General features: G+C 60.0%; 89 protein-coding genes and 2 pseudogenes (1 of these 91 only partly in view). 40 read left to right on the top strand and 51 right to left on the bottom strand.

Annotated features, from left to right (window positions below):
• Window positions 1–1,159: the 5' portion of a lipid A export permease/ATP-binding protein MsbA gene (msbA, locus tag ACWKV5_RS09475; RefSeq protein WP_483841066.1), read on the bottom strand. The gene continues 644 nt to the left of window position 1, outside the view; 1,159 of the gene's 1,803 nt are visible here — the first part of the coding sequence; it begins with the start codon at window positions 1,157–1,159; the stop codon falls past the left edge of the window.
• Between the two features lie 156 nt (window positions 1,160–1,315).
• Here msbA and ACWKV5_RS09470 point away from each other — a divergent pair, with 156 nt between their 5' ends.
• Window positions 1,316–3,178 (top strand): O-antigen ligase family protein, encoded by a 1,863-nt coding sequence (locus ACWKV5_RS09470; protein ID WP_483841065.1) that lies wholly within the window; start codon window positions 1,316–1,318, stop codon window positions 3,176–3,178.
• On the top strand, window positions 3,178–4,395 hold the full coding sequence (locus ACWKV5_RS09465) for an acyltransferase family protein (RefSeq protein ID WP_483841064.1): 1,218 nt from the start codon (window positions 3,178–3,180) through the stop codon (window positions 4,393–4,395). Before ACWKV5_RS09470 ends, ACWKV5_RS09465 begins: the two co-directional genes overlap by 1 nt.
• Before the next feature lie 71 nt (window positions 4,396–4,466).
• On the opposite strand, the gene ACWKV5_RS09460 is transcribed toward ACWKV5_RS09465, so the two are convergent.
• From ACWKV5_RS09460 to glnE, 16 genes are all read right to left on the bottom strand, one after another.
• Window positions 4,467–5,351, bottom strand: a complete 885-nt coding sequence (locus tag ACWKV5_RS09460; RefSeq protein WP_483841063.1) for a glycosyltransferase — start codon at window positions 5,349–5,351, stop codon at window positions 4,467–4,469.
• A complete protein-coding gene (locus ACWKV5_RS09455) occupies window positions 5,348–6,502 on the bottom strand; it encodes a glycosyltransferase family 4 protein (RefSeq protein WP_483841062.1) in 1,155 nt (384 codons plus the stop codon). The genes ACWKV5_RS09460 and ACWKV5_RS09455 overlap by 4 nt, the downstream gene beginning before the upstream one ends.
• A complete protein-coding gene (locus ACWKV5_RS09450; RefSeq protein ID WP_483841061.1) occupies window positions 6,499–7,941 on the bottom strand; it encodes a PIG-L deacetylase family protein in 1,443 nt (480 codons plus the stop codon). The genes ACWKV5_RS09455 and ACWKV5_RS09450 overlap by 4 nt, the downstream gene beginning before the upstream one ends.
• A gap of 8 nt (window positions 7,942–7,949) precedes the next feature.
• Entirely contained in the window at window positions 7,950–8,846 is an 897-nt protein-coding gene (locus tag ACWKV5_RS09445) for an antimicrobial resistance protein Mig-14 (RefSeq protein ID WP_483841060.1), read from the bottom strand.
• Window positions 8,846–9,976 carry a glycosyltransferase gene (locus ACWKV5_RS09440; RefSeq protein ID WP_483841059.1) on the bottom strand — a complete coding sequence of 377 codons (1,131 nt, stop codon included), beginning with the start codon at window positions 9,974–9,976 and terminating at the stop codon, window positions 8,846–8,848. Before ACWKV5_RS09440 ends, ACWKV5_RS09445 begins: the two co-directional genes overlap by 1 nt.
• On the bottom strand, window positions 9,960–11,717 hold the full coding sequence (locus ACWKV5_RS09435; protein ID WP_310266764.1) for a carbamoyltransferase family protein: 1,758 nt from the start codon (window positions 11,715–11,717) through the stop codon (window positions 9,960–9,962). The genes ACWKV5_RS09440 and ACWKV5_RS09435 overlap by 17 nt, the downstream gene beginning before the upstream one ends.
• A 227-nt stretch (window positions 11,718–11,944) precedes the next feature.
• The gene (locus ACWKV5_RS09430) at window positions 11,945–12,811 is read right to left on the bottom strand and encodes a DUF3800 domain-containing protein (RefSeq protein ID WP_483841189.1); all 867 of its coding nucleotides are present in this window, start codon (window positions 12,809–12,811) and stop codon (window positions 11,945–11,947) included.
• A gap of 2 nt (window positions 12,812–12,813) precedes the next feature.
• Window positions 12,814–13,149: a YceK/YidQ family lipoprotein gene (locus ACWKV5_RS09425; RefSeq protein WP_483841058.1), complete on the bottom strand. Its 336-nt coding sequence runs from the start codon at window positions 13,147–13,149 to the stop codon at window positions 12,814–12,816.
• A 223-nt stretch (window positions 13,150–13,372) separates the two neighbouring features.
• Entirely contained in the window at window positions 13,373–14,824 is a 1,452-nt protein-coding gene (locus tag ACWKV5_RS09420) for a lipopolysaccharide kinase InaA family protein (RefSeq protein WP_483841057.1), read from the bottom strand.
• Window positions 14,824–15,576 (bottom strand): lipopolysaccharide kinase InaA family protein, encoded by a 753-nt coding sequence (locus ACWKV5_RS09415; protein WP_483841056.1) that lies wholly within the window; start codon window positions 15,574–15,576, stop codon window positions 14,824–14,826. The genes ACWKV5_RS09420 and ACWKV5_RS09415 overlap by 1 nt, the downstream gene beginning before the upstream one ends.
• Window positions 15,573–16,307, bottom strand: a complete 735-nt coding sequence (locus ACWKV5_RS09410) for a lipopolysaccharide kinase InaA family protein (protein ID WP_483841055.1) — start codon at window positions 16,305–16,307, stop codon at window positions 15,573–15,575. Before ACWKV5_RS09410 ends, ACWKV5_RS09415 begins: the two co-directional genes overlap by 4 nt.
• Window positions 16,307–17,113 (bottom strand): lipopolysaccharide core heptose(I) kinase RfaP, encoded by an 807-nt coding sequence (rfaP, locus tag ACWKV5_RS09405; RefSeq protein ID WP_483841054.1) that lies wholly within the window; start codon window positions 17,111–17,113, stop codon window positions 16,307–16,309. The genes ACWKV5_RS09410 and rfaP overlap by 1 nt, the downstream gene beginning before the upstream one ends.
• Complete coding sequence (locus tag ACWKV5_RS09400; RefSeq protein WP_483841053.1) at window positions 17,113–18,234, bottom strand: glycosyltransferase family 4 protein; 1,122 nt, start codon at window positions 18,232–18,234, stop codon at window positions 17,113–17,115. Before ACWKV5_RS09400 ends, rfaP begins: the two co-directional genes overlap by 1 nt.
• The gene (gene waaC / locus ACWKV5_RS09395; RefSeq protein WP_483841052.1) at window positions 18,234–19,295 is read right to left on the bottom strand and encodes a lipopolysaccharide heptosyltransferase I; all 1,062 of its coding nucleotides are present in this window, start codon (window positions 19,293–19,295) and stop codon (window positions 18,234–18,236) included. The genes ACWKV5_RS09400 and waaC overlap by 1 nt, the downstream gene beginning before the upstream one ends.
• Before the next feature lies 1 nt (window position 19,296).
• On the bottom strand, window positions 19,297–20,331 hold the full coding sequence (gene waaF, locus ACWKV5_RS09390) for a lipopolysaccharide heptosyltransferase II (RefSeq protein WP_483841051.1): 1,035 nt from the start codon (window positions 20,329–20,331) through the stop codon (window positions 19,297–19,299).
• A 259-nt stretch (window positions 20,332–20,590) separates the two neighbouring features.
• Window positions 20,591–23,530: a bifunctional [glutamate--ammonia ligase]-adenylyl-L-tyrosine phosphorylase/[glutamate--ammonia-ligase] adenylyltransferase gene (gene glnE, locus ACWKV5_RS09385; RefSeq protein WP_483841050.1), complete on the bottom strand. Its 2,940-nt coding sequence runs from the start codon at window positions 23,528–23,530 to the stop codon at window positions 20,591–20,593.
• A gap of 383 nt (window positions 23,531–23,913) precedes the next feature.
• On the opposite strand from glnE, the gene aceE reads away from it, so the two are divergent.
• The 5 genes from aceE (at window position 23,914) to msrA (ending at window position 33,933) form a co-directional block, all read left to right on the top strand.
• Window positions 23,914–26,559: a pyruvate dehydrogenase (acetyl-transferring), homodimeric type gene (gene aceE, locus ACWKV5_RS09380; RefSeq protein WP_123435555.1), complete on the top strand. Its 2,646-nt coding sequence runs from the start codon at window positions 23,914–23,916 to the stop codon at window positions 26,557–26,559.
• 11 nt (window positions 26,560–26,570) lie between these two features.
• Window positions 26,571–28,523, top strand: coding sequence for a dihydrolipoyllysine-residue acetyltransferase (aceF, locus tag ACWKV5_RS09375; protein WP_483841049.1), 1,953 nt, complete (start codon window positions 26,571–26,573; stop codon window positions 28,521–28,523).
• Between the two features lie 272 nt (window positions 28,524–28,795).
• Window positions 28,796–30,190 carry an alkaline phosphatase D family protein gene (locus ACWKV5_RS09370; RefSeq protein ID WP_483841048.1) on the top strand — a complete coding sequence of 465 codons (1,395 nt, stop codon included), beginning with the start codon at window positions 28,796–28,798 and terminating at the stop codon, window positions 30,188–30,190.
• Window positions 30,191–30,382: 192 nt separating this feature from the next.
• Window positions 30,383–33,076, top strand: a complete 2,694-nt coding sequence (locus ACWKV5_RS09365) for a putative bifunctional diguanylate cyclase/phosphodiesterase (protein WP_483841047.1) — start codon at window positions 30,383–30,385, stop codon at window positions 33,074–33,076.
• Between the two features lie 209 nt (window positions 33,077–33,285).
• Window positions 33,286–33,933 (top strand): peptide-methionine (S)-S-oxide reductase MsrA, encoded by a 648-nt coding sequence (gene msrA / locus ACWKV5_RS09360; RefSeq protein ID WP_483841046.1) that lies wholly within the window; start codon window positions 33,286–33,288, stop codon window positions 33,931–33,933.
• A 44-nt stretch (window positions 33,934–33,977) separates the two neighbouring features.
• Here the strand turns inward: msrA and ACWKV5_RS09355 are convergent, their stop codons facing one another.
• The 9 genes from ACWKV5_RS09355 to putP all read right to left on the bottom strand — a co-directional run bounded on the left by ACWKV5_RS09355 (window position 33,978) and on the right by putP (window position 46,493).
• A complete protein-coding gene (locus ACWKV5_RS09355; protein WP_483841045.1) occupies window positions 33,978–34,817 on the bottom strand; it encodes a 23S rRNA (adenine(2030)-N(6))-methyltransferase RlmJ in 840 nt (279 codons plus the stop codon).
• Between the two features lie 375 nt (window positions 34,818–35,192).
• On the bottom strand, window positions 35,193–35,516 hold the full coding sequence (locus ACWKV5_RS09350; protein WP_483841188.1) for a hypothetical protein: 324 nt from the start codon (window positions 35,514–35,516) through the stop codon (window positions 35,193–35,195).
• 468 nt (window positions 35,517–35,984) lie between these two features.
• On the bottom strand, window positions 35,985–36,401 hold the full coding sequence (locus ACWKV5_RS09345) for a hypothetical protein (protein WP_483841044.1): 417 nt from the start codon (window positions 36,399–36,401) through the stop codon (window positions 35,985–35,987).
• Window positions 36,401–36,832: a hypothetical protein gene (locus ACWKV5_RS09340; protein ID WP_483841043.1), complete on the bottom strand. Its 432-nt coding sequence runs from the start codon at window positions 36,830–36,832 to the stop codon at window positions 36,401–36,403. Before ACWKV5_RS09340 ends, ACWKV5_RS09345 begins: the two co-directional genes overlap by 1 nt.
• A 90-nt stretch (window positions 36,833–36,922) precedes the next feature.
• Window positions 36,923–37,240, bottom strand: a complete 318-nt coding sequence (locus ACWKV5_RS09335) for a hypothetical protein (RefSeq protein WP_483841042.1) — start codon at window positions 37,238–37,240, stop codon at window positions 36,923–36,925.
• Window positions 37,237–41,895, bottom strand: coding sequence for an RHS repeat-associated core domain-containing protein (locus ACWKV5_RS09330; RefSeq protein WP_483841041.1), 4,659 nt, complete (start codon window positions 41,893–41,895; stop codon window positions 37,237–37,239). Before ACWKV5_RS09330 ends, ACWKV5_RS09335 begins: the two co-directional genes overlap by 4 nt.
• The gene (locus tag ACWKV5_RS09325) at window positions 41,895–42,632 is read right to left on the bottom strand and encodes a DUF4123 domain-containing protein (RefSeq protein ID WP_483841040.1); all 738 of its coding nucleotides are present in this window, start codon (window positions 42,630–42,632) and stop codon (window positions 41,895–41,897) included. The genes ACWKV5_RS09330 and ACWKV5_RS09325 overlap by 1 nt, the downstream gene beginning before the upstream one ends.
• The gene (locus ACWKV5_RS09320) at window positions 42,622–44,640 is read right to left on the bottom strand and encodes a type VI secretion system Vgr family protein (protein ID WP_483841039.1); all 2,019 of its coding nucleotides are present in this window, start codon (window positions 44,638–44,640) and stop codon (window positions 42,622–42,624) included. Before ACWKV5_RS09320 ends, ACWKV5_RS09325 begins: the two co-directional genes overlap by 11 nt.
• Before the next feature lie 368 nt (window positions 44,641–45,008).
• Window positions 45,009–46,493: a sodium/proline symporter PutP gene (gene putP, locus ACWKV5_RS09315; RefSeq protein ID WP_483841038.1), complete on the bottom strand. Its 1,485-nt coding sequence runs from the start codon at window positions 46,491–46,493 to the stop codon at window positions 45,009–45,011.
• 463 nt (window positions 46,494–46,956) lie between these two features.
• Between putP and putA the strand changes: the two genes are divergently transcribed.
• Window positions 46,957–50,907, top strand: coding sequence for a trifunctional transcriptional regulator/proline dehydrogenase/L-glutamate gamma-semialdehyde dehydrogenase (gene putA / locus ACWKV5_RS09310; RefSeq protein ID WP_483841037.1), 3,951 nt, complete (start codon window positions 46,957–46,959; stop codon window positions 50,905–50,907).
• A 246-nt stretch (window positions 50,908–51,153) separates the two neighbouring features.
• Window positions 51,154–52,956 (top strand): acyl-CoA dehydrogenase, encoded by a 1,803-nt coding sequence (locus tag ACWKV5_RS09305; RefSeq protein ID WP_483841036.1) that lies wholly within the window; start codon window positions 51,154–51,156, stop codon window positions 52,954–52,956.
• Between the two features lie 115 nt (window positions 52,957–53,071).
• Here ACWKV5_RS09305 and ACWKV5_RS09300 read toward each other — a convergent pair whose 3' ends face one another.
• The 4 genes and pseudogenes from ACWKV5_RS09300 to ACWKV5_RS09285 form a co-directional block, all read right to left on the bottom strand.
• A complete protein-coding gene (locus ACWKV5_RS09300; protein WP_410921840.1) occupies window positions 53,072–53,803 on the bottom strand; it encodes a methyl-accepting chemotaxis protein in 732 nt (243 codons plus the stop codon).
• A 132-nt stretch (window positions 53,804–53,935) separates the two neighbouring features.
• Window positions 53,936–54,964: pseudogene (locus ACWKV5_RS09295) on the bottom strand (HAMP domain-containing protein); the annotation flags it as partial.
• A gap of 146 nt (window positions 54,965–55,110) precedes the next feature.
• Entirely contained in the window at window positions 55,111–55,413 is a 303-nt protein-coding gene (locus ACWKV5_RS09290; RefSeq protein ID WP_027922059.1) for a cell division protein ZapA, read from the bottom strand.
• On the bottom strand, window positions 55,410–55,640 hold the full coding sequence (locus ACWKV5_RS09285; RefSeq protein WP_007947124.1) for a hypothetical protein: 231 nt from the start codon (window positions 55,638–55,640) through the stop codon (window positions 55,410–55,412). The genes ACWKV5_RS09290 and ACWKV5_RS09285 overlap by 4 nt, the downstream gene beginning before the upstream one ends.
• Window positions 55,641–55,915: 275 nt before the next feature.
• On the opposite strand from ACWKV5_RS09285, the pseudogene ACWKV5_RS09280 reads away from it, so the two are divergent.
• From ACWKV5_RS09280 to selO, 5 genes and pseudogenes are all read left to right on the top strand, one after another.
• A pseudogene (locus ACWKV5_RS09280) lies at window positions 55,916–56,638 on the top strand (MCP four helix bundle domain-containing protein); the annotation flags it as partial.
• Window positions 56,639–56,668: 30 nt separating this feature from the next.
• Window positions 56,669–57,541 carry a methyl-accepting chemotaxis protein gene (locus ACWKV5_RS09275; protein WP_404942955.1) on the top strand — a complete coding sequence of 291 codons (873 nt, stop codon included), beginning with the start codon at window positions 56,669–56,671 and terminating at the stop codon, window positions 57,539–57,541.
• Between the two features lie 276 nt (window positions 57,542–57,817).
• A complete protein-coding gene (locus ACWKV5_RS09270) occupies window positions 57,818–59,560 on the top strand; it encodes a potassium/proton antiporter (protein ID WP_483841035.1) in 1,743 nt (580 codons plus the stop codon).
• Between the two features lie 34 nt (window positions 59,561–59,594).
• Complete coding sequence (gene mscK / locus ACWKV5_RS09265) at window positions 59,595–62,945, top strand: mechanosensitive channel MscK (protein WP_483841034.1); 3,351 nt, start codon at window positions 59,595–59,597, stop codon at window positions 62,943–62,945.
• Between the two features lie 48 nt (window positions 62,946–62,993).
• On the top strand, window positions 62,994–64,457 hold the full coding sequence (selO, locus tag ACWKV5_RS09260; RefSeq protein ID WP_483841033.1) for a protein adenylyltransferase SelO: 1,464 nt from the start codon (window positions 62,994–62,996) through the stop codon (window positions 64,455–64,457).
• Window positions 64,458–64,463: 6 nt separating this feature from the next.
• Here selO and ACWKV5_RS09255 read toward each other — a convergent pair whose 3' ends face one another.
• Together ACWKV5_RS09255 and ACWKV5_RS09250 are read right to left on the bottom strand one after the other, a co-directional pair.
• Complete coding sequence (locus ACWKV5_RS09255) at window positions 64,464–64,865, bottom strand: helix-turn-helix domain-containing protein (protein ID WP_483841032.1); 402 nt, start codon at window positions 64,863–64,865, stop codon at window positions 64,464–64,466.
• Window positions 64,862–65,158: a type II toxin-antitoxin system HigB family toxin gene (locus ACWKV5_RS09250; protein ID WP_483841031.1), complete on the bottom strand. Its 297-nt coding sequence runs from the start codon at window positions 65,156–65,158 to the stop codon at window positions 64,862–64,864. Before ACWKV5_RS09250 ends, ACWKV5_RS09255 begins: the two co-directional genes overlap by 4 nt.
• Window positions 65,159–65,351: 193 nt before the next feature.
• Between ACWKV5_RS09250 and trxC the strand changes: the two genes are divergently transcribed.
• Window positions 65,352–65,786: a thioredoxin TrxC gene (gene trxC / locus ACWKV5_RS09245; protein ID WP_123435540.1), complete on the top strand. Its 435-nt coding sequence runs from the start codon at window positions 65,352–65,354 to the stop codon at window positions 65,784–65,786.
• Between the two features lie 130 nt (window positions 65,787–65,916).
• On the opposite strand, the gene ACWKV5_RS09240 is transcribed toward trxC, so the two are convergent.
• Window positions 65,917–66,687: a ParA family protein gene (locus ACWKV5_RS09240; protein ID WP_483841030.1), complete on the bottom strand. Its 771-nt coding sequence runs from the start codon at window positions 66,685–66,687 to the stop codon at window positions 65,917–65,919.
• Window positions 66,688–67,042: 355 nt separating this feature from the next.
• On the opposite strand from ACWKV5_RS09240, the gene ACWKV5_RS09235 reads away from it, so the two are divergent.
• The 20 genes from ACWKV5_RS09235 to ACWKV5_RS09140 are packed head-to-tail and all read left to right on the top strand — an operon-like array spanning window position 67,043 to window position 85,164.
• Window positions 67,043–67,768 carry a beta-ketoacyl synthase chain length factor gene (locus ACWKV5_RS09235; protein ID WP_483841029.1) on the top strand — a complete coding sequence of 242 codons (726 nt, stop codon included), beginning with the start codon at window positions 67,043–67,045 and terminating at the stop codon, window positions 67,766–67,768.
• A complete protein-coding gene (locus tag ACWKV5_RS09230) occupies window positions 67,744–68,553 on the top strand; it encodes a lysophospholipid acyltransferase family protein (protein WP_483841028.1) in 810 nt (269 codons plus the stop codon). Before ACWKV5_RS09235 ends, ACWKV5_RS09230 begins: the two co-directional genes overlap by 25 nt.
• Window positions 68,534–68,794 carry a phosphopantetheine-binding protein gene (locus ACWKV5_RS09225; protein ID WP_483841027.1) on the top strand — a complete coding sequence of 87 codons (261 nt, stop codon included), beginning with the start codon at window positions 68,534–68,536 and terminating at the stop codon, window positions 68,792–68,794. Before ACWKV5_RS09230 ends, ACWKV5_RS09225 begins: the two co-directional genes overlap by 20 nt.
• A 9-nt stretch (window positions 68,795–68,803) precedes the next feature.
• Window positions 68,804–69,058, top strand: a complete 255-nt coding sequence (locus tag ACWKV5_RS09220) for an acyl carrier protein (RefSeq protein WP_007947135.1) — start codon at window positions 68,804–68,806, stop codon at window positions 69,056–69,058.
• On the top strand, window positions 69,055–69,600 hold the full coding sequence (locus ACWKV5_RS09215; protein ID WP_483841026.1) for a COG4648 family protein: 546 nt from the start codon (window positions 69,055–69,057) through the stop codon (window positions 69,598–69,600). The genes ACWKV5_RS09220 and ACWKV5_RS09215 overlap by 4 nt, the downstream gene beginning before the upstream one ends.
• Window positions 69,597–71,279: an ApeI family dehydratase gene (locus ACWKV5_RS09210; RefSeq protein WP_483841025.1), complete on the top strand. Its 1,683-nt coding sequence runs from the start codon at window positions 69,597–69,599 to the stop codon at window positions 71,277–71,279. The genes ACWKV5_RS09215 and ACWKV5_RS09210 overlap by 4 nt, the downstream gene beginning before the upstream one ends.
• Window positions 71,272–72,006 carry a glycosyltransferase family 2 protein gene (locus tag ACWKV5_RS09205; protein ID WP_483841024.1) on the top strand — a complete coding sequence of 245 codons (735 nt, stop codon included), beginning with the start codon at window positions 71,272–71,274 and terminating at the stop codon, window positions 72,004–72,006. The genes ACWKV5_RS09210 and ACWKV5_RS09205 overlap by 8 nt, the downstream gene beginning before the upstream one ends.
• Complete coding sequence (locus ACWKV5_RS09200; protein ID WP_483841023.1) at window positions 72,003–72,950, top strand: LpxL/LpxP family acyltransferase; 948 nt, start codon at window positions 72,003–72,005, stop codon at window positions 72,948–72,950. Before ACWKV5_RS09205 ends, ACWKV5_RS09200 begins: the two co-directional genes overlap by 4 nt.
• Window positions 72,931–74,475, top strand: a complete 1,545-nt coding sequence (locus tag ACWKV5_RS09195) for an HAL/PAL/TAL family ammonia-lyase (protein WP_483841022.1) — start codon at window positions 72,931–72,933, stop codon at window positions 74,473–74,475. The genes ACWKV5_RS09200 and ACWKV5_RS09195 overlap by 20 nt, the downstream gene beginning before the upstream one ends.
• Window positions 74,468–74,893, top strand: coding sequence for an acyl-CoA thioesterase (locus ACWKV5_RS09190; RefSeq protein WP_027922077.1), 426 nt, complete (start codon window positions 74,468–74,470; stop codon window positions 74,891–74,893). Before ACWKV5_RS09195 ends, ACWKV5_RS09190 begins: the two co-directional genes overlap by 8 nt.
• Window positions 74,890–75,492: an outer membrane lipoprotein carrier protein LolA gene (locus ACWKV5_RS09185; protein WP_483841021.1), complete on the top strand. Its 603-nt coding sequence runs from the start codon at window positions 74,890–74,892 to the stop codon at window positions 75,490–75,492. Before ACWKV5_RS09190 ends, ACWKV5_RS09185 begins: the two co-directional genes overlap by 4 nt.
• Window positions 75,476–77,818, top strand: coding sequence for an MMPL family transporter (locus ACWKV5_RS09180; protein ID WP_483841020.1), 2,343 nt, complete (start codon window positions 75,476–75,478; stop codon window positions 77,816–77,818). The genes ACWKV5_RS09185 and ACWKV5_RS09180 overlap by 17 nt, the downstream gene beginning before the upstream one ends.
• Entirely contained in the window at window positions 77,815–78,975 is a 1,161-nt protein-coding gene (locus tag ACWKV5_RS09175; protein WP_483841019.1) for a cation:proton antiporter, read from the top strand. Before ACWKV5_RS09180 ends, ACWKV5_RS09175 begins: the two co-directional genes overlap by 4 nt.
• Entirely contained in the window at window positions 78,962–80,209 is a 1,248-nt protein-coding gene (locus ACWKV5_RS09170) for an NAD(P)/FAD-dependent oxidoreductase (protein WP_483841018.1), read from the top strand. Before ACWKV5_RS09175 ends, ACWKV5_RS09170 begins: the two co-directional genes overlap by 14 nt.
• 49 nt (window positions 80,210–80,258) lie before the next feature.
• Entirely contained in the window at window positions 80,259–80,741 is a 483-nt protein-coding gene (locus tag ACWKV5_RS09165) for a hypothetical protein (RefSeq protein ID WP_483841017.1), read from the top strand.
• On the top strand, window positions 80,738–81,934 hold the full coding sequence (locus ACWKV5_RS09160) for a beta-ketoacyl-[acyl-carrier-protein] synthase family protein (protein ID WP_483841016.1): 1,197 nt from the start codon (window positions 80,738–80,740) through the stop codon (window positions 81,932–81,934). Before ACWKV5_RS09165 ends, ACWKV5_RS09160 begins: the two co-directional genes overlap by 4 nt.
• Window positions 81,931–82,392 carry a hotdog family protein gene (locus ACWKV5_RS09155; RefSeq protein ID WP_483841015.1) on the top strand — a complete coding sequence of 154 codons (462 nt, stop codon included), beginning with the start codon at window positions 81,931–81,933 and terminating at the stop codon, window positions 82,390–82,392. The genes ACWKV5_RS09160 and ACWKV5_RS09155 overlap by 4 nt, the downstream gene beginning before the upstream one ends.
• Entirely contained in the window at window positions 82,389–83,117 is a 729-nt protein-coding gene (gene fabG / locus ACWKV5_RS09150; RefSeq protein ID WP_483841014.1) for a 3-oxoacyl-ACP reductase FabG, read from the top strand. The genes ACWKV5_RS09155 and fabG overlap by 4 nt, the downstream gene beginning before the upstream one ends.
• Window positions 83,117–84,343 carry a beta-ketoacyl-ACP synthase gene (locus ACWKV5_RS09145; RefSeq protein WP_483841013.1) on the top strand — a complete coding sequence of 409 codons (1,227 nt, stop codon included), beginning with the start codon at window positions 83,117–83,119 and terminating at the stop codon, window positions 84,341–84,343. The genes fabG and ACWKV5_RS09145 overlap by 1 nt, the downstream gene beginning before the upstream one ends.
• Before the next feature lie 26 nt (window positions 84,344–84,369).
• The gene (locus tag ACWKV5_RS09140) at window positions 84,370–85,164 is read left to right on the top strand and encodes a hypothetical protein (protein ID WP_483841012.1); all 795 of its coding nucleotides are present in this window, start codon (window positions 84,370–84,372) and stop codon (window positions 85,162–85,164) included.
• 51 nt (window positions 85,165–85,215) lie between these two features.
• On the opposite strand, the gene ACWKV5_RS09135 is transcribed toward ACWKV5_RS09140, so the two are convergent.
• The 3 genes from ACWKV5_RS09135 to ACWKV5_RS09125 form a co-directional block, all read right to left on the bottom strand.
• Window positions 85,216–85,659 (bottom strand): DUF2846 domain-containing protein, encoded by a 444-nt coding sequence (locus ACWKV5_RS09135; protein ID WP_483841011.1) that lies wholly within the window; start codon window positions 85,657–85,659, stop codon window positions 85,216–85,218.
• Between the two features lie 397 nt (window positions 85,660–86,056).
• Window positions 86,057–86,440, bottom strand: coding sequence for a type II toxin-antitoxin system PemK/MazF family toxin (locus ACWKV5_RS09130; RefSeq protein ID WP_483841010.1), 384 nt, complete (start codon window positions 86,438–86,440; stop codon window positions 86,057–86,059).
• Between the two features lie 86 nt (window positions 86,441–86,526).
• Window positions 86,527–87,423 (bottom strand): LysR family transcriptional regulator, encoded by an 897-nt coding sequence (locus ACWKV5_RS09125; RefSeq protein ID WP_483841009.1) that lies wholly within the window; start codon window positions 87,421–87,423, stop codon window positions 86,527–86,529.
• Window positions 87,424–87,542: 119 nt separating this feature from the next.
• Here ACWKV5_RS09125 and ACWKV5_RS09120 point away from each other — a divergent pair, with 119 nt between their 5' ends.
• Window positions 87,543–88,817 (top strand): MFS transporter, encoded by a 1,275-nt coding sequence (locus ACWKV5_RS09120; RefSeq protein WP_483841008.1) that lies wholly within the window; start codon window positions 87,543–87,545, stop codon window positions 88,815–88,817.
• Window positions 88,818–88,965: 148 nt separating this feature from the next.
• Here ACWKV5_RS09120 and hemE read toward each other — a convergent pair whose 3' ends face one another.
• From hemE to ACWKV5_RS09065, 11 genes are all read right to left on the bottom strand, one after another.
• Window positions 88,966–90,033 (bottom strand): uroporphyrinogen decarboxylase, encoded by a 1,068-nt coding sequence (gene hemE / locus ACWKV5_RS09115; protein ID WP_046031163.1) that lies wholly within the window; start codon window positions 90,031–90,033, stop codon window positions 88,966–88,968.
• A 253-nt stretch (window positions 90,034–90,286) separates the two neighbouring features.
• Window positions 90,287–91,705: an FAD-dependent oxidoreductase gene (locus tag ACWKV5_RS09110; RefSeq protein ID WP_483841007.1), complete on the bottom strand. Its 1,419-nt coding sequence runs from the start codon at window positions 91,703–91,705 to the stop codon at window positions 90,287–90,289.
• A 33-nt stretch (window positions 91,706–91,738) separates the two neighbouring features.
• Window positions 91,739–96,184, bottom strand: coding sequence for a glutamate synthase large subunit (gene gltB / locus ACWKV5_RS09105; protein WP_483841006.1), 4,446 nt, complete (start codon window positions 96,182–96,184; stop codon window positions 91,739–91,741).
• 351 nt (window positions 96,185–96,535) lie between these two features.
• A complete protein-coding gene (locus ACWKV5_RS09100; RefSeq protein WP_310266645.1) occupies window positions 96,536–98,128 on the bottom strand; it encodes an SPOR domain-containing protein in 1,593 nt (530 codons plus the stop codon).
• Between the two features lie 10 nt (window positions 98,129–98,138).
• On the bottom strand, window positions 98,139–99,239 hold the full coding sequence (gene aroB / locus ACWKV5_RS09095) for a 3-dehydroquinate synthase (protein WP_483841005.1): 1,101 nt from the start codon (window positions 99,237–99,239) through the stop codon (window positions 98,139–98,141).
• Between the two features lie 150 nt (window positions 99,240–99,389).
• Complete coding sequence (aroK, locus tag ACWKV5_RS09090; RefSeq protein WP_027922095.1) at window positions 99,390–99,908, bottom strand: shikimate kinase AroK; 519 nt, start codon at window positions 99,906–99,908, stop codon at window positions 99,390–99,392.
• 4 nt (window positions 99,909–99,912) lie between these two features.
• Window positions 99,913–101,979, bottom strand: coding sequence for a type IV pilus secretin PilQ (locus ACWKV5_RS09085; protein WP_483841004.1), 2,067 nt, complete (start codon window positions 101,977–101,979; stop codon window positions 99,913–99,915).
• A 13-nt stretch (window positions 101,980–101,992) separates the two neighbouring features.
• Window positions 101,993–102,520, bottom strand: coding sequence for a pilus assembly protein PilP (locus tag ACWKV5_RS09080; RefSeq protein ID WP_483841003.1), 528 nt, complete (start codon window positions 102,518–102,520; stop codon window positions 101,993–101,995).
• Window positions 102,517–103,140 (bottom strand): type 4a pilus biogenesis protein PilO, encoded by a 624-nt coding sequence (pilO, locus tag ACWKV5_RS09075; RefSeq protein ID WP_483841002.1) that lies wholly within the window; start codon window positions 103,138–103,140, stop codon window positions 102,517–102,519. Before pilO ends, ACWKV5_RS09080 begins: the two co-directional genes overlap by 4 nt.
• Window positions 103,137–103,703: a PilN domain-containing protein gene (locus tag ACWKV5_RS09070; protein ID WP_483841001.1), complete on the bottom strand. Its 567-nt coding sequence runs from the start codon at window positions 103,701–103,703 to the stop codon at window positions 103,137–103,139. Before ACWKV5_RS09070 ends, pilO begins: the two co-directional genes overlap by 4 nt.
• Window positions 103,703–104,767: a pilus assembly protein PilM gene (locus ACWKV5_RS09065; protein WP_483841000.1), complete on the bottom strand. Its 1,065-nt coding sequence runs from the start codon at window positions 104,765–104,767 to the stop codon at window positions 103,703–103,705. The genes ACWKV5_RS09070 and ACWKV5_RS09065 overlap by 1 nt, the downstream gene beginning before the upstream one ends.
• Window positions 104,768–104,986: 219 nt before the next feature.
• Between ACWKV5_RS09065 and ACWKV5_RS09060 the strand changes: the two genes are divergently transcribed.
• Window positions 104,987–107,428, top strand: coding sequence for a penicillin-binding protein 1A (locus ACWKV5_RS09060; RefSeq protein ID WP_483841187.1), 2,442 nt, complete (start codon window positions 104,987–104,989; stop codon window positions 107,426–107,428).
• Between the two features lie 177 nt (window positions 107,429–107,605).
• Here ACWKV5_RS09060 and ACWKV5_RS09055 read toward each other — a convergent pair whose 3' ends face one another.
• The 3 genes from ACWKV5_RS09055 to rpmE form a co-directional block, all read right to left on the bottom strand.
• Window positions 107,606–108,874, bottom strand: a complete 1,269-nt coding sequence (locus ACWKV5_RS09055) for a malic enzyme-like NAD(P)-binding protein (protein WP_483840999.1) — start codon at window positions 108,872–108,874, stop codon at window positions 107,606–107,608.
• Window positions 108,875–109,056: 182 nt separating this feature from the next.
• Entirely contained in the window at window positions 109,057–109,857 is an 801-nt protein-coding gene (locus tag ACWKV5_RS09050) for a thermonuclease family protein (RefSeq protein ID WP_483840998.1), read from the bottom strand.
• 14 nt (window positions 109,858–109,871) lie between these two features.
• Complete coding sequence (rpmE, locus tag ACWKV5_RS09045) at window positions 109,872–110,102, bottom strand: 50S ribosomal protein L31 (RefSeq protein ID WP_059181778.1); 231 nt, start codon at window positions 110,100–110,102, stop codon at window positions 109,872–109,874.
• 285 nt (window positions 110,103–110,387) lie between these two features.
• Between rpmE and ACWKV5_RS09040 the strand changes: the two genes are divergently transcribed.
• Window positions 110,388–112,607: a primosomal protein N' gene (locus ACWKV5_RS09040; RefSeq protein ID WP_483840997.1), complete on the top strand. Its 2,220-nt coding sequence runs from the start codon at window positions 110,388–110,390 to the stop codon at window positions 112,605–112,607.
• A 115-nt stretch (window positions 112,608–112,722) separates the two neighbouring features.
• Here ACWKV5_RS09040 and ACWKV5_RS09035 read toward each other — a convergent pair whose 3' ends face one another.
• Entirely contained in the window at window positions 112,723–112,845 is a 123-nt protein-coding gene (locus ACWKV5_RS09035; protein ID WP_256218298.1) for a hypothetical protein, read from the bottom strand.
• Between ACWKV5_RS09035 and argS the strand changes: the two genes are divergently transcribed.
• Window positions 112,844–114,580 (top strand): arginine--tRNA ligase, encoded by a 1,737-nt coding sequence (gene argS, locus ACWKV5_RS09030; RefSeq protein ID WP_483840996.1) that lies wholly within the window; start codon window positions 112,844–112,846, stop codon window positions 114,578–114,580. The two genes, ACWKV5_RS09035 and argS, sit on opposite strands and share 2 nt — an antisense overlap.
• A gap of 1 nt (window position 114,581) precedes the next feature.
• The gene (locus ACWKV5_RS09025; protein ID WP_123435494.1) at window positions 114,582–115,289 is read left to right on the top strand and encodes an SPOR domain-containing protein; all 708 of its coding nucleotides are present in this window, start codon (window positions 114,582–114,584) and stop codon (window positions 115,287–115,289) included.
• Window positions 115,290–115,343: the final 54 nt, after the last annotated feature.

Genomic DNA, 115,343 nt, shown 5'->3' with positions numbered 1-115,343 from the left:
CCAGTGCCACCATTTGCCCCGGCTCGACCGAGAAAGTGATGTCATTGAGCACCTGGCGATCGGTGTCCGGGTAAGTGAAGCTCAGGTTGCGGACGTCCAGGCGACCGGTGACGGCATCGCGCTCGACGGTGCCGGTATCGACTTCAGGCGCAACGTCCAGTTGTTCGAAAATACTCTCGGCACCGGCCACACCTTTCTGGATGGTCGAGCTGACTTCGGACAACTGGCGGATCGGCTTGGGCAACAGGCCAGCGAGGGTGATGTAGGCAACCATGTCACCGGCCGAGGCATCGCCGCGCAGGTACAGCACCAGGAACATCAGCACCGCCATGGCGGTGTAGATCACCAGTTGCAGCAGCGGCGTGTAGATGGCACCGGTGCGGGTCATGCGCAGTTGCTTGTCGGTGTTTCCCTGGCTGGCGTCGAAGAAGCGTTTTTCTTCGTAGACTTCGCCACCGAAGCTGCGCACCACGCGATAGCCCTGAATGGTTTCCGAAGCCACGTGTGTCACGTCACCCATGGCCAACTGGATTTTCTTGCTTTGCTTGCGGAATTTCTTGCTCGCGGTGCGCACCATGACCGCGATCAACGGCAGGATGGCGACCATGACCAGCGTCAGGCGCCAGTTCATGAACAGCAGCGAGGCAAACAGGAAGATCACCGTCATGCCCTCACGGATTACGACCTTGATCGCATCTGTGGCCGCCCCGGTGACCATCGTCACGTTGAAGGTGATACGCGAAATCAGATGACCCGAGTTATGCTTGTCGAAATACCGGTTGGGCAGAACCAACAGGTTATTGAACAGCTGTACTCGCAGATCATGGACTAGACCCAGGGAAACTTTGGCTAGAAAGTAGTTGCCCAGATAAGATCCCAACCCTTGCCACGCGGCGATCAGAATGATCAGCAGCGGCACCGCCTGCAACAGTTGCAGGTCGCGCAGGTAAGGCACCGTCGGGAAGAGCGCTGCCTCAGGGTTGGACAGCCCATCGACAAAGTACTTGAGGATGTAGCCGAGCATTGGCTGGGTCGAAGCGAAAATCAGAAAGCCGACGATGCTGATCAGGAACAGACTGATGTACGGCCGGACATAGCCGAGCAGGCGGAAGTAGATTTTCAAGCTCGATGGGCTTGCGGAGAGACTGGAGTCGGTCATATCACGCGTTTGTCGATAAAAAGGACGCTGACTTTAGCACAGCTTCTTCAGGGTTCTGGCAATCGCATAAAGGCTGTTATTGTTACACATCGAATTAAGCATCAAATAGCCATCACCCCGAAATGGCCGATCAACTTCAGGATTGAATCTCTCAGCATGCAACTCAGCGGTTTCAATAGTGCGTCAAATCGAGTTTTCGATTTCATTTGCCTCTGGATTCTTCCACTCGGCTATCTCTTGCTCCTGTGTGCCCTGTTCTTCCTGCCGGGCCGAAGTTTGCACCACAAGCTTTTTTATGGCTTGTTCAGCATTCCGGCGCTGATCGCCCTGTGCTTGCGCCCCCGTGAACTCAAGGAGCTGGTTCGCGAACCGATCTTCGTCGCCGTGCTGGTGTTCGCGGCCTGGGCGCTGGTGAGTTTGTGTTGGGGACCGGGCAAGGAGAGCTTCGTCGGCCAGTTCAAACCACCGCTGCATACCTTGCTATTGTTTGTCGGTTGTTATTTTCTGGTGCGCTATCGCAGCGAAATCATCCAGCCTTTGCTATTCACTGCGGCATTGGTCGGACTGATCGGTACCACCCACGATCTGTTCCTGTTCGCCCGCATGTACCAGCCCGGCCTGCGCTTGATCGGCGGCGGCGCATTCGACAATCCGCTGCTGAGCTCTCACATGTACGGCTTTTACGCAGCCTACTGGATGAGTATGAGCATGATCTGCAAGCGTCGTCACATGCTCTGGCTGAGCCTCCCGGCGCTGGCGATCATGTTCGCCGCCGTGATCAGCACCGGCTCCCGGACGCCTCTGGTGGCACTGACGATGGCGGCGCTCTGGCTGGGTTACATTTGCTGGAACCGTCGCTCCATCGTATTGCTGGGTGCGCTGGTTGCCAGCGGAGCCACGGTTTATGTGCTGTTTGCGCGAATGATCATCGAACGAGGCGACTCTTATCGCTTCGAAATCTGGCAACTGGCCGTGCAGAAAATTGCCGATCATCCCTGGATCGGTCATGGCTATAGCGCCAACCTGACCATCGATCCGGGCGTCGGCGTCAGCTTTCAGGAGCCCCACAGCTTTGTCCTGGGCGTGCTCTATTACGTCGGCGTTTTGGGTTTGCTGCCTTGGTTGTTTTTCCAGCTCTGGAGCTTGTACAGCAGTTGGCGCAATCGGCTGCAGCCGTTGTTTATCATCGCCTCGACCTGGCTGATATTCGGTATCGGCGCAGGCTTGACCGAGGGCGGCGGCATCATCTCCCGGCCCAAGGAACACTGGTTCCTGCTGTGGATTCCGCTGGCATTGATCGTCGCACTCAGCATCAACCAGCGCGCCAGACGCTTGCTGGCGATGCCCATCAAGACGTTGACCGCGACGGCCCAGCAGCAACTGTGCGCCAATGCACAGGTGATCGAAGAAGATGGCCTGGGCCCTAAAGTCCTGCGCCTGGTAGATGGCAGCTTCCTCAAGCTGTTTCGTGGCCGCCGCTGGTACACCTCGGGCAGTTTCAACCCCTACTCCGAACGCTTTGCCGTCAACAGCGAGCAACTGCGCAATCTGGGAATTCCTGCCCCGCCTATTCTTGACCTTTATCGCCTCGAAGACGGCAGCAGCGCGGTGCACTATTCACCGCTGCCCGGTAATACGCTGCGCCAGGTCCTGCAAGGCATCACCGCACCGGCGGTGCGCCAGGCGCTGGTGGAGCGTTTCGGCAAGTTCATGGCTCAACTGCATGAACAAGGCGTCTATTTCCGTTCGCTGCACCTGGGGAATGTATTGGTGCTTGAAGATGGCGAGTTTGGCTTGATCGATGTGGCCGACCTGCGTATTTACCCTTCTTCCTTGAGCCTGTTCCTGCGTCAGCGCAATCTGCGCCACATGCAACGTTACACCGTGGACCGGCGCTGGCTGTTCGAAGAACACTTCGAAGCGCTGCTTCAGGGCTATGCCATGAAAGCATCGAAGTCCGCTGTCGACAACTTGCACAGGCAAGTGCTGGCCGGGAGTTCCCCGGTCCGGGCGCACTGATGTCTGAAACCAACCCGCTCATTGCACTGGCAGCTTATCTGCTGGCCATTGCGACTTCGGCCCTGTTGTTGCGAGCAGTGCCGAAAATCGCCCGACACATCGAACATTCCGGTGAAAGCCGCTATGCCAGCATTGATGGGCTACGCGGTTATCTGGCGTTCGGCGTGTTCGTGCACCACTCGATCATTACCTTGATCTTCCTGCGTACGGGCGTGATTGATTTTCCGCCGAGCAACTTCTACTCACAGCTCGGACAGGGCAGTGTCGCGCTGTTTTTCATGATCACCGGTTTTCTGTTCTGGAGCCGATTGCTCACCCAGGGACGCCAACACGACTGGCTGGCCTTTGCGATATCGCGGCTGTTTCGCCTGTATCCGTTGTACTTGCCGCTAATGTTGATCGTGTTTGTCACGGTGTTCTACCTGCAGGACTGGGAGCTCAAGGACTCCGGCATCCGCTTCATTGGCCAGATACTGGCCTGGCTGACCTTCGACCGACCGGACGTCAATCAGTACCACCAAACCGGCATGCTGATCTCCAACGTCACCTGGACCCTGGGCTACGAGGTGTTTTTCTATCTGGCACTGCCCCTTGCCGCCATGGTGTTTATCTATCGCGGTAGCTGGCTTCAAGTGCTGTTGTGCCTGATCGGCATTGTCGCCCTGTACAAAGTGGTCGGCCTGGAGCACTCGCTGAAAAAACACTTTCTGGCGAGTTTTCTCGGCGGTATCGGCGCTGCGTACTGGATTCGCCGGCCGCAACTGGTGGCCTGGAGTCAGACGCGAATGGCGGGGATCATCGCGCTGCTGGCATTGGTGACTGCTTTCACGGTATTCAACCGCGCTTTCAGCCTGAGGCCAATACTGCTCATGTCGTTGTTTTTCGTGATCGTGGCGTCCGGCAACACCCTGTTCGGCGCGCTCAAACCGCGCAGCATCCGGTGGCTCGGCGAAATCAGCTACAGCACCTATTTGCTGCACGGCTTCGTGCTGTGGGTGTTAATCCAGCGCCTGCCGCTGGTGCTTCATCTGGATGTTCGCGACATCTGGACCTTCCTGCCGCTGCTGGCCGTGTGCAGCTGCCTGTTGATCATCATCAGCAGCCTGACGTTCCTGTACATCGAGAAGCCGGGTATTACGGCTGGCAGGAAGGTGTTGCAGTGGCTGCGCCAACGCAAAAAGGCGGACAAGGCTCTGTCAGAGAAGATCGCTCGCTGAAGCAACGCACATCCTTGTAGCAGCTGGCGAAGCCTGCGTCCGGCTGCTACAAAATGCGCATCAAGGCGGGATCAGTCTTTTTCCAGCGGCGAGAAGTACAGCCGCCCCAGACCACGCCAGGTCTTCTTGTTCCAGGCCTTGAGCGGAATTTGCGCCAACAGTTCGCGGGCCAGCTTGCGATCGCGGTTGGCGGTCTTGAGGAACATCGAGTTGAGGGACTTGTAGCGAACCTCGTCGTACAGCGGATGATCGCTGAACAAGGCGTAGGTACGCAGGATGTTGTCGATCATGAAGCGATGGTTCTTGTAGGAGTTGGTGGCGTGCTTGCGATAGCGCGCCATCAGCACATTCAGCCCATCGATAAAGTAACCGGCATGGGTCACCTTCAACTCGATCGCCAGATCTTCCAGGCGAATATCCGGATCGAACCCGCCCACCTTGTCCAGCGCTTCCCGACGGATCATCAGGGTCGGGGCCGGTGGATAGGGTTTACGCTCCAGAAACATGTCTTCGAAATCCGCCCGACGGAACGGCACATCCCGACGCTGGCGCTTCTCCGGGTACAGATTGCCGTCGGCGTCGATCAGCTCAATGTTGCCGGCGCAGATACCGACCTCGGGCTTGCCATCCATGTACTCAACCTGAGTGGCGATGCGTTCCGGCAACATGATGTCGTCGGAACCGAACGGCACGATCAAACTGCCGCTTGAGCGCGCAATGGCACCGTTGAGCGTGCTGGTCAGCCCCTGATTCTGCTGGACCCGAAAATCGAAACCATAGTGCGCCTGAAGCGCATTGATGCGTTCGACGCTGTCGTCTTTGGAGCCGTCATCGACCACTAACAGCTCGATGTTTTTGTAGGTCTGGTTGAGGACGCTGAGAATGCTTTCCTCAATATAGGGAGCGTGGTTGTACGACGCGATGATGACCGTGACGAGAGGTTGCGCGGCGCTCATGGCTGCTCCTTGCGGGCTTGATCCAAGCCGGAGTCGATCAGGTTCAGGTACTCCTGACGGAACACCTCGATGTCGTGTTGTTCCTGCAGATAACGATAGGCCTGCTCGCCCTTGGCCTTGAGCTCGTCATCCGACAGCCCGAGGTAGGTATCCAGCGCAGCGACCAGGCTCGGCACATCCTTGGGCGTAATCGCCAGCCCGCCCGCCCCTTCAATCAGGGGCAGCATGGCCGGCACGTTGGAGGCGATGACCGGCAGGTGACCGCTCATGCCTTCGAGCAGCGCCAACCCGAGGCCTTCCGCCAGGGACGGCATGGTCCAGATGTCGAAGGCGCGGATGTACTGCAAGGCGATTTCCTTGAAGCCCAACAGGTGCGCACGACCGGTCAGGCCCAAGCGTTCAATCTCGGCCTTCAGGCGCGACTCTTCACGACCGGCACCGATGATCGCCAATTGGCTGTTCGGGTACTTGTCCTTGAGCGCGGCAAACGCCTGCAGCAGATAGGTGTGGCCCTTGACCGGCACCAGACGCCCTAGCGCGCCAATCAGGCGCACCGACGGATCGATGCCGAGCATTTCGCGGGCGCGCTCGCGGCTGTGCTGCAAACCTTCGGCCTGCTCGATGTCGATAGCATTGGTGATCGCGTAGGTGTTCTGGTCGGTGAAACCGCAATCGCAGTCCAGCAGGTACTGTTTGACCGCCGGCGACACACCGACAAAACGCCAGTGGCGATCGATCAGGCGCTGGGTCTGGCGGCGTCGGTAAAACCGGTCGTACTCGCCAAAACCGTGGGAAATGCCGATGCACAGCGGCACCTTCAACCAGCGGTTCAGCGTGAGCATCATGTTCACGGGCTTGAAGCGGTTGCAGATCACCACGTCGAACTTTTGCGCGCGGCAAAACTTGTACAGCGTCCACATCGCCCGCAGGCGCATGCCTTTGAGGGACTTGTCGGAAAACTCGAAATACACCGAACGGTCGGCCCGGCTTACCGCCTCACCTGGCCCGGGCTTGCCGCGCAGGAACGCCGCCGTCACTTCGTAGCGATCACCGGGCAGCGCCTTGACGATCTGCTCTGCGAGGTCGGCAAAATCATGGGCTTTGACGTTGTAGTCAGGCTGCAATTGCAGAACCTTTAGCCGCTGGCTCATAACTCTCCCCGCTGAGAAGCGTTTGTTGGTGTGTGCTTGAGTATCCACAAGAGCTCGTGACGTCGAACCGCCTTGCGGAAGAATTCATTCTCGCCGTAGGCCGGCGGCTTGCGCTTGGCCAACAGTCGCTGGATCAACCGGCGCAGACGACGCTTGAACGGCATGGGCGGTTGCAAGTCATGCATCATGCCCAGCGCCATGGCTTTATCGCGCTGAAGCTCCAGCGACAACGGCAGGCAGCAAGGCTGCATCGGCGTGGCCGGGTCGAAGGCTGGCGGCAACGCGACGCCATGACCGGCGTCGCCCATAGGCCAACGGTCGTTGTCGTGCAGATGGTTGGCGTAGCCGAGCAGTGTGGTCGGCTGCCATTCCAGGCCTTTCAAGGCTTCGAGGACCGCTTGTTGGGCACAGATATGATCGGGGTGCGGATCGAGGGTCGGGTGCGGCAGCACGATCACTTCAGGGCGCGCTCGCAGTAATAATTCACGCAGATCGGCCAACAGGTTGTTCCAGGTCGGTGCGCCGTCGGCATCGCCCGGCAGGGCAAACGGGTTCAACTGGCGGAACAGCCGCGTGTCACCAAGATCCGCTTCGCGCGAAGCGATCGGTTGCGTCGGTGCGGCCTGCATCGCCGCCAGTTGCAGACAGAAATAACCCAGCTGCACGCAATGCGCTTGCGGCACGCCAGCCCAGCGCGGCACCGCGATGCTGTCCCAGGCCCGCAAACGACCCTTGAGGCGCGCCGCTTCGACCTTGCTCAGACCGATCTGTTGATAGTGTTCGGCTTCGATTTCACCCGCCGTCAGGGTGACGATCCAGGCTTCATCGGCCTGGCTGTACAAACCATAGGCGGCCAGTTCGGCGTCGTCGGCGTGAGGCGCAATCACCATCACCCGTTGACGACGGAAGTCAGGTTGCTCCAGCGCCCACAACACCGGCTCGCCGAGCAGGCGGCAGAAGCGTCCACGCAGGCGCAACTCACCGCGCGACAGCACTTGTGCCTGGCCACTGAGGTTCAGGTAACGCAGGCCGTTTACACCGCGTTCAAAGGTTTGGCGGTCCGGGTTATCACCACCCGACAGCTCCACCACCGGATCGATAAAGCGACCGAGCCAGCTGCTTTTGACCCGCAGCGCCAACACCAGCGTGGCGTCGTCGACCAGCATCACGCCGTCATCCAGCCGCAAACACTCGCCGTCCAGGTGCACCTTGGGTTGCGGGGTGTAGGGCGGGAAGCTGTATTGATAATCGTCTTTTGGGGAGTAAAACAGGTGGTCGGCGAACCAGGCCTCATGGGCAATCCAGCCCAGCACGGCAAGCACCAACGGCAGCCACCAGGCCACCAGCACGCCGAGGGCAATCAACAGCACCAGCGCGATCAACAGGCTGATGCGTTTGTTACGCCGATGGCGCTTGAGCAGTTGCTGTTTGCGGCTCATGGGTTCACTCACACGGTAAAAACCGGCACAGGATTGCACCAGCGGTCTTTGTATTCCCGGTCGGCGCGGCCGAAGGAAAACCGCAAAGGCTTGTCGAGGGTGCGAGCATGTTCCCAGGCACTTTGCGTGTTGAGGAAACTCAGCACGCTGCCGGGGCTGAACTCGCGGGTTTCGGGATCGACGCCACCGTTGATGTACTCGACGCTGATCCATTCCGGCGCTTCGACGCGGTACACCAGTTGAATCGCGATCGGTGCATCGTTGAGGAAAATCACCGAACCGATCAGTAAGTCGCGCAGCAGCTCGATCACCTCGCCCATGCGCTCTGCACCGGTAGCCGGGAAGCCCCAGCGACGCTGGAACAGGTCGCAATAAATCGCGGCCAGCTCGGCACTGGAAAACTCGGCGACCGGTCGCATAACGCCACCGGCTTCTTCCAGCAGGCGCAACTCACGGCGCTGGTTGTAACGGAATTTTTTCGACAGTTCTTCGGGCGTGCGCGCCATGGCCAGTTGTTCGGCCTGTAGCTTGATTTCGCTGAAACGGCCTTCGCTAAGGGCCGACAAATAACGCCCGCGATGGCGCAGCGGTGCTTGTGCATCGGCAGCTGCCGGCAGAATCACCTCGGCATTGCCGAGGTCGAACAAGCCTTTTTTGCCTCGGCGCTTGAGCACGTCCTTGGACAGCGCCAAGTCGCGTCCCCAGGTCGGGATGGCGGCTTTGACTTCACCGTTTTGCTCCCAGGCCAGGTAGCGCACCGGGATGTCGGCCAACTGCGCCAGGCGTTCAACCACCATGGGATGCGTCGCGACGCTACCGCCAAAACGTTGCCAGGCCTGTGCATAAGTCGAGGCGTCGACCACCGTCCAGCCACGTTCGCGCCAGCCTTGAAATCGGTTGAGCATCAGCCCCTCGGTGCCAGTTCTGTGACGTGTGGCAAATGCCAGAAAGCCTCGCGCACGGCGCGGTCGGAGAAACGCTCTCGCAAGCGGTCGAGCATCATCTCGGCACACTGGTGACGCTGCTGCTCGTCCATCGCGGCCAGATGGTGCAGCCCTTGAGCCAGGCGCTCGGCATCGCCCAACGGGAACAGGATGCCGACCCCTTCCACGACTTCCCTGGCACCACCGCACGCGGTCGCGAGCAACGGCACGCCGGCGGCCATGGCTTCGAGCAGCACCATGCCGAACGGTTCGTGATCGGAGCTCAAGGCAAACACATCGAAGGCACGGAAGTAGCGACGAGCATCCGGCACTTGACCGAGGAACAGCACCCGATCGCCGATACCCAGTTCCCGTGCCAGTTCCTTGAGGTCCTGTTCCAGTCGACCTTTACCGAGAATCACCAGCTGGCTATTGGCCGGCAACTGCGGTAATGCCAAGGCAAAACCGTGCAGCAGCGTGGTTTGGTCCTTGTCAGGATGCAGTCGCCCGACGTTACCGACAATCCAGGCATCAGCCGCCAGGCCCAGGGTTTCCCGAGCCTCCCGAACCGATACCTGACTGGTTTGCAAGGCTGGCACATCGATGCGGTTATAGAGCGTCTGAATTCGCCCGGCCGGCCATTTCGGCAGGCAACTGCGCATGTCGTCACGCACCGAGTCGGAAATTCCGAGCAGGCTGAGGCGCTTGCGGAAGATATGAGCGAACAGCTTGCGAGTGCCGCGCTTGTAATCGCCAAACCCGTGATGCACACCGATAACCGGCAACGAAGTGCCGAGCAAGGCGATGTAGATCGGCTTGAAGCGGTGGGCAATGCAGAAACTGAAATTGCGCGAAGCGGCGATCTTGCGCAGATCGCCGATGGCGCCCAGCTTCAGGCCACGAATGGCCTTGGAGCTGTATTCCATGAACAGCACTTCATCGGAAGCGCAGCCCGCAGCGACCTCACTGTCGGCGGCCCCGGTCAGAAAGACCGTGGTCACTCGATAGCCGGTCCCCGCGAACAGGCTGGCGTACTGCCGGGCGCAGTCCAGAAACGGGCCGTCATAGCCGTGACAGAACTGCAACACATGGCGTTCAGCCGAGCGAGTCATATGCGTCAGCGCCCTCTTTAACCACCAGGATGTCTTCCATGATCAGATACTGTAGGTCAGAGCCGAAGAACATGTTCAGGGCATCGGTCGGCGAGCAGATCATCGGCTCGCCACGACGGTTGAGCGAAGTGTTCAGCGACACGCCGTTGCCGGTCAGCACTTCCAGCGCCTTCATCATGTCGTAGTAGCGCGGGTTGTACTCGCGCTTGAGCACCTGGGCCCGGGACGTACCGTCTTCGTGGACGACTTCCGGCACGCGGGTCTTCCACTCTTCCGCCACTTCAAAGGTGAAGGTCATGAACGGCGCCGGGTGATCGATCTTGATCATCTGCGGGGCCACGGTGTCGAGCATCGACGGGCAGAAAGGCCTCCAGCGCTCGCGGAACTTGATCTGGTGGTTGATACGGTCAGCCACGCCGACAGCACTCGGGCAACCGATGATCGAACGACCGCCCAAGGCACGCGGACCGAACTCCATGCGCCCCTGGAACCAGGCCACCGGGTTGCCGTCGACCATGATCTTGGCAATGTTTTCCGGCATGTTGGCGAGCTTGCGCCAGACCGGCTTGCTCGGGTGACGGGCACAGGCTGCGAGCACGTCTTCGTTGGTGTACGACGGGCCGAGGTAGACGTGTTCCATCTTCTCGACCGGCACGCCACGGGCATTAGACACATACGCCGCCGCGCCGACCGCCGTACCTGCATCGCCGGAGGCAGGCTGGACAAACAGCTCCTTGACGTCATCGCGAGCGATGATTTTCTGGTTGAGCTTGACGTTCAACGCACAGCCGCCGGCGTAAGCCAGTTTGCCGGTTTCCTTGAGCACGTCGCCCAGGTAGTAATCGATCATCTGCAGCGAGATTTTCTCGAACAGCGCTTGAATGCTCGCGGCGTAGTGGATGTACGGCTCGTCGGCGATGTCGCCTTCGCGCTTCGGTCCCAGCCACTCGATCAGCTTCGGCGAGAAGTAGTAACCCTTGCCCTTTTCTTTGTAGCGACGCAGGCCGATGACGTTGGCGTAGTCGGTGTTGATCACCAGCTCGCCGTTTTCGAACGAAGCCAGGCGCGAGAAATCGTACTTGCTGGCGTCGCCGTACGGCGCCATGCCCATGACCTTGAACTCGCCGTCGAGCATATCGAAACCGAGGAACTCGGTGATCGCGCCATACAGGCCGCCGAGGGAGTCCGGATCGAAGAATTCCTTGATCTTGTGGATCTTGCCGTTCTCGCCGTAACCGAAGAAGGTCGTGGCGTACTCACCCTTGCCGTCGATCCCCAGGATCGCGGTTTTCTCTTTGAAACCGGAGCAGTGGTAAGCACTGGAGGCGTGGGCCAGGTGGTGTTCGACCGGCTCGATCTTGATTTTTTTCGGATCGAAGCCCAGTTGCTCGAGGCACCAGACAATCTTGTTGCGATAACGCTTGTAGCGACGGTTACCCATCAGGATCGCGTCAAGAGCACGATCCGGGGCGTACCAGTAACGCTTGGCGTACTGCCAGCGAGCCTTGCCGAAAATACTGATCGGTGCGAATGGAATCGCCACCACATCAACGTCGGACGGCTTGATGCCCGCCTGCTCCAGGCAGAACTTCGCCGACTCGTAGGGCATGCGGTTCTTTGCATGTTTATCGCGCACAAAGCGCTCTTCTTCAGCCGCCGCGACCAGCTTGCCGTCGATGTACAAGGCTGCGGAAGGATCATGGCTAAGGGCGCCGGACAGGCCAAGAATCGTCAATGCCACAGGGGTCTAGCCTCTTTAGTCTGCATGCAGGCGACAAGCGCCTCAAAAATTAATGTGCCCTCGCAAGCGGCGAGAGACAGCTAAAGGGCGGGATTATAGCTTAAAAGCGGCGGCAAACCTCTAGCCGGAAACGGAGGGCGCGCGCGTTGACAGTAGAAGGTCGTCGACATAGACTCCTGCGCAAATGGACTGGGGGATCCCGGTCGGCGTTCTGGCCTCGGTGAGTTTCACCGGGGCTTTTCGCTTTCTGAAAGGGGGAAAATCTTTAAACCCCGGTTTTCAAATCCCTCTCCCACGTTGTTACGACCGCCACTGCAGTAGAACTTGCGTTTGAGCACGTCAAAGGCACGGTTTTCCTGGCCTGAACGCAAAACGCTCATACCAATGGGTCTTGCAACAAGATCCGCCAACTGTAGCCCCGTGGAATTCACTTGTTTGGTTGCAAAGACAATATCGAACGGAAGCTGAATGCCCAATCGGTTCACGCCGTCGCACATTCGGCGAAACTCCAACTCAAGCTCGTTATCCTCCCGCTTCCCCCGACGCTCGAAAATCACATGGGTCAACGCACCCTGCTGATTCTTTTCCTGTAGAAACTCGTAAAGCGTTTCCAGACAGAAGCCGAGAGCGACGTGATAAGGATTGTGAACCGGGCCCTGTTTTTCACGGAGTTCAGCTTTGTCGATGACGCAACTGATCAGGACGAAATTGCTCGCATCAATGATGCCCGTCAACTCCTCCAGAAAGGCATGTTTGTGTTGCCTGGACGTAAAAAGGCTAGAGAACGCTCCCTTTTCTTTTCGAATTTCCAACTCATGCAGACCAATCAGGTCGTGCCCCATGTGATTGAATTTGAACTTCTGAAGGGCAGGAATAACCTTTTCGCAATAATGCCTTTTATGAAAAACACAAAATGCGAGCACGATCATTGGATAGTTTGGATCTAATGTTTGCATCCCATGATCGCCGCTCTCGTCGACGTAGATGATGTAGTCGCTGTACTTCCCGGTTGGAGGCAAACGCGTTTGCGAATCGCCATTAGCGTCGAACTCGCTTTCGTTTTCAAAAAGAAAAAACTGTTGGGAATACAACAGAGTCACCCACGGCCTGGGCGCCAGTAAATGCTGAGATTGCCGTCCGTAGCCTGGCGGTAGATCGTAAACGGCAAAGACACGGTATCGAAGACACCCGACAGGCCCAGGTCCAGCAGCACGAACGGCACAAGGAAGCCGGTCGGATCCGGCGGGGCATTCAATACGCAGAAGTCATAGGCCAGACCGCTGTAAATGCGGGGAATGGACTGACAGTAGGTTTTTTGTTTTCTGAGACTGCGGGCTGCGTCTTCATCATCTTGCAGCACCGTCATTGTGGTCCCGCAGCCGGTCAGCGCGAGCGAGAAAGCACCCAACATAACAGCGATTTTTATGGTCAAGATTTGCCCTCCGTGAACGTCGGGCAAACTAGCATCGTGGCTATTCAGGGCACAGTTCATGGGGTCTGTAGATCATGTAGGACGTTTCATTAAAACTTGTCCTCTAATCTTTGTTGCCCCATCGGCCCCCATCGCGAGCAGGCTCACTCCTACACTGGGATCTGCGTCGTGCACAAAACCCCTGTGGGAGCGAGCCTGCTTGCGATAGGACCGAAGGTCCGATTCAAGCAGCTCTGGAGATATCTTTGGGTAGACGCTGATCAATGACCTGATACAGCGCGCTGCTCTCAGGCCAGTTGCGCATGAACCGCGCCCGGTCCCGCGCATAGGCCGGGGCAAAGCTGCCCACCGAGCCATGCTGACACATCGAGTCCAGGTCAATCAGCGCCCAGCGATCTTCCTGCCAGAACAGATTGTGGCCCTTGAAGTCACCATGGCTGATGCGCGCGCCGATCAGTTCGGCGAACAAATGATCCAGCGCCAGCAGTTCCCCTTCAGGTGCATTGCCGCTTTCAACATAAGGCGCAAAACGCTCGATGATGTCCGGCCCCGGCAAATACTCGGTCACCAGATAGGCCCGACTGCGCAGCCAGAAAAAACGCGTCTCCAGCAATGCCAGCGGCTTGGGCGTGGCGATACCGAGGAACGCCAGGCGATTGCCTTCGCGCCACGAGTGCCAGGCACGGCTCGGACGCCAGAAGCGTTTGAGCCAATGGGCAAAGCCTTTGATGTTGTAGCGCTTGATGACCAGCGTCCGACCATCGATCTCGACTTTTCCTACACTCGCCGCGCCACCGGTTTTGTACAAATGGCCTTGATCGAGCAAGGCATCGGCCTGCTCCAGCACCGGCAGCATCGCCGCCTCTTCCTCACGACGAATCGCCCGCAGACCAAACGCCCCGCGCTGGACGCTGAACAGCGTGCATTCGCGGCCGACCTTGATCAGAAAGTCTTTCAAGCGCCAGGTGCGAACCTTATCGATCTGCTTCTGCAAGGCTTCCATGGGCAAGGCGTGCTCGCCGTTGCTCAACAGGTAATACACCAGCAGTTCTTCGATGAACGGTTCCAGGGTCTTGGGCAACTGCGCAAAAAATACGCCGAGGTTTTCCAGGACTTTGTTGCGCGACAACGGTTGACCCGGCGTTTCAGCACAGACACCGCCGCCATCGATCAGGTACAAGCGGCCGCGCTGACGCAGCAGGTTGTCCAGATGCAGGTCTTCCTGCCACAGCCCCTTGCGATGCATTTGGCCGATTGCGCCCAATGCCTCGGCAATCACGGCCCCTTGCATATCCGCCAACACGGGCAAGTGTTCGACTTTTTTCCAAGTCTCCCCCAGGCTTTCGGCGCCCTCGAGGAAATCGAACAGCAGCCAGCCGCCCTCGCCTTCCTTTAGCCCATCCGCCAGCAACTGCGGGGTGGTCAGGCCTTGATCGGCAAGCAAACGCACGCCGGCCAGTTCACGCTGAAAATGTCGCGCTGCCTTGCTGCCGACCAGTAACTTGGCCAGCACCGGACGGCCACGCCACACGCCGGCACCGACATAACGCTGCCCCGGCAAAACCCGCAGCAGGCTCAACAATTGCAAATCGGCGGGACCTGCGGCATCGGCCAGCGCAATGCTCATGGGAAGACTCGGTGTGCGGCCAGCGTTTTTCAGCTCGGACAAGCGCATCAGCGGGTCTCCTTGCGACTGCGTCGCGCAGTCAGACGTGACACCCAGCTGTCCACCAGCGAACTGTCCGAGGGCTGATCGACATAGACCGCCAGCAATTCGCGCAACTGCGCGTCGGTCCACTCCGGTGCGCGACGCAGCAACGGCTCCAGGTCCTTGACCCGATCACGCTGACCGAACAGCAGCGGCCGGGTCTTTTCCAGGTCGATCAACTGAGCCAGATACCCGTCGCCCGTCGCCTGAAGAAAAATATGTTTGGGGTAGAAACAGCCATGAACCTGACGCACGCCGTGCAGACGTCGCGCCAGTTCACCACAGGCTTTGAGAATGGCCGAATGTTGCGCCTCGCTCAGGTCCGACCAGCGCTGCAACAGCGAATCCAGGTCATCCCAACCGTCCAGCGCGCGAGTCAGCAGCACCGCGCGGACTTCGCCGCTGACTTTACGCTCACCAAAAAACGCTGCCTTCAGCGCCGGAATACCGAGCTTTTCATAGCGGCTGATGTTGCGAAACTCACGGGCAAAGCTCGGCTCGCCAAAGGGCGCGTGGAAGGTGCGCGTCAGGTAGTTGCTCTGTCGCTTGAGGTAAAAACCACGACCCTCCAGGTCCAGCCGAAACACACTGCTCCAGCCACCACCCACGGTGTTGGGCTCATCCACGGCTTCGAGCTGTTTGGCCCAGAGCGCATCGAACGTGCCGAGGCCATGGCGCTCAAGCAGCGCACGGTCTTCAGCGGCCAGAAAATCAGTCATTCGCGTCCCTCGAAAAATCTCACCACGTGCCGGATGCGTTTCTTGTCGGCGGCATTCAGCCGGTCACGCTGGCGGTATTGCAGGTAAAAGCGCAGGCGCTGGGTCGCCGACAGGTGATATTTGGCCACCTTGTCCAGGCAGGCCAGGTCTTTGGTGATGCGGTATTTAAGCCAGAAGCCGTGCCAGAAATCGCCATTGGGGCAATCGATCAGGAACAGCCGGGCTTGATCATCGACCAGCAGGTTGCGCCACTTCAAATCGTTATGGGTAAAGCGATTGTCGTGCATGATCCGGGTGTAACCGGCCAATTGCCGACTGATGGCGTCGACCCAGGCACGGTCTGCCAACTTGGGGTCGCGGCGCTCGGCGAAGGCCGACAAGTCTTCGGTGTTGGGCAGTTCGCGGGTGATCATCGCCCCACGACTGTAGGCTGCGCCACGTCGCTCCAGGCCCCAGGCCACCACTTCGGCGGTGGGAATGCCCCACTTGGCGAAGCGTTTGAGGTTCTGCCATTCGGCCTTTACCCGGGGTTTGCCCAGGTAACGACGCAGGCCTTTTCCAGCGCCGACGTAGCGTTTGACGTAATAATTGACGCCGTTGCGATTGACGCGGATGACCTCGGACAACGGGTCGCGGGTCACGCGCTCGCCTTGCAGCGCGAACACCGCTTCAAGGCTGCCAAAATCTTCTGCCAAATCGCTGTAAGCGGGCTCCAGTCTCCAACCCGCCATCAGAGCGCATCCCCATATCGCTGTTTACGGTCATAGAGTTTATTGGCCTTGCCTTCAAGCCAGGCGAGCAATGACGCTTCCTCGGCCAGAATCTGGCGCAGTGGCTGCTGGAAGTAGCCCTTGAGGAAACGCATTTTGTCGCGCCGGGTCAGGCCAATGTCCAGGGCCGAAAAGTACAGCGCCGCCAGATCCTTGTTGCGCCAGCGCTGGGTGATCGCCGGGCGGGTCTGGGCACGATGCAGGTCGATCACCGAGAGTTTGAAATCATCAGCCGTCACCGGTTTGTCGGTGTGCAGCAGGAAGTGGCAGATGTAGCAGTCGCGATGGTTGACCCCGGCGCGGTGCATCATGCCGGTCATGCGCGCGACTTCGGCGATCAGCGCTCGCTTGAGTTTTGGCTCGGGCGGGTTTTTGACCCAATCAATGCTGAAGTCTTCGAGGCTGACGGTCGGCGCCAGTTCTTCGGTGACGATGAACGAATGCTGATCCGCCGGGTTGCTGCCCTTCTCGCCGTAAGCCACGGCGGTCATGGTCGGCACGCCGACTTCTTGCAGGCGCTGAATGGCTTTCCATTCCTGACCCGCGCCGAGGACCGGCAGCTTGGCCGTCAGCAGGTTCTTGAAGATCTCGCCCCAGCCAATGCCCCGGTGGATCTTCACGAAAAAACCATTGCCGTTCACTTCAGTGCGCAAGGTCCGGCGCGCTTCCAGCTCACGGTAAACCTCGCCCTCGAGGCCTTCGACTTCGGTGAACGCATCGCGTCCGGCCCAAAGGCTCTTGAACGGTTCAGCCAGCATCAACTTCATTAAGCGTGCTCCGCCAGAATCACATCGGCCGCGCGTTGCGGCATGCTGTAGAGGTCGGCCGTCTCGGCAAAGGCCAGACCGTTGCGGCTCCAGGCCGCCCGTGCTTGAGCGTCATTCAACATGCCGGTCAGGTACTGCGTCAGTTGTGCCTGCTCGAAGGGTTCGTCCAGCACCAGACCGGCATCGGCCTCGGCGATGTAATGGGCGTAACCACAGACCGCGCTCACCAACACCGGCAACCCGGCCACCAGGGCTTCGAGCAACACGGTCCCGGTGTTTTCGTTGTACGCCGGGTGGATCAACAGGTCAGCGCCGAGCAGGAAACGCGGGATATCGCTGCGCCCCTTGAGGAACGTCACGTTATCGCCCAGACCCAAAGCAGCGCTCTGCATCTGGAATAATTTGGGGTCATCCTGGCCAATTACAAACAGCCGGGTGCGTTTCTTCAGATCGGCGGGCAAAGCGGCCAGCGCCTTGAGGCTGCGATCCACGCCTTTGGTCTTGAACCCGGAGCCGATTTGCACCAGCAGCAGTTCATCGTCTTTCAGGTTGAACTCGGCTCTAAAACCGGCACGAATCTCGGCGGCATTGGCCGGCGCACGACGGTCCTGGGAGATCCCCGGTGGCAACAGGTGAAAACGTTCCAGCGGCGTGTCGTAATGTTTGATGAACAGCGGCTGCTGCACTTCGGAAATCATCAGCACTTCGGTCTTGGCGTCCTTGGCGAACACCGCGCGCTCGTACTCGGCGAAGTGCCGGTAGCGGCCCCAGCGACGGTACAGCGAGTGCCGCAGGTTCTGCGCCTTGTCTTCGAAACAGCCGTCGGCGGCGTAGTAAACGTCCAGGCCCGGCATCTTGTTGAAACCGATCAAGCGGTCCACGGGGCGCCTGGCCAAGTCCGCTTCCATCCACTCGCTGAGTTTTTCGTTACGGCGATGATTGAACAGCGCCTTGACCGGCGCCACCAACACTTCGAAACCCGGCGGAACGTCGCCTTCCCAGATCAGTGTGTAGACACGAATCTGATGGCCGCGCTGCTGACATTCGAGGGCGATGCGCATGAAGTCACGCTGCAGCCCCCCGAACGGAAAATACTTGTACAAGACGAATGCCAATTGCATCAGCGCAGCTCCTCAGCCAGTAACAACGTGCTCAGTCGGGTCGCGACACGCTCGGGATTCAGACGCGTGAAGCACAACGGCCACTCGCGTTTCAGGTTGAACTGACGGGCATCCTGTTCCGTCGGTTGATACGTGCATTTCTTTTGCAGGCACGGGGCGCAGGGGAAATCGCTGGCGATGTGAATCTGCGCTTTACCGTAGGCACCGGTCAGGCCCGGGTTGGTCGGGCCGAACAGCGACAGGGTCGGGACGTCGAGAGCGGCGGCCAGATGACCCAGGCCGGTGTCCACGGCGACACAGGCTTGCGCGCCGGCCAGCACTTTGCCGACACCGGCGAGGTTCAACTTGGGCAACACTTCGACATGGCGGAACCCGGCGGCGATGCGCTCGGCCCGGGCTTTCTCGACCGGGTTGCCCCACGGCAGCTTCACGCCGACGCCCAGATAGCCGACGCGCTCGGCCAGCTCGCGCCAGTAGGCTTCCGGCCAGTGTTTGGTGTCCCACGTGGTGCCATGCAGGAAAAGCACGTACGGATTCTTGCGTGGCAGTTCGACCAGGCGCTCGACGTTCAGGCCGTAGTCGCCCAAGCCTTTGGGCAAGTCATAGCCCAACGCCAGAGCGAATAGCTGGCGCACCCGCTCCACCGCGTGCTGCCCACGCCCCACCGCCAGACGACGGGAGTAGAAACGCGCCGCCACCGGCTCGCGCGCCGAGTCCTTGTCCAGCCCGGCAACGGGCGCTTTGACGTAGCGTGTCAACCAGGCGCTTTTCAGCAGGCCCTGGGCGTCGATCACCAGATCATATTTTTCGGCACGAATGGCTTGTTTGAAGCGCTTCCACTCGCCGCTCTTGATGGTTTGCCAGAGGTTCTTGCGCCAGCGACGGATCGCCACCGGGATCACCTTGCCCACGGCCGGGTGCCAGGTCGGAATCTCGGCAAAGCCTTCTTCCACCACCCAGTCGAACTTGATGCCGGGGATCGCCCGCGCCGCGTCGGTCAACGCCGGCAACGCGTGAATCACGTCGCCCAGCGAAGAAGTCTTGATCAGCAGAACCCGCAAACTATTTGACCTCGACCACAGTGCCCTGCAACCGCTGCAAGGCTTCGTTCACTGCTTGCGGCATCAGCTGGCGCAAGCAGTTGTAATGACCGAAACGGCACGTGCGATCGAAGCACGGACTGCATTCGATGCCCAGGCGTACCACTTCGACGTGCTCGGCCAACGGCGGGGTAAAGCCCGGCGATGTCGAGCCATAGACCGCCACCAGCGGGCGGTTCAACGCGGCGGCGACGTGCATCAGGCCAGAGTCGTTGGACACCACCGCGTCGGCGCAGGACATCAAATCGATGGCTTCCGCCAGCGAGGTGCCGCCGCTGAGGTTGACCGCCTCTTCACGCAGGCCGGGAATCAGCCGCGCGCGGATGTCTTCGCCCACCGCGTGATCGTTTTTCGAACCGAACAGCCAGACTTGCCAGCCTTCACGAATCTTCGCCTCGGCGACCTTGGCGTAATGCTCGGACGGCCAGCGCTTGGCTTCGCCGAACTCGGCGCCTGGGCACAGGACCAGCACCGGGCGGTCGAGGGCCAGGTCGAATTTGGCCAGCGTCGCTTCGCGGGTGACCGGGTCGATCTGCAAGCTCGGGCGTGGATAAGGGGTCGGCAGTTCGGCGCCGGGCTCATAAGCCAGGGCCATGAAGCGCTCGATCATCAGCGGATAACGTTCTTTATCCAGCGTGCGCACGTCATTGAGCAGGCCGTAGCGGAACTCGCCACGCCAGCCGGTGCGCTTAGGAATGCCGGCGAAGAACGGCACCAGCGCCGACTTCAGCGAATTGGGCAGCAAAATCGCCTGGTCGTACTGGCCGGCCAGGGATTTGCCGATGCGCCGACGGGTCGCCAGCTCCAAGGCACCGTGGCCGAGCGGAAAGCTCAAGGCCTGCCGGACTTCGGGCATGCGCTCCAGGATCGGCCGGCTCCACTCGGGGGCCAGGACGTCGATTTCGCATTGCGGGTGGCGTTGCTTGAGGCACTGAAACAGTGTCTGCGCCATCACCATGTCACCGACCCAACTGGGCCCAACGATCAGAATTTTCATGTGGTTTCCAAAAACGAACCGGGGAGGCCTACGCCTCCCCGCCTCGAGAATCCAGCACTCGCAGCCTTGGCTGCCAGGTCATTTTGACGAGCCTACACAGGCCCGTCGGATCAATTTTCTATAAAACACCGCAGATCAACTGTGGGAGCGGGCTTGCTCGCGAAGGGGTCATCACACCGATAAAGATGTCGACTGACACTCCGCTTTCGCGAGCAAGCCCGCTCCCACATTTGAATCTTGTCGTTCCAACTGGCGCGTTTCAGCTTAACCCCAGCTCACGCCAGATCCGCAGTACCTGTCGCCGTTCGTCCGCGAACTGATCGCCTGGTATCACCCCGGCGTCCTTCTGCAAGGCCTGCCGGTGAGCGGCGGAGCGGTAGGCTTTATAGGCCTCGCGCAGCAAGTTGGCGTCTTCGACGGGCATCAGCCCTTCGTGTTCCAGCTCTTCCAGAATGCGGATGTTGTCGGTCCAGCGCAGCAATGGCGGGTGTGTTTCGGACCACGCCAGGGCCGCGTATTGCACCATAAATTCAATATCGACGATACCTCCGGCGTCCTGCTTGAGATCGAACGGCGCCGTGGCCTCGAAGGCATTTGCCCCGGTGCCGGCCGCGGTGCTCTTGCTGCCAAGGTTGTCGCGCATCTTGGCACGCATCTCGCTGACCTCCTGACGCAAGGTCGCCAGGTCCCGCGCCTTGCCCAATATCGCTGCGCGCACCTTCTCGAACGCCTGGCCGACGTCCTGACTGCCCACCAGCACCCGCGCCCGCACCAACGCCTGATGTTCCCAGGTCCAGGCTTCATTTTCCTGATAGCGGGCAAACGCCCCCAGCGAACTGACCAACAACCCCGATGCACCGGACGGGCGCAGGCGCATGTCCACTTCATACAACTGGCCGGAGTTGGTCTGCGCCGTCAGCAGGTGAATGATCCGCTGCCCCAACCGGGTGAAAAATTGCGCGCCATCAATCGGTTTCGGCCCGTCGGTTTCCGCTTGCGGATCGCCGTCATGGATGAACACCAGGTCGAGGTCCGAACCATGCCCCAATTCCAGTCCGCCGACTTTCCCATAACCGACAATGATGAAGCCGGGATCGCACAACGTGCCGTCGGTGCGCAGCGGCGTGCCGTACTTGGCCACGGTCTGGCGCCAGGCCAGGGCCAGCACTTGTTCGAGGATCGCCTCAGCCAGCCAGGTCAGGTAATCGCTGACTTTCATCAACGGCAGACTGCCGGCGATTTCCGAGGCGGCGACGCGCAAGCGATGCGCCAGTTTGAAATGGCGCAGGGCTTCCATTTGCTGCTCGAGGTCGTCCTCGGGAATCCGCGTCAGGCGCTCGCGCAACTCGGCGGCCAGTTCCGGCGCCAACGGCGGCTTGAATAGCCGGCCTTCGTTGAGCAATTCGTCGAGCAGCAGCGGGAAACGGGTGATTTGCTCGGCGATCCACGGGCTCGCGGCGCACAAGGTCAGCAAGCGGCGCAGCGCACCGGGGTTTTCGGTCAGCAACACCAGGTACGCGGAGCGACGGGCCACGGCTTCCACCAGCGGCAACACGCGTTCCAGCACCAGATCCGGATTGGCATGCTCAACAGCCTGAGCCAACAACCGTGGAATAAAGGCATCAAGGCGTTCTCGACCCAGCCGCTGCATCGCTCGCAGTTGCGGACTGCTGCGCAAACCGGCCAACGCTTTCAGGGCTTTGGTGGCGTCCTTGAAACCGCCCTCTTCCAACTGACGGCAAGCCGCCTCTTCGTCCTGAGCCTCTTCCCACAGCGGCAGCCATTCGCCGCCGACCACCACTTCGCTTTCGGTGCCTTCCTCTTCATCAGGGTCAGCAATCACCTGAGCGAAGTGCCAGGCCACGCGGCCACGCCAATACATCAGTTGCTCGTGGAAAGCGTCCCAGTCGGCAAAGCCCAACATAAAGGCAATGCGCGCCTGATCCTGCGCGCCGTCCGGCAGCATCTGGGTCTGGCGGTCGGCGATCGCCTGGATCGCATGCTCGGTGTAACGCAGGAATTCGTAGCCTTCGCGCAACTCGCTGATGACCGCCGGCGGCAGGTAACCCTGACCTTCCAGCGTGCTCAGTACTTTTAATAGAGGACGTTGTTGCAGGCTCAGGTCGCGGCCGCCGTGAATCAGTTGAAAGGCCTGGGCGATAAATTCGACTTCACGGATGCCGCCGGAACCGAGCTTGATGTTGTCGGCCATGCCCTTGCGCCGCACTTCCTGCTGGATCAGCTGCTTCATGGTGCGCAGCGCTTCGATGGCCGAAAAATCCAGGTAACGCCGGTAAACGAACGGGCGCAGCATGTCCTGCAATTGCGCGCCGGCCAGTTGATCGCCGGCCACCACCCGCGACTTGATCATCGCGTAACGCTCCCAGTCCCGGCCCTGATCCTGGTAATACTGCTCCAGTGCATTGAAGCTCAAGACCAACGCACCGGCCGAACCGTAAGGGCGCAAGCGCATGTCGACGCGGAACACGAAACCGTCGACGGTCATCGGGTCCAGCGCCTTGATCAAACGCTGGCCGAGGCGGATGAAAAATTCCTGGTTATCCAGCGAGCGCTTCACCCCGACGGTTTCGCCGCCCTCGGGGTAGGCGAAGATCAGGTCGATGTCCGACGACAGATTGAGCTCCACGGCGCCGAGCTTGCCCATGCCGAGGATGACCATCTGCTGCGGCTCGCCACTGCGCCGGCCGGTCGGCACGCCGAATTGCTGGCAGTGACGCGAGTACAACCACTGATAGGCCTGATCGATGCTCGCATCGGCCATGTCCGAAAGGTCGCGGCAGGTCTGGACCAGATCCGCCTGACGGGTCAGGTCGCGCCAGATGATCCGCACTTGATGACGGGTGCGCTGGCGACGCAGGACGCGGCCGAGTTCGTCTTCGGTTTCCGCTGCATTCACCGCCGCCGCAATCTGCGCGCACAGCTCGCCGGGCGCGTAGCTGCGGTCCAGTTCGCCGGACTGCACCAGCGCCAGCAACATCAAAGGGTCACGCACACTCTGTTCAATCACAAAATCGCTGGCCGCCGCGACACGGGCGAATTGCACCCAGCGTTCCGGCGTCCAGGTCGACAGGCCATGCTCGTCTTCAAGTGCCGCAACGGCGACGCGGAACGACTGCTCGGCACGGGTGACAAACGGCAGGAGAATGGCGGGCAGTTCGGCAAGCGCGGGAAGGCTCATGGTCTATCCTTGATCGGCGTAGAACGGGTTGCATGTAGTGAATTTTCATATTGCACTACGTGGAGGACTGTCGAACAAAAGTTAGAAATAGCTGAAAATTCTTTATTTTTGGCAGTGAACATCAAGCTTTCACCTTTTGTGGTTGGTAAAAGACCAACCTTAACGATTATTCTCACAACGCAGCCGGAGGCCACAAGCCATTCATCTGTAGTTTTACTACTCGTATATACATTCGAAAGGCTGAAATGCCCGAAGATTTGTAGTAAAACTACACGCCGCCGGAACAACCTCTCGGCAATCCAAGAATTTATATCGTCTGCCCACAAGGCCAGTCGCAAACTCAGGCAACCGATTCTGGAAGCCTTTCCGCCCTGGAGCAAGCCATGCAAGACCTCGATCCCGTCGAAACCCAGGAATGGCTGGACGCCCTGGAATCGGTTCTCGACAAAGAAGGCGAAGACCGCGCTCACTATCTGATGACCCGTATGGGCGAATTGGCGACCCGCAGCGGTTCGCAATTGCCTTACGCCATCACCACGCCATACCGCAACACCATTCCTGTTACCCACGAAGCACGCATGCCTGGCGACCTGTTCATGGAACGCCGCATTCGCTCGTTGGTACGCTGGAACGCGATGGCCATGGTGATGCGTACGAACCTGAAAGATTCTGACCTGGGCGGTCACATCTCCAGCTTCGCCTCCAGCGCCACCCTGTATGACATCGGCTTCAACTATTTCTTCCAGGCCCCGACCGACGAACACGGCGGCGACCTGATCTACTTCCAGGGCCACACCTCGCCAGGCGTTTACGCCCGTGCATTCATGGAAGGCCGCATCACCGAAGACCAGATGAACAACTTCCGTCAGGAAGTCGATGGTCACGGCTTGTCGTCCTACCCGCACCCTTGGCTGATGCCTGACTTCTGGCAGTTCCCGACCGTATCCATGGGTCTGGGCCCGATCCAGGCGATCTACCAGGCACGTTTCATGAAGTACCTGGAAGCCCGCGGCTTCATTCCTGAAGGCAAGCAGAAAGTCTGGTGCTTCCTGGGCGACGGCGAGTGTGACGAGCCGGAATCCCTGGGCGCGATCTCGCTGGCTGGCCGCGAAAAGCTCGACAACCTGATCTTCGTCATCAACTGCAACCTGCAGCGCCTCGACGGCCCGGTTCGCGGCAACGGCAAGATCATCCAGGAACTCGAAGGCGTGTTCCGCGGTGCTCAGTGGAACGTGACCAAAGTCATCTGGGGCCGTTTCTGGGACCCACTGCTGGCCAAAGACGTCGACGGCATCCTGCAACGTCGCATGGACGAAGTCATCGACGGCGAGTACCAGAACTACAAAGCCAAAGACGGCGCGTTCGTGCGCGAACACTTCTTCAACTCGCCAGAACTCAAGGCGATGGTTGCTGATCTGTCCGACGACGAGATCTGGAAACTCAACCGTGGCGGCCACGACCCGTACAAGGTCTACGCGGCGTACCACGAAGCGGTCAACCACAAAGAACAACCAACCGTCATCCTGGCCAAGACCATCAAGGGTTATGGCACCGGTGCCGGCGAAGCGAAGAACACCGCGCACAACACCAAAAAGGTTGATGTTGAAAGCCTGAAGCTGTTCCGCGATCGTTTCGACATCCCGGTCAAGGACGAAGAGCTGGAAAACCTGCCGTTCTTCAAGCCAGAGCCAAACAGCGCCGAAGCCCGTTACCTGAGCGAGCGCCGCACTGCACTGGGCGGTTTCGTGCCACAGCGCCGCGCGAAGAGCATCAGCGTACCAACGCCGCCACTCGATACCCTCAAGGCAATCCTTGATGGCTCGGGTGACCGTGAGATTTCCACCACCATGGCGTTCGTGCGGATCCTCGCGCAACTGGTCAAGGACAAGGAAATCGGCTCGCGCATCGTTCCGATCATCCCGGACGAAGCCCGTACCTTCGGTATGGAAGGCATGTTCCGTCAGTTGGGCATCTACTCCTCCGTCGGCCAGCTCTACGAGCCAGTCGATAAAGACCAGGTGATGTTCTACAAGGAAGACAAGAAGGGCCAGATCCTCGAAGAAGGCATCAACGAAGCGGGCGCCATGAGCTCCTTCATCGCTGCCGGTACTTCGTACTCCAGCCACAACCAGCCAATGCTGCCGTTCTACATCTTCTACTCGATGTTCGGCTTCCAGCGTATCGGCGACCTCGCCTGGGCCGCTGGCGACAGCCGTACCCGTGGCTTCCTGATCGGCGGCACCGCCGGCCGGACCACGCTGAACGGCGAAGGCCTGCAACACGAAGATGGTCACAGCCACATCCTGGCCGGCACCATCCCGAACTGCCGCACCTTTGATCCAACCTACGGCTATGAGCTGGCGGTGATCATCCAGGACGGCATGAAGAAGATGACCGAAGAGCAACAGGACGTTTTCTACTACATCACCGTGATGAACGAGTCCTACCAGCAGCCAGCCATGCCGGCCGGTGTCGAGGAAGGCATCATCAAGGGCATGTACCTGCTCGAAGAAGACACCCGCGAAGCGGCGCACCACGTTCAACTGATGGGTTCCGGCACCATCCTGCGTGAAGTGCGTGAAGCGGCGAAGATTCTGCGTGAGGAGTTCAACGTCGGCGCTGACGTATGGAGCGTTACCAGCTTCAACGAACTGCGTCGCGATGGCCTGGCCGTCGAGCGCACCAACCGTCTGCACCCGGGCCAGAAGCCTAAGCTGAGCTACGTCGAAGAGTGCCTGAACGGCCGTAAAGGCCCGGTCATTGCCTCTACCGACTACATGAAATTGTTCGCTGAGCAAATTCGTCAGTGGGTCCCGTCCAAGGAATTCAAAGTCCTGGGCACCGACGGTTTCGGCCGCAGCGACAGCCGCAAGAAACTGCGTCATTTCTTCGAAGTCGACCGTCATTTCGTGGTGTTGGCAGCCCTGGAAGCCTTGGCTGACCGTGGTGACATCGAACCTAAGGTTGTGGCTGAAGCCATCACCAAGTTCGGTATCAACCCGGAAAAACTCAACCCACTGGACTGCTGAGGAGAGATTCTGTGAGCGAACTCATTCGCGTACCTGACATCGGCAGCGGTGAAGGTGAAGTAATTGAACTGTTTGTGAAGGTCGGCGACCATGTCGAAGCCGACCAGAGCATCCTGACGCTGGAGTCGGACAAGGCGAGCATGGAAATTCCTGCGCCTAAAGCCGGCATCGTCAAAAGCATTAAAGTGAAGCTGGGCGATCGCCTGAAAGAAGGCGACGAACTGCTCGAGCTGGAAGTCGAAGGTGCCGCTGCTGCGGCCCCTGCGGCTACTGCTGCCGCTGCGCCTGCTGCAAAAGCTGAAGCCAAACCGGCTGCCGCACCTGCTGCTGCCGCTGCGCCGGCCGCCGCTTCGATTCAGAAAGTGCACGTGCCGGATATCGGTTCGGCAGGCAAGGCCCAGATCATCGAGATCCAGGTCAAGGTCGGCGACACCGTCCAGGCTGATCAATCCTTGATCACCCTGGAATCCGACAAGGCGAGCATGGAAATCCCTTCGCCCGCCGCGGGCGTGATCAAGGCCATCAGCGTCAAGCTCAACGACGAAGTCGGCACCGGCGACCTGATTCTGGACCTGGAAGTGGCGGGTGCTGCGGCCCCTGCTGCCGCCCCGGCCCAGGCTGCTGCACCTGCCGCCGCTGCTCCAGCGCCAGCCGCTGCAGCTCCGACTGCTCCAGTGGCCGACAGCGTTCAGGACATCCACGTTCCGGACATCGGTTCGGCGGGCAAGGCCAAGATCATCGAAGTCCTGGTCAAGGCCGGCGACACCGTTGAAGCCGACCAGTCGCTGATCACCCTGGAATCCGACAAGGCGAGCATGGAAATCCCGTCGCCTGCCGCTGGCGTGGTGGAAAGCGTTTCCATCAAGCTGGATGACGAAGTCGGTACCGGCGACCTGATCCTCAAGCTGAAAGTCAAAGGCGCTGCGCCTGCTGCTGCCCCGGCTCCGGCTGCTGCTGCACCAAGTGCTCCGGCTCAAGCCGCTGCTGCACCTGCTGCCGCCGCACCTGCTGCTGCCCCGGTTGCTGCTCCAGCCAAGCCTGGCGCCAAAGTTCACGCCGGCCCGGCCGTGCGTCAACTGGCGCGCGAGTTCGGCGTCGAGCTGAACGCCGTCGGCGCCAGTGGCCCGCACGGTCGCATCCTCAAGGAAGACGTGCAGGTTTACGTCAAGGCGATGATGCAGAAGGCCAAGGAAGCACCGGCCGCTGCTGCCGGCGCAACCGGCGGCGCGGGCATCCCGCCGATTCCGGTCGTGGACTTCAGCCGCTTCGGTGAAACCGAAGAAGTGCCGATGACTCGCCTGATGCAAATCGGCGCGTCGAGCCTGCATCGCAGCTGGCTGAACATTCCGCACGTGACTCAGTTCGATTCGGCTGATATCACCGAGCTGGAAGCGTTCCGTATCGCTCAGAAAGCCGTTGCAGAGAAGGCCGGCGTCAAGCTGACCATCCTGCCGCTGCTGCTCAAGTCCTGCGCGCATTTGCTCAAGGAACTGCCGGACTTCAACAGTTCGCTGGCACCAAGCGGCAAAGCGATCATCCGCAAGAAGTACGTGAACATCGGCTTCGCCGTCGACACCCCTGAAGGCCTGCTGGTACCGGTCATCAAGAACGTCGACCAGAAGAGCCTGTTGCAACTGGCAGCCGAAGCCGCTGCGCTGGCCGCCAAAGCCCGCGACAAAAAGCTCACCGCTGACGACATGCAAGGCGCCTGCTTCACCATTTCCAGCCTCGGCCACATTGGCGGCACCGGCTTCACGCCGATCGTCAACGCGCCGGAAGTGGCGATCCTCGGTGTTTCCAAGGCAACCATCCAGCCAGTCTGGGACGGCAAAGCCTTCCAGCCGAAACTGATGCTGCCACTGTCGCTGTCCTACGATCACCGCGTGATCAACGGCGCCGCTGCTGCACGCTTCACCCAGCGTCTGAGCAGCCTGCTGGCGGACATCCGCACCATCTTGCTGTAACACCCGGCCGGCCCTCCCTCACCGGAGGGCCGCTCGCGTCCCACGATTTCCGAGCGCCACGCTCGTACCTCAACCCCGCCAATTTGGCGGGGCTTTTTTTGCCTTGATTAAAGTCTCTTCCTACGTTCGTGGCTGATATTGCCCACAACGCACGTCCACTTCCTCGCGATATTTTTTGCAATCCAGCAACTAGTCTTAGTCCAACTGATAGTGGATAAAACCACATCATGCACATTCCGCTTAGTTAGCGCTTACTTCGAATGGATTCGAACATGCTCAAACCCACTGTCGGCCCAATTATTGGCCACACTACAACTAATCACGCGCGCATTTTTCTGCGCGGAGAACTTCAAGATAATGCTTTCGCATTTGCAGGCATTCGTTATCGGCGCCAAGGTGAAGCAAACTGGTCCCGAGGCGAATTTGTAAAGTTGACGCACGTGCGCGACATGTCCGATGTGATTGCACTCAATGAGCTGGCCAGCGACACCGAGTACGAATATCAGGCCGGCTGGTTCAGCCCGATGAGCCCGGTGCATACCGTGGAGACGGTTCAGGAACTGCCACTGCAATGGCCACGGGAAATTTACCGGTTCCGCACCCGGTCCAGCAAGGCCAGCACGCCACGGGCCTATATTGTCGGCTCCTGCCGCTACTTGCGCATGACCGCGGGGATCGCAATTACACCCAAGACCGGCGACCGTATTTTTGCGTCGATCACCGACCTCGCGCAGCAGGCCGAACCGCCCATCAGCGCGATGCTGATGACCGGGGATCAAATTTACGTCGATGATTTGAACGTTATTGCTCCCGACCGCGAATACAACGACATACTCAGCAAGTATCGCGTAGCTTTTTCTCAGCCGGGCATTTCGAAGTTATTTTCCAGCCTGTCGACTTACATGATCCTCGACGATCACGAAATTGAAGACAACTGGCCGGCAAACGAGAGCCAGTCAGATGCTGACTTATATAAAAACGCCATGGCCGCTTATGAGTTATATCAAGCCAGCCATAGCCCAGCGCATAAACTTCTATCCAATGGACAGTTCAGCAGAAAGCTCGAACAGTATTGGTATCAGTTCAGCGACGGCGATATTGAATGGTTTGTCACCGACAGCCGCACTCGGCGCAACCTGTCGGCCGATGATCGCCGTATCCTCGACGAAGAACAGGAGCAGGCGTTGTGCAAATGGCTGATCCACAGCCCGGCAAGGGTCAAATTCGTGGTCACCAGCGTGATGTTCTACCCCGACCGTAAACTCAATGGCGATGACGCCTGGAAGGCCTTTGCGGAACAACGCCTGCGGTTGCTGGAGACGATTCGCACGCAGCGCATCAAGAACGTCATCTTCGTCTCGGGCGATGTCCACGGCTCGTTGACCAGTCGCCTGACCCACAGCGCAGACCCGGACTTCGAAGTGCACACCGTCGTCTCTTCGCCGCTGTGCAACAGCAAACTGCTGCCGTATGCCAAGGCCTCCACGTTCATTCTCGATCAGCCGCTGGCGCAAACGGCTGCGGGGGACTATCGGCATGAACTGACCAGCGATGTGGTCAGCGAGGACAACTTTGCCCATCTGGTTGTTGATGGCGAGCAGATTCAGGTCAATTACCACGACCGGGACGGTAAACCATTACAAACGGCAAACATCCCGCTGCACTGAGGGAATGAAGGCCAAATGCATTAGTTTTGTGGCCTCGCTGGAGAAAACTTCGCACCTGCCGACATATTCTTATAGCACTTGGCCTTCATGTCTCTTGTCAGTCGGGGCCGCAATGATGCAACCTTGCCGCAGACAACAGTTAAGAGGGCGAGAGCCCGGCGCGATCAGCACATTCGAAGCGAGTTTCCCTCAATGAAAAGCCAACCCGATGCCGCCAGCCGTATGGTGGCCGAGGTAGTGACGCAGTTGCCTGTGCCCTCGCGGCTCGGCATGCTGCGTTTCGAACGGCTGAATGAACCTAGCTGGGCGCTGCTGTTTCTCGATCCTAACTGCGAACGCCATTTCGGTCTGCCGGCCGTAGACCTGTGTGCGCTGGTCGACTCCCCCTACGCCAGCCTGATGGAGCCCGAAGCGCGCTATCAGCTGCATGACGCGGTCCAGCAGCAACTCACCGACAGTCCGAACTACCAGATCCGCTACACCTTGCACACCGCCTCAGGCGCCTTGAACCTGCTGGAACTGGGCGAAGCCTATAAACAGCACAATCGGCATCTGTTGCGCGGCTACTTGCTGGTGGTCGATGACCTGTTCGAGGGCTTTCAGCTTCAGCCCTCGCAAGATCTGGAAACCCAGAACTCGCGCCTGCAAATCGCCCTCGAGCTCAACCAGCGTGCCCAGCAGGAACAATTGCAGCATCTGGACCGGGTGCGCGCCCAGCAGGACCTGATCCTGTTGCTGACCCGCCAGCGCTACAGCACCAACAATTCCCTGCAAGAAGCCGCCGAACTGATCACCCGCAGCGCGTGTGACATCTACGAAATCGACTGTGCCAGCCTGTGGAACCTCGAAGGCTCAATGCTGGTGCCGATATCGGCCTATCACCGCGCCAGCAGTGAATACCAGTTGCCGGAGCCGATCGACGTCAGCGGTTTCCCCGATTACCTCGACGCCTTGCACAGCAGCCGCGCCATCGACGCCCACAACGCCATGCGTGACCCGCGCACCCGGGACATGGCCGAGAGCCTGCGCCCGCGCGATGTGAACGCGATGCTCGACGCCAGCATCCGCGTCGACGGCCAGGTGGTCGGCGTGCTCTGCCTGGAACAGACCGGCGCGACCCGCGCCTGGCAGTCGGACGAAATCGCCTTTGCCGGCGAGCTGGCGGATCAGTTCGCCCAGGTCATCAACAACCACAACCGCCGCACCGCCACCAGCGCCCTGCACCTGTTCCAGCGTGCGGTCGAGCAAAGCGCCAACGCGTTTTTGCTGGTCAATTGCGACGGCGTGGTCGAATACGTCAACCCGAGTTTCACCGCGATCACCCAGTACAGCACCGAAGAAGTCCACGGCCAGCGGCTGTCGGAACTGCCGGCGCTGGAAAACCTCAGCGAACTGCTGTTCGACGCGCCCTCGGCACTGGCCAAGAGCAACAGCTGGCAGGGTGAATTCAAGAGCCGACGCAAAAACCTCGAACCGTACTGGGGCCAACTGTCGATCTCCAAGGTCTACGGCGACAACCGCGAGCTGACGCATTACATCGGCATCTACGAAGACATCACCCAGACCAAACTCGCCCAGCAGCGCATCGAGCGCCTGGCCTACACCGACAACCTGACCAACCTCGGCAACCGCCCGGCGTTCATCCGCAACCTCGATGAACGTTTCGCCCGCGACACCGACACGCCGATCAGCCTGCTGCTGGTGGACATCGACAACTTCAAGCGAATCAACGACAGCCTCGGTCACCAGACCGGCGACAAACTGCTGATCAGCCTGGCCCGACGCCTGCGCAACAGCCTGAGCCCGAGCGGCAGCCTGGCGCGTTTCGCCAGTAACGAATTCGCCGTGCTGCTGGACAACACCGACCTGCGCACCGGCCAACAGGTCGCCCATCAGTTGTTGATGACCCTCGACAAGCCGATGTTCGTCGACAACCAGTTGATCAGCGTCACCGGCTCCGTGGGCCTGGCCTGTGCGCCGCTGCACGGTCGCGACCCGCAAACCCTGATGCGCAACGCCGGCCTGGCGCTGCACAAGGCCAAGGCCAACGGCAAGCATCAGGTCCAGGTGTTCACCGAAGCGCTGAATGCCGAGGCCAGTTACAAACTGTTCGTCGAGAACAACCTGCGGCGCGCCCTGACCCAGAACGAGCTGGACGTGTTCTATCAGCCCAAGCTCTGCCTGCGCAGCGGCCGCTTGCTGGGGATGGAAGCGCTGCTGCGCTGGAACCACCCGGACAAAGGCATGATCCGCCCGGACCAGTTCATCAGCGTCGCCGAAGAAACCGGCCTGATCATCCCGATCGGCAAGTGGATCGCGCGCCAGGCCTGCCGCATGAGCAAGGCACTGAGCGCCGCCGGCTTGGGCAATCTTCAAGTGGCGATCAACCTGTCGCCCAAGCAGTTCTCCGACCCGGACCTGGTGTCGTCCATCGCCAACATCCTCAAGGAAGAAGCGCTGCCGGCCAATCTGCTGGAGCTGGAACTGACCGAAGGCCTGCTGCTGGAAGCCACCGAAGACACCCACTTGCAGCTCGACCAGCTCAAGCGCCTGGGCCTGACCCTGGCCATGGACGACTTCGGTACCGGTTATTCGTCGCTCAGCTACCTGAAAAAATTCCCGATCGACATCATCAAGATCGACCGCAGCTTCATCCACGAAATCCCGGACAACCAGGACGACATGGAAATCACCTCCGCGGTGATCGCCATGGCCCATAACCTGAAACTCAAGGTCGTGGCCGAAGGCATCGAGACCGCCGAACAACTGGCGTTCCTGCGCCGCCACCGCTGCGACGTCGGCCAGGGTTACCTGTTCGACCGCCCGATCCCCGGCGCCGAGCTGATCGAAAAGCTCAAGCGCTACCCCCGCGGCCCCCTCGCCTGACACACACATCCTCCTGCGACACCCCCATCCCCTGTGGGAGCGAGCCTGCTCGCGAAAGCGGTGTATCAGTCGACATCATTGCTGAATGACTCACCGCATTCGCGAGCAGGCTCGCTCCCACAAGGGCACAGAGGTAGTGCGTAACCGGGCCGCATTGGGCAAACTGGCGGTCTGATTCCTACATCCCAACCTGACTGAGAGGACTGATCATGGTCTTGCGCTCGGAAATCCTGGTGAACAAAAACGTGCTTCCAACCAAAGAACAAGCTCTGCCCGGCCGTGAAACCCCGATGAATCTGCCGGAAAAACACTTCGTCCACGATTCCCCGTTGCTGGGTCCGTTCGTCACCAACGTCGACTTTGCAATCTTCGGCCTGGGTTGCTTCTGGGGTGCGGAACGCCGCTTCTGGCAGCGTGAAGGCGTGGTCAGCACGGTGGTGGGTTACGCCGGCGGTTTCACGCCGAACCCGACCTACGAAGAAGTCTGCTCAGGCCTGACCGGCCACAGCGAAGTCGTGCTCGTGGTCTACGAGCCGGAAAAAGTCAGCTACGACGAGCTGCTGAAGATGTTCTGGGAACTGCACAACCCGACCCAGGGCATGCGCCAAGGCAATGACATCGGCACCCAGTACCGCTCGGTGATCTATGCGACCAACCCGGAGCAACTGGATGCCGCGCTCAAGAGCAAAGACGTGTTCCAGGCTGAGTTGACCAAGGCCGGAAAAGGCGAAATCACCACCGAAATCGACGAAGCCCCGACGGTCTACTTCGCCGAGGCGTATCACCAGCAATACCTGGCGAAGAACCCTGAAGGCTACTGCGGGATTGGCGGCACAGGCGTGACCTGCCCGATCTGATCTGTTGACCTGATCGTTCCCACGCTCTGCGTGGGAACGATCAATCAGCTCTCAGCAATCAACCAATCCATCTGCCACCCACCCTGGGTCTGCCCCAACTTCTTGGACAACCACGGCAGCAGCTCACGCAATTCCTCTTCCAGCCCCCACGGCGGATTCGCAATCGCCAACCCGGACCCGTTCAGACTGTTCGGCGTATCCAGCGGATGCACCAGCAACTCCACACGCAACAACTTCGGCGCGCCCGAGCCCGCCAGATCCTGATAGAAACGACGCAACAGGCGCTGATCCTTCACCGGGTACCAGATCGCCGCCACGGTTTGACGCATCCGGCCAACCGCCTCTTTCAGCGACGCCGCACAGCGCTGCATCTCGTCGAGCTGTTCAAACGGCGGATCAATCAACATCACCGCCCGCTTCTCCTGCACCGGCAACATCGCGCGCGGCACATGCCAGCCTTCGCCCAGATGCACCTTCACCCGACGATCACCGGCCATGTTGTCCTTGAGCAGCAAACCGTCTTCGGGGTGCTTCTCGTTGAGCATCACCCGATCCTGCGGCCGCGTCAGACGCCGCGCCAGCTCCGGCGACCCCGGGTAATAGCGCAACTGGCCATCCGGGTTCATGTCGTGCAGCACCTTCATGTAATCGGCGGTCAACGCCGGCAGATCCGGCTGATCCCACAGACGCGCAATACCTTCCAGGTACTCACCGGTGCGACTGGCCTGATCGCCCTGAAGGTCATACAGGCCAATGCCAGCGTGAGTGTCGAGATAGGCAAACGGCTGCTCCTTGCGCGACATCAGGGCGATGAGGCGGGTCAAAGTCAGGTGTTTGAACACATCGGCGTGATTGCCGGCATGGAAGGCGTGACGATAATTCATGATTGCTCCTGCGAAGGCCGGGAAGTTTACCTTGTACCGAGGCGAACGTCAGGGCCTCGCAGCCGAGCGGGCACTTACAGGCCCACAAACCTGCGGTGAGGGGGTTTGCCCCGTCGGGCTGCACAACAGCCCCAAAATATCCCAGTACCCACAAGACCCTGTGGCGAGGGAGCTTGCTCCCGTTGGGCTGCGCAGCAGCCCCAAAACATCCCGCCACATTACAAAACCTGTGGCGAGGGAGCTTGCTCCCGCTCGACTGCGAAGCAGTCGCCAAACCAAACCCCTCGGAACAACTGACATCACCGAGTTGCAGGTTTTGGGGCCGCTACGCAGCCCAGCGGGAGCAAGCTCCCTCGCCACAAAAGCAGCCAGTCGCTATTGCGAAGGCATCGCCCGCAATCGCCGTCCAATCACATCCAGCACATCACACCCATCCCGCAACGGAATGGCGCACAGCAACGCAAAATCACTAAGAATGAACGACTCACACTCAACCGAACCGCGCATCGAAATGTTCTCCAACACCTGCGTGACGGCGCGAATTCGATAGTTGGCAGCCTCGTATAAAACATCGAGCGGCGCGTGGGTGTCGACGAACAGCGTGGGCATGTCGGTGCAGTTGCTGGTGAGGGCCATGAAGCGGTTTTTGGGATGGGGGATTGGTTTTTCGTAGGGTGGATCGGGGTGAAGATTTTTCATAATTGAAACCTCTGGTAGTAAACGGTCGGCTACCATCGGCCTTCCTACAGGCTTGGGTGGCAGCTATGCACGGGGTAGGAATATCGAGACCAGAGAACTCGACCACACCGAAGCGTGCCCGCGCACAGCCGCCGCAACTGATCTTACGGACGCATGTAGACGGCCGCAATTCAGGTGTCGACGCCGGAGCGTCCTCTCTAGTCTTGAAGGGTTCCTACACCCTGCCACTGAATTTTCAGTGACCACCAGAGACTATCGATGGAATGCATTTCAAACCAGTTCATGGAAACCGATACGAGTTGAAGGAAACTTCCGAAGACCTTGCCCAGAAATTTCGCAGCCGTTGACATCGTGCGTGGTCAAGCAAGCACCAACAAATAAAAAGCCGAGAAAGCACTCACTTATTATTGACAAAAGACACAACACTACAACCAAGCATTAAATTTATCTCTAGTTTAAGTACTACTCTCACCAAGTTGAAAAATCCTCCTGACTCGCTTTGTACAGGTCATCAACCCACGCTTCGGATAACTTGACGTACACATCTTCAAAAAACGCCTTTGGATCTTTCATTTCATTCCACCCAAGAGGAAGCGAGGAATGAGACCTCGAATCATGTTCCAAAATTTCAGCAAACACACTCGATTCACCATCCAGAGCCTCCCCCAACACAAAGAACAAAACAAACTTGTGCCGACAACTCAACGCAGCAAAGCGCTTGACAATAAACCGGGATATTAAGAACTCTCTATCTGAAGGACACTCAGGATCGTACGCCGACAACTCAACCCCAAGACTCTCCTCGCGATCATATATATCGAACCCACCGAGAAAGTGCCCTAGGCCTGGGTTATATGGAGCATTCAGATATGGATGCATCAGCATTAGATTTTCTCTATCGGATAAAGTGCTATAGGCTGCAGTGTCTCAAAGTCGAATTTCATCTCAAAGGCATTCATCTGAGGAATGAAGCGCGGATTTTCTGGATCTAAAGGATTAGGCTCATATCCCTCACCTACATTTTCAGCCTCCATTCTTACTAACAAATTTCCTTTACTATCCTCCCCAGTAAAACGAGACATTTTTCTAGTCTCCCTTGTCATCGCTTCATTATAAGCATTCAGCTGCGCTCTATGACTTATAAACCTAGAGCTTGGAACTGCTCTCCACCTCTTGGTTTCATCACGAGGTTCGCACTGCATAGGTTGGTGCTGAACAGCGGAGCTCGAATTTTCCGCTACATTCGTATCCGCAATTGGCGCTTCGGCACCCTTTTTATATTTACTAAAAACACCCCTAAGAAACTTACCCACCATAATAATTTCCTTTTTTCATGCACTTCATCTCCGTAACCGACATCAGTCGCACAAATCGGACAAAAGGGACGGATTTACTTTACTTATTCTTCAATCACACTTTTCAACAGTGTATCCGCTCGCTACCACTATCAAAACAATGTTGCATTCGCGAGCACAAGTGAAACAGTAGCTTAGCCCAGCTCCCGAAGAATCAATCAAAATTAACTCCTTCGACAACGGCGTCTCATCCATCACAAAAAATTCTGACACCTCCGCACCTATTGCTCCAACAGACTTGAAGCCTAAAACATTCTCAAAAATAATTACCCAACGTTCCTCCTGCCAATCAAGAAACTCTATAAGAACGCGTTCGCGCTCACACGTTATCTTTTCAATAGTGCCGTCGGAAACTGGAAACTCTATCATTTCGATATTCCTGGATGTTTTTCACCGGCAACAAAGCCAGTTCCGTGACCGAGTTGATAACCGTCAGGTTTGACTTTGATAACAGCCTTCTTTTTATCCGCCTGACTCCAACTTAAATTATTAGGTTTGAGCTCTAAATGATAGTGTTCACCATGATGCCTCGGATTAAATGGCCCAGCATCTCCGGGATGACTTTCAAATCTAATAATAGTGTCCGCGTTAGGTCGCCACGTCATTCTTTGACTTCCATGTTGAGTCTGTGAAATTTTGGGCTGGACGCCTAACACTTCCGTAAGCTCATTTGGATCATCAGGAAAGTGAGTGTAGGCGTTCGGCAGAGCCGCCTCACCCTCATCAACCTTAACGCCAGTCGTATCATCCGGCGCCCCACACCCAGGCTTATTCGGTGGCGGGCAATTCCCGCTCAACCCCAACGGATCAACCCACCCCGTCGGATTCGGCGTGTACTGATACGGATTCAGCCCACCCGCCAACTTGATCGGGTCCGGCGTCAGGTAGCGGCCAACCTCCGGATCATAGTACCGATGCCGGTTGTAGTGCAGACCGCTCTCGGCATCAAAGTACTGCCCCTGAAAGCGCAGCGGTTGTTCGAGTTGCTCGCCCCCGCCGAACGCCAAGTGCGTGACTTTGCCGTAGGCGTTGTACTTCGCCGACCAAACGATTTCGCCGCTGTAATCCGTCAGCTCCTGCGGCGTGCCGAGGTGGTCGAGTTGGTAGTAGAACGGGCAGGCTTTGCGCGGGCCTTTGCCGTCGAGCATGGCTAGCGGGCGGAAGCTGCCGGGTTCGTATAGGTAGCTGCGGTAGTGCTCGCGGCTGCTTTCGGCGACTAGGTTGTCGCCTTGCCAGAAGAACTCGGTGGTGTGGCCGTCGACGGTTTTGGCGATGCGGCGGCCGAAGGCGTCGTAGCGGTAGCTGGCGGTGCGACCGTCCGGGGTGGTGACGCCGATCAGGCGGTGTTGGCAGTCGTAGCGGTATTCGGTAACGAGTTTTTGCCCAGTGCCGCGGCGTTCGCGGATGAGGTTGCCGAAGGCGTCGTAGTCGTAGTGGCGGTCGCCTTGTAGGAGCAGGCGATTTCCCACCACTTTCGCGGCGCCGGGGCGGTCTTGCATCAGCAGGTTGCCGGCCGGGTCGTGGGCGAAGGATTCCGCTGGGGTGTCGCGGGTGTGGCGGACGCGGGTCAGCCGATCGAGCGCATCGTATTGGTAGTTGCGTTGGCCGTGGCGGGTGTCGGCGATATGGTCGAGATTGCCGTTGGCGCTATAGGCATAATCACGGCGATACAGCGGTTGTTGGTTTTGGCTGACGGCATGGGCTTGCAGACGGCCCTGATCGTCGTAGGAATAGTCGCTGAGCAACTGGCCTTGTTGGCGTTGTTGTTCGCGACCGAAGGCAAATTGGTGGCCGGTGAGCCGCGCGCCGTTGAGGTCGATGGCAGTCAGCGCACCGCCCTTGGCGTGGTGGTAATCGAGTTTGCTGCCGTCCGGCAGGCGCAGGCGATTGAGTTGGCCGCAGGCGTCGTAGGCATAACGCAGCGTGCCCCAACCCTGATGTTCGGTGATGAGTCGGTCTTGCTGGTCGTACTCGAATTCCAGTGGATGGTCGTGGCCGTCGTCGACGCCGATCAACCGGCCGAGGCTGTCGTAGCGGTATTCGACCTTGAGGCCGTCGGGCAGGGTTTTCACCAACAATCGGCCGGCTGAATCCCGCTCGTAAGCGGTGATCAGCTGCGAACCGTCAGCGCCGAACTCGCTTTTCTCCAGCAGATGACCATTGAGGTCGTAGGCGTACGCCGTACGTTGGCCGTCGAATCCGGTTTCCTGTCGGATCAATCCGCCGGCGGTGTAGTCCAGCCGATATTTGTCGCCGGATTCGTTTTCGATTTCCGTGAGCAACAGCTGCGCGTTGTCGTAGCGATACTTCAGCTGGGTGCCGTCGGCATTGAGGCGGCGGCTGACCAGGTGCAGGTCGTCGAGGTATTCGTAGCGCGTGACGCGGCCGAGTTCGTCGCGTTCGGCGGTGATTTTTCCGTAGGCGTTGTAGCTGTAGGCGCGGCTGGCACCGGTAGGAAGAATCGTATGGATCAGTCGGCCAACGGCGTCCCATTGCGACTTCGTGACCGCGCCATGTTCGTCCTGACGGGTAATCTGCCGCCCCAGTGCATCGTAGGAAAAGCGCCGCACACCAACGTCCGGCAGCGTTTCCTCGGCCAGTTGCCCCAAACCGTTCCAGACGAATACATGCCGACTGGTATCCGGGTAGCGGATCGACAGCAGCTGACCTTTTTCGTCGTAGTGGTAATGAGTGATCTGGCCGTCGGGATCGGTCGCTTCGGTAATGTCACCCTGGGCATTGCGCAGATACTTCCAGACCGCTTTACCGCGATAACGGGCGTGCAGGAAACCGTTGCGATACTCGTAGGCCGTTGGCTCGTCTTCCGGCGGAATCAGCGCCACGAGGCGTCCGACTTCGTCGTAACGGTATTCAGTCACCGCCCCGAGCGGGTCCTGCTCGGCAATCAGCCGGCCTTCTTCGTCGTAGGCCTTGAGCTGTTCACCGCCGTCCAGTTCCACCTTGCGCACCAGCCGCGCACGCTCGTCGTGGACGTAAACCTCTTCGCTGCCGTCGACGTTGTGCACGGTGACGCTGCCGGCGTCATCCCACACGTAGCGCGCATCCATCTGCGCAAACGAGGCCCAGTGGCGAATGCAGCGTGCCGCTTTGCCGGACCTTTCCCACGCCCAGAAGAAACTCGCCCCACCGGCCAGTTGCCGCTGGAGGATGACGTGCTGGTCGTCGTAGTCGTAGCGTTCACTTTCGCCGGCGGCGTTGCTGGCCTCGATCAGTTGTGCGCGTTCGTCGTAGGTGTAACTGACCAGGGTTTGTTCGGTTTTCCAGCACTCGTCGAGGGTTTGCGCGGGCACAAACACCTGGTAGTCGACGGCGACCAAATGGCTGTGTTCATAACGCAAACGCAGGGCACGGCCGGCGCCGTTGTCGAGGCGCTGGATGCGCTCCTGGCGGTCGCGGGTGATGCGCAGGCGGTTGTTGTAGGCGTCGCTGATGGTCGTGAGTCGACCGTGGTGAAAGTGATAAAACCGCGTGTCGTCGCCAGCCTGAGCGAGGATCAATTCTTCGGGTTCATCACCCAAGTAAATTGCCGCGCGCGACAGGCTGTTGTGGATCGCCGGGCGTTCAGCGGTCGGCAGCGGGAACGGGGTGCGACGGTTTTCGTGGTCGATCCAGATGACACTGTCGCCGTCGATTTCCAGTCGATGGGAGAGCGAATGGCTCCAGCCGAAACCGAGGCCGCAATCGATCTCGGCGGCGCTTGTGCGATAGAGCCGGGTGAAGTCGAACGGCAGGAGGCCGTCCAGCGAAGCGTCGGTGAGGGTCAGCAGTTCTTCGCCAGTGACCATCGACACCGGGCATTTGTTGGTGGCGGTTTTATTGGCGGAATCGGCGGGGTCGCCGTTGGGGTTTTTCGCCTGATCCGGGGCGTTGTCGTGGTGTTCGTTTTGCTTGAGGGTGGTGTTGCGTTTGGCATCCCAGCGCAACAGCACTCCACCTTTTTTCAGCCCCTCAGCAACACCGCGTGCGGCGACGGCTTTGTACTGGTCGACGTACTTCATGAAGGTGCTGAGGATGTTGAAAGTTGCCTCGACGAAACGGATCGCGAGACCCGCCAATACCTTCCCGTATAGAAGTCCGCGGGAGGCTAAATAGGCTTTGGCGATAGGTATACCTATCCCCGTCCAGGCCAACGCCAAAGCAATCAGAATATCGATCAGCACCGAGACGATGACGTGGCTGGCCACCTCTGCCGACTTACCTGCCATTTCACTGGGTGGTAACGCCGACAACCACAGACTGGCAGCGCGAAACAGCAGACAAAGCGCCGCTTCATCGCTGGCCAGCAACATGGCTTTTTCCATAATTGCTGGTGATTGTTTCGCCAGATCGATGAGGTGCTGCGCACTGCTGCCGAGTCGTTCAAGGTGAGCATCAGGATTTTTAAGGATGTCAAAGACAAGGCTCAGGCCATCCCAAACACCCATGACCGCAGCCCAACTACCCGCCAGCAATCCATTCCCGGCGGCCGCAAAAGTCGACTGCGACCACTGCGGTTTAAACCCTTGCCATTCTTTGCGTAACCAGCCCTCCAGTTCGGCGGTCAGACCGTCGTAGGACGAGAAAAGATGATCAATTTGAGCCGGCGTAACTTCACTCTGAACATGAACCCGATAGAACTTACCGGGTACCCCTACGAACTGCCCTTTACCGTTTTCATTGAGCTTGACCGGTGTGATCTCACCGCCATCCCTGGCAATCACATCAACCGAAATATTCCCCAACGGAATGTCATAAACCGATTCAAACTTGCTCTCGATCTCCAGAATTCCACTTGCCGGACACTGCGCAACCCCCGAGAAAAAATCATCATCACCGCTGCTCACCGCAGTCGTGGTGTTCCCAAGCTTTATCAGCCGCTCCATGTCCATCAGCGAAGGCAAATCCATTGCCCGGCTGACCCTGTCCGTATTCCTTCCCAAGAAGCTGCCAAGTTGCTGGCGATACAAAACCAGCGTGTCTTTAAACCCGTCGAGCTCCTGCTCAATCCGTACGATCTGATCCATCAGTCCAGCTCCGTCATCAGGTAATCCAACAAGGCTGATTTCGGTGCCTGAGGCAGGTCCGGCGTCTGCACGAAGAGCGCGACTTTGTGCCGCAATACGCTGGGCGAAAACGCCTCATAAAGATCAGGTCGGTCCTCGCTCAACCACATCAGCAAGTTGTTGATGCGAGTCGTCGCGGACTCGTCAGCGAGGTACTTGAGTAGCGACTCGGAAACTTCCCACCACGGAAAAACCCTGGTGGTTTTCAGCGCACTTCCACCGATATCCAGCGGCTGACCATTGATCAAACAACGGTCGATCACAGGCATTAACTGCGTGGTATTCACTTCGCCGGACTGAAGAATCGGCAGCACATACCGCCCGTCCCAGAAGCGGAAAAACACCGCTTGTCCGTTGGGCAAAAGAACCTGGGTAAGGCTGCGCAGATGCTCGACCAGCACTTCTTCAGACGCAGAAGAAACCGCCAACCAACCCCAATCGCGAGACTCGGTCGCAGCGACCCACTCCAGAAACTCACTGCCTGCCGCGACGATTCCCACAAAAGGCATCACCGGTTCCCACTCGGCGTAAGCGGTGTCTGCCCAGATCAGCTGCGGCACATGAATGGTGGTCGAGCGCTGCCAGGCTTTGAACGGCTCAGCCGCGCAGGCATTGCTGAAAATCGCAAAGAGTTGTTCCGATGATTTCAGCGGCTGCCGGATCAGCCAGTCGCGAGGCGTCAAATGATCAAGCTGCACAGACACCGTCCTTGCAGCGCTCACATTCCTCACAAAACGGCGCGTCGCTTTTCAGGCTCATGATCTGTGCGGCGCTCAACAACGCTGCCGGCGCAGCCGCGAGTTTCAACGGCGTATTCGGCGACGTCGGCGCGGCAGCCATCGCCGACATCAATGCACCCCCGACCTGAATCGGCACGCTGCTGAAAATCCCCCCAGGCCCGATGTTGATCCACTGCCCGCCCGCCTGAATCGTCGCGCTGGCGCCGCCGTCGATCACCACTTGCTGGCCGGCGCTGACGTGGAATTGTTGACTGGCGTTGAGCGCCTGGCTGGTCACGCGGATGTGCCGATCACCCATCACCAGCAAGTGGTCGTCGAGCTTCACTTCGGCCTGGCGCTGGCCGTGGGTGATGCGCTGCTCGTCAGCCTTCAACTCGTGGCGAGCGGTGCCGGTGACGACGATGCTGCGCTGGTTATCGACCTGCACCTGTTGATCGTTCAACACGTGCTGGGTCCAGTTTCGCTGGGCGCGCAGGTAGATTTCCTCGGCGCCTTTGCGATCCTCGATGCGCAATTCGTTGTAGCCGCCGCCTCCCGGGCTGCTTTGGCTGCGGAAAATGCTGCGGGTCTTGTCGGCCGGCAGGTCCAGCGGAACGGGGGTCGCCGCGTTTGGCAGACAACCCATCACCAGCGGTTTGTCGGCATCGGCGTCGATGAAGCCGACCAGCACTTCCATGCCGACGCGCGGGATCAGCACGCTGCCATAACGGTCATGCGCCCAGCCCGTGGCCACGCGCAGCCAGCAGCTGGAGTGTTCGTTGAGCTGACCGTCGCGGTCCCAGGCGAGCTGAACCTTGACCCGTCCGAACTCGTCGCAATGGATTTCGCTGTCAGTCGGACCGGTGACCACGGCCGGTTGATAGCCGAGCATTCGCGGTTTTTGCGGCCCCAGTGGAGGACGAAACGAAACGTCCCACGGCGTCGCCAGAAATGTATTGCGATAACCCTGGAAGTCGTCCGGGTCGTCGCTGGTGGCCGACTCTTCCAGCACTTGTGGCTGGCGGCCGCGGTGTTCGATTTCTGTGATCAGCCACAGATCGTTCCATGCCTGACGTGGATGCTCGGCGAGGTGCAGGAAATGTCCGCAAACCAGCGCTGAATCGTCGCCTTTACCTTCGGCCTGACGGAAGTCCGCGTTGTGGCGTTCGAGTGCGCGGTGGGTCAGTTGCTTGCCATGTTCGCGATCAATGAACTGGCCGGGGAAGTGGTAATCCTCCAGCACCGGGCGCTGTTCGCTGTCGAGACGGGTATCGAGTTGCAGGCGTGGTTTTTGAAAGTCGTAATCGCGACGGGCGACTGCGGTGGTGCGGGTTTCCAGACGCACGTTGAAACGTTTGATGGCCGGTGCATCCGCCGCCATTCCGCTGCCGGGCAGGTACAGCGTCGACTCGGGCAGACGAGGGAAAACCGTCTGGTCATCGCCGAACACCAGCAGATGCCCGTCGGGGCTGTGCTGGAAGTGGTAGTGAATGCCGATTTCGGCACACAACCGCTGGATGAACGCCAGATCGCTTTCGGCGTACTGCACGCAGTACTCGCGAGCCGCATAGTCGCTGCCGAGTTGAAACTCGAACGCATCGCGCTGGATGCCGTGGTCCTTGAGGACCTGGGCGATGATCGTTGGCACACTTTTGTGCTGGAAGATCCGCTGGTTGATGCGCTGGCCGAGGTAAGCCAGTCGTGGCACGAGGCTGATCTGGTAGCCCGTCAGACGTTTCCCGGAGTCGCTTTGGCCGACGCGAAAAATCTGACCGTGGATACCGGAACCTTGTGCATCAAAACTCAGAAACGCCTGACGGTGCAGCAGGCTTTCCAGTTCTATGTCTGGTCGTTCACTGACCAGTTCCAGGTCAAAACGGTAGGGTTGGCTGATGGCTTCCGTGCCCGTGAACTCAAGGACTTTGAGCTCATTCTGGACGCCGTCGAGGGTCAACGTGAAACGCGGTTGATTGGCAGGCGCGAACATCCGATGTGTCTCTGCAGAATGAAGGCGGGCGATTCTGCATGAGCGACAAGGGGTGTTGAGGGAGGGACAAGGAAATCAGATTTTCCCTACTTTTTAAGAGATTTATCCTTCAAGAATCAGTGCGTTTGGCTACAGACATCTCCCTCAAAACCACCACCAATCCCTGTGGGAGCGAGCTTGCTCGCGAAAGCGGTGTATCAGTCGACATCATTGCTGTATGACTCACCGCATTCGCGAGCAGGCTCGCTCCCACAGGGATATGCACACGGATTCGAGATTTGTGTCGGCCATAAAAAAACGGCCCGCCTCCAAAAGGAAGCGGGCCGTTTTCATGTTCAGTGAAAGATCAGAGCCTTAGCCCCTCCCCATCACTTGTTCAAGCGGAAATCTGCCTCGGCCGCAGCAAAGCGCTGAAGCATGCCGTGAGTCGGCGCACCCAGTTTGCTGACGATGTAGATCGCCAGGCTGGCGAAAATGAAACCAGGGATGATTTCGTACAGGCCCAGCAGTTCGAAGTGTTTCCACACGATCACGGTGATCGCGCCGACCAGGATGCCGGCCAGTGCGCCGTTACGGGTCATGTCTTTCCAGATCACGGAGATCAGCACGACTGGACCGAACGCAGCACCGAAACCGGCCCAGGCGTAGCTGACCAGACCCAGTACGCGGTTTTCCGGGTTGGCGGCCAACGCGATGGCGATCAGGGCAACCAGCAGCACCATGGCGCGGCCGACCCAGACCAGTTCCACCTGGGAAGCGGATTTACGCAGGAAGGTTTTGTAGAAGTCTTCGGTCAGGGCGCTCGAGCACACCAGCAATTGGCAGCTCAGGGTGCTCATTACGGCCGCCAGGATGGCCGACAGCAAGATACCGGCGATCCATGGGTTGAAAAGGATTTTGGCCAGTTCGATGAACACGCGTTCGTGGTTTTCAGTGACCGGAGCGGCCAAATCAGGGTTCGCCGAGAAGTAAGCGATACCAAAGAAACCTACCGCAACGGTGCCGCCCAGGCACAGGATCATCCAGGTCATGGAGATGCGACGGGCGTTGGCGATCGACTTGACCGAATCCGCCGCCATGAAACGCGCGAGGATGTGCGGCTGGCCGAAGTAGCCCAGGCCCCAGCCCATCAGCGAGATGATGCCGATGAAGGTGGTGTTTTTCAGCATGTCGAAGTTGCTGGCGTCTTGCGCTTCGATGGCCAGGAACGTGGTGTCAACGCCGCCGGTGGCCAGCAGCACGATGATCGGCGTCAGCAACAGCGCAAAAATCATCAGCGTGGCTTGTACGGTATCGGTCCAGCTCACGGCGAGGAAACCGCCGACGAAGGTGTAGGCAATCGTCGCCGCAGCACCGGCCCACAGCGCAGTCTCGTAGGACATGCCGAAGGTGCTTTCAAACAGACGAGCGCCAGCAACGATGCCGGAAGCGCAGTAAATGGTGAAGAACACCAGGATCACCACCGCAGAAATGATCCGCAGCAGGCCGCTTTTGTCTTCAAAACGGCTGGAGAAGTAATCCGGCAGGGTCAGGGCATCGCCGTTGTGCTCGGTCTGCACACGCAGACGGCCAGCGACGAACAGCCAGTTCAGGTAAGCACCGATGATCAGGCCAATGGCGATCCAGCTTTCGGACAGGCCGGACATGTAGATGGCACCCGGCAGGCCCATCAACAACCAGCCACTCATGTCGGAGGCACCGGCGGACAAGGCCGTGACGACGCTGCCCAGGCTGCGACCGCCCAGAATGTAGTCAGAAAGGTTGTTCGTGGAGCGATAGGCCATGAAGCCGATCAGCACCATTGCTGCGATGTAGATCACGAACGTGATCAGGGTTGGATTGCTTACGCTCATTCAGTGATGCCCTGGCTTTGTTTTTATGTAGCGCCAACGTGTGAAAACGCCGACAAACGACAACGTTTGTTCAGACGATTTCAAAGCCCGCGCATTTATGACTGATGTTTCCCCAGGAAAGCCATCAGCCGGTGCACCGATTTTTCATCCGGTTGCACCTTGGGGCGCGAATCCTATTCAACAACCCAAATAAGGTGCAACCCATTTCGTGAGAATTAGTTGCACCTACACTGTTTTACTTAAAACCGGGCGGTTTTTGCTTCCTTTTAGCGCAGTCACGATATGTTTCTAGAAGTAAAAGCACCAAGCAGGAGCGGTACGTTCGTACCGGAATTTAATTCCTGACGAGCTGCTTATTATTCCGACAAAAAAAGGGTTGCACCCGGTTGCACCTCAACGGTTGCACAGCTAATCTTGCCGCCAGCTGATGCCACGCGGTCGTGGCAAACATGAGGATAAAAAAATGGCTACCACCACCCTTGGGGTCAAACTTGACGACCCGACCCGCGAGCGCCTCAAGGCTGCCGCGACCTCGATTGATCGCACGCCGCACTGGCTGATCAAGCAGGCAATTTTCAATTACCTGGAAAAACTCGAGGGTGGTGCAACCCTGACCGAGCTGAGTGGTTTGACCAAGGATTCCGACGACGCCGTCGATGCGCCTCTGGATCACGCTCACCAGTGCTTCCTCGAATTCGCCGAAAGCATCCTGCCGCAATCGGTGCTGCGCGCTTCGATCACCGCCGCCTACCGTCGCCCTGAGCCGGAAGTGGTGCCGATGCTGATCGAGCAGGCGCGTCTGCCGGCAGCGATGGCTGAAGCCACCAACAAACTGGCCTCCTCGATTGCCGAGAAGCTGCGTAATCAGAAAAGTGCCGGTGGCCGTGCCGGGATTGTTCAAGGCCTGTTGCAGGAATTTTCCCTGTCGTCCCAGGAAGGCGTAGCACTGATGTGCCTGGCCGAAGCGCTGCTGCGCATCCCGGACAAAGGCACCCGTGACGCGCTGATCCGCGACAAGATCAGCACCGGCAACTGGCACCCGCACTTGGGCAACAGCCCGTCGCTGTTCGTCAACGCCGCCACTTGGGGCCTGCTGCTGACTGGCAAACTGGTCGCCACGCATAACGAAGCAGGTTTGACCTCGTCCCTGAGCCGCATCATCGGCAAGAGTGGCGAGCCGATGATCCGCAAGGGCGTCGACATGGCCATGCGCCTGATGGGCGAGCAGTTCGTCACCGGCGAAACCATCGCCGAAGCCCTGGCCAATGCGAGCAAGTTCGAAGCCAAGGGTTTCCGTTATTCCTACGACATGCTGGGTGAAGCGGCACTCACCGAGCACGATGCGCAGAAGTACCTGGCCTCGTACGAACAAGCCATTCACTCGATCGGCAAAGCGTCCCACGGTCGTGGGATTTATGAAGGCCCGGGCATTTCGATCAAGCTGTCCGCTTTGCACCCGCGTTACAGCCGCGCACAGTACGAGCGCGTGATGGACGAGTTGTACCCGCGCCTGTTGTCGCTGACCTTGCTGGCCAAGCAGTACGACATCGGTTTGAACATCGACGCCGAAGAAGCCGACCGCCTCGAGCTGTCGCTGGATCTGCTGGAGCGCCTGTGCTTCGAGCCGCAACTGACCGGCTGGAACGGCATCGGTTTCGTGATCCAGGCGTATCAGAAGCGTTGCCCGTACGTGATCGATTACGTGATCGACCTGGCTCGCCGCAGCCGTCATCGCCTGATGATCCGTCTGGTGAAAGGCGCGTACTGGGACAGCGAAATCAAGCGCGCCCAGGTCGAAGGCCTGGAAGGCTATCCGGTCTACACCCGCAAGGTGTACACCGATGTTTCCTACATCGCTTGCGCCCGCAAGTTGCTGTCGGTTCCGGAAGTTATTTACCCGCAATTCGCCACGCACAATGCCCACACACTGTCGGCCATTTACCACATTGCCGGTCAGAACTATTACCCGGGTCAGTACGAGTTCCAATGCCTGCACGGCATGGGCGAACCGCTGTACGAACAGGTTGTAGGTAAAGTTTCCGAAGGCAAGCTGAACCGTCCGTGCCGCGTGTACGCACCGGTCGGCACGCACGAAACGCTGTTGGCGTACCTGGTACGTCGTCTGCTGGAAAACGGTGCGAACACCTCGTTCGTCAACCGCATCGCCGACCAATCCATTTCGATCCAGGAGCTGGTGGCCGATCCAGTGGCCAGCATCGAGCAGATGGCGACGCTGGAAGGCGGCTTCGGCCTGCCGCACCCGCGTATCCCGCTGCCGCGTGATCTTTATGGTGCCGAGCGCGCCAACTCCAGCGGCATCGACATGGCCAACGAACATCGTCTGGCTTCGCTGTCCTGCGCCCTGCTGGCCACTGCTCACAACCACTGGAAAGCCGCGCCGATGCTCGGTTGCGCCTCCAGCACTGAAACCCCTGCACCGGTTCTGAACCCGTCCGATCTGCGTGACGTGGTCGGCCATGTGCAAGAAGCCACCGTCGAAGACGTCGACAACGCGATCCAGTGCGCCTTGAACGCCGCCCCAATCTGGCAGGCCACCCCGCCCGCCGAACGCGCCGCGATCCTGGAACGTGCCGCCGATTTGATGGAAGGCGAGATCCAGCCGCTGATGGGCCTGTTGGCTCGCGAAGCCGGCAAGACCTTCGCCAACGCCATCGCCGAAGTGCGTGAAGCTGTGGACTTCCTGCGTTATTACGCGGTGCAGGCGCGCAACGATTTCACCAACGACGCCCACCGTCCACTGGGTCCAGTGGTGTGCATCAGCCCGTGGAACTTCCCGCTGGCGATTTTCAGTGGTCAAGTCGCGGCAGCGCTGGCGGCCGGTAACCCGGTGTTGGCCAAGCCTGCGGAACAAACCCCGCTGGTCGCCGCTCAAGCCGTGCGTTTGCTGCTCGAAGCCGGGATTCCGGAAGGCGTGCTGCAACTGCTGCCGGGCCGTGGCGAAACCGTGGGTGCCGGGCTGGTCGGTGACGAGCGCGTTAAAGGCGTGATGTTTACCGGCTCCACCGAAGTCGCTCGTTTGCTGCAACGCAACATCGCCGGTCGCCTGGATGCCCAGGGCCGTCCGATCCCGCTGATCGCCGAAACCGGTGGCCAGAACGCGATGATCGTCGACTCTTCGGCATTGACCGAACAAGTGGTGATCGACGTCGTGTCGTCGGCCTTCGACAGCGCCGGCCAACGTTGCTCGGCACTGCGCGTCTTGTGCTTGCAGGAAGATTCCGCTGACCGTGTCATCGAAATGCTCAAAGGTGCCATGGCTGAATGCCGCCTCGGCAATCCTGAGCGCCTGTCCGTGGACATCGGCCCGGTGATCGACGCCGAAGCCAAGGCTGGCATCGAGAAGCACATCCAGGCCATGCGCGACAAAGGTCGCAACGTGTACCAGGTGGCTATCGCCAACAGCGAAGAAGTCAAACGCGGCACCTTCGTGATGCCGACCCTGATAGAACTGGAAAGCTTCGACGAACTGCAACGGGAGATCTTCGGCCCGGTGCTGCACGTGGTTCGCTACAAGCGCAAAGACATCGATCAATTGATCGGTCAGATCAACGCTTCCGGTTATGGCCTGACACTGGGCGTGCACACGCGTATCGACGAGACCATCGCCAAGGTGATCGACAACGTCAACGCCGGCAACGTCTACGTGAACCGCAACATTGTTGGTGCTGTGGTTGGCGTGCAGCCGTTCGGCGGCGAAGGTTTGTCGGGTACCGGTCCGAAGGCGGGTGGTCCGCTGTACCTGTACCGCCTGCTGTCGACACGTCCTACCGATGCGATCGAACAATCCTTCGCTCGCGGTGACGCCATCGCAGCGCCGGACGTTCGTCTGCGTGACGCCATGAGCAAGCCGCTGACCGCCCTGAAGGCCTGGGCCGACAGCAACAAGTTTGCCGACCTGAGCACCCTATGCGTGCAGTTCACCGCGCAATCGCAAAGCGGGATCACTCGTCTTCTGGCGGGCCCGACCGGCGAGCGCAACAGCTACGCCATCCTGCCGCGCGAACACGTGCTGTGCCTGGCCGAGGTTGAAGGCGACCTGTTGACTCAACTGGCGGCGGTACTGGCTGTCGGTGGTTCAGCGGTGTGGCCGGAATCTGACGTGAGCAAGGCGTTGTTCGCACGTTTGCCGAAGGAAGTTCAGGCACGCATCAAGCTGGTGTCCGACTGGAACAAGGACGAAGTGGTGTTTGATGCGGTTCTGCATCACGGCCATTCCGACCAGTTGCGTGCGGTGTGCCAGCAAGTGGCCAAGCGTGCGGGCGCCATTGTCGGTGTTCATGGCTTGTCGCAAGGCGAGACCAACATTGCGCTGGAGCGTCTGGTGATTGAGCGGGCGTTGAGCGTTAACACGGCGGCGGCGGGTGGTAATGCGAGCTTGATGACCATCGGTTAAACCGCAACAAGACCGGGCGCCCGCAACGGACGCCCGGAATGCAAAACCCCCTGTGGGAGCGAGCCTGCTCGCGAAGGCGGCGTGTCATCCGACACATGTATTGGATGACACACCGCCTTCGCGAGCAGGCTCGCTCCCACATTTGATTAGCGGTGACCGGACACTACCATCACGCTCATCAATCATCCTGTTCAGCCTTTATTCCCACGCCTAGACTCGGTCCATTCCAAAAAAAGGTAGGCCGCCATGTCCGAGACGTTGCTCAGTTCCCGCAATCTGGCTTTCGAGCTGTATGAAGTCCTCGATGCCGAGGGCCTGACCCAGCGTGAGCGTTTCGCCGAGCACAATCGCGAGACCTTCGATGCCGCCATCGGCACCGCCCGCAACATTGCCGAAAAATTCTTCGCCCCGCACAACCGCAAGGGCGACGAGAACGAGCCGCGCTATGAGGACGGTCAGGCGATTCTGATTCCGGAAGTGAAACCGGCGGTGGATGCGTTCCTCGAAGCCGGTTTCCTCAACGCCGCGCGCAGTTTCGACGCGGGCGGCATGCAATTGCCTACGCTGCTGTCCCAGGCGTGCTTCGCGCATTTTCAATCGGCCAACGCGGCATCGACTTCGTACCCGTTCTTGACCATGGGCGCGGCGAACCTGATTGAAAGCTTCGGTACCGAGGAGCAGAAACAACGCTTCCTGCAACCGATGATCGACGGCCGCTTCTTCGGCACCATGGCCCTGACCGAACCGCATGCCGGTTCGTCGCTGTCGGATATTCGTACGCGCGCCGAGCCTGCGTCTGACGGCACTTATCGCCTCAAGGGCAACAAGATTTTCATCTCCGGCGGCGATCACCCGCTGTCGGAAAACATCGTGCACATGGTGTTGGCCAAGCTGCCGGACGCACCGGCCGGGGTGAAGGGCATTTCGCTGTTCATCGTGCCCAAGTTCCTGGTCAACGATGACGGAAGCCTCGGCAAGCGCAACGACGTGTTGCTGGCGGGGTTGTTCCACAAGATGGGCTGGCGCGGCACCACGTCTACCGCTCTGAATTTTGGCGATAACGGCGAGTGTGTCGGCTACCTGGTGGGCAAGCCGCATCACGGTTTGAGCTACATGTTCCAGATGATGAACGAAGCGCGGATTGGCGTCGGCATGGGCGCGGTGATGCTCGGTTACGCCGGCTATTTGTACTCGCTGGAATACGCCCGGGAACGTCCGCAAGGTCGCGTGCCGGACAGCAAGGACCCGAACACCGCGCCGGTGGCGATCATTCAGCACGCCGACGTCAAGCGCATGTTGCTGACGCAGAAAGCCTATGTCGAAGGCTCATTCGACCTCGGGTTGTACGCGGCGCGATTGTTCGATGACACCACCACGCTGGAAACTGAAGCCGAGCGCAAGCAGGCCCATGAGTTGCTGGATTTGCTCACGCCCATCGTCAAATCCTGGCCGTCGGAGTTTTGCCTCAAGGCCAACGAACTGGCGATCCAGATTCTCGGCGGCCACGGCTACACCCGCGAATACCCGGTGGAGCAGTACTACCGCGACAACCGTCTGAACCCGATTCATGAAGGGACGCACGGCATTCAGTCGCTGGACTTGCTGGGCCGAAAACTGGCGCAGAACGGGGGTGCGGGGCTCAAGCAGTTGATCCGGTTGATCGCCGATACAGGCGCGCGGGCACAGGCGTATGAATCCCTGACCGCGCTGCGTGAACCGCTGGAGAAACTGGTGGCGCGCCTGCAAACGGTGACCATCGGCCTGCTGACGGATCTGGCGCAGGGCAAGGTCAACAGCAGCCTGGCGAACTCGGCGCTGTACCTGAAAGTGTTCGGGCACACAGTGATTGGCTGGCGCTGGCTGGAACAGGCGATCCGGGCCGAGGAAGGGTTGGCCAAGGGGAATGCGACGGATGTGAGCTTTTATAAGGGCAAGCTGCAGGCGGCGCGGTATTTCCTGACGTGGGAAGTGCCGGGTTGCCACCATGAGCTGGCGATTCTTGAGGCGCGGGATGATGTGTGTTTGAACATGCAGGATGAGTGGTTCTGATCAGAGCTTCATGGTGCTGCTGAAATCCATTCGCGAGCAGGCTCGCTCCCACAGTTGAAATGCGATCAACTGTGGGAGCGAGCCTGCTCGCGAAGAGTCCCGCAAAGACAACACATCAACTCAGTTTGAAACTGCTCATCTGCCGCGCCAAATCATCCGCCAACCGCTGCAACGTCTGGCAGTCTTCGCGACAAGCCCTGACTTCCCCGGCCGTAGCCCGAGCCAAATCCGAAATCCCCTGCACGTTGCGGTTGATCTCCTCGGTCACCGCGGACTGCTCTTCCGTCGCCGTCGCCACCTGATGGTTCATGTCGCTGATCCGTTCCACCTGCCCGGTAATCGCCGTCAACGACGCTCCGGTGCGCTGGCTCGACTCAACACCGGTGCCCGTCGCCGCTTGCCCGCTGTGCATCGATGACACCGCGTTCTCAGCACCCTGCTTGAGGCTGCCGATCATCTGCTGAATCTCATCGGTCGACGACTGCGTGCGTCGCGCCAAGGTGCGCACTTCATCCGCCACCACCGCAAACCCGCGTCCCATGTCCCCGGCCCGTGCCGCTTCAATGGCGGCGTTGAGCGCCAGCAAGTTGGTCTGCTCGGAAATCCCGCGAATCACCGCCAGCACCTGATCGATAGACGCCACTTGATGGGCCAACTCGCCCACCGCCGTCGCCGCGAGGCCGATTTCATCGGACATGCTTTCTATATGCCGAATCGAACCACCGACCACTTCCCGCGCCTGCATCGCTTCATCGCGAGCGTTTTGCGAGGCGACCGCCGCGTTGCCGGCGTTCTGGGCGATTTCTTGTACGGTCAGGCCCATTTCGTGAACGGCAGTGGCGACCATATCGGTCATTTCCTGCTGCCGGCCAGAACGCTGAGCGGTGTTGTCCACCACCTTCGCCACTTGGCCGACGGCGGTGCGCAAGCTTTCGCTGGTGGTCAGCACTTCGCCGATCATTTCACGCTGGCTGTCGAGGAACCGATTGAATCCGCGCGCCAGGTCACCGAGTTCATCGGCACGACTGGAATCTAACCTGTGGGTCAAATCTCCACCGCCGCTACCGATGGCTACCAGTGCCGCTGTTACCTGACGGATCGGGCGCACCAAGCCACGGGCCAGCAACACCACCAGCAACAGGCACACCAGCGCCACGGCCAGGCCGATGCCGCTGCTCATCCACATGGCGCGGCGGGCTTCGGCGTAGATCTGCGATTGCGGCACTTCGGCCACCAGCGTCCAGCCCAGGTCCCGCAGCGGCAGGCTCAACGCGAGGAAGTCTTCGCCCTCTCTTATAAAGCTACTGTTTGTGGCAGTTTTTTGACCCATGACCGCTTGCGCCGCCGGGGCACCGATTTGCTCGGCCAAGGTGCGTTTACCGCTGAATTGCGCCTCGGGGTGCACCTGGATCAAACCGTCGGAACGCACGAGATAGACCTTGCCGCGCGCCCCGAAGCTGAAGTTATGGATCAGCTCCGACAGCTCTTTCATGCTCAACCCGAGCCCGGCAACGCCCACGACTTTACCGGCAGCCTGCACCTTGAGATCGATGAACAGCGCCAATTCTCCGGTCGCGGTGTCATTGTCGATATTGAGGGTGCGCGGCTGGTTGCTGTCGAGGAATGAGTAGAACCAGGCGTCTTTGGGGTTGGAACGGCTGAGGGTCCGGTCCAGGCCTTTTTCGGTCAGATAGTGATTTGAAGCGGTGCCGATAATCAGCGCGGTGAAGGCTTTGTGTTCAGCGCGAATGCCTTCCAGGTAGTGCGAGAATTCGGCCGTCCGGCCGCTGTCTTCACCCGCGGCCAACCAGTCGCGCACCATGCTATTGCTGGCGATGTCCTTGGCGGCGGTAAGGGGCTGAACGAGGATTCGCTCGATGTCGTTGCGCATCGCTTCGATGCTCGACGGCAGGGCTTGTTCGACCAGATAGCTCTGGGCGAGACGGTTAACCACGAGGGTATAGATGCCTACCACGATCAGGATACTGACCAGCAGGGCGGTGCCCATGCTCAGGATCAACTGCCATTGAATACTGCGTCGCCAGAACTGCATGGTGCACCCCCAAAGAATAAGAGGCTGAAACACTGCAACAGCCGTGCCGATTGTATACAACGCTTATCGACAATTTATTCTTTGGTTGTGCGCAAAGCCGATCAGGCCTGATTGATCGTCTTGGAGATCACTTCAACCGTGGCGCTGACTTGCTCTTGGTAACGGTCGAGTTCCTGCTTGTGCTGCTTTTTCATTTCGATTTGCTGCGAGCACAGATTCATCGCGGCCAGCACCAGCAGGCGGTCACCGATCAGGGTCGGGTACTTCCGTTTGGTGTCGGCCAAAGCAGCTTTCAACATCATCGCGGCGTCCAGCAGGGTTTGCTCTTCCCCGGCCGGCGCCTTGATCGAATAGTCCTCCCCCAGGATCGAGACGACTTTTACCCCTGCGGCGCCGTGATTCATGCGCTGACCGGACCGGCGCTGACGCGCTCAACCAGGGCCTGGATGCGTGCGGCGGTGGCGCCTTGTTTCTCTTCCTGTTCCATCAGGCTCAGCTGAAGGCTTTCGTTTTCATCCTTGGCCTGAGCCAGTTCTGCGCTCAGGGTCTGGTTGCTGCCGAGCAGGGCCTGGTTCTGTTGCACCAGGTCATTTACCAGCTGTTCCAATTGGCTTAGGGATGCTTCCAACATTTTGATTTTCCGAGCATTTTCAAAGGGCGCGTACGATAAAGAAAAGTCACCACGGATGCCAGGGTTATTAGGGCCTAAAGCCTTGATTTTCCTGGCGGGCGACCTTTCTCGCGAGCAGTAGAGACTGTGATTGGCGGATCCGGTTCCTGCACTTCGTCGCCGGGAGCCTTTGTGCGACAAAAACGCGCAGGGGCTCAAGACTTTAGTCGCATGACCGATAAGTCACTCATACGTCAGCTTCAGCGCGCACGGTTGCGCTCACTTCGGTAAACACCATGTCCCTTCGTAATATGAATATCGCTCCACGGGCGTTCCTCGGTTTTGCCCTGATTGGCAGCTTGATGCTGATCCTGGGCGTGTTCGCCTTGAACCAGATGAGCAAGATTCGCGGTGCCGCCGAGGAGATCACCTCAAGCAGCGTGCCGAGCATCAAGAGCCTCGACGAATTCACGCAGCTGACCCTGCGTCTGCGCGTTCTGTCTTATCGCTTGCTGGTCAACCGCGAGCCGGACGTACAGCAGAAAACCATGGACCTGCTGGAAACGCGCAATCAGCAGATTCGCAGCGCCCAGACGACCTACGAAAAACTGATCAGCAGCCCGCAGGAACGTGCGGCCTACGATCAATACGTGCAGTTGCTGAGTCAGTACCGTCAGATCGAAGACCGCATGAAGAGCCTGTCGCGCAACAATCAGGTCGATGAACTGCGCACCTTGCTCAACACCGATTTGCTGACCAACTCCGAAGCGGTCAACACCGTGCTCAACCGTTTGCTGGAGATCAACACGCAGCAGACCGTCGACACCAATCAGCAGGCAGCCGACCAGTATTCCTCAGCGTTCAACCTGGTGATCACCCTGCTGGTCATCGCCACCGGCCTGACTTTGCTGTTTGCCTGGTTGCTGACCAACAGCATCACCAAGCCCATTGCCAACGCCCTGAGCGCTGCCGAGGAAATTGCCGAAGGCAATCTGACGCGCCCGATCACGGTCGATGGCGAAGACGAAGCCGGTCGCTTGTTGCTGGCGATGTCGAAGATGCAGGACAAGCTGCGCGACACCCTGCAACGGATTTCCGGTTCGGCTACGCAACTGGCGTCCGCCGCTGAAGAGCTCAACAGCGTCACCGACGAAAGCGCCCGCGGCCTGACTCAGCAGAACAACGAAATCGAACAGGCGGCCACTGCGGTCAATGAGATGACCAGCGCCGTGGAAGAAGTCGCACGTAACGCCGTGAGCACTTCCGAAGCCTCGAAGAACGCCACGACGTCGGCCGGCGATGGCCGTGATCTGGTGCAGGAAACCGTCAGCGCCATCGAACGCATGAGCGCCGACGTGCAGAGCACTGCGACGCTGATCGGCGACCTGGCCAACGAATCCCGCGACATCGGCAAGGTGCTGGACGTGATTCGCGGCCTGGCCGACCAGACCAACTTGCTGGCCCTGAACGCGGCCATCGAAGCGGCTCGCGCCGGTGAGGCCGGTCGTGGTTTTGCGGTGGTGGCGGATGAGGTTCGGGCGCTTGCGCATCGCACTCAGCAGTCGACCAGCGAGATCGAACGCATGATCGGCAGCATCCAGAGCGGCACCGAGCACGCCGTGGATTCGATGCGCAACAGCACCGAGCGCGCCGAGTCGACGCTGAACATTGCTCGTGGCGCCGGTCTGTCGCTGGACACTATCAACAGCGCCATCGTCGAGATCAACGAACGCAACCTGGTGATCGCCAGCGCCGCTGAAGAACAGGCGCAAGTGGCTCGGGAAGTGGACCGCAACCTGGTGAACATTCGTGATTTGTCAGTGCAATCGGCGACCGGCGCGAATCAGACCAGTGCGGCGAGCAATGAACTGTCGCGATTGGCGCTGGACCTGAACAACATGGTTGGGCGGTTTAGCCTCTGACACCCCACAACACCTCTGTGGCGAGGGAGCTTGCTCCCGTTCGGCTGCGAAGCAGTCGCTCAACCAACCGGGAAGACCTACACGCCTGATTTGGGGTCGCTGCGCAACCCAGCGGGAGCAAGCTCCCTCGCCACAAGGTGTTCGCTCGGCTGGGCGGCGTGACGTACCTCTCGCCAAAACCTTTTTGACAGCATCACATTTCAACAGGTTAGAATCGCTGGCACGCAGACTGCATGGTCAGTTTGTGCCCGCCTTTCGTTTTCTGGAGTACTGCCTTTGAATGCAATCACCATCAACAGCCTGTTTCTGATCGGCGCGTTGCTGGTAGGTGCGAGCATTCTGGTGAGCTCACTTTCGTCCCGTCTTGGTATCCCGATTCTGGTGATTATCCTGGCCGTGGGCATGGCTGCCGGCGTCGACGGTGGCGGCATTATTTTCGATAATTACCCCACGGCTTATCTGGTCGGCAACCTCGCGCTGGCGGTGATCCTGCTCGACGGTGGTTTGCGCACCCGGGTCGCGAGTTTCCGCGTTGCGCTGTGGCCGGCGCTGTCGCTGGCCACAATCGGGGTGTTAATTACCACGGCGTTGACCGGCATGGTCGCCGCCTGGCTGTTTAACCTGAGCATCATTCAGGGCCTGCTGATCGGCGCGATTGTCGGCTCGACCGACGCCGCCGCGGTGTTCTCGCTGCTGGGTGGCAAAGGCCTGAACGAACGGGTCACCGCCAGCCTCGAAATCGAATCCGGCAGCAACGACCCGATGGCGGTGTTCCTCACCGTCACCTTGATCGACATGCTCGCCAGCGGCGAGACCGGCCTGCACTGGAGCCTGCTCGGACACTTCGTGCGCGAGTTCGGCATCGGGGCCGTCGTCGGCCTCAGCGGCGGCTGGCTGATGCTGCAACTGGTCAACCGGATCAACCTGGCCAACGGCCTTTATCCGATTCTGGTGATTGCCGGCGGTCTGGTGGTGTTTGCCCTGACCAACGCCCTGCACGGCAGCGGATTCCTCGCGGTGTATCTGTGCGGTCTGGTGATCGGCAATCGGCCGGTGCGCAGTCGCCACGGCATTCTGCACATGCTCGACGGCATGGCTTGGCTGGCGCAGATCGGGATGTTCCTGGTGCTGGGCCTGCTGGTCACTCCGCATGACCTCCTGCCGATCGCCCTGCCCGCGCTGGGCCTGGCGCTGTGGATGATTCTGGTCGCGCGGCCACTGTCGGTGGTGGCTGGACTGCTGCCGTTCAAAGCGTTCCATGGCCGCGAAAAAGCATTCATTTCCTGGGTCGGCCTGCGCGGCGCGGTCCCGATCATTTTGGCGGTGTTCCCGCTGATGGCCGGTTTGCCCCACGCCCAGCTCTACTTCAATCTCGCCTTCTTTATTGTGCTGGTGTCGCTGCTGGTACAGGGCACGAGCCTGCCGTGGGTGGCAAAACTGTTGAAAGTGACGGTGCCACCGGAGCCTGCGCCGATCTCACGGTCGGCCCTGGAAGTGCATGTCACCAGTGAGTGGGAGCTGTTCATTTATCGCCTCGGTGCCGAGAAATGGTGCATCGGCTCGCCCCTCCGCGAGCTGAAAATGCCCGAAGGCACGCGTATCGCCGCCCTGTTTCGTGGCCAGCAATTGCTCCATCCGTCGGGTAGTACGGTGCTGGAAGTCGATGATTTGCTGTGTGTTATTGGCCATGAACACAACCTTCCGGCCCTCGGAAAACTCTTCAGCCAGGCACCGCAACGGGGTCTGGATTTGCGCTTCTTCGGCGACTTCGTACTCGAAGGAGACGCCCAGCTGGGCGCGGTTGCTTCGCTGTACGGGTTGAAGGTCGAAGGCATCGATCCTGACATGGCGCTCGGCCACTTCATCGCCCAGAAAGTCGGGGGTGCACCCGTGGTCGGTGACCAGGTGGAGTGGAACAACACCATTTGGACCGTGGCGGTCATGGAAGGGAACAAGATCGGCAAAGTGGGCGTCAGATTCCCCGAAGGAAGTCGCCCGGGTCCGGGCTTGTTCCTCTAAACTCCATTCTTCGTCTCGTTTTCGATCGGTCTCTATGTCAACCCTGCGCACCTTTTTCGTCATGGCCCTGCTGGGTCTGAGCCTCTCCATCGGCACGCTGCAAGCGGCCGAACCGCCGTCCAGCGAAGCCGTGCAGGCGAGCCTGGACAAGATCGCCGACCGCAAGCTGCCGGAAGCCGATCAGAAAGCGCTGCAAGCGGTCCTGCAGAACACGCTCACCCAGCTCAACAATGAGCGTGACTACGAGCAGAAACTCGCCGATCTCAAACAGCAACTGGCCACCGCGCCGAAGCAGAACATCGAGAACCAGCGTGAACTGGCGCGCCTGAAGGCGACCAAGGCGCAGCCCGTCGGGCAACGCTACGCCAACCTGTCGATCCCGCAGCTCGAGCAAATGCTCACCGAGCGCTCGACCCAGCAAAGCGATCTGCAAAAGGCCCTGGCTGATGCCAACAGCTTGGTGATTACCGCCCAGACTCGCCCGGAACGCGCCCAGGCCGAAATTTCGGCCAGCCAGACGCGCATTCAACAAATCAACAACACCCTCAAAACCGGTAAAGATGCCGGCAAAACCTTGAGTGGCGAACAGCGCGATTTGCTCAATGCCGAACTCGCCGCCCTGAATGCACTGATCCCACTGCGCCGTCAGGAACTGGCCGGCAACAGTCAGTTGCAGGACCTGGGCAGCGGCCAGCACGACTTGCTCTCGGAAAAATCCGATCGTCTGGATCAGGAGATCCAGGAGCTGCAAACCCTGATCAACCAGAAACGCCTGGCCCAGTCTCAGGAAACGGTGACCCAGCAGTCCATCGAGGCGCAGAAATCCGGTGGCAGCGCCCTGTTGGCCACCGAAAGCGCGGCCAACCTGAAACTGTCCGACTACCTGCTCAAAAGCACTGACCGCCTCAACGAAGTCACTCAGCAAAACCTGCAAACCAAGCAACAACTGGACAACGTCACCCAGAGCGATTCGGCGCTGGACGAGCAAATCAACGTGCTCAAGGGCAGCCTGCTGCTCTCCAAGATTCTCTACAAACAGAAGCAGTCCCTGCCGCGCTTGAAGCTCGACCGTAACCTGGCCGATCAAATCGCTGACATTCGTCTCTATCAATTTGAAGTCAGCCAGCAACGCGAACTGCTGAGCAACCCGGCTACCTACGTCGATAACCTGCTGTCGACCCAACCGCCAGAGCAAGTCACCCCGCAACTGCGCAAAAGCCTGCTGGAACTGGCCACGACCCGCGCCGATCTGCTGGAACGACTGAACCGCGAATTGAGCGCGGTGCTCAACGAATCCATCACCCTGCAACTCAATCAGAAACAACTGCTGAGCACCGCGCAAAGCCTGCGGGCGACCCTCGATGAACAGATGTTCTGGATTCCCAGCAACAAGCCGTTGGACCTGGAGTGGATACGCGCGGTGCCGGAGCGCTTGCAGCGCCAGGTCGCGACGTTACCGTTGTCCTCCAGCCTGAGTGAATTGAGCGATGGCCTGATTCAACGGCCGCTGCTGTTTCTGCCGCTGGTGTTGCTGATCGGCGCCCTGCTGTGGCGACGCAAAAGCCTGTATGCCCTGCTGAACAGGGTCCACAAGGACATCGGCCACTTCAAGCGCGACAGCCAGTTGCACACGCCGCAGGCCATTCTGATCAACATTTTGCTGGCGATGCCGGTCGCGTTGGGCCTGGCTTTGTGCGGTCTCGCACTGCAAATAGACGCTCGCGGGCAGAACGCCAACATGGGCGCAGCGATGCTGCAAATGGCCCAGGCATGGCTGGTGTTCTACACCGCCTATCGGATCCTCGCGCCGGGCGGTGTGGCGGAACTGCATTTCCGCTGGGAGAAACCTCAGGTCGAATTCCTTCAAGGCTGGGTCCGTCGCCTCGGACTGGTGGTGATGGCCCTGGTGGCCGTGGTGGCGGTTGCCGAACTGCAACCGGCGACACTGGCTGATGACGTGCTGGGCATGCCGGTGGTGTTGACCTGTTACGCCTTGATGGCCTGGCTGCTCAGCCGTTTGCTGATGCGCAGCCCGACACACGAAAACGCTTCGCTGTTCCGCAAATTGGTGGGAATCCTGTTTACTGCACTGCCGATCGCGTTGTTCGTGGCCGTGTGCTTCGGCTACTACTACACCGCGCTCAAGCTCAGTGATCGATTGATCAACACCCTGTACCTGCTGATGTTCTGGCTGGTCATCGAAGCCACCTTTGTCCGTGGCCTCAGCGTTGCAGCGCGCCGTCTGGCGTACCAGCGAGCGCTGACCAAACGTCAGGCTGCGAAAGAGGCCGGGGACGGCGAAGCGGTGATTGAGGAACCGACGCTGGACATCGAGAAGGTCAACGAACAGTCCTTGCGCCTGATTCGTCTGGCGCTGCTTGGCGGTTTCATGGCCGCCCTGTACTGGGCCTGGTCCGACCTGATTTCGGTGTTCTCGTACCTGGACAACATCACCCTCTACGAATACACCAGTGGCACGGGCGCGACCATGAGCATGGTGCCAATCAGCATCGGTGACATGCTCGGCGCGCTGATCATCATCGGCATCACGTTCGCCCTCGCCCGCAACTTGCCGGGTCTGCTGGAAGTGTTGGTACTGTCCAAGCTCAACCTGGCGCAGGGCAGCGCCTACGCGACGACCACGCTGCTGTCCTACGTGATTGCTGGCATCGGTTTTGTCTCGACCCTGTCGACCCTCGGCGTGAGCTGGGACAAGTTGCAATGGCTGGTCGCCGCGCTGTCGGTCGGTCTTGGTTTCGGGATGCAGGAGATCTTCGCGAACTTCATCTCCGGCATCATGATCCTGTTCGAACGCCCGGTACGGATCGGCGACACCATCACCATCGGCAACCTGTCGGGTACGGTGAGCAAGATCCGCATCCGCGCCACAACGATTACCGACTTCGACCGCAAGGACATCATTGTCCCGAACAAGACGTTCATCACCGGGCAACTGATCAACTGGTCCCTGACCGACACCATCACCCGGGTAACCCTCAAGCTTGGCGTCGATTACGGCTCGGACCTGGACCTGGTGAAAGAGCTGCTGCTCAAGGCTGCCCGCGATAACCCGCGCGTGCTGAAAGACCCGGAACCGCATGTGTACTTCCTGAACTTCGGCGAAAGCACCCTCGACCACGAGTTGCGCATGCACGTGCGCGACCTCGGCGACCGCAACCCGGTGCTCGATGAGGTCAACCGCTTCATCAACCGCGAATTCAAGAAGCAGCACATCAACATTTCTTTCCGGCAAATGGAGGTTTACCTCAAGAACCTTCACGGCCAGGAATACAAAATGGTGCCGATCGAGCCGGAAACCAAAACCATCGTGCCACTGGCCGATGGCAAACCGCTGCAAGAGCCGCCACCCGCCAAGCTCGACTAACCGTCCTATCCCCAGCAGAATGCTCGGACATTCTGCTGGAGATGGCCGGTGAAAGCCCTGGACGAACTGACCTTCGATAATCGTTTTGCTCGCCTGGGCGATACGTTTTCCGCCCACGTGCTGCCCGAGCCCATCGATAATCCGCGCCTGGTAGTGGCCAGCCCTGCGGCGATGGCGCTGCTGGACCTGGACCCGGCCGTTGCTGAAACCCCGGAGTTCGCCGAGCTGTTCAGCGGCCACAAGCTCTGGGCCGACGCGGTGCCGAGGGCGATGGTCTATTCCGGGCATCAGTTCGGCTCCTACAACCCGCAGCTGGGTGACGGGCGCGGCTTGTTGCTGGGCGAGGTCTACAACGAGGCCGGTGAACACTGGGACTTGCACCTCAAAGGCGCCGGCCAGACGCCTTTTTCACGCATGGGCGATGGTCGCGCGGTGTTGCGCTCCTCGATCCGCGAATTTCTCGCCTCAGAAGCGCTGCACGCACTGAACATCCCGACCACCCGCGCGCTGTGTGTGATTGGCTCCGACACGCCGGTCTGGCGCGAGAAGCAGGAACGCGCCGCCATGGTCCTGCGCATGGCGCCGAGCCATGTGCGCTTCGGGCATTTCGAATATTTCTACTACACCAAACGTCCCGAGAAGCAGAAAGAACTCGGCGAGCACGTGCTGGCCATGCATTTCCCCGAATGCCTGGAACAACCGGAACCGTACCTGGCGATGTTCCGCGAAATCGTCGAGCGCAACGCCGGGCTGATCGCCAAGTGGCAGGCCTATGGCTTCTGCCACGGGGTAATGAACACCGACAACATGTCGATCCTCGGCATCACTTTCGACTTCGGCCCGTTCGCCTTCCTCGACGACTTCGACGCCAACTTCATCTGCAACCACTCCGACGATCAGGGCCGTTACTCCTTCAGCAACCAGGTGCCAATCGGCCAGTGGAACCTCAGCGCCTTGGCGCAGGCCCTGACGCCGTTCATCAGCGTCGAAGCCCTGCGCGAAACCCTCGGGCTGTACCTGCCGCTGTACCAGGCCCACTACCTGGACCTGATGCGCCGCCGCCTCGGCTTCACCACCGCTGAAGACGATGACCAGAAACTGCTGGAACACCTGCTGCAACTGATGCAGAACAGTGGCGTCGATTACAGCCTGTTTTTCCGTCACCTCGGAGATGAGTCACCGGAACTGGCCGTCGCCCGCTTGCGCGAAGACTTTGTCGACATCAAGGGCTTCGATGCCTGGGCAGTGCTCTACATCGCCCGGGTGGCTCGCGAAGGCGTGGTTGATCAGGAACAGCGCCGACAACGGATGCATGCGGTCAATCCGCTGTACATCCTGCGTAATTACCTGGCGCAAAAAGCTATCGATGCGGCGGAGAGCGGGGATTATTCAGAGGTTCGGCGGCTGCACGCGGTGCTGAGCCATCCGTTTGAGGAACAGCCAGGGATGGAGAGTTACGCCGAGCGGCCGCCGGAGTGGGGGAAGCATTTGGAGATTAGTTGTTCGTCGTGATGCCGATTAGATAAAAATCTCAGCCGACACACCAAAGCGCTCGGCCAACCAGCGAATCTGTCGCACGTTGAGCTGGCGCTTGCCGCTTAGAATTTCGGATACGACCGACTGGGTACCGACGCCAGGCAGGTCGCTCTGTGTCAGGCCATGCTCACGCATCATGTAGCCAAGAACTTCGGCGCCACTGGCTTGGGGCATCGGATGATGTTTATGATCCCATTCCTCAATCCAGTCACCGATGATGTCCACCAAACTCATCAGGGGATTTGACTCATCATCTCCCGTCATCTCGAGCAACTCGTCGAGTGCCTGCACCAACATGTCGTAGTCGTCTTCGTTTTTCGGTTTGCGTAACAGCGGCGAGACGAATTCCCAGTGCTCAGCAGCCTTTTTGATCAAAACGCTCATACCCTTCCCTCCTTCCACTTTCCGCGATCATATTCGCGGTGATCCAGAACATGCTTGATGTAGAGCTTTTGAGGCCGGTACCTGACATAGGCAATCAACCTTAACTTGTTGCCGCCAATGTCGAATACGTGAAACTCACCAACTTTGTCGGTTGCCGGAAATGATGACTTCATCGTTGCAAAATCGCTTGGCTCTATACGTTTGACCACTCGATACCACTGGTCCAGCGCGCTTGCTGCAGCGGGCCATTTTTCTTTGGCTTCCCAGATTCGTTTTTCAGAAAACACTCGCATGCAACATCCTTATCGCATTCTGCTATAGAGAATAGGTCACAGACAAAAACAATCGCAAGCTGCGATAGTCATAAGCAGACCAATGGTCGCGCGTCACGCACCTCAGCCTAGTTTCAACGATGAATGCGACACGATTGAAAATGTGAGCAGACGTCTCCAACTAAGAGCTATCAGCCCTTTTCTGGAACCCACCATGACCGATCCACTCCTCATCCCCTGCCCCCACTGCAACGGCCTCAACCGCATCCCCGCCGAGCGCCTTAGCGATCACCCAAAGTGTGGTCGCTGTAAAGCCGAGGTCCTGCTGAGCAAACCGTTCGAATTGAAGCAAGGCGATTACGCCAGCCAGATCAAAGGCGATCTGCCGTTGCTGGTGGATGTGTGGGCAGACTGGTGCGGGCCGTGCAAGTCGTTTGCGCCGGTGTTCGAGCAGGCGGCCGGTCAGTTGGCGGGCAAGTGCCGGTTGGCGAAACTCGACAGCGAAGCGAACCAGCAGTTGTCGGCGCAGTTGGGGATTCGCTCGATTCCGAGTCTGATTCTGTTCAAGAACGGCCGGGAAGTGGCGCGCCAGAGCGGGGCTTTTCCGTTACCGCAGTTGATGAGTTGGTTGCGTAGCCAGGGGATTTAAGACCACCAAAAACCCAAGTGGGAGCGAGCCTGCTCGCGAAGACGATGTAACAGTCAACATTAATATCGACTGACACTGCGCTTTCGCGAGCAGGCTCGCTCCCACATGGGTTCAGTGGTGTTGGCCGGGATCAGGCATTTTCCAGCAGGTTGTGCAGCTCGACGAATTGCTGGGTCAGCTTGTGCCGTGGATCGAGGTGAATCAGCGGCGTGTTGGCCTGGTGAGATTCGCGCATACGCACTGAACTGGCCAGGTAAACAGGCAACACCGGCAACCCTTCGGCGATCAACTCGTCGAGGATCTGCTGGGGCAGACTGGCACGGGCCTGGAACTGGTTGACCACGATGCCTTCGACTTCCAGTCCTTCGTTGTGGTCTTCCTTCAATTCCTCGATTTCAGCCAACAAACCGTACAACGCCTGACGCGAGAAGCTGTCGCAGTCGAAGGGAATCAGCACGCGATCCGCGGCAATCAACGCAGATACCGCGTAGAAGTTAAGCGCGGGCGGTGTATCCAGGTAGATCCGGTCGTAATCTTCCCCCAACTCTTCAAGCAACTTACGCAGCTTGTTGATCTTGTGTTTGGCCTCAAGCTTGGGCTGTAAATCGGCCAGCTCAGCCGTGGCGGTGACCACGTGCAGGTTGTCGAAGGGCGTTTCGTAGATGTCGACCTGGTTCTTCTTCGAGAACGGGCCGGAGGACAGGGTTTGCTTGAAGAAGTCGGCGATGCCCATCGGGATGTCACTGCCGGTGAGGCCCGTCAGGTATTGAGTGGAGTTGGCCTGCGCATCGAGATCCACCAATAGGGTGCGATAGCCCTCGCTGGCGCTGACCGCCGCCAGATTGCAGGCAATACTGGATTTGCCCACGCCACCTTTTTGATTAAACACCACGCGCCGCATGTCAGACCTCCATGTATCAAAGAATGACCGAGTGTAGTAGTCCACGGCATTGCTTAGCTACCTCCTTGGGATAGGGACTACACGGTCAGCGCCTGTTTCCCTATGAATAAGAGGCAATCTCATCCATTGAATTGGGTGATGCGCCGACAGACGCGAGCATCCCTATGTGGATAATGGCCAAACGATAGCTTTTCGCGAACCGGACGGTACATTTCCTTGCGCAAAATGTAACCAGCATTTGCTACGCACCCGTAGCACCGGGATAATGCGCGCCACTCGGCGTTACGCGCCACGTAAGGTCTGTCGCTGTTTTTGCGACTCACCGCGTCAAGTTAGCCCCGCAGGGGCGGGATGTATGTCTGTGATCAACTTCAACATCGCCCAATGGCGCGCGTGGGCTCCCGGGCTCGAAAGCGTGGACGACTGGCAGGCATGGAGCCGACAACCGGTCGTGCTTGCGAGCAGCGATGCCGCTCCCGATGTGTCGTTTCTGCCCGCCATGCAGCGCCGGCGACTCAGCCGCCTGGCGAGAATGGCCTTCAGTGTCGGCTGGCCCTTGGCCGAAGGTTGCAAGGACCTACCGCTGGTCTTTATTTCCCGCCATGGCGAAACGCCGCGCACATTCGAAATCCTCAGGGATCTGGCGGCCGACCAACCGTTGTCGCCCACTCAATTCAGCTTGTCCGTCCACAACGCCGTGATTGGTCTATGGTCGATCATGCGTGGCGAAACCAGCGAAATGACGGCGCTCGCCGCCGCCGGGGACGGGCTTGAACACGGCATGCTGGAGGCTGCGGCGATGCTGGACGAAGGCGCACCTGCCGTCCTGCTGATTGTCACCGAAGAACAACCACCTGACGCCTACGAGACCTGGATCGACGATGTGCCGTTTCCGTATGCCGTGGCTTTGTTGCTGACCCCGGGTACCGACTGGCAGTTGTCCCTGAACAGCTCGACGCAAAGCTTGTCCAAAGCCCACTGGCCGCATGCCCTGAATCTGTTGCGTACCCTGCTCGGCCAGCAGACCACTTGCCAACATGCCTGGAAGAATCGTGTATGGACCTGGCATCGCACCCCGTAACCGGAAAAAACCGCGACGCCTACTACTGGCGCCTGCTGGCCACTGCCGCAAGCTTCACCCTGTTCGGGTTGGGCGGCCTGTGCCTGCGGCTGGTAGTTTTCCCGTTGCTGAGTTGCCTGCCCGGTGATGCCAGGACCCATCGCCTGCGCGCACGAAAAACCGTCAGTCGTTGCTTCTGGTTTTTTGTCCGGTTCATGGCCCGTACCGGTGTCCTGACCTACGACATCCAGGGGGCGGAAAAACTCGGTCGCCCCGGGCAAATGATCCTCGCCAATCACCCCTCGCTGATCGATGTCGTGTTTCTGATTGGCCTGGTGCGTCATGCCAACTGCGTGGTGAAACAAAGTCTCTGGGACAACCCCTTTACCCGCGCGCCGCTGCGTCGCACCGAATACATCAGCAACGACGGCAGCATGGACATGCTGGACGCGGCTGCCGATGCGCTGAAAGACGGTCAGACCCTGATCATCTTTCCCGAAGGCACGCGCACCCAACCCGGCGAGGCGCCGGCCTTTCATCGGGGGGGCGCGGCAATCGCCCTGCGCGGTGCGAAAATCCTCACCCCGGTCATCATCAAGGTCAGCCCGACGACATTGACCAAGGCCGAGCCTTGGTATCGGATCCCGAAACGCCGCGTGCACTTCAGTTTTCGCGTTGGGGCCGATATAGACCCACAGTCTTTCGCAACGCTAGGCCCGCCCCCGCAGGCTTCGCGCAAGCTCAACGAATATTTGCATACTTACTTTATTAAGGAGCTCGCCGAAGATGAGCGATCTGCACCGTGACATCAAAGAACTGATCATCGATGCCCTCGGCCTCGAAGACATCAGCGCCGAAGACATTGACAACGAACAGACATTGTTCGGCGAAGGCCTGGGCCTGGATTCGGTGGACGCTCTGGAGCTCGGCCTGGCGATCCAGAAAAAATACGGCATCAAAATCGACGCCGACGCCAAGGACACCCGTAATCACTTCACCAACGTGGCGAGCCTTGCGGCGTTCGTCACTGCAAAACAGGCAGCTTGAGACCGGACCATGCAAACTCGTGACGACATTTTCAACACCCTGCGCGATGCCTTGGTCGAACTCTTCGAGCTGGACCCTGCACGTGTGAGCCTCGAATCGAACCTGTATCAGGATCTGGAAATCGACAGCATCGACGCCGTCGACCTGATCGATCACATCAAGCGTCAGACCGGCAAGAAAATCGCCGCCGAAGAGTTCAAATCGGTGCGAACTGTCAGCGACGTGGTCGAGGCGGTCTATCGCCTGGTTCAACCGGCAGCATGAGGCGACTGGTCGGCCTTGGCCTGCTGCTCGCGGGCCTGTTGTACCCCTTTGCGGTGTATTTCGGCATGGAACATTTTGCTCCGTGGCAGTTCGGCCTGCTCTTGGGCAGCCTGTGGCTGGCGCGGGCGTTGCTCGGTGCGCGGCGTCCCGGCAGCCTGTGGATGGCGACCATCGCCATCGCTTTTTGCCTGTTGCTGGCGCTGTTCGACAGCCCGCAGTTGCTGCGCTGGTACCCGGTGCTGATCAGCGCGTTCATGCTCGGCCTGTTTGGACTGAGCCTCAAATTCGGCCCGCCGATGGTCGAACGCCTGGCGCGCCTGCGGGAACCGCACTTGCCGGCCAGGGCCATTATTTATACGCGCCAGGTGACGATTGCCTGGTGTGTTTTTTTCATCTTTAACGGCTTGCTCGCCGCCGCCCTGACGCTTTGGGCGCCGCTGAGCTGGTGGATGTTGTACACCGGCCTGATTTCCTACGGATTGATGGGCCTGCTGTTTGCCATTGAATGGCTGATACGACAACGGGTACGAGGCCACGCATGAATTGGATAACACTTGAGCAGCTGTTGCTCAAGGCTCAGCCGGAGCGTGCCGTCACGGCCGAACCGGCGTTGAATCATGTACAACTGTGGGAACAGGCCCTGTGTTTGGCAGCCGGCCTGCAAGCCCAAGGTGTGCAGCGCATTGCCGTGCACCTGGAAGACGCCGCCGACCTGGCCATTGCCCTGCTGGGTGCCTGGCGTGCCGGCGTCAGCGTGCTGCTGCCCGCCGATCTGCAACCGCAGACTCGCCAGCGCTGGTCCGGCGAAGTCGATCTGTGGCTGACCGATCTGGCCGATGACGCGCACCTGAGCGATTACCGTCACCCGCCTCTCGCCGGTGCCGCGCTGGATTTAGACGCCTGCCGGCTGAGCCTTTGCACTTCCGGCTCCAGTGGCGAGCCCAAGCGTATCGACAAAACCCTGCGCCAACTGGCCAATGAAGTTCAGGCGCTGGAACAGCTCTGGGGCGCGGATCTGGGCGAGGCGTGCGTCATTGGCAGCGTCGCCACTCAACACATCTATGGCTTGCTGTTTCGGGTGCTGTGGCCTTTGTGCGCCGGGCGGACATTTGTACGCAAGCAACTGGCGTTTCCCGAAGACTTGCAGCGTGCCAGCCGTGAACACCCGGCCTTCGCCTGGGTCGCCAGCCCGGCGCTGCTCAAGCGCATGGGTGACAACCTCGACTGGCCTGCCTTGAGCGCCGTGCGACGGGTGTTTTCCTCGGGTGGCGCGTTGCCCACCGAGGCGGCGCAGAGCCTGCACCAGCGTCTGGAACAATGGCCAACGGAAATCCTCGGCAGCTCGGAAACCGGCGGCATTGCCTGGCGTCAGGGCGACGATCTCTGGCAGCCGTTTGCGGATGTCGAACTGAGCCAGGACAGTGACGGCGCGCTGCTGATCCAATCGCCCTATTTGCCGGCGGGACATACCGAACACACCGCTGACGCCGCGCGGATCGCTTCTGATGGCAGGTTCGAATTGCTCGGACGGCTGGACCGGATCGTCAAACTGGAAGAAAAACGTATCTCACTGCCCATGCTCGAAAAGGCTCTGATGGATCACAACTGGGTCGCGGAAGCGCGCCTTGGAGTGGTCCGGGAAAACCGCGCCTCGTTGGGCGCACTGGTGGTGTTGAGCGAATCGGGCCTGCATGCCTTGCGCAATCAGGGGCGACGCACCCTCACCCAGGAATTGCGTCAGCACCTGACCCAGCATTGTGAGGCCCTTGCCCTGCCCCGACGCTGGCGATTGCTGCGGCAAATGCCCTTGAACGCGCAGGGAAAACTGCCTCAGGCCGATGTCGAAGCCTTGCTGCTGGCGCCCCGCGTCAAAGCACCGCAAGTGCTCGAACAGGTCGAAGCCGGCGGCGAGTGGAGCCTGCAACTGGCGGTCCCGCCGGACCTCGCTTACTTCAGCGGCCACTTCCCGCAAACGCCAGTACTGCCCGGCGTGGTGCAGGTGGAATGGGCGCTGAGCCTCGGCCAGCAATTGATGGACCTGCCGGCAAAATTCGCGGGCATGGAAGTGCTGAAATTCCAGCAACTCGTGCGCCCGGGTGACGAAATCCAGCTGCACCTGCGCTTTGACCCGGAACGCAGCAAATTGTATTTCGCCTATCGCAATGAAACCGCCACCTGCTCCAGTGGGCGGATTTTGCTGGAGGCCGCGGGCGATGCATAGCCCCTGCGCCGTGATCCCGGTCTACAACCACGAAACCGCAATCACCACGGTGGTCGATGCGCTGATCGCCAGTGGCCTGCCGTGCATTCTGGTGGACGATGCCAGCGATCAAGCCTGCGCCAGAGTGCTCGACCGATTGGCCCAGCGCGAGATGGTCAACCTGATCCGCCTCACGGCCAATCAGGGCAAGGGCGGCGCCGTCATGACCGGTCTGCGCGAAGCTTCACGCCTGGGTTTCAGCCACGCCTTGCAAGTCGACGCCGACGGTCAGCACGACCTGCAAGATGTGCCGCTGTTCATCGCACAATCACGTGCCCACCCCGGCGCAGTCATCTGCGGTTACCCGCAATACGACGCCAGCGTGCCTAAAGGTCGTTTGTACGCCCGCTACCTGACGCACGTCATGGTGTGGATCAACACGCTGTCCTTGCAGATTCGCGACTCCATGTGCGGCTTTCGCGTCTATCCACTGCCGCCGACGCTGGCGCTGATCGACTCGGCGAAGATCGGCAAACGCATGGACTTTGATTCCGACATTCTGGTGCGCCTGGCCTGGCGCAACCTGCCGATGCAATGGTTGCCGACCCGGGTTCACTACCCGCTGGACGGCGTCTCGCATTTCCGCCTGTTCCACGACAATGTGCTGATTTCCAGCATGCACACACGGCTGTTTTTCGGCATGTTGCTGCGAGCACCGGTGATCCTCTGGCGACGGTGGCGAGCATGAGCAGTGACGTAGACAAAAAGCACTGGGCCGACCGCCAGGAGCGCGGCAGCTTCTGGCTGATGAAGCTCACCGCGTTCGGCGCCAAAGTGCTGGGTCGGCGGCTGCTGAGCCCGATTTTGTACGGCATCGTCCTGTACTTTTTCCTGTTCGGCCGCAGCGCGCGCCACAGCGCCTGGCAGTACCAGCAACGTCTCGTCGACTGGAGCGGTCGCACGGAACTGCGCCCCACCCATTGGCGTGTGTTCGGCCAGTTCATGGCGTTCGCCGACTCCATGCTCGACAAGCTCGACGTGTGGAACGGCAAGCTGAGCATCGAGCAGATCGAAATCATCGACCCGGCGCTGCTGCGCAATCAACTGCGCGGCACCCGCGGGCAAATGCTGGTGGGCGCGCATCTGGGCAATCTCGAGGTCTGCCGTGCATTGGCGGAAATCGGCGAAAAAGTCACGATGAACGTGCTGGTCCACACCAAGCACGCCGAACAGTTCAACCGCTTGCTCGGCGAGGCCGGTGCAACCAATCTGCGGTTGATCCAGGTCAGCGAGCTGGACCCGGTAATCATGCTGCAATTGCATGAGCGCCTTGAGCGCGGCGAATGGCTGGCGATTGCCGGCGATCGCGTGCCGCTGCACGGCGGGCGTAGTGTGACCGTGGATTTTCTCGGCCATCCGGCGGCGTTCCCTCAGGGGCCGTGGTTGCTCGCCGGTTTGCTGAAATGCCCGATCAATCTGCTGATGTGCCTGAAAAAACCATCGGGCCAATACCGCGTGACCCTCGAACCGTTTGCCGAGGCCGTGGTATGGAAACGCAGCGACCGCGAACAGGTCATTCATCAGTGGGCGTCCCGCTACGCCGAGCGCCTGGGTCACTATTGCCTCGAAGCGCCCCAACAATGGTTCAACTTTTACCCTTTCTGGAAGACCGATGACGACGCCAACGCATGAGCCGGTAACCTTCGGCGAACTCCCTTTGCGCATCGAAGACGTGCTGGCCCTGGCCAACCGTCAGGTGCCGACGCAGTTGCAGGGCGATCCCGCGTACCGCGAGCGTATCGCCAAGGGCGCGCGATTCCTCGATTCCCTGCTGGACAAGGAAGGCGTGATTTATGGCGTGACCACCGGTTATGGCGACTCCTGCGTGGTCGCGGTGCCGCTGCACCACGTCGAAGCGCTGCCCCGTCATCTGTATACCTTTCACGGCTGTGGCCTGGGCAAACTGCTCGACGAACAAGCCACCCGCGCGGTGCTCGCCGCGCGTTTACAGTCGCTGTGCCATGGCGTGTCCGGGGTGCGCGTGGAACTGCTGGAACGCCTGCAAGCGTTCCTCGAACACGACATCCTGCCGCTGATCCCGGAAGAAGGTTCGGTAGGCGCCAGCGGTGATCTGACGCCGTTGTCCTACGTTGCCGCGACGCTGTCCGGCGAGCGCGAAGTGATGTTCCGCGGCGAACGCCGACAAGCCGCCGACGTGCACCGTGAACTGGGCTGGCAGCCGTTGGTACTGCGCCCGAAAGAGGCACTGGCCTTGATGAACGGCACCGCCGTGATGACCGGCCTTGCCTGCCTGGCCTTCGCCCGCGCCGATTACCTGCTGCAACTGGCCACGCGCATCACTGCGCTGAACGTGGTGGCGTTGCAGGGCAACCCGGAACACTTCGACGAGCGCCTGTTCGCCGCCAAACCGCATCCGGGGCAGATGCAAGTCGCCGCATGGCTGCGCAAGGATCTGGCGATCGACGCACCGACCGCGCCACTGCACCGCCTGCAAGACCGTTATTCCCTGCGCTGCGCGCCCCATGTCCTCGGCGTGTTGGCGGACAGCCTGAACTGGCTGCGTTCGTTCATCGAAATTGAACTCAACAGCGCCAACGACAATCCGATTATCGACGCTGAAGCCGAGCGCGTTTTGCACGGCGGGCATTTCTACGGCGGCCACATCGCGTTCGCCATGGACAGCCTGAAAAACCTGGTGGCCAACGTGGCCGACTTGCTGGACCGTCAACTCGCATTGCTGGTGGACGAGCGTTACAACCATGGCTTGCCGAGCAACCTGTCCGGCGCCAGCGCTGACCGGGCGATGCTCAACCATGGTTTCAAAGCCGTGCAGATCGGCACCAGCGCCTGGACCGCCGAAGCACTCAAAAACACCATGCCGGCCAGCGTCTTCTCGCGCTCTACCGAGTGCCACAACCAGGACAAAGTGAGCATGGGCACCATTGCCGCCCGCGATGCGATTCGTGTGCTGGAGCTGACCGAACAGGTCGCCGCCGCGACGTTGCTCGCCGCTAACCAGGGCGTGTGGCTGCGCAGCAAGGCCGAGGATGCTCGCCCGTTGCCACCAGCGCTGGCCGCCATGCACGAGGCGCTGGCCAAGGATTTCCCGCCGGTCATCGAAGATCGTGCCCTGGAAGGCGAATTGCGCCTGTGCCTGAAACGAATTGCCGAGCAACACTGGAGGCTGCATGCGTAGCAAGGGAGTGCTTCACACCGATACGGAAATCCAGGTGCCGTTCTTTGACGTCGACACCATGCACGTGGTCTGGCACGGCCATTACGTCAAGTATCTGGAAGTCGCCCGTTGCGCGCTGCTGGACAAGATCGGCCACAACTACACGGCGATGTCCGAGTCGGGTTACGCCTGGCCGGTGATCGACTTGCAACTGCGTTACGTGCGCGGCGCAGTGTTCGGCCAGAAGCTGAACGTGCGGGCGAATCTGGTGGAATGGGAGAACCGGTTGAAGATCAATTATCTGATCAGTGACCTGGAAACCGGCGAACGCCTGACCCGCGCCAGCTCCGTGCAAGTCGCCGTCGACATGGCCAGCCGCGAAATGCAGCTCGCCTCACCGAAGGTCTTTACCGACGCTGTCGAAAGGACGCTGGCATGAACCCGATCCTCAAATGTCTCAGCGCACTGGTACTGCTCGGTTTGTCATCGCTCGCCAACGCTTTCGATCTGCAGCAACTGAGCGATCAACTGGCCAAACCCGAGGTGATCCACGGCAACTTCATCCAGGAAAAACACCTGCGCGCCCTGCCCCAGCCGCTGACCAGCAAGGGCACGTTCGTCCTCGCGAAAAATAATGGCCTGTTGTGGCTGCTGAAAACCCCGCTGCAACAGGATTACCGCATCACCGCCAAGGGCATTGCCCGACGTGACGCCAGCGGATGGCAAATGCTGCCGGGCAAGAGCGCCGGTGCCGAGCAGAACCGCTTGTTCCTCGCCGTGCTGCAAGGCGACAGCAGCGGTTTGCAGCGTGACTTCGAGCTGTCATTGAGCGGCGACGCGCAGAACTGGAAGCTGACGTTGATTCCGCGCTCGCTGTTGCTCAAGCAGGTGTTCAAGCAGATCAACATCACCGGCAGCGAATTGGTCAGCACCATCGAGCTGCTGGAAACCCAGGGCGACAGCACCCTTTTGCGCATGCAGGACAGCACCAGCGCACAACCCTTGAGCACTGCGGAGCAACATGACTTTGCCGAGTGAACGCAGGCTGCCATGGCTATTCCTGATCCTGCTGCTGGCAGTGCTCGCGCTCGCCGGTTGGCAATGGCGCGATGGCGCTCCGCTGTCGGCCAACCTGATGGAACTGGTGCCGGGCACGGCGCCGGACGCGCTGGAACTGCGCGCCGAACAGCGCATGCAGGAACCGCTCAACCGCGAAATGCTGGTGCTGGTCGGCCACAAGGATCGCGAGCAAGCGATCGCCATGGCGCAGAAACTCGGCGAGCAATGGCAAGCCAGTGGTCTGTTCGAGAAGGTGCAGTGGACGTTGCAAGCCGACTTGCCCGCACTGCGCACACAACTGCTGCAAGGCCGGTTGGCGATGCTGTCCGAGACGGATCGACAACAACTGATCGAGCATCCCGACGCCTTCATCCAGCAAAGGGTGCAAGCCCTGTTCGACCCCTTCACCGGCTTCAGCCTGGTGCCGAGCCAGGATGACTGGCTGGGCCTGACCGGGCGCATCCAGAACAGCCAGCCGCAACACGGCGACGTGCAACTGGACATTGGCAGCGGCGCGTTGATCGCCGATGCCGACGGTAAAAGCTGGGTGATGCTGCGGGCAAAAACCACCGGCAACGCCTTCGACATGAGCCTGCCGCTGCAAGTGGCCAGCCTGCTTGAAAACAGCCGCGAACAAGCGGCGCAGTCTGACGTGCAACTGCTGGCAGCCAGCGGATTGCTCTACGCCGCGAGCGGTCAGCAACAAGCCACCCGCGAGATCACGTGGGTCGGGGGCGGCGCGACGCTGGGGATTCTGTTGCTACTGTTGCTGGCGTTCCGGCGCTGGCGGGTATTGCTCGCGTTCATTCCGGTGCTGGTGGGCATGCTGTTTGGCGCAGTGGCCTGCGTGGCGTTGTTCGGCCATATGCATGTGATGACGCTAGTACTCGGCTCCAGTTTGATTGGTGTGGCCGTCGACTATCCGCTGCATTACCTGTCGAAAAGCTGGAGCCTGAAACCCTGGCACAGCTGGCCAGCATTACGCCTGACGCTGCCGGGCCTGACGCTGAGCCTGATCACCAGTTGCATCGGTTACCTGGCGCTGGCGTGGACACCGTTCCCTGCCCTGACCCAGATCGCCGTGTTCTCCGCCGCCGGTTTGCTCGGTGCCTATCTGTCCGCCGTTTGTCTGCTGCCGGCGTTGCTCAAGGGCGCCGACATCCGACCCGCGCAATGGCCACTGCGCCTCTGCGAATGCTTGCTGAGCCTGCGTGACGCGCTGCTCAAACAGGCCAGCACGCCGGTGTTGCTGGCCCTGCTGATTGCCTTTTGCGTCGGTGGTCTGCTGAAACTCGACAGCAAAAACGACATCCGCCAGTGGATCGGCGCACCGCAGCAATTGACTGACGAAGCCAAGACCATTGCGCGCATCACCGGCTTTCAACCGACCAGCCAGTTCTTCCTGGTGCGCGGCGCCAATCAGCAAGAACTGCTGGAGCGTCAGACCGCGTTGAGCGAACGGCTGGATCAGTTGGTGAACCTGGAAAAACTCCAGGGTTACCTGTCGCTGAATCAGCTGGTCAGCCAGCCAAGCGAACAGCTGCAAGTGCGTGAAGCACTGAACAAACTGCCGCAATTCTGGCAGCCGCTGCTCGACGTCGGTGTCCCGGCCGAAGCGCTGCACGCCGAGCTGACGAAATTGCAGGCGTTGCCCACCGAAGACATCGACGCCGCACTGCTCGGCCCGCTGGCGGAACCCTATCGTCCTCTGTGGCTAGGGGTGGCCGATGATGGTGGCGTAGCGGCGATGGTCAGCCTGCAAGGCCTGAACGACCCCACCCTGTTACGCGTCCAGGCGTTGGACTTGCCAGGCGTCAAACTGGTCGACCGTCTCGGTGAATTGAACAGCGTTTTCGCCGCCACACAAATCAGCGCAGCGGAGCTCAAACTCGCCTCCTGCGCGTTGATCGTGCTGGTGTTGATGCTGCCATTCGGTCTCGGCGGTGCCTTGCGCATCGTCGCCCTGCCACTGCTCGCCGCGTTGTGCAGCCTGGCCAGTCTCGGCTGGCTGGGGCAACCGCTCACACTGTTCAGTCTGTTCGGCCTGCTGCTGGTGACGGCGATCAGCGTCGATTACGCGATCCTCATGCGCGAACAGGTCGGCGGTGCCGCTGTGAGCCTGCTGGGTACCTTGCTGGCAGCGCTGACCACTTGGCTGTCGTTCGGTCTGCTCGCGGTATCAAGCACCCCGGCCGTGAGCAATTTTGGATTGTCAGTGAGCCTGGGACTGGCTTTCAGTTTCATCCTGGCGCCATGGGCGGGACGACATGTCCAAACCGCTCCGGTCGCGGAGTCAGCCGCATGATGATCGCCCTGTTCTGGCTGATGGCCCTCGCGTTGTTCGCCGTGGCCACCCGCATCGGTCGTCATTTCGGCCTGATCCCGATCGTCAGCCAGTTGCTGCTGGCAACCTTCGGCCTGCCGCTGCTGATGTACTTCTGGATCGAGCCCGGCTGGCAGCTCAGCGGCGCTGAACTGATCTCGCCAACGTGGCTGAAAAACCTCTACAGCCTGAGCTTTGCCTTGCTGCTGGGGCACATTCTGAGTGACGTGATCGACCTGCGGCTGGATCGCCAGAGCCTGAAAATCGCCCTGCCGAGTTTTTGCATTCCGTTCGCGGGCGGGCTGGCGACGGCGGTGTGGTTGCTGCCCGCGCAATCGTGGATCAGTTCGTTGGCGGTGGGTCTGGTGTTCGCCATTACCGCGATCCCGGTACTGTATTTGTACCTGCGCCACATCAACTACCCGCCCGACGCCACCCGGCGCCTGGTGCAGACCGCGATCCTCATCGACCTGGCGTGCTGGACGCTGTTCGGCTTCGCGCAGGGCAGCCTGCACCTGAGCAGTTTGCTGTTGCCGCTGGCCGGCGCTTGTCTGCCGGTGCTGTTGCGCTTACTCGGTTTGCGTCAGCCATTGCTGCACAGCGGCTGCTTTTTCGCGCTGCTGGTGGTCGCCGAGCACTTCAAGCTCAACGCACTTATTTTCGGCATCGGCTATCTGCTGTGCATGGCCGCGCTGAAAGTACCGTTGGTGTGGCCAATCTCCGCGGTGTGGATGACCCGTCTGCAAACCTGGATCGCCATCCCGCTGATCCTCACGTTCGGCATCGTGCAGATCAACGTTCATGCCGCCATGAGCAGCCTGAGCTGGACGCAACTGGCCGCACTGCTGATGTTGCCGATTGCCAGCAAACTGCTGGGCAACTGGCTGGGTCTTGGCTGGGCCGGCGCGTCCTTTGAAGGCGCCAGTCGCTGGCGAGAAAGTCTGCTGCTGAATATTCGTGGCTTGAGCGAGATCGTTTTTCTCAACCTGCTGCTGCAACAACAACTCATCAGCCCGGCGCTGTACTTTGCGCTGATGGTGATGGGCCTGATCGCGACGCTGCTGCCGGCACTCGCCGGCATGCACAGCCCCCCTTTGAACATCGCCGCCCCGGCAAGGAGCCCACGTGCCAACAGTTGAACTGCAACGTCGCCAGGTCGTCGTCATCGGCGCGGGGCCCTCGGGCGCCATCGCTGCCGCGCTGCTCAAGCGCAACGGTCACGATGTGCTGATGATCGAGCGCCAGCACTTCCCGCGGTTTTCCATCGGCGAGAGCCTGTTGTCGCATTGCCTGGATTTCGTTGAAGAAGCCGGCATGCTCGAGGCCGTGAACGCGGCAGGTTTCCAGCTTAAAAACGGCGCCGCGTTCGCCTGGGGCGAGCAGTACAGCGCCTTCGATTTCGGCGACACGTTCAGCCATGGCAAGCCGACCACGTTCCAGGTGCAGCGCGCCGATTTCGACAAGCTGCTGGCCGATCAGGCCGCGCTGCAAGGCGTAGAAGTGCGTTACGGCGAAGCCATTGTCAGCGTCGATTTCGACTTGCCGAAGCCGCAACTCGAGGTGCTGCGCGAAGACGGCAGCCAGTACTGCGTCGAAGCGGATTTCGTGCTTGATGCCAGCGGCTACGGTCGTGTGCTGCCGCGCTTGCTGGACCTGGAAGCACCGTCGAATTTCCCGGTACGCCAGGCCGTGTTTACCCACATCGAAGACCACATCGACAGCCCGTCCTTCGAGCGGGAAAAAATCCTTATTACCACTCACCCCATCCATCGCGACATCTGGTTCTGGACCATCCCGTTCAGTAACGGTCGTTGTTCAGTGGGCGTGGTCGCGGCGGCCGAACATTTCGAAGGCCGCATGGAGAATCTGGACGACTGCCTGCGCGGGTTCATCGCCGAAACCCCGAGCCTTTCCGGCGTGCTGAAAAATGCCGTGTGGGACACGCCCGCGCGCACCATCGGCGGCTACTCGGCCAACGTCAAAACCTTGCACGGCCCGGGCTTTGCGCTGCTCGGCAACGCCGCGGAATTCCTCGACCCGGTGTTTTCCTCCGGTGTGACCATCGCCATGCGCTCGGCGAGCATGGCCGCAGGCGTGTTGCATCGCCAACTGCAAGGGCAAAGCGTGGACTGGCAGACCGAGTTCGCCGAACCGCTCAAGCGTGGCGTCGACACCTTCCGCTGCTACGTCGAGGGCTGGTACGCCGGGACCTTCCAGGATGTGATCTACCATCCAGGCAGCTCACCGGACATCCGCCGCATGATCAGCGCGATTCTCGCCGGCTATGCCTGGGACGAACGCAACCCGTTCGTCAGTGAACCCAAGCGTCGGCTGCGCGTGTTGTCAGAACTCTGCGCCAGAGATGTCACATGAATGACAGGACCGCCTGTTTGCGGTGCAACTCCCTTGAAGGTAATGCCTGATGACCCGTTTTCTGCTCCTGGGCTGCCTGCTGTTGCTGAGCGCTTGCGCCAGCCAGGCACCGCTGCCCGAGCACATCCCGCAGCTGACGTTGCCGCTGCAATTGCACATCCAGCGCCTGGAGGCTGCGCAACGTCAGGACTGGGTATTGGTGATCCAGCATGAAGAGACGGGGCTTCGCTGGTCGATGATGGATTTGCTGGGCATTCCACAAGCGCGGCAGAAACTGATCGATGGCAAGTGGCAGGCCGATGGTCTGTTGCCGCCCAACCCGGAAGCCCGGGAGCTGTTCGCCGCGTTGCTGTTTGCCCTGACCCCGAAGGATGAACTGTCGGGCAACTACCCCACCGCTTGGCAGCACGGCAAGCAACGCTCGCTGCCAACACACTGGGACGTCCTGTATTCACAACCCATGACCTTTGAATTGAACCTGCCCAAGGGGCCCCGCTATGAAGTCACGCCGCTGAGCGGGGAAGCACCATGACCGCCTATTTGAATGCCCTAGGGGTGATCTGCGCATTGGGTCGTGGCAAACGCGAGGTGGCTGCCAATCTGTTTGCCGGTGATTGCTCAGGCCTGCGCGTCGAAACCGGCTGGGTGCCTGAGCGCGCCTTGCCGGTGGCCGCGGTGAGCGGCGAACTGCCGTCGATTCCGCTTGAGTTGAAAGTGCAAGACACTCGCAACAACCAACTGTTGATGGACGCTGCGCTGCAGATTCGCGACGAGATAGATCAGGCGATCCAGACCTACGGCCGTGACCGCATCGGCGTGATTCTGGGCACCAGCACCTCGGGCATCGATGAGGCCAGCCGTGGATTGGCCCATTACATCCGCGAACATGAATTCCCTGCCGAGTACGACTATCAGCAACAGGAACTCGGCGCACCGGCCAACTTCCTGGCCGACTGGCTGCAGCTGAGCGGCCCGGCCTATGTGATTTCCACCGCCTGCACCTCCAGTGCCCGGGCGCTGATGAGTGCCCAGCGCCTGCTCGACCTGGGCCTGTGCGACGCAGTGTTGTGCGGCGGCGTCGACAGCTTGTGCAAACTGACCCTCAACGGCTTCTCGGCACTGGAAGCGGTGTCCGGGCAGCGCTGCAATCCGTTTTCGGTCAATCGCAATGGCATCAACATCGGCGAAGCCGCCGTGTTGTTTCTGATGAGCAAAAGCGCCGGAGATGGCCAGTCCATCGCCTTGCTCGGCAGCGGCGCCAGCTCCGATGCGCACCATATCTCCGCGCCGGAACCGACCGGCCGTGGTGCGCTGCAAGCCATGAGCAAAGCCCTGAACCGGGCCAACCTGCAACCGCGGCAAATCCAATACCTGAACCTGCACGGCACCGCGACCCAGCACAACGACGCGATGGAAAGCCTCGCCGTGGCAGCACTGTTCCCGCAAGGTGTGCCCTGCTCGTCGACCAAGCCGATGACCGGTCACACCCTCGGCGCTGCCGGCGCCCTGGAAGCCGCGTTCTGCTGGCTGAGCCTGAGCCCGGACAACCGCGACCACGCCCTCGCACCTCATCTCTGGGACGGCCAGCCCGACCCGAGTTTGCCTGCATTGCATTGGGTGACCCCGGCCGATCGCCTGACGTCCATTGCACCTCGCTATCTGATGAGCAATTCCTTTGCCTTCGGTGGCAACAACGTCAGCCTGATTATCGGAGATGCACCATGATTGACTGGCCGCTCGCCGAGTTGCTGCCGCACGCTGGCGACATGATCCTCATCGAACAAATCCTGGCGTTCGATGAAGAGCAGATTCACACCCGCCTCACCGTCAAACCCGGTGGCCTGTTCAACCGTCCCGACGGCAGCCTGCCGGCCTGGGTCGGCATCGAGCTAATGGCCCAGAGCGTCGCCGCCTACGCCGGTTGCCATGCGCGCCAGCGCGGTGATGCGGTGGAGTTGGGCTTTCTGCTCGGCAGCCGTAAATTCGAATGCAACGTCGAACACTTCCCGGCGGGTACGGAACTGACCATCCACGGCATGCGCTCGCTGGAAGACGATAACGGCATGGGCGTGTTCGAATGCCATATCAACGCCCCCGGCATCCACGCCACCGCGCGCCTGAACGTATTTCGTCCGCCTCAGGCCGCTCAATATCTTCATGAACCCGAAGGAGTCCAGTCATGACTGAATCCGTACTGGTCACCGGTTCCAGCCGTGGCATCGGCCGCGCCATCGCCTTGCGCCTGGCTCAGGCCGGGCACGACATCGTGCTGCATTGCCGCAGCGGTCTGGCGGACGCCAGCGCCGTGAAAGGTGAAGTCGAAGCCCTGGGCCGCACCGCCCGCGTCCTGCAATTCGACGTGTCCGACCGCGCCAGCTGCAAAGCCATTCTCGAAGCCGACGTCGAAGCCCACGGCGCCTATTATGGCGTGGTGCTTAATGCCGGCCTGACCCGCGACGGTGCTTTTCCGGCGCTGAGCGAGGAAGATTGGGATGTGGTGATGCGCACCAACCTCGACGGTTTCTACAACGTGCTGCACCCGGTGATGATGCCGATGATCCGTCGTCGCGCCGCCGGGCGAATTGTCTGCATCACCTCGGTGTCGGGGTTGATCGGCAATCGTGGCCAGGTTAACTACAGTGCTTCCAAGGCCGGTCTGATCGGCGCGGCCAAGGCGCTGGCGATTGAATTGGGCAAACGCAAAATCACCGTCAACTGTGTCGCGCCCGGCCTGATCGACACCGCCATGCTCGACGAAAACGTGCCCGTGGAAGAACTGATGAAAATGATCCCCGCACAACGCATGGGCACCCCTGAAGAGGTGGCCGGCGCGGTGAATTTCCTGATGTCGGCGGAAGCGTCGTACATCACACGGCAGGTTCTGGCCGTCAATGGAGGCCTGTGCTGATGAAGCGCGTTGTCGTCACCGGCATGGCCGGCATCACGTCCCTTGGCAGCGACTGGGCCACCATCGCCAGCCACTTCGCGGCCAACCGCAGCGGCATTCGGCGCATGGACGAGTGGGATCGCTTTACCGAACTCAACACGCGCCTGGCCGGCCCCATCGATGACTTCAAGGTCCCGAGCCACTGGACCCGCAAGCAACTGCGCAGCATGGGCCGGGTGTCACGGCTTGCGGTGGGTGCTGCCGAGCAAGCGCTGGCCGATGCCGGACTGCTGGGCGACGAGTCGATCAAGGACGGGCGCATGGGTGTCGCGTGTGGCTCGTCCACCGGCAGCACCGACGAGATCAAGGCATTTGGCAACATGCTGCTCAACTCGGTAGCCGAAGGCCTGAACGCCAACTCCTACGTGCGGATGATGCCGCACACCACTGCCGCGAATATCAGTATCTTCTTCGGCCTTACCGGTCGTTTGATCCCGACGTCGAGCGCTTGCACCAGCGGCAGCCAGGGCATCGGTTATGCCTACGAATCGATCAAGTTCGGCCGTCTGCCGCTGATGCTGGCGGGCGGCGCCGAAGAGCTGTGCCCGACCGAAGCGATGGTCTTCGACGCGCTCTACGCCACCAGCCTGAAAAACGACGCCCCGCAATCCACCCCTCGCCCTTATGACAAGGGCCGCGATGGCCTGGTGATCGGTGAAGGCGGCGGCATGCTGGTGCTCGAAGAACTGGAACACGCACTGGCTCGCGGCGCGCACATCCACGCCGAACTCGTCGGCTTCGGCAGCAACGCCGACGGCCAGCACACCACGCGCCCCGAACAACTGACCATGCGCCGCGCCATGGAGCTCGCGCTGGAAGACGCCGGGCTGCAACCATCGGACATCGGCTACGTAAACGGTCACGGCACCGCTACAGAACAGGGCGACATTGCCGAAACACTGGCAACGAGTGCGTTGTTCGGCGAACACATGCCAATCAGTTCGCAGAAAAGTTTCCTCGGCCACACCCTGGGCGCCTGCGGTGCACTGGAATCCTGGTTCAGCATCGAAATGATGAACCGCGATCTGTATGCACACACGTTGAACCTCGACGAAGTCGATCCGCATTGCGGCAAGCTCGACTACTTGCGCGGCGAGTTTCGGCAGATGAGCAATGAATACGTGATGAACAACAATTTCGCGTTTGGTGGCGTCAACACCTCGTTGATCTTCCGTCGCTGGCACTGACCTGAACTACGTTTGGAGTAAAAGGAATGACTCTGTATCAGCGCATCGGCGCGTTGTTCACCGTGGCCGCTGCGCTGAGCGGTTGCACCGGTAACCCGGTGTACACCGCCAAGGAAACCTTTCCGGCCGACAAGGACCTCACCAACGACCGGATGAGCCGCGCTATCGTCACCTCGCTGATTGAACGCGAATGGACCGTGCAGTCGGCGCAGCCCGGCCTGATCAAAGCGGCCATCACCGTGCGCGGCGAACACCACGCCGAAATCGACATTCCTTACACATCGAATTCATTTGAAATCGATTACCGCGACAGCCGTGGGCTGAATTACAAGGACGGCCGGATCCACGGAACCTACAACCGCTGGATCGGCTATCTGCGTGATGACGTGATCCAGCAACTGGCCACCGACCCGGACCGCGACCAGCTCGTCGCCCTGCAAAATGCCTACGAACCCACCTTCCAGAACTTCCGTGAAGGCGTGAAACGCGCCACCGAAATCGGCTTGCTGGACGGTAGCGTCAAGTTCTACCTGGCGGGAGAAGCGCTGCCGGCCAACGTCAGCAAACTGAATACCGTGAGCAGTAGCCGAATCACCCAGAACAACGAAGAAGTCTCGGACGAAGACGCCTGCTTCCGGGCACTGCAATCGACACTGGCGACGTTGCAGAGCAAGGCGAAAAAGGCCGGGGCCAATGCGGTGATTAATATTGCGGGGGCTGGCAAACGCGATTTGAGCAGCGACAGCGGGAGCTATCAGTGTTTGCCGAAGGTTGAAGTGTCTGGGGTGGCGTTGCGTGGGGAGTTGGTGCGGGTTGAGTGAGGTGAATTGCGGGTACGGCCCCTGCACCGAGTGCAGAGGCCGTTCAAACACTTACTGAGCTTGAATCAACTTGCTTTCAGCAACGCCAGCACGACCGGTGTGGTCATCAACCACTTGCAGGCTGTTGCGTGCCTTGATGAAGCCCACTTTCACTTCCTGCCAGACAAAGTAGTTCTTGCCGGCTTCTGCGGTGAGTTTCAGTTCGGAATCGTTTTCCGCCGAGGACACCAGAGTCTGCTGACCGGCCGGAACGGCCAACATCAGGTACGACTTGGCGACGGTCTGGCCGACCGGTTTACCGTTGAGCGTCACCGGCATTTTCACCCCGGCGCCCATGCTCTCGTTGCGATAAACATAAATATTGGCTTTGTCCGGGGCGACCTGGAAGGTCTTCGCTTGAGCGTCCTGGCTGTCATCCGCCATTTTTACCGAAGCACAACCACCGGTGAGTGCGGCCACGGCCAGCAAAGCGGTGAGGGTTAGCTGCTTGAACATCCTGTATCTCCATTGTTTGTGATGAGTCCAATGACGGTTATCGGCTGATCAGAAAAAAGGCGAAGGGATGTATCAAAAAAACATGGCAAGCCCCAAGGCGTGATTTTGCGCACCACCAGAAGTGCTAAAAGCATTAGGGTTCGAAATGGTACTGCGTAGGGATCGGGTACTGTTTGACGGAGGCAGGACAGGCTAAAACGACAAAGGGCGCCTTTCGGCGCCCCTTCACAAACAGGCCGGCTTGTCATCGCCCTGTACCTGTCTGGCTCTGCGATGGCTGGTTACCCAGGATCCTCAGAGTCTCACAAGCCCCTTTCGGGAACGGGGCGAGTATTGCGCGAAATAGAACTCAGGGCAACGACTGGCCATTCGCCTGACTGCGCCACTTTCGATGCCATCACACGCCCAAAGCACTGCGTACCGCGACTTTGATCGCGTAAAACTCATCTGTTTCCAGTTGTGAAATAACATAAATACGCTTCCCTTGACGGTCTCGACTTCTGATCCGGTCCAGTCTGGAGAGGCTTACTGTCGCAACCATATCGCATTTCGCCCAGCAAACCGCACTGGCACCCTGGAGATGACTTTGCAGCTCCAGATGGTGATCAAGTATGCGATCAGGGGCGGTGGTACTTAGCGGCACAACCGTCACCAGCATGCTGTTGGACTTGTGTTTGCGTATCACAACAACGGGCCTGACCTTGATCATTTCGGGAACTTCGTACCCCCTGAAATCACAAATCAGTACGCTACCTTCCTTGGGTTGATATAGAAGCGGCATCCTTGGCACTCATCGAAAGAAATCGATTCTGCTCAATAACCGGGTGAATCCCTAAAGTGGATCCGTTACGCGAAATGTCTTTGCTCTCAAGCCCCTTCAACCTTACGCGTCAACAACTCAACAAACGCCTTGGCCATCGGCGACTTCTGATCCTTGCGCTGCACCAGCCACACCGCCGACACCGCCGCCGGATCCAGTAACGGTCTATACACCACACCGTCGATGCGCATCCGCTGATACGACGCCGGCAGCACCGACACCCCGAGCCCTGCCGCCACCAAGCCAATAATCGTCATCGCCTCGCCCGCCTCCTGCGCAAAGTGCGGACTGAAACCGGCATCACGGGCCAGGCTGAGCAATTGTGCGTAGAGACCACTGCCATAGCTGCGTGGGAAAAACACGAAAGGCTCAAGAGCCAGTGCCGACAGAAACAGCCCGTCTTCGCTGTCGTTGACCAAAGGATGCTTGGAACTGAGCACCGCCACCAGTGGTTCGCGCATCAGCTCCACGACGCTGAGCGAGTCCGGTAACCCCAGCGGCCGCATGATGCCGACCTCGATCGACTCGTCGACCAGCGCATCCGCGACCTGGGTGCTGCTCATCTCCCGCAAATTCAGGTGCACCGCCGGGAAGCGCTGGCGGAACGAAAAAATTGCTTGGGGAATGGTCGAGTTGAACGGTGCCGAGGACGTGAAGCCGATCTTCAATTCACCGAGCTCACCCAGTTGCGCACGCCGCGCCACGTCGGCAGCTTTGTCGACTTGCGCCAGCACCAATCGAGCCTCTTGCAGAAATAACCGACCGGCTTCGCTGAGCTCGACCCGACGATTGGTTCGCTCGAACAAGCGTGCGCCCACCTCGGCCTCCAGTGCCTGAATCTGTTGGCTTAGCGGCGGCTGAGAGATGCCTAGCACCTGAGCGGCGCGGCCGAAGTGCAGTTCTTCGGCGACGGCGATGAAGTAGCGCAGGTGACGCAATTCCATGAAAACCCCATTAGGTCGTAAAAGCTCTCAAACAGGTCGAACAATATATTGGATTGAATCATTAGGCAGCTATATGATTTTTTCATTGCCTGCCAGGCTGCGCCCCTCCGAGGTCCATCGTGAAAACTGCTGTCGCTCCACTCGCCCATGAAGTTCCGCCTGCTGCGGCGGACGATGTCGTCGCCGAGCTGAAGGAAATTTACATCGAAAAAGGCACGCCGATGTTCATGCGCACGGTGCTGGCGCTGTTCTCCGGCGGCTTCGCGACCTTCGCGTTGCTCTACTGCGTACAACCGATGATGCCGTTACTGTCCCACGAATACTCGATCAACGCGGCGCAGAGCAGCCTGATCCTGTCGGTGGCGACCGGCATGCTCGCCATTGGCCTGCTGATCACCGGCCCGATTTCCGACAGGGTCGGCCGCAAACCGGTGATGGTTGCCGCATTGTTCGCCGCCGCGCTGTGCACCATGGCCAGCGCGATGATGCCGAGCTGGGAAGGCGTGTTGATCATGCGCGCACTGATCGGCTTGTCGTTGAGCGGCCTGGCAGCGGTCGCCATGACGTACCTGAGCGAAGAGATCCACCCACAGCACATCGGCCTGGCCATGGGCTTGTACATCGGCGGCAACGCGATTGGCGGGATGTGCGGACGCTTGATCACCGGCGTGCTGATCGACTTCGTCAGCTGGCACACGGCGATGCTGGTGATCGGCGGCCTGGCCCTGATCGCCGCAGCGGTGTTCTGGAAAATCCTTCCGGAGTCGCGCAACTTCCGCGCCCGCTCGCTGCACCCGCGCAGCTTGCTCGACGGCTTCACCATGCACTTTCGCGATGCCGGTTTACCGCTGTTGTTCCTTGAAGCCTTTGTGCTGATGGGCGCGTTCGTCACGCTGTTCAACTACATCGGTTACCGCTTGCTGGCCGAGCCGTATCACATGGAACAAGCCTTCGTCGGACTGCTCTCGGTGGTGTACCTGTCGGGGATCTACAGCTCGGCGAAGATCGGTTCGCTGGCTGACAAGCTGGGGCGCCGTAAAGTGCTCTGGGCGACGATTGTGCTGATGCTCGCCGGCCTGGCCCTGACCATGTTCACGCCACTGCCGGTGGTGATCATCGGCATGTTGATCTTTACCTTCGGCTTCTTTGCCGCGCACTCCGTGGCCAGCAGCTGGATCGGCCGCCGGGCGATCAAGGCCAAGGGGCAGGCTTCATCGTTGTACCTGTTCAGCTATTACGCCGGATCGAGCATTGCCGGGACGGCGGGCGGGGTGTTCTGGCACTTGGGCGGGTGGAACGGGATTGGGCTGTTTATTGGCGCGTTGCTGGTGATTGCGTTGCTGGTGGCGTTGAAGCTGGCGAAGTTGCCGCCGTTGGGCGGTGTAAAGGCTTAAACACAAATATCCAGTCAGCCATGAACAACTGTGGGAGCGAGCTTGCTCGCGAAGGGGCCGGCACATCCAACAGAGTCGTTGGCTGACAGACCGCCTTCGCGAGCAGGCTCGCTCCCACAGAAAAGCCTAGCGTTTTATCAGTTCACGATCACTCGTGATACTGCGCCGACAACTCATGAACCGCGCGCAGGAAGGCGCCAGCATGTTCCGGATCGACTTCCGGGGTGATGCCATGACCCAGGTTGAACACGTGGCCGCTGCCTTTGCCGTAGCTGGCGAGAATGCGGCCGACTTCGGTGCGGATGGCTTCCGGTTTGGCGTACAACACGGTCGGGTCCATGTTGCCTTGCAGCGCAACTTTGCTGCCGACGCGATCGCGGGCACTGCCGATGTCGCAGGTCCAGTCCAGGCCCAATGCATCAGCGCCAGCGTCGGCGATACTTTCCAGCCACAGGCCACCGTTCTTGGTGAACAGGATCACCGGCACTTTGCGGCCTTCGTGCTCGCGGATCAGGCCGCTGACGATTTTCTTCATGTAGGCCAGGGAGAATTCCTGGTACGCCGCCGCCGAGAGGCTGCCACCCCAGCTATCGAAGATCTGCACCGCTTGCGCGCCGGCCATGATCTGGCCATTGAGGTAGCTGGTGACCGTCTGCGCGAGCTTGTCCAGCAGCAGGTGCAAGGCTTGCGGGTTGTCGTAGAGCATGGTTTTGGTCTTGCGGTAGTCTTTCGACGAGCCGCCTTCGACCATGTAGGTGGCCAGGGTCCATGGGCTGCCGGCGAAGCCGATCAGCGGCACGCGGCCGTTCAGTTCGCGGCGGATGGTGCTGACTGCGTCCATGACGTAGCCGAGGTCTTTGTGCGGATCAGGAATCGGCAGGGCTTCGATGTCGGCCATGGTGCTGACGACTTTCTTGAAGCGCGGGCCTTCACCGGTTTCAAAGTACAGGCCCTGGCCCATGGCATCCGGGATGGTCAGGATGTCGGAGAACAGGATCGCTGCGTCCAGTTGCGGATAGCGGTCGAGCGGTTGCATCGTGACTTCGCAAGCGAACTCCGGGTTCATGCACAGGCTCATGAAGTCACCGGCCTTGGCACGGCTGGCGCGGTATTCAGGCAGGTAGCGACCGGCCTGACGCATCATCCACACAGGGGTGACGTCTACGGGTTGCTTGAGCAGGGCGCGAAGGAAACGGTCGTTCTTCAGGGCAGTCATGTCGGCATCCGGAAAAAAAGTGCGGGCATTTTCTCAGAGCGCGACGCAAAAGGCACGGTTGCAGGTCAGCCTTTTGTCTATCGGGTCAATTTGTCGCGGGGGAATGCGCCATTTAGCAACACCCTGAAACCAATGTGGGAGCGAGCCTGCTCGCGAAGAGGGCTTCGCAGTCAACATCTCTGTTGGCTGATCCACCGCTTTCGCGAGCAGGCTCGCTCCCACATTTTGATCGCATTCCAATGTTGGAAAGCGATCAGACCTCCAGGTAATCCAGGATCCCTTCAGCCGCATTGCGGCCTTCGAAGATCGCCGTCACCACCAGGTCAGAACCGCGAACCATATCGCCACCGGCGAAGATTTTCGGGTTGCTGGTCTGGTGCTTGAACTTGCCTTGTTCCGGAGCCACAACGCGGCCCTGGCTGTCGGTCTGGATGTCGAATTGTTCGAACCACGGCGCCGGGCTTGGACGGAAACCGAAGGCGATGACCACGGCGTCGGCCGGGATGATCTCTTCGGAGCCCGGGATCGGCTCAGGGCTGCGACGGCCACGGGCGTCCGGTGCGCCGAGACGGGTCTCGACCACTTTCACGCCTTCGACGCGGTCTTCACCGACGATCGCAATTGGCTGGCGGTTGTAGAGGAATTTCACCCCTTCTTCCTTGGCGTTTTTCACTTCCTTACGCGAGCCCGGCATGTTCGCTTCGTCACGACGGTACGCACAGGTCACCGACTTGGCGCCCTGGCGAATCGAAGTACGGTTGCAGTCCATCGCCGTGTCGCCACCGCCGAGTACCACGACCTTCTTGCCTTTCATGTCGACGAAATCTTCCGGCGACTTTTCAAAGCCCAGGTTGCGGTTGACGTTGGCGATCAGGAAGTCGAGCGCGTCGTGCACGCCCGGCAGGTCCTCACCGGCAAAGCCGCCCTTCATGTAGGTGTAGGTGCCCATGCCCATGAACACGGCATCGTATTCTTCGAGCAGTTGCTCGACGGTCACGTCCTTGCCCACTTCGGTGTTCAGGCGGAACTCGATGCCCATGCCGGTGAAGACTTCGCGACGATTGCTCAGTACGGTCTTTTCCAGCTTGAACTCGGGGATGCCGAAGGTCAGCAAGCCACCGATTTCCGGGTTCTTGTCGAACACCACCGGGGTCACGCCGCCACGTACCAGCACGTCGGCACAGCCCAGGCCAGCAGGGCCGGCACCGATGATCGCGACACGCTTGCCGGTCGGCTTGACCTTGGACATGTCCGGGCGCCAGCCCATGGCGAACGCGGTGTCGGTGATGTACTTCTCGACCGAACCGATGGTCACCGCGCCGAAGCCGTCGTTGAGGGTGCAGGCACCCTCGCACAGACGATCCTGCGGGCACACCCGGCCGCACACTTCCGGCAGGGTGTTGGTCTGGTGCGACAGCTCGGCGGCCTGGAGGATGTTGCCCTCGGCCACCAGCTTCAGCCAGTTCGGAATGAAGTTGTGCACCGGGCACTTCCATTCGCAATACGGGTTACCGCAACCCAGGCAGCGGTGGGCCTGATCGGCCGAATGCTGGGGTTTGAAGGGTTCGTAGATCTCCACGAACTCTTTCTTGCGTTGACGCAACAGTTTCTTCTTCGGATCTTTGCGCCCGACATCGATGAACTGGAAGTCGTTATTCAGACGTTCAGCCATTGTTAAAACCTCATCAAACTCTTCAGGCGCATATCACTGCGGGTTGGCACGGGTGCTGGAAAGCAACGATTTCAGGTTGGCAGCCTTGGGCTTGACCAGCCAGAAACGACGCAGATAGTCATCGAGGTTTTCAGCGAGGTTACGACCCCATTCGCTGTCGGTTTCCTCGACGTATTCGTTCAGCACGCGTTGCAAGTGGCTGCGATAGGCTTCCATCGCCTCACCGCTGATCCGCTGGATTTCCACCAGTTCGTGGTTGACCCGGTCAACGAAGGTGTTGTCCTGGTCGAGCACGTAGGCGAAACCGCCGGTCATGCCTGAGCCGAAGTTGTAACCGGTCTTGCCCAGGACGCAGACGAAACCACCGGTCATGTACTCGCAGCAGTGATCGCCAGTGCCTTCCACAACCGTGTGGGCACCGGAGTTACGCACGGCAAAACGCTCGCCCGCGGTGCCGGCGGCGAACAGCTTGCCGCCCGTGGCGCCGTACAGGCAGGTGTTGCCGATGATGGCACTGTCCTGAGTCTTGTAGACGCTGCCCTTCGGCGGAACGATGACCAGTTTGCCGCCGGTCATGCCTTTGCCGACGTAGTCGTTGGCGTCGCCTTCCAGGTACATGTTCAGGCCGCCGGCGTTCCACACACCGAAGCTCTGACCGGCCGTCCCTTTGAAGCGGAAGGTGATCGGCGCATTCGCCATGCCTTGGTTGCCGTGCTTGCGCGCGATTTCACCGGAGATCCGAGCGCCGATCGAACGGTCGCAGTTGCAGATGTCCAGGGCGAAATCGGCGCCGCTCATGTCGTTGATGGCCGAGGTGGCCAGGTCGACCATTTTCTCGGCCAGCAGGCCTTTGTCAAACGGCGGGTTGCGGTCCACCTGGCAGAATTGAGGCTTGTCTGCCGGAATGTGATCGCTGCCCAGCAACGGCGTCAGGTCCAGGTGTTGCTGCTTGGCGGTCTGGCCTTCGAGGACTTCCAGCAGATCGGTACGACCGATCAGCTCTTCGAGGGAGCGCACGCCCAGCTTGGCCAGCCACTCACGGGTTTCTTCGGCGACGTAGGTGAAGAAATTCACCACCATGTCGACGGTACCGATGTAGTGATCCTTGCGCAGCTTCTCGTTCTGAGTCGCGACGCCGGTGGCGCAGTTGTTCAGGTGGCAGATACGCAGGTATTTGCAGCCCAGCGCGATCATTGGCGCGGTGCCGAAGCCGAAGCTTTCAGCGCCGAGGATCGCAGCCTTGATCACGTCGAGGCCGGTTTTCAGGCCGCCGTCGGTTTGTACCCGTACTTTGCCGCGCAGGTCGTTGCCGCGCAGAGTCTGGTGGGTTTCGGCCAGGCCGAGCTCCCACGGAGCGCCCGCGTATTTGATCGAGGTCAGCGGCGATGCGCCGGTGCCGCCGTCGTAGCCGGAGATGGTGATCAAGTCTGCATAGGCCTTGGCCACACCGGCGGCGATGGTGCCGACGCCCGCTTCTGCTACCAGCTTCACCGAGACCAGTGCCTTCGGGTTGACTTGTTTCAGGTCGAAAATCAGCTGCGACAAGTCTTCGATCGAATAGATGTCGTGGTGCGGTGGCGGCGAAATCAGGGTCACGCCCGGCACTGCGTAACGCAGCTTGGCGATCAGACCGTTGACCTTGCCGCCTGGCAGTTGACCACCTTCGCCGGGCTTGGCGCCCTGAGCGACTTTGATCTGCAGCACTTCAGCGTTGACCAGGTATTCCGGGGTCACGCCAAAGCGGCCAGTCGCAACCTGCTTGATTTTCGAGCTCTTGATGGTGCCGTAACGCGCCGGGTCTTCGCCGCCTTCGCCGGAGTTGGAACGCGCACCGAGGCGGTTCATGGCTTCGGCCAAGGCTTCGTGGGCTTCCGGCGACAGGGCGCCCAGCGAGATACCGGCGGAGTCAAAGCGCTTGAGCACCGATTCCAGCGGTTCGATTTCGCTGATGTCCAGCGGCGTGTCCAGGGTCTTCACCTTGAACATGTCGCGGATCATCGACACCGGACGGTTGTCCACCAGCGCCGTGTATTCCTTGAACTTGCTGTAGTCGCCCTGCTGCACAGCGGCTTGCAGGGTGTTGACCACGTCCGGGTTGTAGGCGTGATATTCGCCACCGTGGACGAACTTCAGCAGGCCGCCTTGCTGGATCGGCTTGCGCGGGCTCCAGGCTTCGGCGGCGAGGGCTTTCTGCTCGGCTTCGATGTCGACGAAACGCGCGCCCTTGATGCGGCTAGGCACACCACGGAAGCTCAGCTCGCAAACCTCTTCGGACAGGCCGATGGCTTCGAACAACTGCGCACCACGGTACGACGTGATGGTCGAAATGCCCATCTTCGACAGGATTTTCAGCAGGCCTTTGGTGATGCCTTTGCGGTAGTTCTTGAACACCTCATAGAGGTCGCCCAGCACTTCACCGGTACGGATCAGGTCGCCCAGCACTTCGTAAGCCAGGAACGGATAAACGGCAGAGGCGCCGAAACCGATCAACACGGCGAAGTGATGCGGGTCGCGAGCGGTCGCGGTTTCCACGAGGATGTTGGAGTCGCAACGCAGGCCTTTTTCGGTCAGGCGGTGGTGTACCGCGCCGGTGGCGAGCGAAGCGTGGATCGGCAACTTGCCCGGGGCAATGTGACGGTCACTCAACACAACCTGGGTACGACCGGCGCGCACGGCTTCTTCAGCCTGATCGGCGACGTTGCGGATTGCCGCTTCGAGGCCGACGCTTTCGTCGTAGTTCAGATCGATGATCGCGCGCTCGAAGCCCGGACGATCGAGGTTCATCAGCGAACGCCACTTGGCCGGGGAAATGACCGGCGAGCTGAGGATCACGCGCGAGGCGTGCTCCGGCGACTCCTGGAAGATGTTGCGCTCGGCACCGAGGCAGATCTCCAGCGACATGACGATGGCTTCACGCAGCGGGTCGATCGGCGGGTTGGTGACCTGCGCGAACTGCTGGCGGAAATAGTCGTACGGCGTGCGCACGCGCTGGGACAGCACGGCCATCGGCGTATCGTCGCCCATCGAGCCGACGGCTTCGTAGCCTTGCTCGCCGAGCGGACGCAGCACCTGATCACGTTCTTCAAAAGTGACCTGGTACATCTTCATGTATTGCTTGAGCTGATCGACGTCGTAGAACGCCGAACCGTGGTCGTTGTCTTCCATGGTCGCCTGGATGCGCAGGGCATTCTTGCGCAGCCATTGCTTGTACGGATGGCGGGACTTCAAGCGGTTGTCGATGGCATCGGTGTCGAGGATCTGACCGGTTTCGGTGTCCACGGCAAAGATCTGGCCCGGGCCAACGCGGCCCTTGGCGATCACGTCTTCAGGCTGGTAGTTCCAGACACCGATTTCCGAGGCCAGGGTAATGAAACCGTTTTTGGTGGTGACCCAACGCGCCGGGCGCAGACCGTTACGGTCGAGCAGGCACACCGCGTAGCGACCATCGGTCATGACCACGCCGGCCGGGCCGTCCCACGGTTCCATGTGCATCGAGTTGTATTCGTAGAACGCACGCAGGTCCGGGTCCATGGTTTCGACGTTCTGCCACGCAGGCGGAATGATCATCCGCACGCCACGGAACAGGTCGATGCCACCGGTCACCATCAGCTCGAGCATGTTGTCCATGCTCGAGGAGTCGGAACCAACGCGGTTGACCAGCGGGCCGAGCTCTTCCAGATCCATCAGATCGTTGGTGAACTTGGTGCGACGGGCCACGGCCCAGTTGCGGTTGCCGGTGATGGTGTTGATCTCGCCGTTGTGCGCCAGGAAGCGGAACGGTTGGGCCAGCGGCCATTTCGGCAGGGTGTTGGTGGAGAAGCGCTGGTGGAACACGCAAATCGAGGTTTGCAGGCGCTCATCGCTCAGGTCTGGATAGAAGGCGGTCAAGTCCGCCGGCATCATCAGGCCTTTATAAATGATGGTCTTGTGCGAAAAGCTGCAGACGTAGTGGTCGGCATCGGCGGCGTTGGCCACGGACGAGCGACGACGGGACGTGAACAGTTTGACGGCCATGTCCTGATCGCTCAGGCCTTCACCGCCGATGAACACTTGCTCGATCTGCGGCAGGCGCTCAAGGGCCAGACGGCCGAGGACGCTGGTGTCGATCGGCACTTTGCGCCAGCCGACTAGGGTCAGGCCGGCCGCCAGGATTTCGCGGTTCATGTTCTCGCGAGCGGCTTCGGCTTTCACCGGGTCCTGGTTGAAGAAGACCATGCCCACTGCATATTGCTTGGGCAGTGCGACGCCGAAGGTTTCCTGGGCGATGGCACGCAGGAACACGTCCGGCTTTTGAATCAGCAGACCGCAACCGTCACCGGTCTTGCCGTCGGCATTAATCCCACCGCGGTGGGTCATGCAGGTCAGGGCCTCGATGGCCGTTTGCAAAAGGGTATGACTGGGCTCGCCCTGCATATGGGCTATCAGGCCGAAACCGCAGTTATCCTTGAATTCATCTGGTTGGTACAGACCTGCTTTCATAGACACTTTCTCACCAGGCTGCCCCTTGTCGAGGCAAATTTCTTTTCAATTCAATCAGTTACCTTCCGCGCCGAACGTATGCCGGCTTTGCGGGGGCAAAAGGGAGGTCATTGTACACACCGACACTTACGCTCACAAATTTGACGACGAACTGTCGCAAATCTATGTCGCATTTGTGAAAGGTTTAAAGCGATCTGCTGTGCTAGTCAAAACTTTTTTTAATTTTGACTGCAACGACTCAAAGACTACTGTGACGCAGACACCACAAGGCACGCGGCCTGTAGAGGCGGCATGCACTTGTAGAAATTTTGAGGTGCCGGGAGAGGCGGCCTGGGTAAGGCCGCCGAATCTTCAGCGAGTTGTTGCCAGTTCCTGTTGGACGCTGGCGACAGTGCGAGGCCAAGGTTTACCAGCCTGAACCTTCGCTGGCAAGGCCTTGATGGCGGTAACGGCTGCATCGCGGTTGGCGAAGTTACCGTAGGTGATGACGTAAAGCGGCTTGCCGTTGAGGACTTTCTTGAAATAACGGTACTCGCCGCCCTGCTCTTTCACGAAGTTTTGTGCAGTCGTTTCGGAGCTGGTACCGAGGATCTGCACCACGTAGTTGCTGGTCGGTTGACCGGCGTACCACGTGCCGCCAGCGGCCTTGGCGGCAGGCGCTGGCTTCTCGGCAGGCTTGGCAGCAGCCACAGCGGCTGGCTTGGCTGGCGCGGGAGCCGGCTTCACGGCAGGCGCAGCCGGGGCAGGCTTGGCGGTGGCTACCTGAGTCGGTGCTGGAACCGGTTTAGCGGCTGGCGTCGGCGCAGGGCCTGGCTGAATGCCGGCAGGCGGTGCGACGGTGGTCACGGTTGGCGGTGTCGCGCTGGAACCCTCGACCGGCACGCCATCGTCGCCTTCGGTGATGCCACCGGCCGCTTCAGCCAACGGACCGCGCATGACCGGTTGCGAATTGCCGACCAACGGCAATGGCATCGGCTGCGAGTTGCCGGCGAATTCGACGGAGGGTGCACCGCCGTTAGGCTGTGGCGAACCCTGGCCGAGCGGCAGTTGTGCCTGTTCATTGGCAGGTGCGCCGGTGGTCGGTGCTTTGCTGCGACCCGGCATCAACCAGGCGGCGGCTACCGCGACCACGACTACGGCGGAAATCGCCAATACGTGTTTCTTCGGCATGTTAAACCCCATACTTGGACGCTTCACCGCTGAGCGGCTGGCAATCATGGCTTCGATCATTGCATCGCGGGCGACCTGGTTGATGTTGCCAGGCCAGCCGTCGGAGCTTTCGTGAATATCAGAGATCTGATCCGCGGTGAAAAGTTCGATACCCCGACCGGCGCCTTCAAGGCGCTGATCCAGATATTCGCGGGTTTCTTCTTCGGTGTAAGGCTGCAGTTCGATCACGTGGAAGCGCTCTTCCTCAAGGCTCAGCGCCTCAAGCTGAGCGATCAGCGACGACTCGCCAAACAGGAACACGTGCGGACGACCTTCCGGTGCGCCGGCCGCCAGGGCCATCAGGGCTTCCAGCGCGGACTCGTCGAGTTGCTCGGCGTCATCCACCAGCAAATAGACTTCCTGACCGGTCAGCGCCAGTTGCACCACTTGCGCCAGAATCGCGCCGATCTCAGCCTGTTCGACGTTCAGCGATTGAGCGACCTGGCGCAAGATGCCGGCCGAATCGCCCGCGCCGCGAGCGGATACCACCACGCTCTGCACCGACTGCTTGTTGGTGCTGGCCACCAGAGCCTGGCGCAACAGGGTCTTGCCACTGCCTTGCGGGCCCGTGACCACCAGCAACAACTGGCTATAGCGCGCCAGGTGATGCAGTTGCCCCAGCACCGGTTTGCGCTGGGCCGGGAAAAATTTGAAGCCAGGTACCCGTGGAGCAAAAGGGTCATGACTTAACTGGTAATGGCCGAGGAAAGCCTCGTCGGCATGCAAACTAGTCATCGGGATCTTATTAACCTTTCAGCTGAGCCAGGGCGCGGTAATCCGCTCCCAGCGTGGCCTGTAAAATCTCTTTTGGATAATCGTCGGTCACCACCGCTTCGCCCATGTGGCGCAGCAGCACCAGGCGCAAACGACCGTCGATCACTTTCTTGTCAATTGCCATGTGTTCAAGGAAATCGGCTTCGGTCATCTCTTCAGGCGGGATGACTGGCAGGCCGGCACGCTGGAACAGGCGAATACCGCGATCACGCTCTTGCTCGCTGATCCAGCCCAGGCGCGCCGACATCTCCAAAGCCATTACGGTGCCAGCAGCAACCGCTTCACCATGAAGCCAGACACCATAGCCCATGTGGGTTTCGATGGCGTGGCCGAACGTATGACCGAGGTTCAATGTGGCACGTACACCGGTCTCTTTTTCGTCGGCGCCGACCACTGCAGCCTTGGCGGCGCAGGAGCGTTCGATGGCGTAGGTCAGGGCGACCTGGTCCAGGGCGCGCAGGCGATCAACGTTCTCTTCGAGCCAGGTCAGAAACGGCTCGTCGCAGATCAGTCCGTACTTGATGACTTCAGCCAGGCCAGCGGACAGTTCGCGGGCCGGCAAGGTATTGAGGGTCGCGGTATCGATCAGCACCACGTTCGGCTGATAGAACGCGCCGACCATGTTCTTGCCCATCGGATGGTTGATACCGGTCTTGCCGCCCACCGAAGAGTCGACTTGCGACAGCAACGTGGTCGGCACTTGAATGAAATCAACGCCGCGCTGGTAGCAAGCGGCGGCAAAACCGGCCATGTCACCAATCACGCCGCCACCGAGGGCGATCACGGTGGTGCGGCGGTCGTGCCGTGCGGTCAGCAGGCCGTCGAAAATCAGTTGCAGGGTTTCCCAGGTCTTGAAGGCCTCGCCGTCAGGCAACACCACGGAAATCACCGAGAACTGCGCCAGGCTGCGGGTCAGACGTTCGAGGTAGAGCGGTGCAACGGTCTCGTTGGAGATGATCGCTACTTGCCGTCCGCGAATATGCGGGGCCAGCAGCTCAGGCTGATCCAACAAACCTTCGCCAATGTGAATCGGGTAGCTGCGCTCGCCTAGATCGACCTTGAGTGTCTGCATGTGTCCCCACAGTGAAGATGAATCAGGCGTCCTGCCTTGAGTTATCGAATGTCCACGGCGTCTGCTGGTGTGACGTCGTTCGGTAGCCATCTGCCATAACCTTGAGCGGTCATGACCGGACGCCGAGGATAGCGCATTTCGCGCTGCGCATTAACGGGGCGGTAGCTGCTGCAAGCGTTCGAGGATGTCGAGCACTACCATTCGCGGCGGCCGCTCATCGGTTTCAACCACCAGGTCGGCGATTTCCCGATACAGCGGATCGCGGATCGCCAATAGATCCCGCAGGGTCTTGGCCGGATCGGCGGTGCGCAACAGGGGTCGATTGCGGTCACGGGCAGTTCGGCCCACTTGTTGCTCGACAGAAGCATGCAAGTAGACCACCCGACCACCGGCATGCAGTGCCCGACGATTGGCTTCGCGCATGACTGCGCCGCCACCGGTCGCCAACACCACGCCATCGCAGCCACACAGCTCGGCAATCATCGCCTGCTCGCGGTCACGAAAGCCCGGTTCGCCTTCTTTATCGAAAATCCACGGGATATTGGCGCCCGTGCGCAATTCAATTTCCTTATCGGAATCTTTGAACGGCAGGCGCAGCTCTTTGGCCAGCAACCGGCCGATGGTGCTTTTACCAGCGCCCATCGGTCCAACAAGAATCAAATTTCGCACAGAATCAATGACTCACAGCAATCGCCTGGTTGTTCATGATACGCGGAGTGAGAAATACCAGCAGCTCGGATTTTTTCTCCGAAACCACGTCACGCCGGAAAAGGCGGCCAAGATACGGCACATCGCCGAGAAATGGCACCTTATCTACAACCTTGCTCTGAGTATTTGAGAAAACCCCGCCAATGACGATGGTCTCGCCATCGTTGACCAGGACCTTGGCATTGACCTCGTTTTTCTTGATCGGCGGCACATCCTGCACCTTGTTCAGGTAGTCCGGTTCGTCCTTGGTGACCTTGACCTCCATGATGATCCGGTTGTCCGGGGTGATCTGCGGTGTCACTTCCAGCGACAGCGAGGCTTCCTTGAAAGACACCGACGTCGCGCCACTGGAACTGGCTTCCTGGTAGGGAATCTCCGTGCCCTTGAGAATCTTTGCGGTTTCCTTGTCGGACGTGACCACCTTGGGCTGCGAGACGATTTCGCCGTTGCCGGTTTTCTCCATCGCCGTCAGTTCCAGATCCAGCAACACGTTGTCGGTGATGAAGGCGATGCCGATGCCCGAGGTGCTGCCCGCTGCGCCCATGTCGACAAACGACGAGTTGGTACTGGTGCTTTCCGGTGTGCCGATGGTCCTCCCATCGCTGGCCCCGGACGTATTCCAGTTGCCCTTGTTGCGCACCGAACCGCCCCAGCGCACGCCGAGGCTTTTGTCGTAGTCGACGTTGGCTTCGACGATTCGCGCTTCGATCATCACCTGGCGAACCGGGATGTCCAGTTGCGTGACAATGCGCCGAAGCTCATCGAGGCGATCCTGAGTCTGGTAGGCAATGATGTTGTTGGTACGATCATCCACCGTGATCGACCCCCGCTCGTCGGCTTTCGCCTCGGCGCTGGTCACTGAAGTGAACAGCTTGGCAATGTCCGCAGCCTTGGCGTAGTTGACCTGCAACAGTTCGCGCCGCAGTGGTGCCAGTTCGGAGATCTGCTTCTGCGATTCCAGTTCCTGGCGTTCCCGGGCAGCGATTTCATCGGCCGGCGCCACCAACAGCACGTTGCCGATCTTGCGTTTGTCCAGGCCCTTGGTTTTCAGCACCAGGTCCAGCGCCTGATCCCACGGCACGTTCTGCAACCGCAACGTGATGCCGCCCTGCACGGTGTCGCTGGCCACCAGATTGAGGTTGGTGAAATCGGCGATCAGTTGCAGCACCGAGCGCACGTCGATGTCCTGGAAATTCAGCGAGAGTTTTTCGCCGGTGTAGGCGAAGCGCTCTGCGTTGCGCTTTTGCAGATCGTCGACCGTCATCGGTCGGATACTGACGGTCAGCTTGTTGTCGGTCTGATAGGTCGAATAGTCGAAGGCGCCGCCGGGCTCGATGGTGATGGTTGCCCGGTCACCGGTGGCGACGGCGTTGACGAATTGCACCGGGGTGGCGAAATCCTTGACGTCGAGGCGCACGCGCAACTTTTCGGGCAATTGGGTCCTGGCGAAACCGAGGATGATCTTGCCTTCGTGTTCCTGGATGTCCGGTGCGATGGAAGGATCCGACAGGTCGATGACCACGTTGCCTTCGCCCTGGGTGCCGCGCTGGAAGTCGACGCCGCGAATGGACTTGCTCGAAGGGGCGTAGTTTTTAGCCGGCGCCGGTGTTGCAACCGCAGCGCGAGGCGCCGGTTTCGAGGCCTTGCTGTTGGCCCCCTGCCCGACCACCACCAACAGGTTGTTGCCTTCGACCCTCGCGTTATACGGAGTCAACTGCGTCAGGTTAATGATCAGCCGCGTGCGGTCGTTGGCCTCGACCACTGTGGCACTGCGGGCATTGCCGCCTCCCAGGTCGCGAGTCTTGCTCTTCAACTGACTGACCACGCCGGGCAGGTCCAGCGCAATCCGCGCCGGCTGTTCGGTGGTGTAACCGTCGGGCACCGGTGGCGGCCCATCGAAAGACAACTTCAACTCGACGCGATCACCCGGCAGCGCGGCAACATCCAGCGCTTTGAGGTTGGCCGCCAGCACCATCGGAGACACCAACGCTATCCATAGCGAAATGCCGAGGGTTGAGAAAGTCCTGTTCATTATTCGAGTTCCACTATGAGTGCTCTTTCAAAGGAAGGGTCCGTGGCCGCTCCAGCCAGGCACCCTCGCCATCGGGAACGATTTCGACCACATCGACTTGCGAGCCGCTGATGGCGACGATCCGGCCATCGTTACGCCCCAGGTAATCACCGACTTTCAGCCGATGCACCCCGCCGGCCCCGCGCAACAGCGCGAAGGAGCCGGAGGCATTGGAGATCGTGCCGACCATTTCAAACTGCTCGATGTTGAATCCTTCGAGGTACTGCTTGACCCGATTGAGGTCGGGTTTGACGTTGCGCGAGCCACGCTTCTGGCCCGCAAGATCCACTCTGACCTGCCGGGAAAACGGGCTGCGCAGGTTGACGGCGTTGTAGGTGAACGTTGGGTAAGACCGAAACGTCGGCGTTGGTTCAATTTTGCCCGGGGCCCGCAGGCGCACTTCGTTCATGTAGGCATCCAGGTCACCGACGTCGTTGTCGCTGCCGCACGCGGTCAGGCTGGCGAACAACACCACCATCGATACACAACGAAGCGGGCTCATTTCTGCGCCCCGGTGCCGTTGTAGCGATAGGTCTTGGCAAGGATGCTCATGCGCAACTTCGGTCCGCCTTCAGGGCTGGCGGGCGCAATGTCGAAATCATGCAGTGTCACGATCCGGGGCAGGCCGGCCACACCACTGACGAAGGTCGCCAGGTCGTGATAGGCGCCAGTCACCGTGATCTGGATCGGCAATTCGATGTAGAACTGCTGGGTGACTTCCGGCAGCAGTTTGATCTCTTCGAACTCCAGCCCGCTGCCGAGGCCCGTGCGGGTAATGTCCTCCAGCAGACCGGGAACCTCGGTGTCGCTGGGCAATTGCCGCAGCAGCACGCCAAAGGAGGTTTCCATCTCCTTCATTTGCTGGGTGTACAGCTCCAGATTCGCCGCCATGTGGGCTTTGGTCGCGAACTGCTCCTTGAGGGTCGACTCTTCCTCGCGCTTGAGGTTGAGCTGGTCTTCGAGGTCACTGAGGTAAAAGGTGTACCCCAGCGCCAACACCAGCAGCATCAGCAGCCCCCCCACCACAGCCTTGATCGCTGGCGGCCAGGAACCCATGTTGTTGGTGTCCAGATCGCCCAGATCAACATTGCGCAACCCTTCCAGCCATTGGGACGGACTCATTTATCGTCCTCCACGGCAGCGGGTTGTGTCTGACGAACGGTCAGTTGAAAGACATTGGCCTGGTCCAGTTGGCCAGCGGTCGTCGCCTTGACCTCGGTAAGGCTCGGGGCATCGAACCAGTCGGACGCATCCAGATTGCGCATCAGGTCCGACACGCGATTGTTCGACTCCGCCGCGCCGGTAATGGACAGGGTTTTGCCGACCATTTTCACTTCGGTGAAATACACGCCGTCCGGCAACGTGCGCGCCAGTTGATCGAAGATCCGGCCGCTGATCGGCCGGTTGCCTTGCAGGTCCTGGATAATGCGCATGCGCTCGACGAGTTGCTGGCGGCGGGCTTTCAAATCACTGATCTGGGCGATCCGCTCGTCGACCACGGCGATCTGCTTGCCGATGTAGGCGTTACGGGCAGCCTGCCGATCGATGGCGCCGCTGATGAGCTGATCCGCGATCAGTACGCCCCCCACAGAACACAGCAGCACGCCGACCAACGCCAGCAAGAAGCGTTTGCGGCGTTCTTCCCGCAGCTCTTCACGCCAGGGTAAAAGGTTGATCCGCGCCATCAGTCGAAACTCCTGAGGGCGAGCCCGCACGCAATCATCAAGGCCGGCGCATCGCTGGCCAGGGCGCCAGCGTTGACCTTGCTGCTCAGGGCCATGTTGGCGAACGGGTTGGCCACCTGGGTCGGCGTGTCCAGCCGCTGTTCGATCAACCGGTCCAGCCCCGACACCGACGCCGTGCCACCGGCCAGCAGAATGTGATCGACCGCGTTGTACTGGCCAGAGGCAAAGAAGAACTGCAACGAGCGCGAAACCTGTTGCACCAGCGCCTCGCGAAACGGTTGCAGGACTTCGCTGACGTAGTCGTCGGGCAAACCGCCCTGCTTCTTCGCCAGCCCGGCCTGCTCGACCGTCAGGCCATAGCGTCGCTGAATTTCTTCGGTCAGTTGCCGACCGCCGAACAGTTGCTCGCGGGTGTAGATGATCTTGCCGTTGTGCAGCACGCTGAGGGTGGTCATGGTCGCGCCAATGTCCACCACCGCGACCGTCAGGCGCTCCTGGGAGGCGGCCAGTTGTGTCGAGAGCAAGCCGAAGGAGCGTTCCAGCGCGTAAGCCTCGACATCGACCACACGCGCGGTCAGGCCGGCCAGGGCGAGGGCCGCTTCACGGACTTCGACATTTTCCTTGCGACAGGCCGCCAGCAGCACATTGACTCGCTCGGGGTTACGCGCGGACACGCCCTGGACTTCGAAGTCGATGGCGACTTCATCCAAAGGATAGGGAATGTACTGATCGGCTTCGATCTTGAGCTGGTTTTCCATCTCGTCGTCGGAAAGACCGCCGTCCATCTCGATGGTCTTGGTGATCACCGCCGAACCGGCCACCGCCACAGCCACGCTCTTGAGGCTGGTTCTGGCCTTGAGCAGCACACGAGAGAGCGCCTGCCCGACACCCTCGAGCTCAGCGATGTTTTTTTCGACTACCGCATTGGCCGGTAACGGCTCTACTGCGTAGGCCTCGACCCGATAACGGTCACCCTGACGACTCAGTTCCAGAAGCTTTACCGACGTGGAACTGATGTCTATCCCCAACAGCGCGTTGGCTTTTTTATTGAAGAGTCCTAGCACTACCCATTCCCTATGACTATCCGTGTCTTACGGACTCTGTAATATCCGTTGCGTTCATTACCTCCCGTCTTGACAGAAGCGCCAATGACGCTCCCCGCGGAAAAATGCTTATAATGCCCAGCGTTTTTTTCCGGTTTTTACTTCAAGCGCGGGTTGTTCCCTGTTTATCCGAACCCTGATGCCTCATTCATTCTTTGCCCTGGATGTCCAAAAGCCTTGATTCGTCTGCTGAAATTTTTCGGTTGGTCCATCGTCGCCGTTTTCTGCGGACTGCTTCTGGGTCTGAGTGGCGCCTTCCTTTACCTTAGTCCCGGATTGCCGTCCGTGGAGGCGCTGAGAAGCATCCAGTTGCAGATTCCTTTGCGGGTCTACAGCAGCGATAACAAGTTGATCGCAGAATTTGGCGAAATGCGCCGTACTCCGATCCGTTTCGCCGACATTCCGCCCAATTTCATTAATGCGTTACTAAGTGCTGAAGACGACAATTTCGCCAACCACTACGGTGTCGATCCCAGCAGCCTGATGCGTGCAGCGACCCAGCTGGTCAAAAGCGGACACATTCAGTCCGGCGGCAGCACCATCACCATGCAGGTGGCGAAGAACTTCTTCCTGACCAGCGAACGCAGCTTCTCGCGCAAAACCACCGAAATTCTCCTGGCCTTGCAGATCGAACGGCAGCTGACCAAGGACGAGATCCTTGAGCTGTACGTCAACAAGATCTACCTGGGCAACCGCGCCTACGGCATCGAAGCCGCCGCGCAGGTTTACTACGGCAAATCGATTCGTGACGTCAGCCTCGCCCAGATGGCGATGATCGCCGGCCTGCCAAAAGCCCCGTCGCGCTTCAATCCGCTGGCCAACCCGGCCCGCAGCAAAGAGCGCCGCGACTGGATTCTGGGGCGCATGTACAAGCTCGGGAAAATCACCGAAGCCGACTACACCACGGCGATCAACGAACCGCTGAACGCCAGCTATCACGTGCCGACGCCGGAAGTGAATGCACCGTACATCGCCGAAATGGCCCGGGCCGAAATGGTCGGGCGTTATGGCAGCGACGCCTACACCGAAGGTTTCCGCGTGACCACGACCGTGCCGAGCAATCTGCAGGAAATGGCCAACACCGCGGTTCACGAAGGCTTGATGACGTATGACCAGCGCCATGGTTATCGCGGCCCCGAGTCGCGCCTGCCGGGCAAGACGCGCGAAGCCTGGGCCACCGAGCTGACCAAGCAACGCACCATCAGCAGCCTCGAGCCCGCCATCGTGACTCAGGTCGACAAGAATGGCCTGCAAGTGATGACCCGCACCGGTGACGAACACGTCGGCTGGGACAGCATGAAGTGGGCACGTCCGTTCCTGAACACCAACAGCATGGGCGCCAATCCGAAGCAGCCTGCGGATGTCGCGCAAGTCGGCGATCTGATTCGCGTGCAGCGTCAGCCGGACAACTCGCTGAAATTCAGCCAGATCCCGCAGGCGCAAGGCGCATTGGTGTCGCTTGATCCGCAGAACGGCGCCATTCGTTCGCTGGTTGGCGGTTTTGCCTTCGAGCAGAGCAACTACAACCGTGCCTTGCAGGCTAAGCGCCAGCCAGGCTCGAGCTTCAAACCGTTCGTCTACAGTGCGGCGCTGGATAACGGCTACACCGCCTCCAGCCTGGTGAACGACGCGCCGATCGTGTTTGTCGACGAATACCTGGACAAGGTCTGGCGTCCGAAGAACGACACCAACACCTTCCTCGGTCCGATCCGCCTGCGCGAGGCGCTGTACAAGTCGCGTAACCTGGTGTCGATCCGCTTGCTGCAAGCGATGGGCGTCGGCAAGACAATCGACTACATCACCCGCTTTGGCTTCAACAAGCAGGACCTGCCGCCCAACCTGTCGCTGGCACTAGGCACCGCGACCCTGACGCCGATGGAGATCGCCACGGGCTGGAGCACCTTCGCCAACGGCGGCTTCAAGATCACCCCGTACATCATCGACAAGATCGAGAGCCGCAACGGCGACACGCTGTTCGTCGCCAACCCGCCGAGCGTTCCTCAGGGCGATGCAGCGACCAGCGGCATTGCTGCTCCGGCCGCACAGACGTTTACGGTCAACGCGACACCGGGTGAGGCGCCAGCCGCGCCGGGCACTGCACCGCAAACACCGGCGGTGGCCGAACGCATCGTCGATGGCCGCACGACTTACATCCTCAACAGCATGTTGGAGGACGTGATCAAGCTCGGTACCGGCCGCCGCGCGCTGGCCCTGGGACGTGGCGACATTGCGGGCAAGACCGGTACGACCAACGAATCCAAGGATGCGTGGTTCTCCGGCTATAACGCCGATTACGTGACCACTGTCTGGACCGGTTTCGACCAGCCAGAAAGCCTCGGTCGCAAGGAGTTCGGCGGCACCGTCGCGCTGCCAATCTGGATGAACTACATGGGCGCCGCCCTCAAAGACAAGCCGCCGCATACGCAGCCAGAGCCGGAAGGCATCCTGAGCCTGCGAGTCGACCCGGTCAGCGGTCGTGCCGCCAGCCCGGGCACGCCAGGCGCGTACTTTGAACTGTTCAAGGCCGAAGACACGCCACCGTCGGTGAATGAGCTGGGTAACGGCACAGCGCCGGGCAGCCCGCTACCAGCGGATGAAGCGGCACCGATCGATTTGTTCTGATCGGGTAGCGCAACGCAAAAGCCCCGCCTTCGAGAGAAGCGCGGGGCTTTTTTGTATCTGTAACTTCTACACCGTCTGTAACGGCCTCTTCGTCGGAACGCCGCCCACAACCCCGCAGACATAAAAAAGCCCCGACTCATACGAGCCGGGGCTTTTGGGTTGAAGCGCTACAACGGCTTAGCCGTTGAACACGTCATCCACGCTTTTCAGCGGGTAGTTCTTCGGATACGGCAGGGTCGCTACGCCGGTCTCGATGGCGGCTTTAGCCACAGCATCAGAGATCAGGGTAATCAAGCGGGCATCCATTGGTTTCGGAATGATGTACTCACGACCGAATTCCAGCTTGATACCGCCGTAGGCGTCGCACACTTCCTGAGGAACCGGCAGCTTGGCCAGTTCACGCAGGGCATTGGCCGCCGCTACTTTCATTTCTTCGTTGATGCGCTTGGCGCGAACGTCCAGGGCACCACGGAAGATGAACGGGAAGCCCAGAACGTTGTTGACCTGGTTCGGGTAGTCTGAACGGCCGGTGGCCATGATCACGTCGTCACGGGTGGCGTGAGCCAGTTCCGGGGAGATTTCCGGATCCGGGTTGGAGCACGCGAACACGATCGGGTTAGGCGCCATCGACAGCAGGCCTTCAGCGCTCAGCAGGTTCGGGCCGGACAGGCCGACGAACACGTCTGCGCCTTGCAGGGCATCTGCCAGGGTGCGTTTTTCAGTCGCGTGAGCGAAGACAGCCTTGTACTGGTTCAGGTCGTCACGGCCGGAGTGGATCACGCCGGTACGGTCAACCATGAAGATGTTTTCGATGTTGGCGCCCATGCTTACCAGCAATTTCATGCAGGAGATGGCGGCCGCACCGGCGCCCAGGCAGACGATCTTGGCGTCAGCGAGGGTTTTGCCAGCAATTTCCAGGGCGTTGATCATGCCGGCCGCGGTTACGATCGCGGTGCCGTGCTGGTCATCGTGGAACACTGGAATGTCGCACTGCTCGATCAGAGCGCGTTCGATCTCAAAGCACTCAGGTGCCTTGATGTCTTCCAGGTTGATGCCACCGAAGGTGATGGAGATGCGCTTGACGGTGTCGATGAAGGCTTGCGGGCTTTCGGAGTCGACTTCGATGTCGAAAACGTCGATGCCGGCGAAGCGCTTGAACAGCACGCCTTTACCTTCCATCACAGGCTTGGAAGCCAGTGGGCCGAGGTTACCCAGGCCGAGAATCGCGGTGCCATCGGAAATGACTGCAACCAGGTTGCCTTTGCCGGTGTATTTGTAGGCCAGTTCAGGATCGCGGGCGATTTCGCGTACTGGTTCGGCTACGCCGGGGCTGTAGGCCAGCGACAGGTCGCGGGCGGTAGCGGTGGCCTTGGTGAGCTCGACGCTCAGCTTACCTGGACGAGGATGGGCATGATATTCGAGAGCGGCAGTTTTCAAATCAGACATGGGGGCATTCCGCTTTTACTGTTGGACAGACTGGTCAGCGAGGATACGCGCCTCGCAAAATCCCCACAAGACTGACCGGTCACCCCTGTCAAGCGCCCTGCCCTACGACTTTGGGCCAAGAGCCGCGGAACACAAGGGATAGACTGTTCACAATTGACAGTAAAAATGTCTACAATTTTTTCTTATCGCGCAATTTGCAGCATCGACGGATCGGTGAGCGGCAGAAGCCAGCGCGCCTGACCGGGTTTCAAGCCGCCGCGACGGGAACGGTCCAGCACCCAGCCTCGCGCCTCGATCTGCCTGCCTTCCAGGTTTTCCAGCGCCGGAACATCGAACTGCCCGAGCAGATTGGGTGCAACACGCAATACAACTGAATCCTGCAACTCGATCCAAACCCCGCCGCGATTGCGCTGAACCTTGCTCACACGACCGTTGAGCACAGCGAAACCGGACGCGTTGATCTGCTCCGCTTTCAGTACAGGAGATTGCCGCCAAACCCCAAGCCCGGCCTGTCGGGCACTGTGTTCGGCAGCTTGCTGGCAACCGACCAGATCGACATTGGGGGCGACCGCCACCTGAAAGCCGAGGCCTTCGGCGAGCATCTGCGCCTCAAGGTTGGCACCGTTGGCGCCATAGACATGGGCCAGCGTGCGGCCGTAGTGATCTTTGCCTTCTTTACCCGGCAGCAAACCGACCCTTGCATCGCTGGCTGCTACCAGCGCTTCAAGCCGTTTGCGCGCAACCACGGCAAACGGCTCGTCGGAACGGCCCTGCTTGCCCAGCTCAGGCGTATTCAAGCCGATCATGCGCACACTGCGGCCATCGCTCAGGCGCAAGGTGTCGCCATCCACTACCCGCTGCACGTTGACCGACTCCAGCCCGCTCGGCGTCGGGCAGAATGCCTGGGCGCCGGAAAGCCAAATCGCGGACACAAAAAAGGCGCCCGCGAGGGACGCCTTTTTCAACAGCAAGGAAAAGCCCATCGGGCCCTTCAACCTTACTCTGCAGCAGCTGGAGCTTTCTTGCCGAAAGCGCCAAAACGGTCTGCGAAGCGCTGTACACGACCGCCAGTATCCAGAGTCTTCTGCTTACCGGTGTAGAACGGGTGGCACTCGTTGCATACGTCGATCGCCAGAGGCTTGGCCAGGTTCGAACGAGTTTCGAACTTGTTGCCACAGCTGCAGGTAACTGCGGTGACTTCGTATGTTGGATGGATATCGGCTTTCATGATGATTCCTCAGGCTAGCGTGCCGCCACTCAACACTATTGTTGAATACCGCACGTAATTAGGCCGCGGATTCTACCAGACCTTTGCAATCGCGCAAGCTGTCCCTTCTACCGACCGTCTGCTAGGCTCCCGACCCTGAACGCCGTCCCTGTGGGAGCGAGCCTGCTCGTGAATGTGGTGTGTCAGACGACGAAAATGTTGACTGATATACCGCATTCGCGAGCAGGCTCGCTCCCACAGGTCGTAGACCTGCTGGTTATTTTCCGCTGATCGAGATCCCCCCGCGTGCCCGACGCCATTTTGCGCCTCGCCCTGCCTTCGCCGCTGCGCCGCCTGTTCGATTACCGTGCCCCGGCCGGAGTCCTGCGCGCCCAGTTGCAACCGGGCATGCGCCTGCGGGTGCCGTTCGGTCGGCGGGAAATGATCGGGATTCTGGTGGAGATCACCGACACCAGCGAAGTGCCGGTGGAAAAGCTCAAACCGGCGCTGGCCCTGCTCGACGCCACGCCGCCACTGCCGCCCGCATTATTCAAGCTGTGCCTGTGGACGTCCCAGTATTACCAGCACAGCCTCGGCGACACCTTGAGTTGGGCGCTGCCGGTGTTGTTGCGTCAGGGCGAACTGGCCGAAGCGCGCCAGGAACGCTTCTGGTCTGCCGCGCCGGGTGCCAGCCTTGATGATCCGCGCATTGCCCGCGCGCCCCGCCAACGCGAAGCCTTGGCGACACTGGCCCAGCATCCCCACGGCGTTGCTCATCAATTGCTGAGCAAACTGATGCTGAGCAAGGACAGCCTGGATTTGTTGCTGGCCAAAGACCTGGTCCAGGTAGAAATCCGCAAACACGCCCCCGGCGCGCGTCACGAGCACTGGCTGGCGCAGCCGGAACTGCCACTCAACCCGGAACAACGCGCCGCCTATGAAGCGATTCGCGCCGGGTTCGACAGCTATCACGCATTTCTGCTGGCCGGCGTCACCGGCAGCGGCAAGACCGAAGTCTATTTACAGCTGATCCGCGAAACCCTCGAAGCCGGCAAGCAGGCGCTGGTGCTGATCCCGGAGATCAACCTCGGCCCGCAGACCCTGGCGCGTTTCGAGCAACGCTTCAATGCACGCATCGCGCTGATTCACTCGGCGGTTAACGACCGCGAACGCCTCGAAGCCTGGCTTGCCGCGCGGGACGGTGACGCCGACATCATTATCGGCACCCGCTCGGCGCTGTTCACGCCGATGAAAAACCCCGGCCTGATCATCATCGACGAAGAGCACGACGGCTCCTATAAACAGCAGGAAGGCTTGCGTTACCACGCCCGCGACCTGGCACTGGTCCGCGCCCGGCAGGAAAACATCCCGATTGTCCTCGGCTCCGCCACGCCGTCGCTGGAAAGCCTGCACAACGCCTACACCGGTCGTTACGGCCTCCTGCGGCTGAACGAGCGAGCGGGCGGCGCCAAGCAGCCACGCTTCCTGCGCCTGGATGTAAAAAGCCGTCCGCTGGACAGCGGCATTTCCGGGCCGATGCAGCAAGCCATCGGCCAGACACTGGCCGCCGGTCAGCAAGTGTTGGTGTTCCTCAATCGTCGCGGTTTTGCGCCGACGCTGTTGTGTCATGACTGCGGCTGGATGTCCGAATGCCAACGCTGCGATGCGCGGATGACTGTCCACCAGCGCTCCGGCGAGTTGCGCTGCCATCACTGCGGCTATGTCGAACGCGTGCCACGGCGCTGCCCGAAATGCAGCAAAGTCGATTTGCGCCCGGTAGGCGCCGGCACCGAGCGCGCCGAGGAGCGGCTGGCGATTCTGTTCCCGGACGTACCGGTGTTGCGGGTCGACCGTGACAGTACGTCGCGCAAGGACGCGATGAATCAGCTGTTCGCCACCATTCAGAAAGGCCAGCCGTGCATTTTGGTCGGCACGCAAATGCTCGCCAAAGGGCATCACTTTCCACGGGTGACGCTGGTGTCGATTCTCGACGCCGACGGCGGGCTGTTCTCCGGCGACTTCCGCGCCAGCGAGCGCATGGCGCAGTTGATTGTTCAGGTGGCCGGGCGCGCCGGACGGGCTGAAGAGCCGGGCAGAGTGATTATCCAGACGCACCTGGCGGACCATCCGCTGCTGGTGCAACTGACCGAGCAAGGGTATTTCGCCTTTGCCGAACAGGCGTTGAGCGAACGCCGCTCCGCTGGACTGCCACCGTTTGCGCATTTGGCGCTGCTGCGGGCTGAAGCGCACAAACCGGGGCAGGCTGAAGGCTTCCTGGATGAAGCGTGTAGCGAGGCCGAACGTTTGCTGGTTGAGCAGAATCTGGGCGGGATCGAGTTGTTGGGGCCAGTGCCCGCGCCGATGGAGCGTCGCGCCGGGCGTTATCGCGCGCAATTGTTGTTGCAGGCCACGGCTCGGGCGCCGCTGCATCGGTTGTTGAGCAGTTGGTTGCTGGTGCTGGAGCAGATGCCGAGCGGGCGGGCGGTGCGTTGGTCGCTGGATGTCGATCCGGTGGATTTGTATTGAGTTAGAGACCGCTTTCGCGAGCAGGCTCGCTCCCACAGGGGATCTGTGGCGTTCATCTGATCCGTGTGGGAGCGAGCAGGCTCCGTGCGGCGTTCCAACGAAGGCTGACTATTTGTCACCACATATCCATAACCTGCCCGCTATAGTTGGCAAGCCCGTCTTCGCAACGGATAATGCCCAGTTTTTCCACCAGCGCATCGAAGCGCGCACCGCGCTTGCGGTCGAAAGAGACCACCATGAAAGACACCATTCGCCAGCTGATCCAACAAGCCATCACCCAACTCGTCAACGAAGGTGTGTTGCCTGAAGGCCTGTCGCCGGCGATCCAGGTGGAAAACTCCCGAGACAAGAAGAACGGCGACTTCGCCAGCAACATCGCCATGATGCTGGCCAAACCGGCCGGCATGAAGCCGCGTGACCTGGCCGAAAAGATCATCGCTGCACTGCCGGCTGATGAAAACGTCAGCAAGACCGAAATCGCCGGCCCGGGCTTCCTGAACTTCTTCCAGAACACCGATGCCCTGGCCACTCGCCTCGACGCCGCCCTGGCCGACGCACACATCGGCGTGCGCAAGGCCGGCCCGGTGCAACGCACGGTGGTCGACCTGTCGGCACCGAACCTCGCCAAAGAAATGCACGTCGGCCATTTGCGCTCGACGATCATCGGTGACGGCGTGGCGCGCGTTCTGGAGTTCCTCGGCGACGAAGTGATCCGTCAGAACCACGTGGGCGACTGGGGCACCCAGTTCGGCATGCTGATGGCGTACCTGCAGGAAAACCCGATCACCAGCGACGAGCTGTCGGACCTGGAAAACTTCTACCGTGCGGCCAAGCAGCGCTTCGACGAATCCGAAGAGTTTGCCGATCGTGCCCGTGGCCTGGTGGTCAAGCTGCAAGCCGGCGACCCGGACTGCCTGGCGCTGTGGACCAAGTTCAAGGACATCTCGCTGTCGCACTGCCAGAAAATCTACGAACTGCTGAACGTCAAACTGACCATGGCCGACGTGATGGGCGAAAGTGCCTACAACGACGACCTGATCAACGTGGTCAACGACCTCAAGGCCGCTGGCATGCTGGTCGAGAGCAATGGCGCCCAGTGCGTGTTCCTCGACGAGTTCAAGAACGCCGACGGCGACCCGCTGCCCGTGATCATCGTCAAGGCTGACGGTGGCTACCTCTACGCCACCACCGACCTGGCGGCCGTGCGTTATCGCAGCGGCAAGCTCAAGGCTGATCGCGCGCTGTACTTCGTCGACCAGCGCCAGGCCCTGCACTTCCAGCAAGTGTTCGCCGTGGCGCGCAAGGCCGGCTTCGTGACGCACCCGATGGAAATGGAACACATGGGCTTCGGCACCATGAACGGTAAAGATGGCCGTCCGTTCAAGACCCGTGACGGCGGCACCGTGAAGCTGATCGACTTGCTGACCGAAGCCCAGGAGCGCGCCTACACGCTGGTGAAGGACAAGAATCCAGAGCTGGCTGACGACGAATTGCGCAACATCGCCAAGGTGGTGGGCATTGGCGCGGTGAAATACGCCGACCTGTCCAAGCACCGCACCAGCGACTACAGCTTCAACTTCGACCTGATGCTCAACTTCGAAGGCAACACTGCGCCGTACTTGCTGTACGCCTACACCCGTGTTGCTGGCGTGTTCCGCAAACTGGGCAAGGACTTCACGGAAGTCGAAGGCCAGATCGTGCTGGAAGCGGAGCACGAACTCGAACTGGCCGCCAAACTGGCGCAGTTCGGTGAAATCCTCAACAACGTGTCCGACAAAGGCACGCCGCACATCCTCTGCACCTACCTGTACGATGTGGCCGGCCTGTTCTCCAGTTTCTACGAGAACTGCCCGATCCTCAGCGCCGACACCCCGGCGCAAATGCAAAGCCGTCTGCGCCTCGCCGCGCTGACCGGCCGCACTCTCAAGCAAGGCCTGGAACTGTTGGGTCTGGAAACTCTGGAGCGTATGTAAGTTGGCTGCCAAGAAAAAACCTGCACCCAAGCGTGGCGCCAGCCGTTACCAAGCTCCTGCAAAACAGCCGATCCCGGGCTGGCTGTGGATGGCCATCGGCCTGACGGTCGGCGCGTTCATCGTTTTCCTGATGAAGCTGGAACCCGGCAAGGGCAGCGACACGGTCAAGCGCGAGAAGGTGGAACAGCAACAGAAAGCCAAGATCGCCGAGGCCAACAAGACCCCGCCGAGCCCGACGCAACCGGTGAAGCCGAAGTACGACTTCTACACCTTGCTGCCGGAATCGGAAGTGATCGTGCCGCCGGATGCCGTGCCGGAGAAAACCCTGCCAACGCCGCAAGTGCCGGCCATTCCGACCACGCCGGTGACACCGGCCGAAGCAGCGAAGATCGACACGGCGCGCGCACAGGCCGCTCTGGCCGGGATTACGCCGCCACCGGCGCCACCCGTCACCAAAGCGGCGCCAGTGACCAAGTTCTTCCTGCAGGCCGGTTCGTTCCGCAAGGAGACTGATGCGGACAAGGTTCGCGCGCAGATCATTCTGCTGGGGCAGGCGGTGGCGGTTGAGTCCGGCACGGTGAAGGATGAGACGTGGTATCGCGTGTTGGTCGGGCCGTTCAGCAATCGCGAACAGCTGACCACTGCACAGAAACAATTGGCCGGCGCAGGGTTTAGCAACCTGTTGTTACAACAACGCCAAAGCCGCTGATCCTCGCTGTGGCGAGGGAGCTTGCTCCCGCTGGAGTGCGCAGCACTCCCAAAA

This window comes from Pseudomonas oplopanacis (assembly GCF_057128725.1).
The sequence above is the reverse complement of the archived record's forward strand: the minus strand, read 5'-3'. Positions and strand labels throughout refer to the sequence as shown.

Coding starts and splice junctions, on each gene's coding strand:
- ACWKV5_RS09420 (WP_483841057.1), bottom strand. CDS start 14,824: ATGCGCTTGTCCGAGCTGAAAAACGCTGGCCGCACACCGAGTCTTCCC.
- ACWKV5_RS09070 (WP_483841001.1), bottom strand. CDS start 103,703: ATGGCGCGGATCAACCTTTTACCCTGGCGTGAAGAGCTGCGGGAAGAA.
- ACWKV5_RS09100 (WP_310266645.1), bottom strand. CDS start 98,128: ATGACTAGTTTGCATGCCGACGAGGCTTTCCTCGGCCATTACCAGTTA.
- ACWKV5_RS09340 (WP_483841043.1), bottom strand. CDS start 36,832: ATGGTGGGTAAGTTTCTTAGGGGTGTTTTTAGTAAATATAAAAAGGGT.
- waaF (WP_483841051.1), bottom strand. CDS start 20,331: ATGAAAATTCTGATCGTTGGGCCCAGTTGGGTCGGTGACATGGTGATG.
- ACWKV5_RS09370 (WP_483841048.1), top strand. CDS start 28,796: ATGCTCAAACCCACTGTCGGCCCAATTATTGGCCACACTACAACTAAT.
- ACWKV5_RS09035 (WP_256218298.1), bottom strand. CDS start 112,845: ATGGTGGTCTCTTTCGACCGCAAGCGCGGTGCGCGCTTCGATGCGCTG.
- aroB (WP_483841005.1), bottom strand. CDS start 99,239: ATGCAGACACTCAAGGTCGATCTAGGCGAGCGCAGCTACCCGATTCAC.
- ACWKV5_RS09345 (WP_483841044.1), bottom strand. CDS start 36,401: ATGCTGATGCATCCATATCTGAATGCTCCATATAACCCAGGCCTAGGG.
- ACWKV5_RS09235 (WP_483841029.1), top strand. CDS start 67,043: ATGTCTGTGATCAACTTCAACATCGCCCAATGGCGCGCGTGGGCTCCC.
- ACWKV5_RS09470 (WP_483841065.1), top strand. CDS start 1,316: ATGCAACTCAGCGGTTTCAATAGTGCGTCAAATCGAGTTTTCGATTTC.
- ACWKV5_RS09355 (WP_483841045.1), bottom strand. CDS start 34,817: ATGAATTATCGTCACGCCTTCCATGCCGGCAATCACGCCGATGTGTTC.
- ACWKV5_RS09455 (WP_483841062.1), bottom strand. CDS start 6,502: ATGAGCCAGCGGCTAAAGGTTCTGCAATTGCAGCCTGACTACAACGTC.
- ACWKV5_RS09335 (WP_483841042.1), bottom strand. CDS start 37,240: ATGATAGAGTTTCCAGTTTCCGACGGCACTATTGAAAAGATAACGTGT.
- ACWKV5_RS09125 (WP_483841009.1), bottom strand. CDS start 87,423: ATGGAATTGCGTCACCTGCGCTACTTCATCGCCGTCGCCGAAGAACTG.
- fabG (WP_483841014.1), top strand. CDS start 82,389: ATGACTGAATCCGTACTGGTCACCGGTTCCAGCCGTGGCATCGGCCGC.
- ACWKV5_RS09275 (WP_404942955.1), top strand. CDS start 56,669: ATGTCGAAGATGCAGGACAAGCTGCGCGACACCCTGCAACGGATTTCC.
- ACWKV5_RS09305 (WP_483841036.1), top strand. CDS start 51,154: ATGTCCGAGACGTTGCTCAGTTCCCGCAATCTGGCTTTCGAGCTGTAT.
- ACWKV5_RS09465 (WP_483841064.1), top strand. CDS start 3,178: ATGTCTGAAACCAACCCGCTCATTGCACTGGCAGCTTATCTGCTGGCC.
- ACWKV5_RS09460 (WP_483841063.1), bottom strand. CDS start 5,351: ATGAGCGCCGCGCAACCTCTCGTCACGGTCATCATCGCGTCGTACAAC.
- ACWKV5_RS09160 (WP_483841016.1), top strand. CDS start 80,738: ATGACCGCCTATTTGAATGCCCTAGGGGTGATCTGCGCATTGGGTCGT.
- ACWKV5_RS09365 (WP_483841047.1), top strand. CDS start 30,383: ATGAAAAGCCAACCCGATGCCGCCAGCCGTATGGTGGCCGAGGTAGTG.
- ACWKV5_RS09050 (WP_483840998.1), bottom strand. CDS start 109,857: ATGGGCTTTTCCTTGCTGTTGAAAAAGGCGTCCCTCGCGGGCGCCTTT.
- trxC (WP_123435540.1), top strand. CDS start 65,352: ATGACCGATCCACTCCTCATCCCCTGCCCCCACTGCAACGGCCTCAAC.
- ACWKV5_RS09255 (WP_483841032.1), bottom strand. CDS start 64,865: ATGAGCGTTTTGATCAAAAAGGCTGCTGAGCACTGGGAATTCGTCTCG.
- gltB (WP_483841006.1), bottom strand. CDS start 96,184: ATGAAAGCAGGTCTGTACCAACCAGATGAATTCAAGGATAACTGCGGT.
- ACWKV5_RS09400 (WP_483841053.1), bottom strand. CDS start 18,234: ATGCAATTGGCATTCGTCTTGTACAAGTATTTTCCGTTCGGGGGGCTG.
- ACWKV5_RS09215 (WP_483841026.1), top strand. CDS start 69,055: ATGAGGCGACTGGTCGGCCTTGGCCTGCTGCTCGCGGGCCTGTTGTAC.
- ACWKV5_RS09180 (WP_483841020.1), top strand. CDS start 75,476: ATGACTTTGCCGAGTGAACGCAGGCTGCCATGGCTATTCCTGATCCTG.
- ACWKV5_RS09250 (WP_483841031.1), bottom strand. CDS start 65,158: ATGCGAGTGTTTTCTGAAAAACGAATCTGGGAAGCCAAAGAAAAATGG.
- ACWKV5_RS09285 (WP_007947124.1), bottom strand. CDS start 55,640: ATGTTGGAAGCATCCCTAAGCCAATTGGAACAGCTGGTAAATGACCTG.
- glnE (WP_483841050.1), bottom strand. CDS start 23,530: ATGAGCCTTCCCGCGCTTGCCGAACTGCCCGCCATTCTCCTGCCGTTT.
- argS (WP_483840996.1), top strand. CDS start 112,844: ATGAAAGACACCATTCGCCAGCTGATCCAACAAGCCATCACCCAACTC.
- ACWKV5_RS09290 (WP_027922059.1), bottom strand. CDS start 55,413: ATGAATCACGGCGCCGCAGGGGTAAAAGTCGTCTCGATCCTGGGGGAG.
- ACWKV5_RS09230 (WP_483841028.1), top strand. CDS start 67,744: ATGGACCTGGCATCGCACCCCGTAACCGGAAAAAACCGCGACGCCTAC.
- ACWKV5_RS09445 (WP_483841060.1), bottom strand. CDS start 8,846: ATGCTCAACCGATTTCAAGGCTGGCGCGAACGTGGCTGGACGGTGGTC.
- mscK (WP_483841034.1), top strand. CDS start 59,595: ATGTCAACCCTGCGCACCTTTTTCGTCATGGCCCTGCTGGGTCTGAGC.
- ACWKV5_RS09300 (WP_410921840.1), bottom strand. CDS start 53,803: ATGGTCGCCACTGCCGTTCACGAAATGGGCCTGACCGTACAAGAAATC.
- putP (WP_483841038.1), bottom strand. CDS start 46,493: ATGAGCGTAAGCAATCCAACCCTGATCACGTTCGTGATCTACATCGCA.
- ACWKV5_RS09185 (WP_483841021.1), top strand. CDS start 74,890: ATGAACCCGATCCTCAAATGTCTCAGCGCACTGGTACTGCTCGGTTTG.
- ACWKV5_RS09330 (WP_483841041.1), bottom strand. CDS start 41,895: ATGGATCAGATCGTACGGATTGAGCAGGAGCTCGACGGGTTTAAAGAC.
- ACWKV5_RS09130 (WP_483841010.1), bottom strand. CDS start 86,440: ATGCCGCTTCTATATCAACCCAAGGAAGGTAGCGTACTGATTTGTGAT.
- ACWKV5_RS09450 (WP_483841061.1), bottom strand. CDS start 7,941: ATGAGCCGCAAACAGCAACTGCTCAAGCGCCATCGGCGTAACAAACGC.
- ACWKV5_RS09220 (WP_007947135.1), top strand. CDS start 68,804: ATGCAAACTCGTGACGACATTTTCAACACCCTGCGCGATGCCTTGGTC.
- ACWKV5_RS09190 (WP_027922077.1), top strand. CDS start 74,468: ATGCGTAGCAAGGGAGTGCTTCACACCGATACGGAAATCCAGGTGCCG.
- ACWKV5_RS09350 (WP_483841188.1), bottom strand. CDS start 35,516: ATGAAAAATCTTCACCCCGATCCACCCTACGAAAAACCAATCCCCCAT.
- ACWKV5_RS09135 (WP_483841011.1), bottom strand. CDS start 85,659: ATGTTCAAGCAGCTAACCCTCACCGCTTTGCTGGCCGTGGCCGCACTC.
- ACWKV5_RS09085 (WP_483841004.1), bottom strand. CDS start 101,979: ATGAACAGGACTTTCTCAACCCTCGGCATTTCGCTATGGATAGCGTTG.
- ACWKV5_RS09440 (WP_483841059.1), bottom strand. CDS start 9,976: ATGACTCGCTCGGCTGAACGCCATGTGTTGCAGTTCTGTCACGGCTAT.
- ACWKV5_RS09165 (WP_483841017.1), top strand. CDS start 80,259: ATGACCCGTTTTCTGCTCCTGGGCTGCCTGCTGTTGCTGAGCGCTTGC.
- msrA (WP_483841046.1), top strand. CDS start 33,286: ATGGTCTTGCGCTCGGAAATCCTGGTGAACAAAAACGTGCTTCCAACC.
- ACWKV5_RS09145 (WP_483841013.1), top strand. CDS start 83,117: ATGAAGCGCGTTGTCGTCACCGGCATGGCCGGCATCACGTCCCTTGGC.
- ACWKV5_RS09155 (WP_483841015.1), top strand. CDS start 81,931: ATGATTGACTGGCCGCTCGCCGAGTTGCTGCCGCACGCTGGCGACATG.
- ACWKV5_RS09410 (WP_483841055.1), bottom strand. CDS start 16,307: ATGGCGGGTTGGAGACTGGAGCCCGCTTACAGCGATTTGGCAGAAGAT.
- rpmE (WP_059181778.1), bottom strand. CDS start 110,102: ATGAAAGCCGATATCCATCCAACATACGAAGTCACCGCAGTTACCTGC.
- pilO (WP_483841002.1), bottom strand. CDS start 103,140: ATGAGTCCGTCCCAATGGCTGGAAGGGTTGCGCAATGTTGATCTGGGC.
- ACWKV5_RS09055 (WP_483840999.1), bottom strand. CDS start 108,874: ATGTCTGATTTGAAAACTGCCGCTCTCGAATATCATGCCCATCCTCGT.
- aceE (WP_123435555.1), top strand. CDS start 23,914: ATGCAAGACCTCGATCCCGTCGAAACCCAGGAATGGCTGGACGCCCTG.
- ACWKV5_RS09110 (WP_483841007.1), bottom strand. CDS start 91,705: ATGGCTGAACGTCTGAATAACGACTTCCAGTTCATCGATGTCGGGCGC.
- ACWKV5_RS09210 (WP_483841025.1), top strand. CDS start 69,597: ATGAATTGGATAACACTTGAGCAGCTGTTGCTCAAGGCTCAGCCGGAG.
- ACWKV5_RS09200 (WP_483841023.1), top strand. CDS start 72,003: ATGAGCAGTGACGTAGACAAAAAGCACTGGGCCGACCGCCAGGAGCGC.
- ACWKV5_RS09240 (WP_483841030.1), bottom strand. CDS start 66,687: ATGCGGCGCGTGGTGTTTAATCAAAAAGGTGGCGTGGGCAAATCCAGT.
- putA (WP_483841037.1), top strand. CDS start 46,957: ATGGCTACCACCACCCTTGGGGTCAAACTTGACGACCCGACCCGCGAG.
- ACWKV5_RS09175 (WP_483841019.1), top strand. CDS start 77,815: ATGATGATCGCCCTGTTCTGGCTGATGGCCCTCGCGTTGTTCGCCGTG.
- ACWKV5_RS09195 (WP_483841022.1), top strand. CDS start 72,931: ATGACGACGCCAACGCATGAGCCGGTAACCTTCGGCGAACTCCCTTTG.
- ACWKV5_RS09140 (WP_483841012.1), top strand. CDS start 84,370: ATGACTCTGTATCAGCGCATCGGCGCGTTGTTCACCGTGGCCGCTGCG.
- ACWKV5_RS09225 (WP_483841027.1), top strand. CDS start 68,534: ATGAGCGATCTGCACCGTGACATCAAAGAACTGATCATCGATGCCCTC.
- hemE (WP_046031163.1), bottom strand. CDS start 90,033: ATGACTGCCCTGAAGAACGACCGTTTCCTTCGCGCCCTGCTCAAGCAA.
- ACWKV5_RS09415 (WP_483841056.1), bottom strand. CDS start 15,576: ATGACTGATTTTCTGGCCGCTGAAGACCGTGCGCTGCTTGAGCGCCAT.
- ACWKV5_RS09080 (WP_483841003.1), bottom strand. CDS start 102,520: ATGAGCCCGCTTCGTTGTGTATCGATGGTGGTGTTGTTCGCCAGCCTG.
- ACWKV5_RS09320 (WP_483841039.1), bottom strand. CDS start 44,640: ATGTTCGCGCCTGCCAATCAACCGCGTTTCACGTTGACCCTCGACGGC.
- rfaP (WP_483841054.1), bottom strand. CDS start 17,113: ATGAAGTTGATGCTGGCTGAACCGTTCAAGAGCCTTTGGGCCGGACGC.
- ACWKV5_RS09205 (WP_483841024.1), top strand. CDS start 71,272: ATGCATAGCCCCTGCGCCGTGATCCCGGTCTACAACCACGAAACCGCA.